118 protein-coding genes, 1 tRNA gene, 1 other RNA gene and 1 pseudogene (1 of these 121 cut by a window edge) are annotated in these 112,321 nt (G+C 61.4%); 76 read left to right on the top strand and 45 right to left on the bottom strand.

From position 1 onward, the window contains the following. From CU669_RS09050 to CU669_RS09015, 8 genes are all read left to right on the top strand, one after another. Nucleotides 1-56: the final stretch of a chemotaxis protein CheW gene (locus CU669_RS09050; protein WP_239988628.1), read on the top strand. 415 nt of this gene lie to the left of the window's left edge; the window shows 56 of its 471 coding nt (coding positions 416-471); its start codon lies off the left edge, out of view; the stop codon is at nt 54-56. 49 nt (nt 57-105) lie between these two features. Beyond that, the gene (locus tag CU669_RS22030; RefSeq protein WP_161539627.1) at nt 106-2,538 is read left to right on the top strand and encodes a methyl-accepting chemotaxis protein; all 2,433 of its coding nucleotides are present in this window, start codon (nt 106-108) and stop codon (nt 2,536-2,538) included. 171 nt (nt 2,539-2,709) lie between these two features. Then, entirely contained in the window at nt 2,710-3,558 is an 849-nt protein-coding gene (locus tag CU669_RS09040) for a CheR family methyltransferase (RefSeq protein WP_112144099.1), read from the top strand. Next, nucleotides 3,555-4,193, top strand: coding sequence for a chemoreceptor glutamine deamidase CheD (gene cheD / locus CU669_RS09035; protein WP_112143896.1), 639 nt, complete (start codon nt 3,555-3,557; stop codon nt 4,191-4,193). The genes CU669_RS09040 and cheD overlap by 4 nt, the downstream gene beginning before the upstream one ends. An 8-nt stretch (nt 4,194-4,201) precedes the next feature. After that, nucleotides 4,202-5,254: a protein-glutamate methylesterase/protein-glutamine glutaminase gene (locus tag CU669_RS09030; RefSeq protein WP_112143894.1), complete on the top strand. Its 1,053-nt coding sequence runs from the start codon at nt 4,202-4,204 to the stop codon at nt 5,252-5,254. Nucleotides 5,255-5,307: 53 nt separating this feature from the next. Next, entirely contained in the window at nt 5,308-5,814 is a 507-nt protein-coding gene (locus CU669_RS09025) for a hypothetical protein (RefSeq protein ID WP_112143892.1), read from the top strand. After that, nucleotides 5,814-6,908 (top strand): ParA family protein, encoded by a 1,095-nt coding sequence (locus CU669_RS09020; protein WP_112143890.1) that lies wholly within the window; start codon nt 5,814-5,816, stop codon nt 6,906-6,908. The genes CU669_RS09025 and CU669_RS09020 overlap by 1 nt, the downstream gene beginning before the upstream one ends. A gap of 1 nt (nt 6,909) precedes the next feature. Then, nucleotides 6,910-7,500 carry a LysE family translocator gene (locus CU669_RS09015; protein ID WP_112143888.1) on the top strand — a complete coding sequence of 197 codons (591 nt, stop codon included), beginning with the start codon at nt 6,910-6,912 and terminating at the stop codon, nt 7,498-7,500. On the opposite strand, the gene CU669_RS09010 is transcribed toward CU669_RS09015, so the two are convergent. Then, complete coding sequence (locus CU669_RS09010) at nt 7,494-8,561, bottom strand: ParA family protein (protein ID WP_112143886.1); 1,068 nt, start codon at nt 8,559-8,561, stop codon at nt 7,494-7,496. The two genes, CU669_RS09015 and CU669_RS09010, sit on opposite strands and share 7 nt — an antisense overlap. A 106-nt stretch (nt 8,562-8,667) precedes the next feature. On the opposite strand from CU669_RS09010, the gene CU669_RS09005 reads away from it, so the two are divergent. The 4 genes from CU669_RS09005 (at nt 8,668) to CU669_RS08985 (ending at nt 11,635) form a co-directional block, all read left to right on the top strand. Continuing rightward, nucleotides 8,668-9,153, top strand: coding sequence for a MarR family winged helix-turn-helix transcriptional regulator (locus tag CU669_RS09005; RefSeq protein ID WP_192884601.1), 486 nt, complete (start codon nt 8,668-8,670; stop codon nt 9,151-9,153). Between the two features lie 57 nt (nt 9,154-9,210). Beyond that, the gene (locus tag CU669_RS22025) at nt 9,211-9,339 is read left to right on the top strand and encodes a hypothetical protein (protein WP_275667811.1); all 129 of its coding nucleotides are present in this window, start codon (nt 9,211-9,213) and stop codon (nt 9,337-9,339) included. A gap of 62 nt (nt 9,340-9,401) precedes the next feature. Continuing rightward, on the top strand, nt 9,402-9,644 hold the full coding sequence (locus CU669_RS09000) for a recombinase family protein (protein ID WP_205119409.1): 243 nt from the start codon (nt 9,402-9,404) through the stop codon (nt 9,642-9,644). Nucleotides 9,645-10,432: 788 nt separating this feature from the next. Next, nucleotides 10,433-11,635, top strand: coding sequence for a class I SAM-dependent methyltransferase (locus tag CU669_RS08985; protein ID WP_112143877.1), 1,203 nt, complete (start codon nt 10,433-10,435; stop codon nt 11,633-11,635). Here CU669_RS08985 and CU669_RS08980 read toward each other — a convergent pair. The 3 genes from CU669_RS08980 to CU669_RS08970 form a co-directional block, all read right to left on the bottom strand. Beyond that, nucleotides 11,623-12,423 carry a sugar nucleotide-binding protein gene (locus tag CU669_RS08980; protein WP_112143875.1) on the bottom strand — a complete coding sequence of 267 codons (801 nt, stop codon included), beginning with the start codon at nt 12,421-12,423 and terminating at the stop codon, nt 11,623-11,625. The genes CU669_RS08985 and CU669_RS08980 overlap by 13 nt on opposite strands. Beyond that, complete coding sequence (locus CU669_RS08975) at nt 12,423-13,058, bottom strand: LbetaH domain-containing protein (RefSeq protein ID WP_146747709.1); 636 nt, start codon at nt 13,056-13,058, stop codon at nt 12,423-12,425. Before CU669_RS08975 ends, CU669_RS08980 begins: the two co-directional genes overlap by 1 nt. A 116-nt stretch (nt 13,059-13,174) precedes the next feature. Continuing rightward, nucleotides 13,175-15,100, bottom strand: a complete 1,926-nt coding sequence (locus CU669_RS08970; RefSeq protein ID WP_161539625.1) for a motility associated factor glycosyltransferase family protein — start codon at nt 15,098-15,100, stop codon at nt 13,175-13,177. 135 nt (nt 15,101-15,235) lie between these two features. Between CU669_RS08970 and CU669_RS08965 the strand changes: the two genes are divergently transcribed. Genes CU669_RS08965 through CU669_RS08955 form a run of 3 tightly spaced genes read left to right on the top strand, consistent with a single transcriptional unit; the run spans nt 15,236 to nt 18,398 of the window. After that, entirely contained in the window at nt 15,236-15,961 is a 726-nt protein-coding gene (locus CU669_RS08965) for a formyltransferase family protein (RefSeq protein WP_146747708.1), read from the top strand. A gap of 11 nt (nt 15,962-15,972) precedes the next feature. Beyond that, nucleotides 15,973-17,235, top strand: coding sequence for a methyltransferase domain-containing protein (locus CU669_RS08960; RefSeq protein ID WP_239988626.1), 1,263 nt, complete (start codon nt 15,973-15,975; stop codon nt 17,233-17,235). A gap of 2 nt (nt 17,236-17,237) precedes the next feature. Next, entirely contained in the window at nt 17,238-18,398 is a 1,161-nt protein-coding gene (locus tag CU669_RS08955) for a glycosyltransferase family 2 protein (protein WP_112143865.1), read from the top strand. Nucleotides 18,399-18,401: 3 nt separating this feature from the next. Here CU669_RS08955 and CU669_RS08950 read toward each other — a convergent pair whose 3' ends face one another. Both CU669_RS08950 and CU669_RS08945 read right to left on the bottom strand, forming a co-directional pair. Continuing rightward, nucleotides 18,402-19,385: a polysaccharide deacetylase family protein gene (locus tag CU669_RS08950; protein WP_112143863.1), complete on the bottom strand. Its 984-nt coding sequence runs from the start codon at nt 19,383-19,385 to the stop codon at nt 18,402-18,404. A gap of 363 nt (nt 19,386-19,748) precedes the next feature. Continuing rightward, nucleotides 19,749-20,213: a hypothetical protein gene (locus tag CU669_RS08945; RefSeq protein ID WP_112143861.1), complete on the bottom strand. Its 465-nt coding sequence runs from the start codon at nt 20,211-20,213 to the stop codon at nt 19,749-19,751. A gap of 38 nt (nt 20,214-20,251) precedes the next feature. On the opposite strand from CU669_RS08945, the gene CU669_RS21565 reads away from it, so the two are divergent. The 3 genes from CU669_RS21565 to CU669_RS08930 all read left to right on the top strand — a co-directional run bounded on the left by CU669_RS21565 (nt 20,252) and on the right by CU669_RS08930 (nt 22,251). Continuing rightward, nucleotides 20,252-20,629, top strand: coding sequence for a hypothetical protein (locus CU669_RS21565; protein WP_192884600.1), 378 nt, complete (start codon nt 20,252-20,254; stop codon nt 20,627-20,629). 90 nt (nt 20,630-20,719) lie between these two features. Beyond that, a complete protein-coding gene (purB, locus tag CU669_RS08935; RefSeq protein WP_112143859.1) occupies nt 20,720-22,033 on the top strand; it encodes an adenylosuccinate lyase in 1,314 nt (437 codons plus the stop codon). A 2-nt stretch (nt 22,034-22,035) separates the two neighbouring features. After that, nucleotides 22,036-22,251, top strand: coding sequence for an alkylphosphonate utilization protein (locus CU669_RS08930; RefSeq protein ID WP_112143857.1), 216 nt, complete (start codon nt 22,036-22,038; stop codon nt 22,249-22,251). Between the two features lie 43 nt (nt 22,252-22,294). Here the strand turns inward: CU669_RS08930 and CU669_RS08925 are convergent, their stop codons facing one another. Both CU669_RS08925 and ygfZ read right to left on the bottom strand, forming a co-directional pair. Further along, a complete protein-coding gene (locus tag CU669_RS08925) occupies nt 22,295-22,582 on the bottom strand; it encodes a GIY-YIG nuclease family protein (RefSeq protein ID WP_112143855.1) in 288 nt (95 codons plus the stop codon). A 154-nt stretch (nt 22,583-22,736) separates the two neighbouring features. After that, nucleotides 22,737-23,639, bottom strand: a complete 903-nt coding sequence (gene ygfZ, locus CU669_RS08920; protein ID WP_112143852.1) for a CAF17-like 4Fe-4S cluster assembly/insertion protein YgfZ — start codon at nt 23,637-23,639, stop codon at nt 22,737-22,739. A gap of 91 nt (nt 23,640-23,730) precedes the next feature. Between ygfZ and CU669_RS08915 the strand changes: the two genes are divergently transcribed. The 7 genes from CU669_RS08915 to CU669_RS08885 all read left to right on the top strand — a co-directional run bounded on the left by CU669_RS08915 (nt 23,731) and on the right by CU669_RS08885 (nt 32,971). Then, nucleotides 23,731-24,753 carry a glycosyltransferase gene (locus CU669_RS08915; RefSeq protein WP_112144095.1) on the top strand — a complete coding sequence of 341 codons (1,023 nt, stop codon included), beginning with the start codon at nt 23,731-23,733 and terminating at the stop codon, nt 24,751-24,753. After that, complete coding sequence (locus CU669_RS08910) at nt 24,750-25,772, top strand: glycosyltransferase (RefSeq protein ID WP_456095307.1); 1,023 nt, start codon at nt 24,750-24,752, stop codon at nt 25,770-25,772. The genes CU669_RS08915 and CU669_RS08910 overlap by 4 nt, the downstream gene beginning before the upstream one ends. Before the next feature lie 577 nt (nt 25,773-26,349). After that, nucleotides 26,350-28,107 carry an asparagine synthase (glutamine-hydrolyzing) gene (asnB, locus tag CU669_RS08905; RefSeq protein ID WP_112143848.1) on the top strand — a complete coding sequence of 586 codons (1,758 nt, stop codon included), beginning with the start codon at nt 26,350-26,352 and terminating at the stop codon, nt 28,105-28,107. 27 nt (nt 28,108-28,134) lie between these two features. Continuing rightward, nucleotides 28,135-29,469, top strand: a complete 1,335-nt coding sequence (locus CU669_RS08900) for a dihydroorotase (protein ID WP_112143846.1) — start codon at nt 28,135-28,137, stop codon at nt 29,467-29,469. Nucleotide 29,470: 1 nt separating this feature from the next. Next, nucleotides 29,471-31,528: an ATP-binding protein gene (locus CU669_RS08895; RefSeq protein WP_239988624.1), complete on the top strand. Its 2,058-nt coding sequence runs from the start codon at nt 29,471-29,473 to the stop codon at nt 31,526-31,528. Nucleotides 31,529-31,601: 73 nt separating this feature from the next. After that, on the top strand, nt 31,602-31,907 hold the full coding sequence (locus CU669_RS08890) for a metal-sulfur cluster assembly factor (protein WP_112143844.1): 306 nt from the start codon (nt 31,602-31,604) through the stop codon (nt 31,905-31,907). After that, nucleotides 31,904-32,971: a hypothetical protein gene (locus CU669_RS08885; protein WP_112143842.1), complete on the top strand. Its 1,068-nt coding sequence runs from the start codon at nt 31,904-31,906 to the stop codon at nt 32,969-32,971. The genes CU669_RS08890 and CU669_RS08885 overlap by 4 nt, the downstream gene beginning before the upstream one ends. Nucleotides 32,972-33,023: 52 nt before the next feature. Here the strand turns inward: CU669_RS08885 and hrpB are convergent, their stop codons facing one another. Further along, nucleotides 33,024-35,534, bottom strand: coding sequence for an ATP-dependent helicase HrpB (hrpB, locus tag CU669_RS08880; RefSeq protein WP_112143840.1), 2,511 nt, complete (start codon nt 35,532-35,534; stop codon nt 33,024-33,026). Between the two features lie 271 nt (nt 35,535-35,805). Between hrpB and CU669_RS08875 the strand changes: the two genes are divergently transcribed. Next, nucleotides 35,806-37,143: a hypothetical protein gene (locus CU669_RS08875; protein ID WP_239988623.1), complete on the top strand. Its 1,338-nt coding sequence runs from the start codon at nt 35,806-35,808 to the stop codon at nt 37,141-37,143. Nucleotides 37,144-37,252: 109 nt separating this feature from the next. Here the strand turns inward: CU669_RS08875 and CU669_RS08870 are convergent, their stop codons facing one another. The 8 genes from CU669_RS08870 to CU669_RS08835 all read right to left on the bottom strand — a co-directional run bounded on the left by CU669_RS08870 (nt 37,253) and on the right by CU669_RS08835 (nt 45,187). Next, nucleotides 37,253-37,888, bottom strand: coding sequence for a NapC/NirT family cytochrome c (locus CU669_RS08870; protein ID WP_112143836.1), 636 nt, complete (start codon nt 37,886-37,888; stop codon nt 37,253-37,255). 10 nt (nt 37,889-37,898) lie between these two features. After that, complete coding sequence (locus CU669_RS08865) at nt 37,899-38,363, bottom strand: nitrate reductase cytochrome c-type subunit (protein ID WP_239988622.1); 465 nt, start codon at nt 38,361-38,363, stop codon at nt 37,899-37,901. A 26-nt stretch (nt 38,364-38,389) separates the two neighbouring features. After that, nucleotides 38,390-39,280 (bottom strand): quinol dehydrogenase ferredoxin subunit NapH, encoded by an 891-nt coding sequence (gene napH, locus CU669_RS08860; RefSeq protein ID WP_112143832.1) that lies wholly within the window; start codon nt 39,278-39,280, stop codon nt 38,390-38,392. After that, entirely contained in the window at nt 39,277-40,095 is an 819-nt protein-coding gene (napG, locus tag CU669_RS08855) for a ferredoxin-type protein NapG (RefSeq protein ID WP_112143830.1), read from the bottom strand. The genes napH and napG overlap by 4 nt, the downstream gene beginning before the upstream one ends. A gap of 134 nt (nt 40,096-40,229) precedes the next feature. Continuing rightward, the gene (napA, locus tag CU669_RS08850; protein ID WP_112143828.1) at nt 40,230-42,713 is read right to left on the bottom strand and encodes a nitrate reductase catalytic subunit NapA; all 2,484 of its coding nucleotides are present in this window, start codon (nt 42,711-42,713) and stop codon (nt 40,230-40,232) included. After that, entirely contained in the window at nt 42,710-43,018 is a 309-nt protein-coding gene (locus CU669_RS08845) for a chaperone NapD (protein WP_112143826.1), read from the bottom strand. Before CU669_RS08845 ends, napA begins: the two co-directional genes overlap by 4 nt. Nucleotides 43,019-43,028: 10 nt before the next feature. Further along, the gene (locus tag CU669_RS08840) at nt 43,029-43,304 is read right to left on the bottom strand and encodes a 4Fe-4S dicluster domain-containing protein (RefSeq protein ID WP_239988621.1); all 276 of its coding nucleotides are present in this window, start codon (nt 43,302-43,304) and stop codon (nt 43,029-43,031) included. Between the two features lie 239 nt (nt 43,305-43,543). Next, complete coding sequence (locus CU669_RS08835) at nt 43,544-45,187, bottom strand: putative bifunctional diguanylate cyclase/phosphodiesterase (RefSeq protein WP_112143823.1); 1,644 nt, start codon at nt 45,185-45,187, stop codon at nt 43,544-43,546. Nucleotides 45,188-45,273: 86 nt separating this feature from the next. On the opposite strand from CU669_RS08835, the gene nudC reads away from it, so the two are divergent. After that, nucleotides 45,274-46,200: an NAD(+) diphosphatase gene (nudC, locus tag CU669_RS08830; protein WP_112144092.1), complete on the top strand. Its 927-nt coding sequence runs from the start codon at nt 45,274-45,276 to the stop codon at nt 46,198-46,200. A gap of 57 nt (nt 46,201-46,257) precedes the next feature. On the opposite strand, the gene CU669_RS08825 is transcribed toward nudC, so the two are convergent. Beyond that, nucleotides 46,258-47,271 carry a class 1 fructose-bisphosphatase gene (locus CU669_RS08825; protein ID WP_112143821.1) on the bottom strand — a complete coding sequence of 338 codons (1,014 nt, stop codon included), beginning with the start codon at nt 47,269-47,271 and terminating at the stop codon, nt 46,258-46,260. 153 nt (nt 47,272-47,424) lie between these two features. On the opposite strand from CU669_RS08825, the gene hybE reads away from it, so the two are divergent. Genes hybE through CU669_RS08810 form a run of 3 tightly spaced genes read left to right on the top strand, consistent with a single transcriptional unit; the run spans nt 47,425 to nt 49,296 of the window. Next, the gene (gene hybE, locus CU669_RS08820) at nt 47,425-47,901 is read left to right on the top strand and encodes a [NiFe]-hydrogenase assembly chaperone HybE (RefSeq protein WP_112143819.1); all 477 of its coding nucleotides are present in this window, start codon (nt 47,425-47,427) and stop codon (nt 47,899-47,901) included. Nucleotides 47,902-47,956: 55 nt separating this feature from the next. Further along, nucleotides 47,957-48,781: a formylglycine-generating enzyme family protein gene (locus CU669_RS08815; RefSeq protein WP_239988620.1), complete on the top strand. Its 825-nt coding sequence runs from the start codon at nt 47,957-47,959 to the stop codon at nt 48,779-48,781. Continuing rightward, nucleotides 48,778-49,296 (top strand): hypothetical protein, encoded by a 519-nt coding sequence (locus tag CU669_RS08810; protein WP_112143815.1) that lies wholly within the window; start codon nt 48,778-48,780, stop codon nt 49,294-49,296. The genes CU669_RS08815 and CU669_RS08810 overlap by 4 nt, the downstream gene beginning before the upstream one ends. A gap of 33 nt (nt 49,297-49,329) precedes the next feature. Here the strand turns inward: CU669_RS08810 and CU669_RS08805 are convergent, their stop codons facing one another. Beyond that, on the bottom strand, nt 49,330-49,959 hold the full coding sequence (locus CU669_RS08805) for a response regulator (RefSeq protein ID WP_112144090.1): 630 nt from the start codon (nt 49,957-49,959) through the stop codon (nt 49,330-49,332). 158 nt (nt 49,960-50,117) lie between these two features. Between CU669_RS08805 and CU669_RS08800 the strand changes: the two genes are divergently transcribed. Further along, entirely contained in the window at nt 50,118-50,504 is a 387-nt protein-coding gene (locus CU669_RS08800) for a NifB/NifX family molybdenum-iron cluster-binding protein (RefSeq protein ID WP_112143813.1), read from the top strand. Nucleotides 50,505-50,535: 31 nt separating this feature from the next. Here the strand turns inward: CU669_RS08800 and CU669_RS08795 are convergent, their stop codons facing one another. From CU669_RS08795 to CU669_RS08785, 3 genes are all read right to left on the bottom strand, one after another. After that, nucleotides 50,536-51,750 (bottom strand): sensor domain-containing diguanylate cyclase, encoded by a 1,215-nt coding sequence (locus CU669_RS08795; RefSeq protein ID WP_161539624.1) that lies wholly within the window; start codon nt 51,748-51,750, stop codon nt 50,536-50,538. 90 nt (nt 51,751-51,840) lie between these two features. Continuing rightward, a complete protein-coding gene (locus tag CU669_RS08790) occupies nt 51,841-52,752 on the bottom strand; it encodes a TIGR02285 family protein (RefSeq protein ID WP_161539623.1) in 912 nt (303 codons plus the stop codon). A gap of 73 nt (nt 52,753-52,825) precedes the next feature. After that, nucleotides 52,826-53,086: a hypothetical protein gene (locus tag CU669_RS08785; RefSeq protein ID WP_146747706.1), complete on the bottom strand. Its 261-nt coding sequence runs from the start codon at nt 53,084-53,086 to the stop codon at nt 52,826-52,828. Nucleotides 53,087-53,281: 195 nt separating this feature from the next. Here CU669_RS08785 and CU669_RS22020 point away from each other — a divergent pair, with 195 nt between their 5' ends. Both CU669_RS22020 and CU669_RS08775 read left to right on the top strand, forming a co-directional pair. Continuing rightward, the gene (locus CU669_RS22020; protein WP_161539622.1) at nt 53,282-55,339 is read left to right on the top strand and encodes a methyl-accepting chemotaxis protein; all 2,058 of its coding nucleotides are present in this window, start codon (nt 53,282-53,284) and stop codon (nt 55,337-55,339) included. A 68-nt stretch (nt 55,340-55,407) separates the two neighbouring features. Then, the gene (locus tag CU669_RS08775; RefSeq protein WP_112143803.1) at nt 55,408-55,626 is read left to right on the top strand and encodes a SlyX family protein; all 219 of its coding nucleotides are present in this window, start codon (nt 55,408-55,410) and stop codon (nt 55,624-55,626) included. A 222-nt stretch (nt 55,627-55,848) separates the two neighbouring features. Here the strand turns inward: CU669_RS08775 and CU669_RS08770 are convergent, their stop codons facing one another. Together CU669_RS08770 and CU669_RS08765 are read right to left on the bottom strand one after the other, a co-directional pair. Then, on the bottom strand, nt 55,849-59,007 hold the full coding sequence (locus CU669_RS08770; protein ID WP_112143801.1) for an efflux RND transporter permease subunit: 3,159 nt from the start codon (nt 59,005-59,007) through the stop codon (nt 55,849-55,851). Beyond that, nucleotides 59,001-59,957: an efflux RND transporter periplasmic adaptor subunit gene (locus tag CU669_RS08765; protein ID WP_239988619.1), complete on the bottom strand. Its 957-nt coding sequence runs from the start codon at nt 59,955-59,957 to the stop codon at nt 59,001-59,003. The genes CU669_RS08770 and CU669_RS08765 overlap by 7 nt, the downstream gene beginning before the upstream one ends. 86 nt (nt 59,958-60,043) lie before the next feature. Here CU669_RS08765 and CU669_RS08760 point away from each other — a divergent pair, with 86 nt between their 5' ends. Continuing rightward, entirely contained in the window at nt 60,044-60,247 is a 204-nt protein-coding gene (locus CU669_RS08760; RefSeq protein WP_112143797.1) for a YgaP family membrane protein, read from the top strand. 187 nt (nt 60,248-60,434) lie between these two features. Here the strand turns inward: CU669_RS08760 and mltG are convergent, their stop codons facing one another. From mltG to CU669_RS08725, 7 genes are all read right to left on the bottom strand, one after another. Continuing rightward, complete coding sequence (gene mltG, locus CU669_RS08755; protein ID WP_112144088.1) at nt 60,435-61,430, bottom strand: endolytic transglycosylase MltG; 996 nt, start codon at nt 61,428-61,430, stop codon at nt 60,435-60,437. Between the two features lie 71 nt (nt 61,431-61,501). Continuing rightward, nucleotides 61,502-62,761 (bottom strand): beta-ketoacyl-ACP synthase II, encoded by a 1,260-nt coding sequence (gene fabF, locus CU669_RS08750; RefSeq protein ID WP_112143795.1) that lies wholly within the window; start codon nt 62,759-62,761, stop codon nt 61,502-61,504. A 75-nt stretch (nt 62,762-62,836) separates the two neighbouring features. Further along, a complete protein-coding gene (locus CU669_RS08745) occupies nt 62,837-63,070 on the bottom strand; it encodes an acyl carrier protein (RefSeq protein ID WP_068495327.1) in 234 nt (77 codons plus the stop codon). Nucleotides 63,071-63,209: 139 nt separating this feature from the next. Beyond that, nucleotides 63,210-63,947, bottom strand: coding sequence for a 3-oxoacyl-[acyl-carrier-protein] reductase (fabG, locus tag CU669_RS08740; protein ID WP_112143793.1), 738 nt, complete (start codon nt 63,945-63,947; stop codon nt 63,210-63,212). Between the two features lie 129 nt (nt 63,948-64,076). Further along, nucleotides 64,077-65,018, bottom strand: a complete 942-nt coding sequence (gene fabD / locus CU669_RS08735) for an ACP S-malonyltransferase (protein WP_112143791.1) — start codon at nt 65,016-65,018, stop codon at nt 64,077-64,079. A gap of 113 nt (nt 65,019-65,131) precedes the next feature. Then, nucleotides 65,132-65,476 (bottom strand): type II toxin-antitoxin system death-on-curing family toxin, encoded by a 345-nt coding sequence (locus CU669_RS08730; protein WP_239988618.1) that lies wholly within the window; start codon nt 65,474-65,476, stop codon nt 65,132-65,134. A 35-nt stretch (nt 65,477-65,511) separates the two neighbouring features. Continuing rightward, nucleotides 65,512-65,739 carry an AbrB/MazE/SpoVT family DNA-binding domain-containing protein gene (locus CU669_RS08725; RefSeq protein ID WP_112143789.1) on the bottom strand — a complete coding sequence of 76 codons (228 nt, stop codon included), beginning with the start codon at nt 65,737-65,739 and terminating at the stop codon, nt 65,512-65,514. 206 nt (nt 65,740-65,945) lie between these two features. Here CU669_RS08725 and rpsF point away from each other — a divergent pair, with 206 nt between their 5' ends. The 17 genes from rpsF to CU669_RS08640 all read left to right on the top strand — a co-directional run bounded on the left by rpsF (nt 65,946) and on the right by CU669_RS08640 (nt 80,194). Beyond that, nucleotides 65,946-66,371, top strand: a complete 426-nt coding sequence (gene rpsF, locus CU669_RS08720; protein ID WP_112143787.1) for a 30S ribosomal protein S6 — start codon at nt 65,946-65,948, stop codon at nt 66,369-66,371. A gap of 11 nt (nt 66,372-66,382) precedes the next feature. Next, nucleotides 66,383-66,652, top strand: coding sequence for a 30S ribosomal protein S18 (gene rpsR, locus CU669_RS08715; protein WP_112144085.1), 270 nt, complete (start codon nt 66,383-66,385; stop codon nt 66,650-66,652). Between the two features lie 22 nt (nt 66,653-66,674). Continuing rightward, a complete protein-coding gene (locus CU669_RS08710; protein WP_112143785.1) occupies nt 66,675-67,628 on the top strand; it encodes a DUF2232 domain-containing protein in 954 nt (317 codons plus the stop codon). Nucleotide 67,629: 1 nt separating this feature from the next. Next, complete coding sequence (gene rplI / locus CU669_RS08705; protein WP_112143783.1) at nt 67,630-68,196, top strand: 50S ribosomal protein L9; 567 nt, start codon at nt 67,630-67,632, stop codon at nt 68,194-68,196. A 214-nt stretch (nt 68,197-68,410) separates the two neighbouring features. Next, nucleotides 68,411-69,928, top strand: a complete 1,518-nt coding sequence (locus CU669_RS08700; protein ID WP_112143781.1) for a replicative DNA helicase — start codon at nt 68,411-68,413, stop codon at nt 69,926-69,928. A gap of 162 nt (nt 69,929-70,090) precedes the next feature. Continuing rightward, a complete protein-coding gene (alr, locus tag CU669_RS08695; protein ID WP_112143779.1) occupies nt 70,091-71,212 on the top strand; it encodes an alanine racemase in 1,122 nt (373 codons plus the stop codon). Further along, the gene (locus CU669_RS08690; RefSeq protein WP_112143777.1) at nt 71,212-71,985 is read left to right on the top strand and encodes an MlaE family ABC transporter permease; all 774 of its coding nucleotides are present in this window, start codon (nt 71,212-71,214) and stop codon (nt 71,983-71,985) included. The genes alr and CU669_RS08690 overlap by 1 nt, the downstream gene beginning before the upstream one ends. Before the next feature lie 10 nt (nt 71,986-71,995). Then, nucleotides 71,996-72,769, top strand: coding sequence for an ABC transporter ATP-binding protein (locus CU669_RS08685; RefSeq protein WP_112143775.1), 774 nt, complete (start codon nt 71,996-71,998; stop codon nt 72,767-72,769). Nucleotides 72,770-72,794: 25 nt separating this feature from the next. After that, a complete protein-coding gene (locus tag CU669_RS08680) occupies nt 72,795-73,121 on the top strand; it encodes a type II toxin-antitoxin system RelE/ParE family toxin (RefSeq protein WP_205119405.1) in 327 nt (108 codons plus the stop codon). 1 nt (nt 73,122) lies between these two features. Further along, nucleotides 73,123-73,434: a helix-turn-helix domain-containing transcriptional regulator gene (locus CU669_RS08675; RefSeq protein WP_112143773.1), complete on the top strand. Its 312-nt coding sequence runs from the start codon at nt 73,123-73,125 to the stop codon at nt 73,432-73,434. 5 nt (nt 73,435-73,439) lie between these two features. Beyond that, nucleotides 73,440-74,819: a DNA repair protein RadA gene (radA, locus tag CU669_RS08670; protein WP_112143771.1), complete on the top strand. Its 1,380-nt coding sequence runs from the start codon at nt 73,440-73,442 to the stop codon at nt 74,817-74,819. Between the two features lie 19 nt (nt 74,820-74,838). Beyond that, complete coding sequence (locus tag CU669_RS08665) at nt 74,839-75,543, top strand: CvpA family protein (protein ID WP_112143769.1); 705 nt, start codon at nt 74,839-74,841, stop codon at nt 75,541-75,543. Between the two features lie 12 nt (nt 75,544-75,555). Further along, nucleotides 75,556-77,016 carry an amidophosphoribosyltransferase gene (purF, locus tag CU669_RS08660; protein ID WP_112143767.1) on the top strand — a complete coding sequence of 487 codons (1,461 nt, stop codon included), beginning with the start codon at nt 75,556-75,558 and terminating at the stop codon, nt 77,014-77,016. Next, nucleotides 77,016-77,735, top strand: coding sequence for an SDR family NAD(P)-dependent oxidoreductase (locus tag CU669_RS08655; RefSeq protein WP_112143765.1), 720 nt, complete (start codon nt 77,016-77,018; stop codon nt 77,733-77,735). The genes purF and CU669_RS08655 overlap by 1 nt, the downstream gene beginning before the upstream one ends. A gap of 247 nt (nt 77,736-77,982) precedes the next feature. After that, nucleotides 77,983-79,200, top strand: a complete 1,218-nt coding sequence (locus tag CU669_RS08650) for a hypothetical protein (protein WP_239988616.1) — start codon at nt 77,983-77,985, stop codon at nt 79,198-79,200. 7 nt (nt 79,201-79,207) lie between these two features. Then, nucleotides 79,208-79,663 (top strand): VOC family protein, encoded by a 456-nt coding sequence (locus CU669_RS08645; protein ID WP_239988615.1) that lies wholly within the window; start codon nt 79,208-79,210, stop codon nt 79,661-79,663. Nucleotides 79,664-79,675: 12 nt separating this feature from the next. Beyond that, entirely contained in the window at nt 79,676-80,194 is a 519-nt protein-coding gene (locus tag CU669_RS08640; RefSeq protein WP_112143759.1) for an O-acetyl-ADP-ribose deacetylase, read from the top strand. 1 nt (nt 80,195) lies between these two features. Here CU669_RS08640 and CU669_RS08635 read toward each other — a convergent pair whose 3' ends face one another. The 6 genes from CU669_RS08635 to CU669_RS08610 all read right to left on the bottom strand — a co-directional run bounded on the left by CU669_RS08635 (nt 80,196) and on the right by CU669_RS08610 (nt 83,013). After that, nucleotides 80,196-80,798, bottom strand: coding sequence for an MlaC/ttg2D family ABC transporter substrate-binding protein (locus tag CU669_RS08635; RefSeq protein WP_161539621.1), 603 nt, complete (start codon nt 80,796-80,798; stop codon nt 80,196-80,198). 64 nt (nt 80,799-80,862) lie between these two features. After that, the gene (locus CU669_RS08630) at nt 80,863-81,678 is read right to left on the bottom strand and encodes a TIGR00282 family metallophosphoesterase (RefSeq protein WP_112143755.1); all 816 of its coding nucleotides are present in this window, start codon (nt 81,676-81,678) and stop codon (nt 80,863-80,865) included. Then, the gene (locus CU669_RS08625; RefSeq protein ID WP_112143753.1) at nt 81,675-82,262 is read right to left on the bottom strand and encodes a 5-formyltetrahydrofolate cyclo-ligase; all 588 of its coding nucleotides are present in this window, start codon (nt 82,260-82,262) and stop codon (nt 81,675-81,677) included. Before CU669_RS08625 ends, CU669_RS08630 begins: the two co-directional genes overlap by 4 nt. A gap of 12 nt (nt 82,263-82,274) precedes the next feature. Beyond that, a non-coding RNA gene (gene ssrS / locus CU669_RS08620) (6S RNA) lies at nt 82,275-82,431 on the bottom strand. A gap of 16 nt (nt 82,432-82,447) precedes the next feature. Then, nucleotides 82,448-82,774, bottom strand: a complete 327-nt coding sequence (locus tag CU669_RS08615; RefSeq protein ID WP_112143751.1) for a cell division protein ZapA — start codon at nt 82,772-82,774, stop codon at nt 82,448-82,450. Nucleotides 82,775-82,776: 2 nt separating this feature from the next. Further along, nucleotides 82,777-83,013, bottom strand: a complete 237-nt coding sequence (locus CU669_RS08610) for a hypothetical protein (RefSeq protein WP_239988614.1) — start codon at nt 83,011-83,013, stop codon at nt 82,777-82,779. Nucleotides 83,014-83,180: 167 nt separating this feature from the next. On the opposite strand from CU669_RS08610, the gene CU669_RS08605 reads away from it, so the two are divergent. Further along, nucleotides 83,181-83,657, top strand: coding sequence for a DUF3124 domain-containing protein (locus CU669_RS08605; RefSeq protein WP_239988613.1), 477 nt, complete (start codon nt 83,181-83,183; stop codon nt 83,655-83,657). Further along, entirely contained in the window at nt 83,654-83,998 is a 345-nt protein-coding gene (locus tag CU669_RS08600) for a hypothetical protein (RefSeq protein WP_192884599.1), read from the top strand. Before CU669_RS08605 ends, CU669_RS08600 begins: the two co-directional genes overlap by 4 nt. Here CU669_RS08600 and CU669_RS21085 read toward each other — a convergent pair. After that, a complete protein-coding gene (locus CU669_RS21085) occupies nt 83,970-84,284 on the bottom strand; it encodes a hypothetical protein (RefSeq protein ID WP_146747705.1) in 315 nt (104 codons plus the stop codon). The genes CU669_RS08600 and CU669_RS21085 overlap by 29 nt on opposite strands. A gap of 206 nt (nt 84,285-84,490) precedes the next feature. On the opposite strand from CU669_RS21085, the gene thiE reads away from it, so the two are divergent. The 3 genes from thiE (at nt 84,491) to CU669_RS08575 (ending at nt 86,077) form a co-directional block, all read left to right on the top strand. After that, the gene (gene thiE, locus CU669_RS08585; RefSeq protein ID WP_239988638.1) at nt 84,491-85,126 is read left to right on the top strand and encodes a thiamine phosphate synthase; all 636 of its coding nucleotides are present in this window, start codon (nt 84,491-84,493) and stop codon (nt 85,124-85,126) included. A gap of 1 nt (nt 85,127) precedes the next feature. After that, complete coding sequence (locus CU669_RS08580) at nt 85,128-85,709, top strand: LOG family protein (RefSeq protein WP_112143741.1); 582 nt, start codon at nt 85,128-85,130, stop codon at nt 85,707-85,709. 293 nt (nt 85,710-86,002) lie between these two features. Continuing rightward, a tRNA-Val gene (locus CU669_RS08575) sits at nt 86,003-86,077 on the top strand. Nucleotides 86,078-86,436: 359 nt separating this feature from the next. Here CU669_RS08575 and CU669_RS08570 read toward each other — a convergent pair. Further along, nucleotides 86,437-86,682 (bottom strand): helix-turn-helix domain-containing protein, encoded by a 246-nt coding sequence (locus CU669_RS08570; RefSeq protein WP_112144080.1) that lies wholly within the window; start codon nt 86,680-86,682, stop codon nt 86,437-86,439. Nucleotides 86,683-86,811: 129 nt separating this feature from the next. Here CU669_RS08570 and CU669_RS08565 point away from each other — a divergent pair, with 129 nt between their 5' ends. The 4 genes from CU669_RS08565 (at nt 86,812) to CU669_RS08550 (ending at nt 91,298) form a co-directional block, all read left to right on the top strand. Further along, nucleotides 86,812-87,396 carry a hypothetical protein gene (locus CU669_RS08565; RefSeq protein ID WP_112143739.1) on the top strand — a complete coding sequence of 195 codons (585 nt, stop codon included), beginning with the start codon at nt 86,812-86,814 and terminating at the stop codon, nt 87,394-87,396. Further along, the gene (locus CU669_RS08560) at nt 87,353-87,997 is read left to right on the top strand and encodes a hypothetical protein (RefSeq protein WP_161539620.1); all 645 of its coding nucleotides are present in this window, start codon (nt 87,353-87,355) and stop codon (nt 87,995-87,997) included. Before CU669_RS08565 ends, CU669_RS08560 begins: the two co-directional genes overlap by 44 nt. A gap of 76 nt (nt 87,998-88,073) precedes the next feature. Beyond that, nucleotides 88,074-90,101 carry an AAA family ATPase gene (locus tag CU669_RS08555; protein ID WP_112143735.1) on the top strand — a complete coding sequence of 676 codons (2,028 nt, stop codon included), beginning with the start codon at nt 88,074-88,076 and terminating at the stop codon, nt 90,099-90,101. A gap of 355 nt (nt 90,102-90,456) precedes the next feature. Then, a protein-coding gene (locus tag CU669_RS08550) for an IS5 family transposase (RefSeq protein WP_112143733.1) occupies nt 90,457-91,298 on the top strand; the annotation gives its coding sequence in 2 pieces (ribosomal slippage) (nt 90,457-90,829 and nt 90,829-91,298; 843 coding nt in all). Nucleotides 91,299-91,349: 51 nt separating this feature from the next. Here the strand turns inward: CU669_RS08550 and CU669_RS21080 are convergent. Next, entirely contained in the window at nt 91,350-91,601 is a 252-nt protein-coding gene (locus CU669_RS21080; protein ID WP_146747704.1) for a hypothetical protein, read from the bottom strand. A 263-nt stretch (nt 91,602-91,864) separates the two neighbouring features. Next, nucleotides 91,865-92,554, bottom strand: coding sequence for a sensor histidine kinase (locus tag CU669_RS08545; protein ID WP_112143731.1), 690 nt, complete (start codon nt 92,552-92,554; stop codon nt 91,865-91,867). Between the two features lie 240 nt (nt 92,555-92,794). Here CU669_RS08545 and CU669_RS21075 point away from each other — a divergent pair, with 240 nt between their 5' ends. From CU669_RS21075 to CU669_RS08520, 7 genes are all read left to right on the top strand, one after another. Beyond that, the gene (locus tag CU669_RS21075) at nt 92,795-93,154 is read left to right on the top strand and encodes a hemerythrin family protein (RefSeq protein WP_146747703.1); all 360 of its coding nucleotides are present in this window, start codon (nt 92,795-92,797) and stop codon (nt 93,152-93,154) included. Nucleotides 93,155-93,202: 48 nt separating this feature from the next. Next, nucleotides 93,203-93,514, top strand: coding sequence for a hypothetical protein (locus CU669_RS21070; RefSeq protein ID WP_146747702.1), 312 nt, complete (start codon nt 93,203-93,205; stop codon nt 93,512-93,514). A gap of 59 nt (nt 93,515-93,573) precedes the next feature. Beyond that, nucleotides 93,574-94,401 carry a bacteriohemerythrin gene (locus CU669_RS08535; RefSeq protein ID WP_161539619.1) on the top strand — a complete coding sequence of 276 codons (828 nt, stop codon included), beginning with the start codon at nt 93,574-93,576 and terminating at the stop codon, nt 94,399-94,401. 47 nt (nt 94,402-94,448) lie between these two features. Further along, nucleotides 94,449-94,844 (top strand): hypothetical protein, encoded by a 396-nt coding sequence (locus CU669_RS21065; protein WP_146747701.1) that lies wholly within the window; start codon nt 94,449-94,451, stop codon nt 94,842-94,844. Nucleotides 94,845-95,157: 313 nt separating this feature from the next. Next, on the top strand, nt 95,158-96,825 hold the full coding sequence (locus CU669_RS08530) for a methyl-accepting chemotaxis protein (RefSeq protein WP_112143725.1): 1,668 nt from the start codon (nt 95,158-95,160) through the stop codon (nt 96,823-96,825). Nucleotides 96,826-96,891: 66 nt separating this feature from the next. Continuing rightward, nucleotides 96,892-97,305, top strand: coding sequence for a hypothetical protein (locus tag CU669_RS21060; protein ID WP_146747700.1), 414 nt, complete (start codon nt 96,892-96,894; stop codon nt 97,303-97,305). 2 nt (nt 97,306-97,307) lie between these two features. Continuing rightward, nucleotides 97,308-98,150: a hemerythrin domain-containing protein gene (locus CU669_RS08520; protein WP_112143721.1), complete on the top strand. Its 843-nt coding sequence runs from the start codon at nt 97,308-97,310 to the stop codon at nt 98,148-98,150. 47 nt (nt 98,151-98,197) lie between these two features. On the opposite strand, the pseudogene CU669_RS22015 reads toward CU669_RS08520, so the two are convergent. Then, a pseudogene (locus CU669_RS22015) lies at nt 98,198-98,308 on the bottom strand (IS110 family transposase); the annotation flags it as partial. Between the two features lie 40 nt (nt 98,309-98,348). Here CU669_RS22015 and tnpA point away from each other — a divergent pair. The 4 genes from tnpA to CU669_RS08500 all read left to right on the top strand — a co-directional run bounded on the left by tnpA (nt 98,349) and on the right by CU669_RS08500 (nt 101,272). Next, nucleotides 98,349-98,690: an IS66-like element accessory protein TnpA gene (gene tnpA, locus CU669_RS22010; protein ID WP_407671569.1), complete on the top strand. Its 342-nt coding sequence runs from the start codon at nt 98,349-98,351 to the stop codon at nt 98,688-98,690. After that, nucleotides 98,687-98,950, top strand: a complete 264-nt coding sequence (gene tnpB / locus CU669_RS08510; protein ID WP_112143719.1) for an IS66 family insertion sequence element accessory protein TnpB — start codon at nt 98,687-98,689, stop codon at nt 98,948-98,950. The genes tnpA and tnpB overlap by 4 nt, the downstream gene beginning before the upstream one ends. Before the next feature lie 199 nt (nt 98,951-99,149). Further along, on the top strand, nt 99,150-100,298 hold the full coding sequence (locus tag CU669_RS08505; protein ID WP_112143717.1) for an ATP-binding protein: 1,149 nt from the start codon (nt 99,150-99,152) through the stop codon (nt 100,296-100,298). Next, entirely contained in the window at nt 100,295-101,272 is a 978-nt protein-coding gene (locus tag CU669_RS08500) for a DNA-binding response regulator (protein WP_112143715.1), read from the top strand. The genes CU669_RS08505 and CU669_RS08500 overlap by 4 nt, the downstream gene beginning before the upstream one ends. A gap of 11 nt (nt 101,273-101,283) precedes the next feature. Here CU669_RS08500 and CU669_RS08495 read toward each other — a convergent pair whose 3' ends face one another. Together CU669_RS08495 and CU669_RS08490 are read right to left on the bottom strand one after the other, a co-directional pair. Then, nucleotides 101,284-101,778, bottom strand: coding sequence for a response regulator (locus CU669_RS08495; RefSeq protein ID WP_112143713.1), 495 nt, complete (start codon nt 101,776-101,778; stop codon nt 101,284-101,286). A gap of 26 nt (nt 101,779-101,804) precedes the next feature. Continuing rightward, nucleotides 101,805-102,248 (bottom strand): PilZ domain-containing protein, encoded by a 444-nt coding sequence (locus tag CU669_RS08490; RefSeq protein WP_112143711.1) that lies wholly within the window; start codon nt 102,246-102,248, stop codon nt 101,805-101,807. A 122-nt stretch (nt 102,249-102,370) separates the two neighbouring features. Between CU669_RS08490 and CU669_RS08485 the strand changes: the two genes are divergently transcribed. Genes CU669_RS08485 through CU669_RS08465 form a run of 5 tightly spaced genes read left to right on the top strand, consistent with a single transcriptional unit; the run spans nt 102,371 to nt 110,135 of the window. Then, complete coding sequence (locus CU669_RS08485; RefSeq protein WP_112143709.1) at nt 102,371-105,019, top strand: bacteriohemerythrin; 2,649 nt, start codon at nt 102,371-102,373, stop codon at nt 105,017-105,019. Between the two features lie 17 nt (nt 105,020-105,036). Then, the gene (locus CU669_RS08480) at nt 105,037-106,272 is read left to right on the top strand and encodes an HDOD domain-containing protein (protein ID WP_112143707.1); all 1,236 of its coding nucleotides are present in this window, start codon (nt 105,037-105,039) and stop codon (nt 106,270-106,272) included. Continuing rightward, nucleotides 106,269-107,426 carry an HD domain-containing phosphohydrolase gene (locus CU669_RS08475; protein WP_112143705.1) on the top strand — a complete coding sequence of 386 codons (1,158 nt, stop codon included), beginning with the start codon at nt 106,269-106,271 and terminating at the stop codon, nt 107,424-107,426. Before CU669_RS08480 ends, CU669_RS08475 begins: the two co-directional genes overlap by 4 nt. A gap of 13 nt (nt 107,427-107,439) precedes the next feature. Next, nucleotides 107,440-108,276 (top strand): phosphate/phosphite/phosphonate ABC transporter substrate-binding protein, encoded by an 837-nt coding sequence (locus CU669_RS08470; RefSeq protein ID WP_112143703.1) that lies wholly within the window; start codon nt 107,440-107,442, stop codon nt 108,274-108,276. Continuing rightward, nucleotides 108,273-110,135, top strand: a complete 1,863-nt coding sequence (locus CU669_RS08465; RefSeq protein WP_112143701.1) for an ATP-binding protein — start codon at nt 108,273-108,275, stop codon at nt 110,133-110,135. Before CU669_RS08470 ends, CU669_RS08465 begins: the two co-directional genes overlap by 4 nt. Before the next feature lie 70 nt (nt 110,136-110,205). On the opposite strand, the gene CU669_RS08460 is transcribed toward CU669_RS08465, so the two are convergent. Continuing rightward, nucleotides 110,206-111,756 (bottom strand): HD domain-containing phosphohydrolase, encoded by a 1,551-nt coding sequence (locus tag CU669_RS08460; protein WP_112143699.1) that lies wholly within the window; start codon nt 111,754-111,756, stop codon nt 110,206-110,208. Between the last annotated feature and the right edge of the window lie 565 nt (nt 111,757-112,321).

Raw genomic sequence — 112,321 nt, 5'->3', positions numbered from 1 at the left:
TCTTCGCCTTCGAGGACATGGATCTTTCCGAACTCAACGCCGAGGCCGCCGCCTGAGGGCGGAAGTCATATGGATTTCCGCCCCGTGCGGACAAAGGGGACTGACATGACGAATTGGATGGCTAATTTCAAGGTGGGAAGCCGTATTTTCGCAGGCTTCATCATGATCCTTATCCTGCTGGCGGTGCTCGGCTATACCGGCTGGCATGCGCTGAACGGATCGACCGAGCGCGGCGCCGTCTTCGCCCGTCACTCCGATCAGGTCGCGGACATCCTCAAGATCAACGCCAAGGTCGCCGATCTGCGCCGGATGGTTCGCCAGTTCGGATTTACCGGTGAAGAAGCGGCGTTCAACCTGGGTCGCGATATCGGCGCCAGCCTGATCAGTGCCATCAAGGAATCGCAAAAGACATTCGTCTCCGACACGCGTCGCGAAGCCATGGGCAAGATGGCCCGCCTCGCCGAGGATTATATGGCCGATTTCGCCAAGGTCCGCGAGCTCCGCAAGGCCCGCGACGAAAACGAAGCCAGCATGCGAGGCGTGGGTGCCGGGGTGCTCGACAAGCTGGAAAAAGTCCAGGAGATGTCCGCCGCCGCCAACGACTGGCAAGCTGCCTTGCTTGCCAGCGAAATTCAGGTGGAAGCGGCCCTCACCCGTCTGGCGGCCTTGAACTATATCAACCTGCCGACACAGCAAAATCTGGACAATACCTCCAAGCGGCTTGGCAAGCTCAAGGCCGACACCGAAGCGGCCATGGCCAAGTCCAAAAATCCCCAGGCCCAATTGGTTCTCCGAGAGACCCTCCAAGGCATCGCCAGCTACGATGCGTCATTCGTCAGCTTGATCAAAAGCGTCGACGCCGCCGCCAACATGATCACTGTGGCCATGCCCAAGCAGGCCGCCGATTTCGCCACCATCGCGAACGGCCTGACCAAGGAGCTGGATGCCGAGATCGACAAGGAGGTCGCCGGGAACAAGGAGGCCAATGAAAACGCCATCCGCCTTGTGCTGACCGTCAGCGCCATCGCGCTCGGTCTGGGCGTCCTGTTCGCCTGGTTGATCGCCCGCGGCATCACCGGCCCGGTCAACAACATGACCAGCGCCATGGTCAAGCTGGCCGGCGGTGACAATTCCGTCGAGGTGCCCGCCCTGGGCAACAAGGACGAAATCGGCGAGATGGCCAAGGCCGTCCAGGTGTTCAAGCAGAATGCCATCGACAAGCTGCGCATGGAGGCCGAGCAACGCGCCGCCGAGGAGGCCCAGAGGACCGCCGAGGAGGAGCAGCGCAAGCGCGAGGCCGCCATCGTCGCCGAGGTGGCCGAGGTGGCCAAGGCCGCCAGCACTGGCGACCTCGACCGCCGCATCGACCTGGAAGGCAAGTCCGGCTTCCTGCTCAATCTGTGCGAGGGCGTCAACAATCTGGTCCATCTCACCGGCGTCGCCCTGAAGGACGTGGCGGGCGTGCTGGGCGCCGTGGCGCAGGGCGACCTGACCCGACGCATCACCGGGGATTATGCCGGGGTGTTCGGCCAGTTGAAGGGCGACGTCAACCTGACCGCCGACAAGCTGTTCGAAGTGGTCAGCAATATCAACGAAGCCGCCGGTCAGATCACCGGCGCCGCGTCCGAAGTGGCCGCGGGCAGCCAGGATTTGTCCGAGCGTTCGGAACAGCAGGCCTCGGCCCTGGAAGAAACCGCAGCCTCCATGGAGGAGTTGGCCGCCACCGTGCGTCAGAACTCCGCCAACGCCCAACAGGCCAACCAGTTGGCGGCGGGCGCCCGTGAGGTCGCGTCCGGCGGCGGCCAGGTGGTCAATGACGCCATCTCCGCCATGGGCCGCATCGAGGGCAGCTCGCAGAAGATCGAGGACATCGTCGGCATGATCGACGAGATCGCCTTCCAGACCAACCTTCTGGCCTTGAACGCCGCCGTGGAAGCGGCCCGCGCCGGTGACGCGGGCAAGGGCTTCGCCGTGGTGGCCCAGGAAGTGCGCAATCTGGCCCAGCGCTCCGCCCAGGCCTCCAAGGAGATCAAGGGGCTGATCGCCGAAAGCTCCAGTCAGGTGCGGTCCGGCGCCGATCTGGTCAAGGGTGCCGGCAAGACGCTGGAAGACATCCTGGGCTCGGTCAAGCGCGTCGCCGATATCGTGGCGGAAATCGCCGCCGCCTCGGCGGAACAGGCCTCGGGCATCGATCAGGTCAATCAGGCCATCACCCAGATGGACGAAATGACCCAGCAGAACGCCGCCCTGGTGGAGGAAAGCACCGCCGCCGCCCACTCGCTGGAAGATCAGGCCCGCCATCTCGGCGAGGTCATGGCCTTCTTCCATACCGGCGAGGAAGGCAAGGCCGCCGCTCCGGCCACCCGCGAGCGCCCGGCCGCCAAGACACCCGCCAAGGCCGCTCAGCGTCCGGCCGCCAAGAAGCCCGCCCCGGCCACGCACCTCGCCAAGCTGCACCGCAAGGCGGATGGCGGCGCGGCCCCGGCTCCCTCGGCCGCCAAGACCAATACCGCCGAGGAGGATTGGGCGGAGTTCTAGGATCAGGCGTCCCCCCCCGTCCATCTGGATGGGGGGGCCATTACCGACCGCGTCATGGCCGGACGTGTTCCGGCCATCCACGCGGATCAGCCCGAAAGACTTTGACATTCCATGCCCGGCGGCACCGCGTCGATGCCCCGCGACAAGCCGGACCATGGCCAGAGAGGTCAGATGAATACCGTCGAAGATCGACCGTCAGACTTCAACCTGGGGGATCGGGATTTCCAATTCCTGGCGTCCTTTCTGTCGCGCGAGACCGGGATCATCTTGTCGGACCACAAGCGCCAGATGGTGTCCGGCCGCTTGGTCAAGCGGCTGCGCGCCTTGGGGCTGCGCGATTTCGGCGATTATTGCGCCATGCTGGACGGCCCCAGGGCGCGTGACGAGATCGAGCATCTGGTCAATGCCATCACCACCAACATCACCAATTTCTTCCGCGAACCCCACCACTTCGACCATCTTCGCCACATGGTGCTGGAACCGCGCATGACGGAAGCGCCGAGGCGCCGCAAGCTGCGCATTTGGTCGGCCGGGTGTTCGTCGGGCCAGGAACCCTATTCCATCGCCATGACCATCGCCGACACGCTGAAGCCGGCCGAAGCCTGGGACGCCCTGATCCTGGCCACCGACATCGACACCAATGTGCTGAAGCGCGGCGCCGAGGGCATCTACACCGCCGAGGATACCGCCCATATCCCGGAAACCTACCGCAAACGCTTCGTGCGCCGCCTCCACAACGATCCCGACCATATGCAGATGGCCGACGAGGTAAAGCGCCTGATTCGCTTCAAGCGTCTGAACCTGCACGAACCCTGGCCCATGAAGGGGCCGTTCGATGCCATTTTTTGTCGCAATGTCGCCATCTATTTCGACAAACCGACACAAAGAGCTCTGTTCAACCGCTATTGCGACATGTTGACCATGGGCGGAATGCTATACCTTGGCCATGCCGAATCCTTGATCGGCATGAATGACCGTTTCGAGGTCTCCGACAAGACCGTATACAGGCGCATTCGATGACCCAGGACCAAGTCTGGGGGGGCCAGGCGGACGAGGCCGAGCGCCGTCGCTGGTTCGACCCGACCTTCAAGATCATGGCGGTCAAGGTTCTGCCCGGCGAGCACTATGTCTCCACCGCCGGGCAGGAGATGATCGTCACCGTGCTGGGATCCTGCGTCGCTGCCTGCGTGTGGGAACCGCGCATGAAAATCGGCGGCATGAATCATTTCATGCTGCCCGATTCGGGAAGTTCCGACGGCGCGCCGGTGGACAAATCCATGCGCTACGGCAATCACGCCATGGAAGAGCTGATCAACGACCTGCTGCGGCGCGGCGCCCGGCGCGAGGCCCTGGAGATCAAGGTCTTCGGCGGCGGCAATGTGGTCGCGGCCATGAACACCGGCCAAACCGTGCCCATCGGCGACCGCAACGCCGCCTTCGTGCGGCGTTATCTCGGCGAGGAAGGGCTGCGCATCGCCGCCGAGGATCTGGGCGGCCCACATCCCCGGCGCATCCACTTCTTTCCGCGCATCGGCAAGGTCATCCGCCTTTACCTGAAAAAGGACGTGGAACGCGCCGTGCTCAATCGCGAAATGTCCTACCGCTCGAAACTCAAGGATGTCCCCGTGGAAGGCGACATCGAATTGTTCACCTGAGAAACGCCATGGCCAAGATTCGCGTCCTCATCGTCGACGACTCGGCGCTCATGCGCCAGATCCTGTCGTCGTTGCTGTCCTCCGATCCCGCTATCGAGGTGGTGGGAACCGCGCCTGATCCGCTGGTCGCCCGCGAGAAGATCAAGGCGCTTAATCCCGACGTCATGACGCTGGACGTGGAAATGCCGGGCATGGACGGTATCGCCTTCCTGGAAAAGGTCATGACCCTGCGCCCCATGCCGGTGGTGATGGTGTCCTCGCTGACCGAGCATGGCGCCGAGGTCACCCTGCGGGCCATGGAACTGGGCGCCGTCGACGTGTTCTGCAAGCCCGCCGACGCCGCCTCGGGCGGGTTTTCCGGCCATGCCAAGGAGCTGATCGACAAGGTCAAGGGCGCCGCCATGTCGCGGGTCAAGGCCCTGGTCAATCACGGCATTCGCCCGCCGCCCAAGCTGGCGGTCACCCAGATCTACAAATCCACCGACCGCCTGGTGGCCATCGGATCAAGCACCGGCGGTGTCGAGGCGCTGCGCGACGTCATCTTGGCCCTGCCGCCCGACTCGCCGCCCATGGTCATCACCCAGCATATTCCGCCGCGCTTTTCCGCCAGCTTCGCCGAGCGGCTGAACGGCCTTGCCGCCGTCCGGGTCAAGGAAGCGATCGACAATGAACGCATCCTGGCCGGACATGTCTATATCGCGCCGGGCGACCGCCACCTGACCGTCAAGCGTTCGGGCGCCGCCCTGATGACCCACACCTTCGACGGGCCCCTGACCTCGGGCCACAAGCCCAGCGTGGACGTTCTCTTCCATTCCGTGGCCGAGGTCTGCGGTTCCAACGCCGTGGGCGTCATTCTGACCGGCATGGGGCGAGACGGGGCCGAAGGCCTGCTGGCCATGCGCCAGGCTGGGGCCAATACCTTGGGCGAGGATGAAGCGTCTTGCGTGGTCTATGGAATGCCCAAGGCAGCAAAGGAATTGGGCGGCGTCGAGAAGGAACTACCGCTGACTCATATTGCGGACGAGATACTTAAATTGTGTCGCGACACTGCTAGGCATTGATGCCGCCCCACGAATACGCGACACTGCCATTGGGGAACCACGGGGAAAACTTGATGACCGACAGTGTTGTTTCCAAGGCCGATCTGCTTGAGCTTCTGGCTCGCTGGCAGGCCTTTTCCGAATTGCAGCAGAACGCCTTCGCCTTCCTGGCCTCCGAAGCCATCGCCACCGGCGAGGAATTCGAGAATTCCACCAGTGGCGCCGCCCAGGTGCTGAGCCGCATGGGCGACGCCTCGGTGGTGCTGGACCCGGCCCAGATCCAGGCGGAGACCTTTTCCGTCGTGCACCGTCTCCAGGCCGCCGACCGCTCTCGCCAGGGACTGGAACAGGTGGCCTCGGTGCTGGAAACCCTGCGCGTTCTCGAAGCCGATCTGGTCCAGGCAGGCGGCCAGCCGCCGCTTCCCGACGTGGCCGACACCACCGCCCAGTGGATCGCCCGGCTGGAGGGCTGCGTATCGCTGGCCGATTGGCGCAAGCGGTTCAATCTCGCCCTGCACGGGCGTGATCCGGGGCCGCGCAATCCCGAACCCTCCGCTGATATCGACGACGAATTGTTCTGATGGCCAAAGCTCTCCTTCCTGATGCCCCCCCACCGGTCATGGTGGCGGTCTTCAATCAGAAGGGAGGCGTCGCCAAGACCACGACCGCCTGCAATCTGGCGGTCTGCCTGACCGCCTTCGGCTATCGGGTGCTGCTGGTGGATCTGGACACCCAAGGCAATGCCACCGGCAGCTTCGGCGTCTCGCCGCTGCCGCCGTCGGGCGCCTTCGAGGTCATCACCGGCCGCGCCAAGGTCGAGGAAGTGGCCCTGGACACCGTCTATGAAGGTCTGTGGCTGCTGCCCGCCACCACGTCCTTACGCGACAACGATCACCTGCTGACCCATGCCGGGCGCCGTCGCGGCCTGCTGGAAACCCGCCTTGCCCATACCGGCGTCGACGTGGTGGTGGTGGACTGCCCGCCCGCCCTGGCGGCCGCCACCGCCACCGCCCTGGCTTCGGCCTCGGCGGTGCTGATGCCGGTGCGCCCCGACCCCTTCGCCCATGAGGGACTCGTCAACACCTGGTACGAAATCAAGCGCATCCGCGAAGCCATCAACATGCATCTGGGGGTGGCAGGCGTGCTGTTGACCATGGCGGGGTCGGAGCCCACCGGCGACGATGTCACCCGCGTCATTCGCGCCGAATTCGGCGAGCAGGTCTATGGCGTGGAAATCAGCACCGACCCCAAGGTGGCCGAGGCGGCCCAGATGGGCCTGCCGGTGGTTGTTCTCGACCCGGACGGGCTTGCCGGCCGCGCCTATGTGGAAGCCACCGAGGAGCTTTTGATCCGCCTGTCGCGCCAGCAGCGGGCGGAAACCCGCCTGCGCCCGGCCGCCAGCGCGGTGGAGGCGCTGAACCGCCTGCGGGAATGGCGGGCCACCACCCATGCCTCGCTGCTGCGCATGCCCGCCCAGGCGGAAGGTTGGGCCAAGGGCCATCGCGCCAAGGCCGACGACGACGACGACGTGGACAGCTTCTACACACCGGAAACTCCCGCGCCCCATGCTCGGGGCAATGGTCGCCTTCGCGGCATGCTTCTGCTCTTGACGGCACTGATCGCCGGAATGGCGCTGGAAGCGGCGACCGGCTTGCTGAGACATTTGATGGGCTGACATGTCCGACCCGATTGCCTTCGCCGTGGCGGTTCTGACGCTGCTGGCCACGCCCGGCCCCACCAACACTTTGTTGGCGGCGTCCGGCGCGACCCATGGGCTCCGCCCGTCGCTGAAGCTGATCCCGGCGGAAATCTGCGGCTATCTGATCACCATCTGCCTGCTGCTCGGTATCGCGGCACCGCTGATCGCCGCCCATGCCATGATCGGGGTGGCGCTGAAACTGGCGGCCTGTCTGTGGCTGATCTGCTGCGCCACCCGGCTGTGGCGCGCCGCCGCCTTGGAATTGGAGCAGACGCGGACGAATCTGTCGGCCCGCCGGGTCTTCGTGACCACCCTGATCAATCCCAAGGCGCTGATCTTCGCCCTGGCCATCATCCCGCCGGGCTCGCCGGTCGAGATCGCGCCATGGCTGGCGGCCTTTTCCGGCATGGTGATCATGGTGGCCACGGGATGGGTCGCGGCGGGCGCCAGCCTCGCCCGCTCGGCGGGGCATCTGGCGACGCCGCGCCGCATCTGCCGGGCGACCGCGCTGGCCTTGGTCGTGTTCGCCATGCTGGTCGGCGGCTCCGCCGTCACCAGCGTCTACTGAACGAAATACATCCAGCGGCCGAAGGCATAGCCCAGGACGGCCCCAAGGGCCACCAGCAGCACCGCCACGCCGATCTTCCACCCCAATCCTGTCACCAGCGGAATGTCGTCCACCGTGGCGCTCAGTTCGTCGTCCCAGGACTGGGCGGGCGCCGGACCGGGCTCCATGGGCGGTGATTCGTGGACCGAGGGAAGCGCGCCGGGCTCGGTGCTGTGGGGGCGCGGCTTGCGCCACTCGTGAAGGCGCTCTTCCACGCCGTCGCCGGAAACCGGCTTGCCCCCCCTGTCGATCAGCCGGGCCAGCGCCACCTCGGCCAGACGGCGATAGGCCACGGCCGCCGGGGTGGAGGGATCGAGAACCACCAGCGGCAGATCGCGGGCGGCGGCCTCGATCACCTGCATGTCGCGAGGAATCATCACCGGCAGCACGCGGGCGCCGAACGAGGCGGCGATCGCCTCTTCCAGCCGGTGCATCAGCTCGCTGTCCTCGGTCATGGTGAACAGGATGCCCATGGTGTCGAGGTCGCGGTTGAAATGGGTGCGCACCCGCTGGATGTTCCACCACGCCTTATGCAACCCGTCCAGCGCCATGGGCGACGGCACCACCGGCAGGATCACCACGTCGGCCGCCACCGAGGCGTTGACCGACAGGATGCCGAAGGCGGGCGGGCAATCGATCACCACCACGTCCACATCGCTGGGCGTGGTGGCCAGGGCGCGTTCCAGCACATATTGAGGGTCCGGCTTGACGGCGATTTCCACATCGGCCCAGGACAGATCGTCGGACCCCGCCACCAGCCGCAGATTGGGATAGGGCGTCGGACGGCAGGCATGTTCCACGTCCACGTCGCCGCGCAAAAGCTGATAGGCGCCGGTGGCGGCGGGCGCCGACAGGCCGACGCTGGTGGATGCGTTGCTCTGGGCGTCCAGGTCGATCAGGATGACGTTCTTGCCCAAGGCGGCGAGGCAGACGGCAAGGTTCACGCTGGTGGTGGTCTTGCCGATCCCGCCCTTTTGGTTGAACACCACGACGACGCTGGGCTTGCCCGTGCCTGCCGACATTCTCCCCCCTCCTTCACAGGTCAGGCAGGACAATAACGGCCCATGCCTCACACCCGCAACCACCCATACTGAATATCACTGTAAACATTGTTGTGGAGGCAAGGGAATGTCCATATACTGCGGTCCCGTGAGCCAGCCATACTTTGACATAATCCGTCTGATCGAACGTTTGCATAGACATTTTCTCGATGTCTTGCGGACAGAGCTTCGGCGTCTCGGAATTGAAGACATCAACGCCGTCCAGGCGCTGTTGCTCTACAATATTGGCGAGAACGAAGTGGTCATTCGCGACCTGAAGGATCGCGGCTACTATCAGGGGTCCAACGTGTCCTACAACATCAAGGCGCTGACCGAGTGCGGCTACTTGACCCAGGAACGCTCTCCCCATGACCGCCGTTCGGTTCGCCTCAAGCTGGCCGACAAGGGCCTGAACCTCTGCAATGCCATCCGCAAGCTGCAGAACGACCTGGCCGCCACCCTCGGCGTCGACGAGGCCACCCAGGCCGAACTGATCACCACCTTGAACACCATGCAGCGCCTGGAGCGCACCTGGACCGATTTCGTCCAGTACGGCCGCATCCGCAGCCTTTAAATCAAAACCGTCTCAGCTCATACTATGTGCGAAACTGAAGGATGGCATGCATCGTCCGTGATCTGCGACGCGGGCATTCTGGGCGGCATGCCGGTGGTGGCGGGAACGCAGGATCGCGACCTGCTGCCGATCATCCGTCACGACGGTTTCGTCTTCATAGCCCGTTGTCCTATTAAACTTGAATAGGACGCTGGACCATGCCCCTTCCTCGGTCTGAACCCGGGTTCCGCTTCGCCAGGTCCGGCACCGTGGCTCTCGCATTCTCGTATATGCGTATGTCGCGCCCAGAGCAGATTAAGGGCGACTCGCTCCGGCGGCAACTCGAGGCGTCAAGGGAGTATGCCATCAAACATGGCCTGACCCTCAACGAAACCATGCAGGACATCGGCGTATCCGCCTTCCGGGGCAAGAACCGCACCGAGGGGACGTTGGCCGCATTTCTCGATCTGATCCGGGAAGAGGACATTCCGCCGGGATCGGCTGCCGGATGAGCGCCCGTCGGCTGAACGATGAAAATATTATTCCGTTCGGCCGGGCCATGGGCTGGCGCAACAGCGGTCGCGACTGGCGAGCATGAACTGATGATAGCCGCGCTGGAGCACATGCAGCGCCTGGATGACGTCGAAGACCGCTCGGAGCGCTACCGGGCCAGAGCCAGCTTCGCCCATGACCTGAAGCGCTTTATTGAGCGGATCGATATTAAAGCGCCGTGCGTCAAATATGACGCACGGCGCGATCTGCGGCCATTGCGGCCGCGGCCAAGCCGCTGTAGGCGGCGCCCGACGAGGGACATAAAGATAAGCTAGACCATCGTGCGTCACATTTGACGCTCGATGGTCTAACGAAGCCTTTGCAGATGTCGTTCCCCATGGTGACGAGGGTATTGCCCTTATTCTCGATGCCAAGGCTTTCGTTGGAATGATCGAGCAGAATCATGGGAAAAAGCTTTTCCGTAAGCTGTTGCGTGGGTGCGCCACTATTTACAGCGAACATCGTTACTGCGGGCAACTCCTCCCTCAGCACCCCGATAGCGACTACGGCAGCACCGGCGTCCACTCCATGTTGTCGGTTCCCAACGGCTCCCTTCGGGAGCCTCGAATCATGAGATGTTTGTCGGGGAACGAGTTTTTGTAGGTCATGACCCGAGACAATGCCTTTGGGGATCAAGTCACGTCCGCTCCATCCCCAGAAGCTCCACTATCTCATTGTTTGCAGGTTACGGCTGGGCTAGCTTCGGCTCGAGGGTTCAGAAGCGAGCCATCCTGGAGTGTCATCGAGAATGGCGATCTGCCGAACGTGTCAGTCCGACCAAGTCCCTGCATTCCTTCATTTTGATCGCATGCCCTTGGCCGGTGCATTTCTGGATGGCCCCGCGGATATGTCATCGGAGACGTTCCACCCGCTGACGGTCAGGGCGTGCGACTCCTGCGGCTTGATCCAGGTCGCGCCGATGATCCCTCCCGAAATCCTGTTCCGCCGCTACAATTTCATGACCGGCAGCATTCCCTCGCTGGTAGAGCATTTCACCGATTATGCCGGGTTCATCGCCAGGGAACTCAAAGCCGCCAACGTGGTCGAGTTCGGCTGTAACGACGGCACCTTGCTGGCCGCATTGGGTTTCCTTGGGGTGCGGGCCTTCGGCGTCGACCCGGCCGGCAATGTCCTGGAACTGGCCCGCAAGCGCGGCGTCGAGGTTGAACACGGATATTTCGACGAGGCCATGGCCGAGCGCCTGCTGATGAAGCTTGGTCCGGTCGATCTGGTCACCGGCAGCAATTGCTTCGCCCATAATCCGGACCAACGGCCGATCCTTCGCGCGGCGCGCCGCCTGCTACGCGAAGGCGGCCTTCTCGCCATAGAATGCATGTATGCGGGCGACCTGCTTGAACAACTGCAGTGGGACACGCTGTACCACGAACATCTGGTGGTCTACAGCCTGGGGTCGATTTCGGCGGTGCTGGGCCAGGAAGGGTTCACGGTGGTCGATGTCGACCGTGTTCCCATGCATGCGGGTTCGCTCCGGGTGTTTGCGACGCCGAGCGGCCCATCGGTGCGGCCGGGTCCGAGGGTGACGCGGATGGCGGAGATGGAGGCGTCGACGCGACTCAATCGCTCTGCCACCTGGAGGGAATTCGGCGATCTGGTCCAAAGGAGGATCAGGGACGTGGGCGAGGTGCTGCGCCAGCGGGCCGAGAGCAATACGGTATGGGCCTATGGCGCATCGGGACGCGCCACCATGTGGCTCAACGCGGCCAACCTGGACTTCGTGCGCAAGGTAGTTGATTCCTCGCCGTTGCGGGTGGGTAAGCTGATGCCCGGGCTGCACCAGCCCATCGTCTCGCCCGAGGAGTTTCACCGAGAGCAACCCGACATGATGCTGGTGACCGCCTGGAACTATTTTTCGTCCATCCGTGCCAAGGAACGCCAGTTCAGCGGCCAGTGGGTGCTTCCCTTGCCCAGTCTTGTCTTTCAGCGGGGCTGAAGGCTGTCCTTCCAGCGGCCCGACGAATCGGCGAACGCCGCCAGTTCGGCGATTTGCTTCGCCAGTGGGGGAAGCTGGATCGGGTGGCGCGTGGCAAGGCGTTGGTCCCGAGGCACCCCGCTTGGCCGCGGTCGTACCGTCAATGGCGCCTGGAACGCCTCGGCAATCAGGGCAAGGAGGCCCGCCTTCGTTACCGTTTCGCCGCACAGGTGCAAGAGACCGGGCCGGATTCCGTTCTCAACCAGTGCAACCACCTGTCTTCCGAGTTCAAGGCTGGACACGCCGTTCCAAAGATGATCGTCGAACCCCTCGACCACGCCCTGACATGACAGAAGCCAGCATAGCAGCCCGGTGAACCCCCGCGCTTCGGGCCCCACCATCGAAAAGCGCAGGACGAAGGCTGACGGCGGTTCGCTCTCCGCCTTCTGTCTTCCATAATCGTCGAGAGGCATCGGGACACAATCTTCGTCCCGAATGCCGGGCGCTGCCGATAAAACAGCGTCGCTGGACAGGTGGACAAGGGGCACCGAAGCGTCGGAACAGGCCTGTGCAAGCGCATGGGGAAAGCCCGCATTGATCCAATGCGCGTCCGGGGCGCTCGCATCCTTGACCACCACGGCATTGACCACGCCATCCAATCGGCCAAGCCCGGCCAGATCAATCGCCCCGTTCGGTCCTGGGACTCTGTCGCGGCCGACCGCCACAGGCAGGTGGCCGCGTTCGGCCAAGGCCCGCGCGATGGCGGTTCCGGCCATGCCGCTTGAGCCGAATATCGCCACTCTGGCCATTAAGGCGGATGGCGTTCGGCCGGAAACCGGCGGACGTCCGTCAATCTGGACTCGTCCAGAATCATCAGGCGATTGTCCTGGGTATTGGCTTTGAAGCGGACGTCGCGGCCGATTCCGAAGACGATGACGTCATCCGGGATATCGCGATCGATGACCATGGCGCCGGTGGCCATCCTTACGTTCCGCCCGACCTTGCAGCCACCGAGAATCGATGAACTCGGCCCCATCCAGAGCCCCCCCTCGATGGAGGGATAGCGTCCGTGGTTGTGGCCGATGTTGCAGTTCTGGTGCATCACGATGAAAGGGCCGAACTCGCAATAGCCGATGACGCTGCCTAGCGCGTGCTGCGGAACGAACAGGTCGATCTCCTCGGTGCGGTAGAACAAATTCAAGCCGCAGTACGACTTGCTCACCGCAAACAGGCAGTCCAGAAGCGCTTCCGGTGCTTTTTCCAGGAAAAGGCGGCGGGTGAATGGGTGCAGCAGGCGCGTCAAATGTTCGATATTGAGCGGATTGACCAGCGGGGTGCCGGACTCGTCCCTGAAGTAGCGGGCCTTGAACAAGGTGTGTTCGTCCGCGATCTTGCTCAGAACCTCCATAAACACCGGCTCGAACGGGGCAAGGGCCTTGTCCATGCCCGTCAGTGGGGCATGCCTGTCCATGATATGGCGGAACACCGCCCATATGACGTCCGGGGGCCATGTCCCCGGCGCATCCGAGGAAATCAGTCGGGCAAGATCGCTATGGTCGCTCATGGAGGATGCGGTCCGAACAGATCGTCGATCAAAGGATACAAGCGGTCGATGCCTTCGACCAGGGCATCGGATAGGGCCGAAAGCCCCGGCTTCTCCGCATGGGGCGCCATAACGGATGCATAGTTGAAGGTTTCGCAGAGCGCCGTCTGTAAATGTCCGATCAGGGTGCCGAAGGCGGTGCCCGAGGATGCTTCCAGCGAAATGAGTTCGGCGACGACACGATCGCAAAGAGTGACGGCCGCGTCCTGAGACGATTGCTGGGACGAGGCCAGGTCGGCCATCGCCTTTCGACAGCGGTCGAGGGTTTGATGAAAAATCCGCCTCAACTCGGCAAGACCATCGGGGTCGGCTAATCCGTCCGGAGCGTAAGCAAGGCCGCCGAGGGCGGACTGGATCTCTTCATCGCGTGATAAGGCGGGCGCGGGGAGGTCGATGGCGTCGGGCCTCAGCGGGGTCGTGCAGGGAATGAGCGATCCATCGCTGCAATTGATCACCCGGACGCCGGGGAAGGTTCGGATGGCGTTGGCCGCGGCATTCCGTCCCCAGTCCATCAGCCAGCCGCTATAGACCTGACCTCCGAAATTGCCGGGAACCAGGGTGTCGAGCGCGTAGGGGCGCCAACTGGTCAGGAACTGCTGACCGTCTTCACGGAAATAGATGGAGTCCTTCGAGTGATGCCTCGACGGATCCTTGGCGCCGAAATCCATTCCAAACAAGTATATCTCCCGAAATCCAAGGGAGAGCGCCGCGTAGATCGCCGTGTTGCCTGAGGTCGGCTCCGCCAGGGAGGTGGTCGCGGCCCCCTTCGCGTAGAGTCGGCTTGAACTGACGTCCTTGCGGAAGAAATAGGCCGCCTGCTTGTAAAGCGGCGGCACCCTGGGATCCACCGTGGGGGAGGCATAGAGGACGATGTCGGAAAGACCGTGCTGGTCGTTGATCTGTTCGGCTAGGCCTCCCATTTCAACGATGTTTTCCAGTTCGCAATGGATGTCGGGCCGGATGCCGTTCTCTAGCAGGATGCGCAGACCGCTGCTGGTGGAAATGACGATCGCTTGGTCCCGCAGGCGCCGGATATGTTCGATTCCCTGGTCGATGGATGGCCCGGCGCCAACAACGATCGCGGGACAGGCACGCGGAGTCGATACCGAGGATCGCTGAACGTGGAAGCTCTTGCGCGAGAAATTGGCGGTGTTGTTGCGCAGCATCCGCACCTGGTCCTCGACCCAGCCGGCGACCATGGCGAGGTCTTTGCAGTTCACGAGCAGGCGTTGGCCCAGTGCCGAAAGTTCCGGGCTCTGGTAATGGAAGTAGAAGTAGGATCCATTGATCAGCGGGTAATTGGGCCCCCGCATGATCTCGATCACCTTCGAGAAGGCGTCGCCCCCCCGAACGAAGCGAATATCGCGTCCTTCACGCCCCAGGGACTGGAACAACACCTGCCAGTCGATAGAGTGAAGGGTATGGACCAGAAAATCGTCATGAGGCTCCACGACGATCATCGTCTTGAACCGCAGCTTGTCCGCCAGCGCCTGAAGGTGATAACCGAGCCCGGCGCCGAATACGACCACATAGCCGCCGAACGGCCCCGGCTTCTCGGCCTTGGGACCGTCGGCCATGCCCTCCGCCATCGTCCGTATCAGGCGGTTCAGTTCGACGCAGTCCTCCGAGACTTCGCCAGGATCGACGAAAAGCCGGAGCGGTTCCTCCAGATAAGTACTCACCTGTCGCAATCCGGTCGATCGTGCCCCGTCGGGATAGACCAAGGAGCCGCCGCCCAGATCGACGTTGAGTTCTCCGTTGTCTCCGATCACCAATCGAGTGGACGGTTTCGCCGTTTCGAGACACCGCGCCAAAGCCGGATCGCGCTTCGACAACGCCCTGAGGTTTAGCCTGAAACGATCGAGATTCTGATAGGGCTTCATGGTGCCTGTCAGCCATTGAGACGAGGTGCCCGCCCAATCCGATGGTGGTGAGGACGGCACCCAGACTACCCCGCGTGCCGATTGGCGTAAAGTCATACAAACCCCCCGTGTGAGAGCTTGCGGCGACAAAATGCCGTGCTGTTCACTTCGGAAAACCCCGGTTTAGAACAAGAAAGTTCTTTTCCTGCTGGCTGGCTGCCGTCATTATTACCCTGTTTATTTCTGGCTCGGGCGCGGGCAAAATACGGGCTGGATGAGGAAATGATGATGAAGGTTCTAATCCTGTCCCCATATCCGGAAAGCTTGATGGAAACAGTGGCCCGTCTTGGTGATGAAGCGATTTGCTACAATGCCCCGATTACTCCTGAATTCATTGCCGCGACCCAGGCGGACTTCATCATCTCTTACGGCTATCGCACGATTATAAAAATAGACATTATCGAGCGATTTCCGCGGCGGATCGTCAACATGCACATCGCCTATCTTCCGTGGAATCGAGGCGTGCATCCAAACGTCTGGTCGTGGATCGAGGGAACACCCAAAGGGGTGACCATCCATTTCATCGACCAAGGGATCGACACCGGCGACATCATCGTCCAGGAGGAAGTCCAGTTTGGAAACGACGAAACCCTTGATACGACCTACAAAAAGCTAAGGGTCCAGATCGAACGGCTATTCGACCGTCATTGGGCCTCCATCCGATCTGGCTGCGACGCCACGCCGCAGGATCTTGCCGCCGGCAATAACCACAACAAAGCCCAGGGAGAGAAGATTCTCACCCTTCTGCCGCAAGGCTATCAGACGCCGGTTGCGACTGCCGAGGAGCTTGGCCGGCAGCTTGGTCTGCGGATCCGTCCATAGGAGCCTTCCTGTTGAGCACGACGTCCCCCCCCCGCACAAAGGTCCATCGCCGCAACACATGCCGACTGTGCAACTCGGCGCGCCTCACTCTGGTTATGCAACTGGCGCCGACACCGCCTGCAAACGCTTTTGTTTACGAGGCGGAGCTTGGCGTTGATCAGGAGCTGTTCCCCCTTGACCTGTATTTCTGCGAGGACTGCGCTCATCTACAGAGACTTGACTTGCTGGATCCTTGGGTGTTGTTCGAACATTATGTCTATGTTTCTGGGACTTCGCCGGTATTCGTGAAGCACTTCGAGGACTATGCCGCCTTTGTCATGGACAGCTACAAGCCGAATCCCGGCGGGTTGGTTCTGGAATTCGGTTCCAATGACGGAACGCTGCTCGATTTCTTCCAAAAATCGGGGATGCGCGTCCTCGGCGTCGATCCGGCACGGAGCATCTCCGAGGACGCCACCGCCAGGGGAATTGAGACCATTTGCGGCCTGTTCGGAAAAGAGCTTGGCGAGGATATCCTCGCGACGCGCGGCAAGGCCGAGGTGATCTGCGCCAACAATGTCTTCGCCCATATCGACGACCTCGCCGGCGTGGTTGACGGCATTCGAAATCTGCTCACCCCATCGGGCGTGTTCGTGTTCGAGGTCTCGTATCTCGGAGACGTCGTTCGAAACATCCTGTTCGATACCATCTATCACGAAGGGCTGGACTACCATTCGGTCAAGCCGCTGGTGAGGTTCTTCGCGGCTCACGGACTTGAATTCATCGATGTCCTTCCGGTGCCCACCCATGGCGGCAGCATCCGGTGTGTCGCCCAACTGGCGGGAGGACCGCATGCCGTCCAACCGTCCGTGGCGGCCAGCATTGCCGACGAGGAGGCAATGTGTCTCGACCGGGCGGAAACCTTCCGCAGCTTCGCCCGCAATATCGATGCGCTGGGGGCCGAATTACGCCGCCTGCTGAACGGACTCAAGGCCGATGGGAAGCGTATTGCGGGCTATGGCGCGCCGGCCAAGGCAACCACGTTTCTCTACCACTTCCGGATCGGCCCCGACCTGATCGACTTCATTGTCGAAGACAATCCGCTGAAACAGGGAATGTACACTCCCGGCAAGCACATCCCCTTGGTCCCGCCGTCGGTCCTGGCTGATGCCAAGCCGGATTACATCTTGATCCTGGCGTGGAACTTCGCCGACGCCATCATCGAAAAGCACGCGAGCTATCGCCAGGCCGGCGGCCGTTTCATTATTCCGATTCCTGCCGTTCGTGAGGTCTAACCGTGACAGTCTCTGCGCCCAAGGTCACCGTCTTGATGCCGACCTACAACCAATGCCGGTATATCGACAAAGCCGTTCGATCGATTCTGACCCAGAGCTTCACCGACTTTGAAATGATAATTTTCAATGACGGCTCCACCGACGGGACTGCCGATTATCTGGCCACCATCACCGACCCTCGGGTTCGGATCATCCACCAAGAAAATATTGGCTTCACATGTTCTGTGAATAACGGCATCCGATTGGCACGTGGGGAATTCATCACCTGGATTGGGTCCGATAATATCCATGAGCCCTGGTTTCTCGCGGCCCTGCTTGGCGGGCTGGCGGCTTTTCCCGAGACCGGATTTGCATATTCCGCCTTCTATCTGATGGATGAGAACGATACGATCACAAGTCTGGTCTCCTGCAATCATCTGGCGCCGCGCAACCTTGCCATCAGCGAGAATGGCTTCGGGGCTCCCACTTTCCTGTACCGTCGCAGCTACCACGATGTCGTCGGCTATTACGACGAGGATATGAAATACGCCTGCGACACGGATTTCTGGGAACGGATATTGCGTCATGCGAAGCCAGTTTATGTCATCGAGCCGACCGCCCGGTTCCGCGAGCATGGCGAGGCTGCCTCCACCACCAAGAAGGATGTGATCGGACAGGATATGGGGAAGGCGATCATGCGGAACCTCAATGAAATCGTGACGGGCGAGCGCGATCTCGCTTCCATCTACGGCAGCCACCCTGACTTTCCCACTGACATGTTCGCGATTGCCTGTGATTTCGGGGCGAAGGTGGCGCTGCGCACGCGGAATCCCCGCATGGCCGCACCTTTTTACGAACAGGCCCTAAGCCTTACGCCCCGTCGACAGCTTCTCGAAACGCTGACGGCCTATGTCGGGCTATCCACCCATCTCGCCAGCAATGAACTGTTGGCGAAGGTTTCTGCGGCCTTGCGCAAGAACCAAGCGCTGACCGCCGACGATTTCGAGCTGGCGGCTTCCCTGGTGCTGGAAATGCGGGCTTTGGCCGTCTCGGTCGCTGTTGACCCAGCACAGGTCAAGGTGCTGCTGGTGTGCCCGGTTCTGGAGCGATATATGTGGCGGGACCGGCGAACCTATTCTTATATTTCGACCCTGGCGGCCCAGAACGGTCTCCTCCCGTCCTGACCATCATCCTTCCCAAGGCCGATCTTGGGCGCCGTCGAACCGGGGAAGGTTGAATCTGTCGTCGCTGGCGACTGCCGCGCGCTTCTCCGTTGAAAGACCCGCCGCAAAGCCGCATTGAGGCATCAGGCGCCGGACGTGATCGTCATGGCCGCCATGGGGGTAGGCATAGGCGAGCGAGCCCGATCGGACATAGGCCGGAACCAGGCATTCGAGCAGTTGGCGGGCCCCGTTGATCTCGGCAAGACGCTCTTCCTCGGACAACTGGCACAGGTTCTTCGAGTCGGTTCCATGCCCCCCAAGATCCATTCCACACGCTGCTAGCGCACCGACTTGGGCCGGAGAGAGGTAGAGATCGGCGGCGAAGGCTTTTTCATCGGCGGTCACCTTCTCGGCGAACAAAGTATTGACGATACGATGGAGTATGGAGGCGTCGAGGCCGCCCCGGAGCAGGCGGGTCACGAACACCTGTTCCGGCGACCAATGATTGTCGGTCACCAATGAGCGCGAATAGCTGCGCCACAGATCGTCGAAACTCGGGATTTCAGCGTTCTCCTCGCGAAGGCCCGCAAGCATCTCGGCAATATCGGCGATGAGACGGTCGAGGGCAGCCGTCGCCGCCAAGATGAACTGGATCTTGTGGGCGTGCATCACTTGGCCGTCCATGATTGATCGCGCCGCGACGAAAAAACATCCGCGCATCTTGCGCGCGGTCAGTATTGGCAGTACGGCGTCCGCATGGTCTCGCAGGCCGTCATCGAAGGTCAGGACCGCCGCATTGGCTGGAAGATCGGCCTCGTCGGAAAGCCCGGCCAACGCCCTCCGCAGCGATATGACGTGGTAGCGCTTTCCGATCAGTTCGAGGTCGGCGTCGAATTTGGCCGGACTGACGAACGAGCGTTGACGGTAGCGATCCGGCCAGCGACTTTGGGCCGGATCTCGGACGTCGTGATACATGAAGATGGTGACTGACTGATCGGCCCCGGCCAAAGACTATCTCTCTTTACGACGTTCCCGGCACCTCCCTCATCGGCCGACTTCGAAAAACTTATACTTCCGTCGGCCGGGGAGGTTGGCGGATTGGTGCCGCTGCGCATATGGGCAAGCACTGTAAAAGCCCCATCGCGCCCAGATTCCTATCCCCCGGCAACCCCGATCTAGCGGGCGGGGTTGTCGGGGATAGGCTACTGTTAAATTATAGATTCCTGGAGACAAGCAAGCATTTTATCCCATCGGCTCCCTTGAGCTGAGCCAAGGCCCATAGTCCCGAAGGTGGCCGAATGGAGATCGTCGTCAGCGCCTTCTCGTGACCATTGTATCCTCCGACCTCTCCCTCTGGACCGGCGGCCTCCGTCACCCAGCAGACTGCGGCGCGATGAAGCTCGAGCAGCGGGACACCACTGTCCAGGCGGAGCCAAGCGCGCCCCCCTCAGTGACAAAGCGGCGGGGGTTAATGAGGCGGGATTGATGCCCCAGCGCCTGCGCTCCGACGTCGAAGAGCCGCAGGAGATGACGCTGCCCCCGTCCGACCATGACTGCCTTGTTGGTGCCATAGCGACGTAAATCAGCGGCGCAGTCCGCCAGTGACTTCTCATAGGCCACCCACGAGTCCCCGTGTCCCCGACGCAGATTTTCGACGGCGTGGACGTCGGCTTCCCATTGGACGAAGGCTTTGCCCAAACCCTGCTTTTCCAGGAAAGCACCCATCTGGCGTTGGCGGGACTCGGTGACATCCCACTTCACCCGTGTTCGCGCCAGCAGATCCTGATTGTCATGTTCCGCCACCGCGGCACGGAGGAGTGTCTCTAGGTGAACCATACGGGCAACCGCAACAACAGCCTATCAGGGAGCATTGCGTGAAATCACCCAAGACCGACCCAAGCCGACAACCGAGTCTCCTGGACCTCATCGCCAACGGACGCTTGGACAACAACCAACCCGCCCAGGACGCCTTGAAGGGAATCCTGAGCACGAGGACGCCCGAACGCCGATGGCGCGGGCAGAGCATCGTCCCGCCAGGGAGTCTCCTGGATGCTGTGGTCACCACCTTCGAGCGGACCACCGAGAACATTCACACCGGCTTGATCATCATCGTGCCCGGCGGAATTCCCACCGAACTCCAACTCCGCCTATTCGCCAATGCGCTCGACGCCATTGAGCCCATGGCTGATCTGGTCAACCGGATTGTCGAAGCGTATTCGGATGGGACGGTAGAGCTTCGCGATTGGCCTTGATGGGAACGACGGTCCCATCCGCAGCCTTTAATCCAAAGCTCCGCCGTGCTATGTCCCCCCTGCCCGTCACGCAGAGGAGGCTAGGCCGTCATGATCCCCCGCTATTCCCGTCCGGAAATGACCAAGATCTGGGAGCCGGAAAACCGCTTCCGCATCTGGTTCGAGATCGAGGCCCATGCCTGCGACGCCCTGGCCGAGATCGGGGTGATCCCCAAGGACTCCGCCAAGATCATCTGGGCCAAGGGCGACATTCCCTATACCCCTGAGCGTTCGGCCCGCATCGACGAGATCGAGGCGGTGACCAAGCATGACGTCATCGCCTTCCTGACCGAACTGGCCGAGCATATCGGCCCCGAATCCCGCTTCGTCCACCAGGGCATGACGTCGTCGGACGTGCTCGATACCTGCCTCGCGGTGCAGCTGACCCAGGCCGCCGACATCCTGCTGGCCGATATGGACCGGCTGCTGGCGGCATTGGAAAAGCGCGCCTTCGAATACAAGGATCTGCCCTGCATGGGCCGCTCGCACGGCATCCACGCCGAGCCGGTGACCATGGGCCTGAAATTCGCCACTTTCCACGCCGAGTTCCAGCGCAACCGCCGCCGCCTGAAATCGGCCCGCGAGGACATCGCCACCTGCGCCATTTCCGGCGCGGTGGGCACCTTCGCCAATATCGATCCCCGGGTGGAAGAGCATGTGGCCGCCAAGCTGGGCCTCAAGCCCGAGCCGGTCTCCACCCAGGTGATCCCGCGCGACCGCCATGCCCAGTTCTTCGCCACCCTGGGCGTCATCGCCAGCTCCATCGAGCATGTGGCCATCGAGATCCGCCATCTGCAGCGCACCGAGGTGCGTGAAGCCGAGGAATACTTCTCGCCCGGCCAGAAGGGCAGCTCGGCCATGCCGCACAAGCGCAACCCGGTGCTGACCGAGAACCTGACCGGTCTCGCCCGGCTGGTGCGCGGCATGGTGGTTCCCGCCCTGGAGAACGTGGCCCTGTGGCACGAGCGCGACATCTCGCATTCCTCGGTGGAGCGCATGATCGGCCCCGACGCCACCGTCACCCTGGACTTCGCCCTGAACCGGCTGTCCGGCGTCATCGAGAAGCTGGTGGTTTATCCCGACGCGGTGGAACGCAACCTCAACCAGCTGGGCGGGCTGGTGTTCTCGCAGCGCGTCCTGCTGGGCCTGACCCAGGCGGGCATGAGCCGGGAAGACAGCTACAAGGCGGTGCAGCGCAACGCCATGCGGGTGTGGCAGGAAGGCGCCAACTTCCTCGACCTGCTGAAAGCCGATACCGAAGTCGTCGCCCTGATCCCCGCCAAGGCGCTGGAGGAGCTGTTCGATCTCGGCTACCACACCAAGCATGTGGACACCATCTTCAAGCGCGTCTTCGGAAGGGCCTAGACATGGATGACGAAACCAAGGACAGCAACGGCGCCGTACTGGCCGACGGAGATTCGGTACAGCTCATTCGCGACCTCAAGGTCAAGAACTCCTCGCTGAACCTCAAGCGCGGCAGCACCATGAAGAACATCCGCCTGACCGGCAATCCCGAGGAGATCGAGGTCAAGGACGGCAAATCGACCCTGGTGCTGAAGACCTGCTATCTGAAGAAGGCTTAGATATTTCGCGTCACCCCCGGGCTTGTCCCGGGGGCCCACGCCGTCACGCCAGAACGTCGTAGAGGTCGTCCCAATTCGGATTCGCATCCAAAATGATGCGAACTTTCCAGGCGCGCGGCCAATGCTTCAGATTCTTTTCCCTCTGAATGGCGAGACGGATGTCCTCGTAACGCTCCACATGCACCAAGCGCTTCAGTCCGTGGCGCTTGGTGAAGCCGTCGGCGACGCCTTCACGATGTTCCCATATGCGACGAACAAGATCGCTGGTCACGCCGACATACAGCGTTCCATTCGGTCGATTGGTTAGAATGTAGACCCACCCACCTTGCATGCGATAGTTTTAGTCAACTCCGCGGCGCGACGAAACACTTCTTGTATCTCGTCATGCCCGCACTTGTTGCGGGCATCCACGCCCATCCGTCCGGCGAAGTCCTTGTTGATCCGCGTGGATGGCCGGGACAAGCCCGGCCATGACGGGGAAATGTTTACTCCACCTCGGGAAACACCGCCCATTTGGGCTTCATGGCGTCCAGGGTGGCGGCGCCGCTGGTCAGGCCAATGCCGCCCGAGGCCTTGAACTGCTCCAGCCGCACCAGGGCGAGGCCGACGCGGCCGCAACTGGAGCGCATCTCGCCCGCCTCGGCGTCGCCCAGGCGGATTTCGGCGCCCACCGCCGGGACCGGGCCGTTGATCTCCACCGGCATCAGCCGCTTCTTGATCAGGCCGCGATACTTGGTGCGCGCCGTCAGTTCCTGCCCCATATAGCAGCCCTTCTGGAAATCGACGCCGTTCAGCTCGTCGAAGCCGTTTTCCAGCAGGATGCCCTTGTCCACTTCCAGGTCACGCGATCCGTCGGGCAGGCCGAGGCGGATGCGGGCCTCGTCCCAAGCCTCGAACGTACCCGGCGCGAAGTCGTTGGCTTCCAGCACGCGGGGGCCGCCGTCCAGCGACAGCAGGGCCCGCAGGCCCACCTCGGGGTGACGGGGATCGACGAAGGCGACGCCGCCCGCGAATTCCTCGGCGGAACCGGCCTCCTTGCCGACTCCAAGCGCATCGGCGGCGCCCTCGCCCATCACGGCGAAGACGCCGGTATTGGAGGCGAGCGCGACGGTGACCTGGGCGCGCAGCTTGTACATGGAGAGCTTCTTGCGAAGATCCTCGGCGCGGGCGGCCTCCACGTCCAGCAGGAAGACATTGCCCAATTCCACCACGAACATGTCGAACAGGAACTTGCCCTGGGGCGTCAGCAACGCGGCATAAACCGCCTTGTCGGGGGCCACCTTGTTCATGTCGTTGGACACCAGCCCCTGCAGGAAGGAGCGGCGGTCCTCGCCCCCCACCTCGATGACGGCGCGGTGATCGAGACGCACAAACACCTTATCGGCCATGACGCTGTTCTCCTGAACTCGTTCCAAGGAAAAAGTGAGGCATCGCGGCCGGGATGACAAGGCAACAATGCCGCCTTATAACGGTTGCATCATGCATATCACCCTTGTGGACGATTCCATTGCCTTCGACGGTTACAGCGCTTCCAGCCGCCCGCTGGGAGGAGCCGAGAAGGCCTTTGCCGCCCTGCCCGGCGCCCTGGCCCGGCGCGGCCACACCGTCCAGGCGTTCAACCGCTGCCGCTGGGGCATGTATGTGGAAGGCGCCCAGTGGGATGTGTTCGACGCCAAGAAGCCGCTGCGCACCGATGTGCTGATCGCGTTCAGGAAGCCGTCGCTGCTGGAATTCATCCGCCAGGCCGACCGGCGCGTCCTGTGGTTCACCGGCCCCGGCCGCCTGCTGGAACGCGCCGCCACCCGCGAGATGCTGGCCAGCCACAAGCCGTTCCTGCTGCTGACGGCGGAAGCCCAGGCCCGCGACTTCCAGGCCCGGGGATTGCGGGCCGGATTGCTGCCCGCCGCCGTCCGCTCCGATTTCCTGGCGGGCGAGCCGCGCCCCAAGACGCCGCCCCGCGCCATCGTCACCACCCATCCCGCCCATGGCATGGACTGGCTGCTGGACCTTTGGATCAGCCGCATCCGCCCCAAATCGCCCGAGGCGGAGCTGCACCTCTTCTCCAACACCCTGGCCGCCGCCGACGAGGGTGGCGAAGTGGAGGAGAACTTGAAGCCGCTGGTGGCCAAGGCCATCGCCGCCAAGGAACACGGAATCGTCATCAACCGGCCCCAGGGCGATTTCCTGATGGCGGTGGCCTATCAGGAATCCTGCGTCCATCTGTTTCCCGGCCATGCCGACGACATGGGCTGCTTCACCCTGATGGAAAGCCAGGCCAGCGGCTGCCCCGCCGTGATCCGCCCGCTGGGCGCGGCGGCCGAGCGCATCACCGACGGCGTCACCGGCTATGTCGCCCCCGACGACGACGCCTTCGCCAATCTGGCCGTCATGCTGCTCAATGACGAAGCGGTGCGCGCCACCATGGGCACGGAAGCCAAGGCGCTTTCCAAGGACCGCACCTGGGAGAACGCCGCGGCGACCCTGGAAGGCTGGCTGAAGTGAGGCTCCTTCAGGCCATGGCCGGCGCCCCCCATGGCGGGGCGGAAGCGTTCTTCGAGCGTCTGGCCCCCGCCCTGGTCCGCGCCGGGGTGGAGCAGCGGGTGGCGATCCGCGCCAACGAAAAGCGGGCCGCGCTGCTGCGTTCGGGCGGCGTCGAGGTGGTGGAGATGCCGTTCGGCGGCGCCTTCGATCTGGTCACCCGCTGGCGCATGGCCGCCGAGATCAAGCGGTTCCAGCCCGATATCGTGCTCAGCTGGATGAACCGCGCCAGCAAGTTCATCCCCAAGGGCCGCCATGTCCAGGTCGGCCGCCTGGGCGGCTATTACGACCTCAAATACTACCGCAATTGCGACCATCTGATCGGCAACACCCCCGATATCCGCGATTGGATCGTCAAGCAGGGCTGGCCCACTGATCGCGCCCATTACGTTCCCAATTTCGTCCCCGATGCCAAGGCCGCCCCGGTGTCGCGGGCCACGCTGGACACGCCGCCCGGCGCGCCGCTGATCGTCGCCATGGGACGGCTGCACGCCAACAAGGGCTTCGACGTCCTGCTGGCCGCCCTGGAACAGCTTCACGACGCCTATCTGTGGATCGCAGGCGAAGGCCCGCTGCGCCAGGAATTGGAAGAGCTGGCCGCCCATCTTGCGGTCAAGCCCCGCGTCCGCTTCCTGGGCTGGCGCGACGACGTGGCGGCGCTGTATGCCAGCGGCGACCTGTTCGTCTGTCCGTCGCGCCACGAGCCGCTGGGCAATGTGGTGATCGAGGCCTGGGCCGCCGCCAAGCCGGTGATCGCCTGCGCCTCTCAGGGACCGCGTCAGTTGATCGCCGATGGCGTCGACGGAATTCTCACCCCCATCGACGATGACAAGGCGTTGGCAGAGGCCATCCGCCGCCTGCTCTCCGATCCAGCGGCGGCGAAATCCCTGGCCCAGGCCGGGCGCAAGGCGTTCGAGCGCCAATTCACCGAGGCGGCCGTGGTCGCGCGTTACCTCGAATTCTTCGACAGGGTGAAACGATGAATACCCGGTCTGTCATCCCGAGCGACAGAGCACGGCTGCCCGGTTTAACAGCCTGCGGAAAAACCCCGTCATTCCCGCGAAAGCGGGAATCCATGCATCAGGCACTCAATATCTTGTGGCTAAAGCCCAGCCTTGCATCAACATGGACCCCCGCCTGCGCGGGGGTGACGATAAATGGGGGCGGGAAGGAGCTTTTCCGCACCCTGCTAAATCGGCCGGATTTCCGCAAGCGCCTGGGGCTCCTTGCATCTCAGCACATCGCCTTCGTCGTGGGACTCGAAAATCGATTCACCACCAAGGCACCAAGAGGGCGGAGCAATGGTTCAGGTCTCACTCTGTCGTCATGGCCGGGCATGCCCCGGCCATCCACGCGGCTCCGCTCGAAAGCCCTATGCAAGGCTAGTCCAGACGGATGGGCGTGGATGCCCGTGACGAGCACGGGCATGACGGAAGGCAAAAAACCGCGTCGCCCTCTTGGTGCCTTGGTGGTGAATCGGCGGCACTGGCCACGGGGCCGTTGGTTGGGAATTAGGGCGGATAGCCGTGCGCTCGGGATGACACGAAGGGTGAAACGCTGATGTGCGGCATCGCCGGGCTGATGAACGCGAGCGGAGCCCCCGACGAGCGGGTGCTGGACAAGCTTGCCGATTCCCTGGCCCATCGCGGCCCAGACGGGCGCGGCCGCCATGTGAACGGCACCGTGGGGCTGGTGCAGAACCGGCTGTCCATCATCGACCTGGAAGGCGGCAAGCAGCCCATTCTCGATGCCGAGGGCCGCGCCATCGTCGCCAATGGCGAGGTCTACAACTACCTGGAACTCAAGTCGGACATGCCGGGCCAGAGCTTCGCCACCGGGTCCGACTGCGAGCCGCCGCTGCATCTCTACGCCCATCAGGGTTTGGGCTTCGCCCGATCCTTACGCGGCATGTATGCCATGGCCATTCACGACCCGGCCAAGCAAAGGCTGGTGCTGGCCCGCGATCCCTTCGGCATCAAGCCGCTTTATCTGTCCGAGGATGAGTCGGGAATCGCCTTCGCCTCCGAGCCGCAGGCGCTGGTGGCGGCGGGCCGGATCAAGCCGGAGGTGGACGCCAAGGCGCGCGCCGAGCTGTTGCAGATGCAGTTCACCACCGGCCTTGCCACCATCTTCAAGGGCGTCCGCCGCCTTGCTCCCGGCGAGACCGCCGTGGTGGAAGGCGGCCGCGTCACCGACAGCCGCATCCTGCCCGCCCTGCCCGCAGGCGGCCCCGCCCCGGAAGACCTCGGCCGCCTGCTGGACGAATTGGACGAGGTTTTGACCGAATCGGTGGACCTGCACCAGCGCTCGGACGTGCCCTATGGCATGTTCCTGTCGGGCGGCATCGATTCTTCGGTGGTGCTGGCCCTGATGGCGCGGCTCAACCCGAAGGGCATCCTGGCCTTCACCGCCGGATTTCCCGGAACCAGGGCCCATGACGAGCGCGAACATGCCCGCGAACTGGCACGCATCACAGGCGCTCGTCATGTGGAAGTGGAATTCGGCGAGGCGGATTTCTGGTCCCTGCTGCCCCAGGTGGCGGCCGCCATGGACGATCCCGCCGCCGATTACGCCGTGCTGCCCACTTTCAAATTGGCCGCCGAGGCGCGCAAGCAGGTCAAGGTCATCCTGTCGGGCGAGGGCGGCGACGAATTGTTCGCCGGTTACGGCCGCTATCGCCACGCCATCCGCCCCTGGCCCTTCGCCAAGCCCATGCGCCGCAGCGGCACCTTCGACGGGCTGGATGTCCTGCGCGAGGGGATCACCACGGGCTGGCGCGACGGCATCGCCAAGGCCGAACGGCAAGAGGCGGCCAGCGGCCATTCCAAATTGCAGCAAGCCCAGGCGGTGGATTGCGCCGATTGGCTGCCCAACGACCTGTTGACCAAGGCCGACCGCTGCCTGATGGCCAATGGGATCGAGGGTCGGGTGCCGTTCCTCGATCCGGTGGTGGCAAGCTTCGCCTTCCGCCTTCCCGATCATCTGAAAGTGCGTAAGGGGCTGGGCAAATGGCTGCTGCGCAAATGGCTGGAAACCGCCCTTCCGGCGGCGCGTCCCTTCGACAAGAAGCGCGGCTTCACCGTCCCGGTGGGTGAATGGATCGCCAAATCACCCCATATGGGTGATTTGGTCGCCCGGCAGGCGGGCATTCGGGAGATTTGCCGCCCCGGTCAGGTGGAGGCGCTGTTTCGCGACGGGTCCAAGGAAACCGGCTTCGCCTGCTGGACACTGCTGTTCTACGCTCTGTGGCATCGTCGGCATGTCCTTGGCATCATTCCGCGAGGCGACGTCTTCTCCGAGTTGGAGAATGAGGTATAATCCCAAGCGTTCTACTGGAGTTTCTCCATGGCCCAATCCTTTGACCTGATTCTGCGCAACGGCACCGTGGTCACTCCCAACGGCACCGAACGGGCCGATATCGGCGTGCGGAACGGTCGCATCGCGGCCCTCGGCACGCTCGGGCAGGCCGCGACGGCGGCCGAGGAGATCGACCTCCGCGGCCTTACCGTTCTGCCCGGCGTCATCGACACCCAGGTGCATTTCCGCGAGCCCGGGCTAGAACACAAGGAAGACCTCGCCACCGGCACCGCCGGAGCCGCCCAGGGCGGGGTGGTGGCCATCTTCGAGATGCCAAACACCAAGCCGTCCACCACCACCGCCGAGGCCATCAACGACAAGCTGGCCCGCGCCAAGGGCCGCGCCTGGGTGGATCACGCCTTCTTCATCGGCGCGGCGGCCGACAACGTCGCCCATCTGGCCCAGTGGGAACGGCTGCCCGGCTGCGCTGGCATCAAGGTCTTCATGGGATCTTCCACCGGCTCGCTGCTGGTGGCCGACGACGAGACCCTGGCCGCCGTGCTGGCCCAAGGGTCGCGGCGCGTCGCCGTCCATTGCGAGGACGAGGGCCGCCTCGCCGAGCGCAAGCATCTGGCCGACGAAGGCGCCCATCCCCGCGTCCATCACCAATGGCGCGACGAGCAGACCGCCTTGCTGGCCAGCCAGCGCCTGATCGCCCTGGCGGAGAAAGCCCACCGCCGGGTGCATGTCCTGCATGTGACCACCGCCGAGGAAATGGAGTTCCTGGCCGCGCACAAGGACATGGCCACGGTGGAGACCACGCCGCAGCACCTGACCCTGGCGGCGCCGGATTGCTACGAGCGTCTCGGCACCCTGGCCCAGATGAATCCGCCCATCCGTGGCACCCGCCACCGCGACGCCCTGTGGGCCGCCATCGCCAACGGCGTGGTGGACGTGCTGGGCTCGGACCATGCACCCCATACCCGCGAGGAAAAGGAAAAGCCCTATCCGCAAAGCCCGTCGGGCATGACCGGCGTCCAGACCCTGGTGCCCATCATGCTCGACCATGTCAATCATGGCCGCCTCAGCCTTGAACGCCTGGTCGACCTGACCAGCGCCGGTCCCGCCCGCATCTACGGCATCGCCGGCAAGGGCCGCATCGCGCTCGGCTACGACGCCGACTTCACGGTCGTCGACATGCGCGCCGAACGAACCATCACCAACGACTGGATCGAAAGCCGGTGCGGCTGGACGCCGTTCGACGGCAAGACGGTCACCGGCTGGCCCATGGCAACCATCATTCGCGGTCGCACCGTCATGCGCGAGGGTCAATTGTTGAGCACCCCGGCGGGCGAGCCGGTACGCTTCCACGAAAGCACCTGACGTGTCGCGACGTCCCGCCAACCGTCGACTTCTGCTGGGACTGCTGGGAACGCTGCTGCTGGCGCTGTGGGCTTTCGTCGGATACTGGTCGTGGTCCCAGCACCAAAAGGTGCTGGCGTCCGGCGAAGCCATGCTGGAACAATTGACCAGCGCGGTGGAGGAACAGACCCTGCGCCTGTTCAAGCAGGCCGAGACCTCGCTGGTGGTCACCCGCCATTGGATCGCCGAGCATCCGGACCAGGATCCCGGCACCGCGCCGAGCTACATGTCACTGGCCGACAGCTTGCGGGCAATATCGGAAGGCATGCTGGACATTCGGCTGGTCAGCAAGGACGGCGGCCTGTTCTATGTCCCCAAGCGAGGGCCGAAGCCCATGGCCGATGTCTCTGACCGCGATTACGTCAAGGCGCAATCCGACCCGCGCCATCGCGGTCTTTACATCGGCAACCCCGTCGTCAGCAGGGTGACGGGCAAATGGGGAATTCCGGTCTCGCTGCCCATCGATCAGGGGGGCGGCGATGTCGGGGTAATCTTCGTCGCCATGGAGCTCGACCGCATCGGCAAGACCTTCGAGGCGGAGCGCCCCAAGCCGAACGGCGCCATATCCATCATGCGCAGCGACGGAACCTTCCTGTTTCGCGTGCCCGCCGGTCCCAACATCATCGGCCAGAACATCGCCGGCACGCCGTCCTGGGACGAACAAATTTCGGTGGCGCCGCGCGGCACCTATTACTCGGACGGCTCGGCCGTCGGCACGGCGCCGAAGCTGGTTTCCTTCCTGCGGCTGCGCGATTACCCGTTGATCGTCACCGTCGCCTCGGAAGTGGACAGCCTTCTCGTTCCCTGGCGGCGCGAGAGCTATACCCTGATCGGCCTCGCCACCCTGGTGTCGATCGTGACGGCGGTGCTGGCCAGCGTCTTGCTGGGCGCCATGAAATCGGAAGAGGCCGCCCTGCGGGAAACCGAGATCGCCCACCGGGATTCGCAGTTGATCCTGTCTTCCGCCGGCGAGGGAATCTGCGGCATCGATTCCTCTGGCGCCATCAGCTTCATCAATCCGGCGGCGCGAAAGATGCTGGGGCTTTTGGGCGAGGATGTCGTCGGCCTCAATCTTCACGCCATCAGCCATCATTCCCATCCCGACGGACGTCAGTACGCCGAAGCCGACTGCCCCATCCTGCGAACGCTTTCGGACGGCGGCATCCGCGATATACACGGCGAGACGTTCTGGCATCGCAACGGCACGCCGCTCCCTGTCGACCTCGTGGTCACCGGCGTCGTCGAGGACGGCAAGGTGAGCGGCGGCGTCCTGGTCTTTCACGACATCGGAGAACGGATAAAGGCCGAGCGACGGCTGGAGGCCCAGGCGGCGGAGCTGGCCCGCTCCAATGCCGATCTCGAGCAATTCGCCTATGTGGCCAGTCATGATCTGCGCGAGCCGCTGCGCCAGGTGGCGAGCTATGTCTCGCTGCTGGAGCGCCGCTACGCCGCTCAGCTCGATCAGGATGGCCGCGACTTCATCATCTTTGCCCGCGACGGCGCCCTGCGCATGAACCAATTGATCATCGACTTGCTGGAATTTTCCCGCATCGGCCACCAGTCGAAGCCGCCCGAGCAGGTCACCTTGGCGAGGGTGGTGGATGACGCCTGCGCCAATCTGGCCAGCCACATCGAAGATACAGGGGCCAGAATCAGCCGCGACGACGAATTGCCGAGGATTAGAGGCAACCAGGGCGACCTGGTCCGCGTGTTCCAAAACCTGATCGGCAACGCGTTGAAATATCGCGACCCAGGTCGGGCGCCCGACATCTCCATAACGGCGCTTCGCGACGGCGCGGTCTGGGTCATCACCATCTCCGATAACGGCATCGGCTTCGAGGCGCAGTTCTACGACAAGATCTTCGGCATCTTCCAGCGCCTGCATACCCGCGACAAATTCGAAGGCACCGGCATCGGCCTGGCCATCTGCAAGAAGATCGTGGAAGGCATGGGGGGACGCATAAGGGTCGATTCCACCCCGGGCGAAGGCAGCCGGTTCAGCTTGGTGATTCCGGCCTGAGGGGCTTGATCTGCATCATGCCGGGAATCGCCGGGCCGGGTATAAGCTGCCGCAACGTCAAAGGGATGCCTCCATGCTGAACGACAGCGAAATCCAAGATGCCCTGCGCCAGGTCATCGACCCGGATATCGGCGTCAACATCGTCGATCTTGGTCTGGTGGAGCGTATTCAAATCGACGAAGCGTCCATCCAGGTGGATATGATCATGACCACCCCGGCCTGCCCCCAAAGCGCCTATCTCCAGGACGAGGTGGAACGGGTCGTCCGCGCCGCCGCCCAGGGGCCGATCCAGGTCATCGTCTCGGTGTTGGACTCGCCGTTCTGGGAACCGGCCCGCATGTCGGACTCGGCCAAGAAGATCATGGGCTGGCCCGGATGACGCCCACCACCCGCCGCCTGCCCCTGCTGCTCGCCGGAGCGGCCAGTCTCTTCGTCGGCATGGCGGCGGGCCTCGGCCGGTTGGGCTGGCCAGATCCTGGCATGACCATCATGGCGGTGCACGGCCCCCTGATGATTTGCGGCTTCTTCGGCACCGTCATCGGGCTGGAACGCGCCGTCGCCCTGGGCAAGACCTGGGGCTACGGCGCCCCCCTGGCGACCGCCTTGGGCGGCTTTTATCTCGTGGCCGGGCAGACTTCGACGGGCGGCCTGCTGCTTGGTCTCGGCAGCCTGATCTTCGTGCTGATGAGCCTTGCCGTGCTGCGCCGCCAGAAGGAAGACTTCACCGCCGTGCTTGGGCTCGGCGCGCTCAGTTGGCTTATGGGAAACATCGTCTGGCTGATACGGGGATCGCCGCTGGACGCGGTGCCGCTGTGGGCCGGGTTCCTGGTCCTGACCATCGCCGGAGAGCGCCTGGAGCTGTCCCGGTTCCTGCCGCCCTGGCGCTGGCGCCTGCCCTCCCTGGTGCCGGTGCTGGCCCTGTTGCTGGCCGGAGCCGGAGCGGCGGCGGCGGAACACCATCTGGCCTGGCCGCTGTTCGGATGCGGCCTCGTCGCGATGACCCTGTGGTGCCTGCGCAACGACGTCGCCCGGCGCACTATCCGTCAGCCCGGACTGACCCGCTATGTGGCCGTCTGCCTGCTGTCGGGCTATGCCTGGGCGGCCGTTTCGGGGCTGCTGATGCTGGGCCTGTCGCTGGACGAGGGCGGCGTGCGCGCCGATGCCGCCTTCCATTCCCTGTTCGTCGGATTCGTCTTTTCCATGGTGTTCGGCCATGCGCCGGTCATCCTGCCCGCCGTGCTGCGCGTCGCCGTGCCCTACAAATCCTATTTCTATGGACCGCTGGCGCTGCTGCACGCCTCGCTGGCCCTGCGCCTGGTGGGCGATCTGGCCGAACTCCACGAGATCCGCCAATGGGGCGGCCTCGCCAATGCCACCGCCATCATCGTCTTCATTCTGAGCATGCTGGTGACGGTCTTGCGGGCGAGACGCCCGCGCTCCTAGACGCATGGTGCTCTCGACGTGTTGGAGCGCGGGTGTCTCGCCCGCAGCACCGTCATTTCCTCGGCTTGGCCCGGGCGGTCGGCTCCGCCTGCATGGGATCGTCGGGCCACCAGTGCTTGGGATACTGGCCCTTGAGGTCGGCCTTGACCTGCCTGTAGGCATTGGCCCAGAAGCTGGCGAGGTCGCGGGTGACCTGCACCGGGCGCCGGGCGGGCGAGAGCAGATGCAGCAGCAGCGCCACCTGTCCCCGGTTGATGCGCGGCGTATCGGCGCAGCCGAACATTTCCTGAAGACGGACCGCCAGAACCGGCGTCTCGCCGCTATAGTCGATGGGAATACGCGAGCCCGAGGGGACTTCCACATGGGTGGGGGCAAGATCGTCGAGCCTGCGCTTCTGCTCCCAGCTTAGGCAGGCTCCCAAGGCCGCCGCCAAGTCCAGCCGCGCCAGATGCGAGCGGCGGACCACCCCGGACAGGAACGGAGCCAGCCAATTCCCGAGATCCTCGGCCAGGGCGGAATCGGAAAGGTCCGGCCAGTCGCCATCGGGCTCCTGTTCCCGCATGAACGCCACCCTTCGGCGCAGCTTTTCCAAATCCGGCGTCCACGGCAGGCAGCCCAGCCCCATGGCGCGGATGCCGTCCGCCATGGCGGCGGCCATGGCCGAGGGATCGGCATCCCTCAGGGGCTTGTCGTCCAGCACCAGCCCCCACAGCCGACGCTGCCTGCGGGCCAGCACCAGGTCTTCCCGACCATCCCATTGGCACAGAGTGACCGACTGAATCTGATCGGCGAAGTGCTCCTCGATCTCGCCGAGGCTCAACGGCGCCGCCAGGAAGACGCGGGCCTCGCGGCGGTCGCCGTCCAGCTCGGCCAGGGCCAGCCAGTCTTCCGCCGCCAGCGGCTCGTGATCGGCGAAGACGGCGCCGCGGCCATTGGCCATGGCGTAACGCAGCTCGCCGCCGGGCCGCCGCCGGGCGATGCGGTCGGGATAGGCGAAGGCCAGCAGAATCCCGGCATCTCGGCTGTCGCCCCTTTGCTCGTCGGATTTCAGCCCCAGTCGACGGCGCCAATCCTTGGCCGATTGGCGAACCCGCGACAGGGCGCCGCGATCCACGGAAAGACCATGTCGGGAATCCAAGCGTTCACCACTCCGCAAGGCCTCCAGGCGCAGCCGGATATCGCCGTCGCGAAATCCCCTGCCCGCCCGCAGGATGTCGCGCTCTTCCAGCAAGGCGGCCAGATCGCAGGCCAGCCCGCCCAAGCCGGTGTCCATGCCGCGCAGGATCATATGGGCGAGACGGGGATGCATGGGCAGCCGCGCCATGGCACGGCCGTGGCCGGTGATGCGACCGCACTCGTCCAGCGCTCCCAATTCCGTCAGCAATGCGCGGGCCTGACTGAGATGGGCGGCGGGCGGCGGGTCCAGCCAGGCCAGGCTGGCGGCGTCGGCGACACCCCACTGGGCCAGATCCAGCGCCAGCGGCGCCAGATCCGCCTCGGTGATTTCCGGGGCGCTCCACGGGCGCAGGGCGCGGTCCTCGGCCTCGGACCACAGGCGGTAGCAGATGCCCGGAGCCTGGCGCCCGGCGCGGCCGCGCCGCTGATCGGCCGAGGCTTTCGAGACCGCCAAGGTGGCAAGCCGGGTCATTCCCGAACCGGGATCGAAGCGCGGCACCCGCATCTGGCCGCCATCCACCACCACCCGCACCCCGTCGATGGTCAGCGAGGTCTCGGCGATGGCGGTGGCCAGCACCACCTTGCGCCGACCATCCTTGTCGGGCCGGATGGCTTGGTCCTGGGCATCCTGGCCGAGATCCCCGTAAAGCGGCGCGATGACCGCCGCGCGGGCGGCCGGATTCTCGGCCAGCAATCCGTCCACCCGGCGTATCTCCCCCGCGCCGGGCAGGAACACCAGCACGTCCCCATCATCCTCGCGCAGTGCCCGCGCCACCGCCGAAGCCACCTCGTCGGCGAAGCGCCGGGGCTCGGGCCGGGTCAGAAAGCGGGTCTCCACCGGAAAAGCGCGCCCCTCGCTGGTGATGACGGGAACGCCGCCCATCAGCGCCGCCACCGGCCCGCCGTCCAGGGTGGCCGACATCACCAGCAGGCGCAGATCCTCGCGCAGCGACTGCTGACTCTCCAGCGCCAGGGCAAGGCCGAGATCGGCATGCAGCGAGCGTTCGTGAAACTCATCGAAGATCACCAGTCCGACCCCCGGCAGCGAGGGGTCGTCTTGCAGCATGCGGACCAGGATACCCTCGGTCACCACCTCGATGCGGGTCGTCGGCCCCACCCGCGAGTCCAGCCGGATGCGCCAGCCCACCGTTTCCCCCGGCGCTTGCCCCAAGCTGGCGGCCATGCGCGCGGCTGCGGCGCGGGCGGCAAGGCGTCGGGGTTCCAGCATGACGATCTTGCGACCATCCAGCCAAGGCGCGTCCAGCAAGGCCAGGGGAACCCGCGTGGTCTTGCCCGCACCCGGCGGCGCCTGCAAAACCAGCCCCGCGGAACGCGCAAGCGCATCCCGAATCTGGGGGAGGATGGGATCGATGGGCAGTGCCGTCATGACGGAGCCTTTATACCCTTCGCATTTCTAGGGTCAAAAACCGATTGTGGCGAATGAGCCCGAGAGATAATGATGGTGTGACATTTTGTAAGAGTTTTGGCTTGAACATGCTTTTTTGGGTTATTCGCCAATGACTGTCCCGACCAAAGACGATGTGGATGTTGCCGCGGAAGGCATGATCGACGGCGCATACTGCAGTGCGGTAGAGGATTTCTTTTCCGTCGGCTCCCGCGATCTTATCGGTCGATTTCTTACCAACTTCATTGAATCATTGATTATCACCCCCACCGAGCTGGTTTTCTCGTCCAAATACCAGAAGCGGCTGAACGATGCCGGGCGGACCATGATGAACGCGGTCGACAAGATCGCAACCTTGCAGGCCAAGGCCAAGAACGAAAGCGCGGCCCAGCGTCTGAAGGACCTGAATACCCTGATCAGCGCCGCCATGAAGCGCATGTGGGACGAGGACAAGGAAAGGCCGGTCGCCTCCATGGCCGCCGATGGGTTTCCCGCCTTCCTCGACGGACTGAAAAGCTCCGGGGCCGAGCGCGACTATGCCATCCACCGCACCGTGGTGGAGCACCTGTCCCAGTTCAAGGTCTGGAAGGACAAGATCGCCGCTCTGCTCAAGTTGTATGACCTGACCAAGGGACGCGACGAAAGCCGTCTGATCGAATTCATCCTGTCCGAATGCGCCAAGAGCGACGCCGCCCTTGACCAGATGTTCGGCCCCTATGACAGTCTGGAAGAACGCTGCGGCGACCTCATCGCCTTGTGGAAGGGCGAATGGAAGGCGGGGCCTCGCGCCCATCCCGGCATGACCGCCATCAATGCCATGATCACGGCTGGCACCGCCCCCAACATCAAGGCGGCCATCGAGTATTCGCTGCTGCGCACCCTGGCCAACAAGGATCCCATCCGCTCGGCCGAGCCGGAGATCGAGGTTCAGGCGCTGTTCGATCTGTTCAAGCGGTTGTGGACCGGCTCGACCCTGATCGGCGGCACCAAGGCCATGGCCTCGGTGGAACGCCGCCAGGCGCGCTTTCTCAGCAAGGAAGGCATCACCGACCTGCTGCGCGAGCGCAAGGTGCTGGCCGACCGCTATGCCTTCTTGATGCAGATCAGCGCCATCTGCATCGGTCAAAGCAACCGCGCCACGGTCAAGACCTTCATCGCGCACTATTTCGGCGACAAGGACTTCGTGCCCCGCGTGATCGCGGGCCAGGAACCGCCGGTCCCGAAACTTCAGACCCTGACCGGCATTCACCGCGCCATCAAATCATCCTGGCTGCCCGACGGCGACAAGGCCCAGGCCATGGCCCAGGTGGAGATCGCCCAGGGGCAACTGCTGCGCAATTCCCGCCTGTTCGAGCAAGTGGAGAAGAAAGGCGGCGGCGCGGCGCAAAAGGTGCTGACCCTGCTGGACCTGTGCCGCAAGGGAACCTTCATCGACGGCAGCGTCATGGAAGAGGTCCGCAAGGTTTTGCAGACCTATCTGCGCGATCCCTCCTTCCTGTCCGACTACCTGATGGGAGCGACCGGCGAGGACAAGGAGCGCAAGATGAGCCTGCTGACCAAGACCCTGGGCTCCATCGGCATCGGCATTTAACCCTGCGGGCGGGACGCCCGCGCTCCCGTTCAAAACATCCTCGCCAATGAAAACGAAAAGGGCCTCCCGGGGAGTCGCGGGAGGCCCTGTCGCACTGACCCGAGCAATCCTATTGCTTGGGCTGGCTTTCGTTCAATTCCCGTTCGGCCTTGAAGGCGCCGGCCGGTAATTGGTGCGCGATACCCTTGTGGCAGTCGATGCAGGTCTTGCCCTGCTGTTCCGCCTCGGAGTGCCGGTTGCGCGCCCGCAGCGATTGCCGCGTCAGGTCGAACGCCCCGAAATTATGGCAGTTGCGGCATTCGCGGGAATCCGTGGACTTCATGGCTTCCCACACATGCTTGGCCAGTTCGATGCGCTTGCCCTCGAACTTTTCGCGGGTGTCGATGGAGCCGAGAATCTTGTGCAGAATCTCGTTCGACGCCTGGATCTTGCGGATGATCTTGTAGAACCACGGCCGCGGCACATGGCAGTCGGGGCAAGTCGCCCGGACGCCTGAACGATTGGCATCGTGGATGGTGCCGCGATATTCCCGGTAAACGTTCTGCTCCATCTCGTGACAGGTCAGGCAGAAGGTCTCGGTATTGGTGATTTCCAAGGCCCAGTTGAAGCCGCCCCAGCCGACGACGCCGAGAATGACGCCGACCAGCAGCAATCCCCCCATCGACCATTTGGATGTCGGCTTGGTCAGGACAGCCCACCAGCCGCTCAACAGGCCTTTTTCCTTGGCCGGGTTGTCGTTGTTCATGCCCGGTCTCCTAGCGGAGGTTGGTGTTCAGCGTGGCGGGCTGGAACTTGTTTTCCACCAGCGGCTTGGCGTCGGCTTGCGGCACATGGCACTGCTTGCAGAAATAGCGGTTGCCGTTGACCGTGTCCTGGCGGACGCCCTGGCGGTCGATATAGTGCAGGTCCGAAATCTTCGGGGCCTTTTCCTGGTCGCTGTACGGCCATTCGTGGCAGCGCAGGCACTGATTGACCTTCACGTCGATCTCGTATTTGTCGGTGGGATGCGGCACCAGCGGCGGCTGCTGCCGATAGGCCCGTTCATGCCGATTGCCTTCCATCACCTTGTAGATGGCGGGCGGCGAATCGGCCTGATCGGCGGCGTTGGGCCGCAGCGACTTCACATCGGCGGCCACCGCCGCCACGCCGATTACCCCAATTCCCAGCGCTAGGGCCAGCGCGAGGGCGATTGCCTTGATCTTGGTCTTCACTGCGGTCACTCCCCTTCCAGAACTCTCTAAATCAATCACGCGACCTTGGCCGGTGGCCCCGCCAAATCCGCCCCAAGCCCGCCGGATGTGGCATCCGAGGGCGTGTTTTGGAAACGGGTTGCGAACCGGAACACGGTCTTTGAACACACGTCGATACAGCGACCGCAATTGGTGCAGTCGGCCGACATGATCACCGGGCCGACGCCCTTGGCCTCGCCGCGCAGCGCGGGCGCGATGACGTGGCGTTCGGGGCAGACGGCAAAACAATCCATGCAGTCGTCGCAGGCGGCGCGGCCGATGGCGGACACCCGAACCACCGCCACCCGGCCCAACAGGCCGTAGAAGGCGCCCACCGGGCAAAGGTGGGTACACCAGCCGCGCTCGGCCAGCCCAAGGTCGAACAGGAACACCGCCGAGGTCACCAGCACCGCCGAGCCCAGGGTCAGGATGGACCCCGTCACCAGCCCCCGGTGCAGGATGGTTACCGGATTGGCCAGCTCCCAGGCGATGGTGCCGGTGGCGGCCGAGGCCAGCACGATGCCGCCGAGCAGCCAGAACCGGGTGGAGCGCTGAAGCGTCAATCCCTTCTCCATCCCCAGGCGCTTGCGCAGCCAAGCGGCCAGATCGGTCACCACATTGACCGGGCAAACCCATGAGCAATAGGCCCGCCCGCCCACCAAGGCGTAGAAAGCCAGCACGATGGCGGCGCCGATCAGAGCGGTCGGAGTCATCAGATGCCCGGCCGCGAGCCCCTGCGCCACCATCAGCGGATCGGTCAGCGGCAGGATGCCGAAGGTCAGGCTGGAGGCCAGGGTTCCCTTGGCGATCCACAGACCGAACAGCGGCCCGGTCAGGAATACCGCCACCACCGCGACCTGCGACAGCCGCCGGGCCAGCAGCCATTTGTGGGATGCAAGCCACGTCATGGCTTGAACTCCTTAAAGCCGCCGTCGGGGCGCTTCTCAAGCTTATAGGTGCCGCCGGGGGACATCTCGACCCCTTCCATGCCGCGCACCTGAACCTCGGGACTGGGCTCCACCAGCGATCCGCCCGCCTTCTTCTTTTCTTCCCAGCCCAGCCGGTAATGCTTGCCCAACTGGCCCGATGCCAGCGCCTGGGGCAGCACCTTGATGGCGGCCTCGTCCAGCACGCAGGCCTTCTCGCACTTGCCGCAGCCGGTGCATTTGGCGGAATGGACAGTAGGAATGAAGAAGGCGTGCTTGGCCGTCCGGGCGTTGTGGGAGAGTTCCAGGGTGATGGCCTCGCCCATGCGCGGGCAGACCCGGTAGCAAACGTCGCAGCGCAGGCCCAGGAAGTTGAGGCAGGTCTCCTGGCCCACCAGGACGGCGACGCCCATCTTGGCGTTGTTGATATCGGTCAGCCCCTTGTCCAGTGCTCCGGTGGGGCAGGCCGCCACGCAAGGAAGGGTGACGCACATCTCGCAAGGCACGGCGCGGGCACGGAAGAACGGCGTTCCCAGCATGGGGCCGTCGCCGATGTCGGACAATTTCAAGGTGTCATAGGGGCAATCCTTGGCGCACAGCCCACACCGCACGCAAGCGGCGGCGAAATCCCGTTCCGCCAGGGCTCCCGGCGGCCGCAACGCCACCGCTTCCGCCTTGCGACGGCTGGGAATGGCAAGCAGGGCACCGAGCACGCCCACCGCGCAGGCACCACGAACCGTCCCGGCGAGCATTGCCCGCCGACCCGGATTCGTCGCACTGCCGCGTTGGGTTGCCATCACGTTTACCCCTCGTCAGGAAGTCCCCCTATCCCGTCACCCCCGCGAAAGCGGGGGTCCATGGCGATGCCGCTAAAATGCGGTCGGCATGGATTCCCGCTTTCGCGGGAATGACGGAGGAACAGGACTTCTCCTTACGCCTTCACCACCTTGACGGCGCACTTCTTGTAGTCGGTCTCCTTCGAGATCGGGCAAGTGGCGTCCAGGGTCAGCTTGTTGGCCAACTGGCTTTCGTCGAAGAACGGCAGGAAGACCAGCCCTTCCGGCGGCTTGTTGCGGCCACGGGTGTCGATGCGGGTGGTTACCTCGCCGCGTCGGCTCGACACCTTGACCACGTCGCCGTTGCGCAGGCCACGCTTGCCCGCGTCGTTGGGGTGCATGTAGAGCACGGCGTTGGGAACCGACTTGTGCAACTCGGGCACGCGCCGGGTCATGGAGCCGGAATGCCAGTGTTCCAGGACGCGGCCGGTGGACAGCCACAGGTCGTAATCCTTGTCCGGGCTTTCGGCGGCGGGCTGATAGGGCAGCGCGATGATCCAGGCCTTGCCGTCGGGCTTGCCGTAGAACTTCACGCCCTCGCCCGGCTTCACATAGGGGTCGTAGCCCTCGCGGAAGCGCCACAGGGTCTCCTTGCCGTCCACCACCGGCCAGCGCAGACCGCGCGCCTTGTGGTAGGTCTCGAACGGCGCCAGATCGTGGGCATGGCCGCGACCGAAAGCGGCGTATTCCTCGAACAGACCCTTTTGCGGATAGAAGCCGAAGGCCTTGGCCTCGTCGTTCTCGAATCCCGCCTGGATCTCGGTGGCGGGGAACTTGTCCACCTGACCGTTCTTGTAGAGCACCTCGAACAGGGTCTTGCCCTTAAGCTCGGGCTTCTTGGCGATCAGCTCCTCGGGCCAGACCTCTTCCACCTTGAAGCGCTTGGAGAACTCCATCAACTGCCACAGATCCGAACGGGCCTCGCCCGGGGCCTTGACCTGCTGACGCCAGAACTGGGTCCGGCGCTCGGCATTGCCATAGGCGCCTTCCTTTTCCATCCACATGGCGGTGGGCAGGATCAGGTCGGCGGCCAGGGCGGTGACGGTGGGATAGGGATCGGAGACCACGATGAAGTTGGCGGGATTGCGGTAGCCCGGATATCCCTCCTCGTTCATGTTGGGCGCGGTCTGCATGTTGTTGGTGCACATCACCCAATAGGCGTTCAGCTTGCCGTCCTTGAGCATGCGGTGCTGAACCACGGCGTGATAGCCGATCTTGGGGTTGAGCGTGCCCGCGGGCAGCTTCCAGATCCCCTCGGTGATCTCGCGGTGCTTGTCGTTCATCACCACCATGTCGGCGGGCAGCCGATGGGAGAAGGTGCCGACCTCGCGCGCCGTGCCGCAGGCCGAGGGCTGGCCGGTCAGCGAGAACGGGCTGTTGCCCGGCTCGGAGATCTTGCCCATCAGCAGATGCACGTTATAGATCATGTTGTTGACCCAGGTGCCGCGCGTGTGCTGGTTGAAGCCCATGGTCCAGAACGACACGACCTTGGTCTTGGGGTCGGCATAGATCTTGGCCAGGGCTTCCAGCTTGTCCACCGGCACGCCGGAAATCTTCGAGACCTTGTCGGCGGTGTACTCGGACACGAAGGCCTTGAACTCGTCGAAGGTCATGGGATCGACCTTGTCCGGCGTCGCGGCGTTGGCCTGATCCTTTTCCAGGGCGTGAGTCGGCCGCAAGCCATAGCCGATATCGGTGACGCCCTTCTTGAAGTTGACGTTCTTCTCGATGAACGCCTTGTCGTAGGCGTTCTTGGAAATGATGTAGTGGCAGATGTAGTTCAGGATCGCCAGATCGCTCTGGGGATTGAACACCATGGGCAGGTCGGCCAGTTCGAACGAGCGGTGCTCGAAGGTGGACAGCACGGCCACCTTGCAGCCCTCGTGGGTCAGGCGGCGGTCGGTGACCCGCGACCACAGGATGGGGTGCATCTCCGCCATGTTGGAGCCCCACAGCACGAAGGCGTCGGTCTGCTCGATATCGTCATAGCAGCCCATGGGCTCGTCGATGCCGAAGGTCCGCATGAAGCCCGCGACCGCCGAGGCCATGCAGTGACGCGCATTCGGGTCGAGGTTGTTGGAGCGGAAGCCGGCCTTGTACAACTTGGAGGCGGCATAGCCTTCCCAGATGGTCCACTGACCGGAGCCGAACATGCCGACGCGGGTGGCGCCGTCGGGCTTCTTCAACTGCTCCTTCCACTTCTCCGCCATGATGTCGAAGGCTTGGTCCCAGGTGATCGGCGTGAATTCGCCGTTCTTGTCGAACTTGCCGTTCTTCATGCGCAGCAGCGGCTTGGTCAGCCGGTCATCGCCATACATGATCTTGGACAGGAAATAGCCCTTGATGCAGTTCAGGCCACGGTTGACCGGCGAATCGGGATCGCCCTGGGTGGCCACCACGCGGCCGTCCTGAACGCCGACCAGAACGGCGCAGCCGGTGCCGCAGAAGCGACAGACGCCCTTATCCCAGCGGATATTGGCCTTGGCCGGTTGCGCGACGGCCGGCGTGGCGATACCGGCTGCTGCGGCGGTGGCCGCGACGGCGTTGGCCTTGATGAAGTCGCGCCTGCTGAGGCTCATGACTGGCACTCCCCTTCCTCGTCAGAATCGAAATGGTGGTAGACCAGGGCGACGGAAAGTACGCCCGGAACGTCGTGAAAACTGGTGATGGTGGACCCCGCCCAGGCGCCCTCGGCGTCTTCGACGGTGATCACCAACCTGCCGTCATCGGTCATGGTGTGGATCTCGACGCCGGGTTTGGCGGCGAGAACCTCGTTGACCTGGTGCCGGATGTCCGGCTTGACGTGAACCAGCACGCCGCAGATGTTTTCGATCTGCTGCCTGGGCTTGGCGTGCTCGCTTTCCACAAAGGTCGAAAGTCGCATGTTTGTCCTCTCACGCGCTCTGCGCCGGCGCCAGGGTCATGGCGCCCACGGGGCAGGCGGAAACGCACACACCGCAACCGGTGCAGGTCTCGGCCGAAATTTCGGGAAGAGCGCGGCCGCCCAGCAAGGGGCGAAAGCGGATGGCGCGGGGCTCGCACGGATCGCCGCACAGCCGACAAGCGGTCCCCTGGACGGAAATGCAATTGGCGTTCAGATGGGCCAACAGCGCCACCGGCTCACCCGCGCCGTCGAGCAAAGCCACCGGGGCGGCTGAACGCCGCGTCAACAATGCACGTCGGGACAAAGGCCCTGACATCGGACACGCCCTCCTCGGCAGACCGCCGGTTCTTCCACCAGCGAAAGCCGTGTGGGGAAGGTGTCACTGCATATGAAAACGCACTTTGACGTTGGTCAAAAGGACGGATGTTTGTGAGGACTTATGACCATTGGAGCGGCCGCATCTCCGACGCGACCCAGCTCAGGCGCCGGTCGGGCTCGTCGCATTTCCACGCTTGGCATGAAACTCTAGCTATGCGCCATGACGCGCATTCGCATCATCTTCTCGAAATCCCCCGCCGCGACGGGGCGCGAGTAATAAAACCCCTGAACGGTGTCACAGCCGTTGTCGCGGAGGAAGGAGACATGCGCGGCGATCTCGGCGCCCTCGGCCACCACTTCCAGGTTCAGGCCCCGCGACAGACCGATGATGGCGCGGGCGATTTCGGCGGTCTTGGGATTGGTATCCACATCGGCGATGAAGGCCCGGTCGATCTTCAGGGTGGTGATGGGAAAGCGCCCCAGATAGGACAGCGAGGAATAGCCGGTGCCGAAATCGTCGATGGACAGGCCGATGCCGAGATCGCGCAGCGCCTTCATCTTGCGCACCGCCGTATCCACGTCGTTCATCAACATGCTTTCGGTGATTTCCAGCTCCAGCCATTTGGGGTCTAGGCCGGTGCGGTCCAACACATCCACCACCGAGTCCATCAAGGTGCGGGAATGGAACTGGCGCGCCGAGACGTTGACCGAAACCTTGATGGGATTGAGGCCGAGATCCTGCCACGCCTTGTTCTGCTGGCAGGACTTCCACAACACCCAAGTCCCGATGGCTTCGATCTGGCCGCTTTCCTCGGCGATGGGAATGAAGTCGGCCGGCGAAATCATGCCCCGCTCGGGGTCCATCCAGCGGATCAATGCCTCGGCGCCGACGATCTTGTCGGCATCGGCCGAAACCTTGGGCTGGTAGAACACCACGAATTCGTCATTGGCCAGGGCCCGGCGCATACGGGTTTCCAGTTCCAGGCGGGAACGAGCCTTTCGGTTCATGTCCTTGGAGAAGAACTGGTACTGATTGCGCCCGGACGTCTTTGCGTAATGCAGCGCGTGTTCGGCGTGATTGATCAATTGGGCGCCGGAATCCGCATCCACTGGCAGAACGCTGATGCCGATGGAAAAGGTGGCGACCACCTCTTGTCCGTCCAGCAGGAACGGCTCCTTGACCGAGGCCAGGACTTTCTCGGCGACGATGACGCTGTCGTCCACATCGGCGATGGCCAGGACCAGGGCGAATTTGTCGCCTTCCAGCCGCACCGCCGTATCGGTCTCGCGCACGCATATTTTTAGGCGGCGGGCCACCTCCACCAGCAAGCGGTCACCGGCGCCATGGCCAAGGGCGTCGTTGACCAGGGTGAAGCGGTCGAGCCCCATCATCATCAGCGCCAGCGATCCGCCGATGCGATTGGCCTGTAGGACGCTCTGACCGACGCGGTCGATGAACAGGTCGCGATTGGGCAGCCCGGTCAGGGTGTCGTAACCGAAGGTTCCCGATGCATTGGCCTCGGTCGGATCCAAGGCGGAGCCCGGACGAACCATGCCGATGTAAATGGAGGGAAAAGCCGCCGTGCCGTTGACGGCCGACACGTCGACCTCGAAGTTTCGCTCGATGCCATCGCCACAGCGGGCCGGGCCGTGCCAGTGTCCGGCGGCGGCGGCACTCATGGCTTCGGCCATCAGCCGTTCGGCGATCAGGGTCGCGGGCTCCCCCTGATGGGCGACCAGAAGTTCGAACGCCTTGCCCAGTCGCTGGATACGACCATCCTCCGACGCCACGATGACGGCGTCGCGCACATTTTCCAGCAGGCTGTCGATAAGCGCGTTCAAATCAGTCATGTGTCACCTGCGCCCATTCTCCCCATCGCGGACCAAAGCGCAATCATCTTGTGGTCTTGATTGCCCACCCTATGCGATGGTTCGCCATGAACACGCCCATTCTCTATAGCGGCCTGCCGCTTGATCGCGCCCATGGCCTGCGCCGCCACGCCGACCTGGGCGCGCTGGCGCGTCTGCCCGACGCCCGTTTCAGCCTGTATTGGCGCGGCCGCCAGTTGATCCGCGGCAATCCGCCCGTCGCCGCCCTGAGCGGCGGCACGCCCCTGATCGAGCAATTGCTGGAGTTGGATGCGCCGCTGCTGCTGCTGGGCCTGGACGGCGACAGTCCGGTGCTGGCCTCCGATCTGTCCGCCCTGGATGGCGACGAGGATGGCCCGCGCCTGACGGTGGAGGGCCGCTGGGTCTTGCTGCGTTCCGTCGGGGGGCTGCTGCCCGCCGCCGACGCCGCTCTGCTGGCCTATGCGCGGGGAATGCTGATCTGGCGCGAGAAGACGCGGTTTTGCAGCGTCTGCGGAACGCGCCTGAGCATCGCCGATGGCGGCCATTCGGCCAAATGCACCGACGAGGCTTGTGCCGCCCTGCATTTTCCGCGCACCGACCCCGCCATCATCATGCTGGTCACCGACCCCGACGGCCGCGCCCTGCTGGGCCGCCAGCCGGTCTGGGCGCCCGGCATGTATTCATGCCTCGCCGGTTTCGTCGAGCCGGGTGAATCGCTGGAAGAAGCGGTCGGGCGCGAGGTCTGGGAAGAGGCCGGGGTTCGAATCAGCTCGGCGCGGTATTTCGCCAGCCAGCCCTGGCCGTTTCCCTCTTCGCTGATGGTGGGCTTCCACGCCGAGGCCCCCCATTGCGAGCCCCATCCCGATCTGCACGAAATCGAGGATGTCCGCTGGTTCACCCGCCAGCAGATAAGGCAATTCGGCGAACGCGAGGCGCCGAGTCCCGACGGGCTGTTCCTGCCCAGCCGGGACTCCATTTCCAGGGCGCTGATCGAGGACTGGCTGGGCGGATAAGTGCGGCCGGGATGCCCGCGCTCCACATTGGGAGCGCGGCCGTCCCGGCCGCATGCCTTACTTCCCGTCATGCTCCGCGTGATAGGCGGAGACGCGTTCCACCTCGTTCCTGGAGCCCAGGATCACCGGCACCCGCTGATGCAGATTGGCGGGCTGCACCTCCATGATGCGGCCACGGCCGGTGGTGGCGGCGCCACCCGCTTGCTCGATGATGAAGGCCATGGGATTGGCTTCGTACATCAGGCGCAGCTTGCCGCCCTTCTTGATGTTCTCGGAATCGGCGGGATACATGAAGATGCCGCCGCGCACCAGGATGCGATGCACCTCGGCCACCATGGAGGCGACCCAGCGCATGTTGAAATCCTTGCCCAGGGGGCCTTCCTTGCCCGCTTGGCATTCATCGATATAGCGCTTCACCGGCGCTTCCCAGAAGCGGGCGCGCGAAGCGTTGATGGCGAATTCATTGGTATCGGCGGGAATGGTCATGTTGGGATGGGTCAGCATGAACATGCCGACATTGTTGTCCAGGGTGAAGCCGTTGACGCCGTTGCCGGTGGTCAGGACCATCATGGTCGACGAACCATAGAGCGCGTAACCGGCGGCCACCTGTTCGACGCCTTTGCGCAGGAAGGCGGCCTCGGCGATGGTGCTGGCGCCCGGGGGCAGCTTCAAGATGGAAAAGATGCTGCCGACAGAGATGTTGACGTCGATATTGCTGGACCCGTCCAATGGGTCGAACAGCAGCAGATACTTGCCGTCGGCGGCGCCGGTGACGGGATGAATATCTTCCAATTCCTCCGACGCCATTCCGGCGTAATTGCCACCCAGGGCATTCATATGCATGAAGATGTCGTTGGCCAGCACGTCCAGCTTCTTCTGGTCCTCGCCTTGGACATTTTCCGAACCGGCGAGACCGTGATTGCCCGCCAGCGCGCCGCGATTGACTTCATGGGCGATCATCTTGCAGGCAAAGATGATGTCGGTCATCAAGGCGGTGAACGAACCCGACCCACCCAGGCGCCGCTGCTCCTCGAGCAAAAAATGGGTCATGGTGATGCGCGTATAGGGCATGACGTTCCTCTCCTCGATCAGCGGGGTTTTCCCCGTTCATTTGGTGTGGATCAGTGTTAGCCGATCCACCCGGTGGAATGCAATGCGTCACGCGCATTGCACCCCGGCGGCCTTGCCACTAGCATTCCGTCCCGACACCAACAGGAGATCAGGATGACGTCCCCTCTGTCCGCCGCCGATGAAGCCCGCATTCACCACTTGGTCGCCGTGTTCCGGTCCATCGGCGAGGAGCGGATGAAGGATCTGGGGCTCTACAATCCCGATTTGCAGGTCGAGGCGGTTGGCTTTCGCCGCTGGGAAGGTTGGCTGGCGGGAGTCCTGGTGACACCGTGGTTCATGAATTTCCTGCTGCTGCCCTCCGATGATCCCGCCACCAGCCTGGACGGTGTCGCGGTGGGCTCGCGCCGCCGGATCGCCATGCCCAAGGGCGAGGTCATCTTCCTGGTGGGCGATGGCGAGGAACTGGGCCTTTATCTGTCCAACTCCATCATCTCGCCCATGGGCCAGTTCGCCGATCATCCGTCCGCCTCCACCGCCGCCTGGGCCGCCGTCGGGCCTTACTTCCTGGAACCCGGCCAGCAACCGGACTCCGAGTGCGGGTTCGGCTGGGGCGTCAACAAGGGGGCATGATCACGGCATGCATCGTCATCCCCGCGAAAGCGGGGATCCATGGTTGGAGCAAGTGATGCGAACCAGTAGAAGACCTGCTGGCGTCCACATGGATTCCCGTTTTCGCGGGAATGACGATCTTGTTTTTGGAATCATCGCCATCTTCCTCCTCCACGCCTTCCCCGCCCAGGCGGCCGAGGAGTATGTCCCCTGCCCCGTCTGTCCGCCCATGGTGGTGGTGCCGGACGGGCAGTTTGTCATGGGCGACGCCAAATCCCATATCGCCAACGAGAAACCGGAAGTGGCGGTCACCATTTCCCGCCGCTTCGCCCTGGGTCGCACCGAGGTCAGCTTCGACCAGTGGCAGGCCTGCGTCGATGACAAGGCCTGTCCCGGCGGCCAGGACGACCACGGCTGGGGACGCGGCGCGCGGCCGGTGATCAATATCGGCTGGGCCGACGCCAATGCCTACACGGACTGGGTGGCCAAGCGATCCGGCCTCGTCTGCCGCCTGCCCTCGGAGGCGGAATGGGAATACGCCGCCCGCGCCGGCACCCGCACCGCCTTTTGGTGGGGCGACGCGCCGGGCAACGGCAAGGCCAATTGCCGCGATTGCCTGGGGGACAAGGACCACCCCTACGGCACCAAGCCGGTGGGAAGCCTGCCTCCCAATCCCTGGGGTCTGCACGAGATGAACGGCAATGTGTGGGAATGGACGGCGGACTGCTGGACGCCCGACCATTCCACCGCCGCCGCCCCGGCCAGTTGCGGCGACAAGGTGGTCAAGGGCGGCTCGTGGTACTATTTCTCTCCCATGTCGCGCGCCGCCGCCCGCGCCAAGAACGACGCCAGGACGGCCAGTTATAACATCGGCCTTAGGGTTCTCTGCGAGTTGCCATGATCGAAAAGAAGCCGCGCCGCCTGTGGACCATCGTGTTGGTGCCCTTCGCCGTCGCCCTGATGCTGCTGGAAGAGTATCTGTGGCGAGAGCTGAAGGCGCTGATGGCCCGGATCGGCCGCCTGCCGCTGGTGGCCCGGCTGGAGGCCCATATCGCCGCCCTGCCGCCGCTGTGGGCCGCCGCCCTGTTCGTGGTGCCGGGCGCCCTGATGTTGCCGTTCAAGCTGACCGCCATCTGGGCCATGGCCCACGGCCATGTGGTCTGGGGAGTCTTGGTCCTACTGACGGCGAAGCTGACGGGAACCGCGCTGTTCGCCCGCCTCTACACCCTGTGCCGGCCCGCGCTCATGACGGTGGGGTGGTTCGTCAAGCTTCACGACGCCCTGACACGGGCCAAGACCTGGGCGCATGCCAAGCTGGAAAGCTGGGTCATGTGGCGGATGGCGCGCCGGGCCATGTCCCGGCTGCGCCAACGGATCGTCGACCTGTGGAGCGCGGGCGTGCCGCCCGCCGGATAATTTGCGGGCGGGACGCCTGCGCTCCCCGCACTCCTATTCGATCAGGCCGCGCCGGATGGCATAGGCCGCCAGTTCGGCGGAATTGTGCAGGTCCAGCTTCTGCATGATCTTGGTCCGGTGGGTCTCCACCGTCTTGATGGCGATGCCCAGCTCATCGGCGATCTCGCGATTCTTTTGACCCTGGGCGATCAGCCGCAACACCTGGCGTTCGCGGGCGGTGAGCGATCCGCCACCCGCATCGGCGCCTTCCAGATATTCCTTGACCAGATCGGCCGACAGGCCCGGCCCCAGATAGGTCTTGCCCGAACACACCGCCGTCACGGCGGTCATGAGTTCGCCGTGACCAAGCTTTTTCAGCGCGTAGCCATCGGCCCCGGCGGCCAAAGCCTCGGCGACCCGACGTTCGCAATTGGCGATGGTGAGCACCAGCACCTTGACCTGTGGCGTCTGCTTCTTGATGCGGCGCGTCGCTTCGACCCCGTCAAGCTCCGGCATGGACAAATCCATCAGCACCACGTCCGGCAGCAGGGTTTGGGCCATGGCGACGGCGCCCTTGCCGTTCTCCGCCTGCCCGACAACGCAGACATCATCCGTGGCCAGCAACGCCACCAACCCCTGGCGGACCAATTCTTGGTCCTCCGCAATCACGATTCGCACCGTCACCGTCAATCTCCTCCGCCCACCGGAATCCATGCGCCTTGACGCGTATTCCATCCGTCAAATTTGACGAAAATTTTCCCCAATGCGCAAGTTACTGCCGCAAACGCCTTCGGCGGTCTATGATGCAGTTCACACTTCTCGGCCAAACGGAACCGTGCCCCATGAAAATCGCAGTCGCCGTCTCCAACGATTTCCGAAAGGTGACCGGCCATGCCGGCCGCGCCCGGAAATGGCTGGTCTTCGAGGCCGATGGCGCCGCAATCGCGCCCGCGCCCGCTCGGGTGGAGCTTGAAGCCGAGCAGGTCTTTCACCATTTCGACGACAAGGGGCCGCACCCCCTGGACGGAATCGTCGCGGTGATTGCCATTTCGGCGGGCGACGGCTTCGTCAAGCATATGGCCAAGCGCGGCGTCGAGGTGGCGCAAACCGCCGAGACCAATCCGGCAAAGGCGGCTGCGGACTATCTCGCCCAGTGTCTGGCGGCGCCGAAGCCCCGGCCCATCGGCGCGCTGATCTGCAAGACGCTGGACCTGTTCTCGAAGCATTAGACGGCCTGTCTCATATCGAAGACGTTTTGCGTTAGCCCCGTGCAACCCGGTTCCGGCCGGATTCCTTGGCCCGGTAAAGGGCGTCATCCGCCCGCTTCACCAGGGAGGCCTCGGTATCGCCCAGGCGGAAAGCCGCCACGCCGAAGCTGCTGGTCGTGGTTCCAACGACGGGAAACACATGCGCTGCGACGCTGGCCCGCATGCGCTCGGCCACCAGGGCCGCCCGCTCTTCGTCCGTGTCGGGACACAGAATGATGAATTCCTCGCCGCCCCAGCGGCCGACGAAATCGGCGGATCGGCCCTCGCGAACCAGAATCGCTGCGAAGTCCCGCAGAACCGAGTCCCCGACCTGATGACCATGGCGGTCATTGACCTGCTTGAATTTGTCCACATCGGTCAAGATCACCGCCAGCGGCTTGCCCTGGCGCTCGGCCTGGGCCAGTTCAGCCGCGAAGGCATCCTCTAGCCCCAAGCGATTCAGCAAGCCCGTCAACTTGTCGGTGACCGCGATCTTTGCCAGGGCCTGGTGCGCCTGATGGAGTTCCTGGGTGCGAAGGGCGACCTCCTCGCTCAGCCTTTCATTGTGACGGACTTCGAATTCATGCGCCGTAAAGAGCCGCCGATAGGCGTCGTTGAGACCGTCGGCCAAAACCGTCAGCTCATCCTGGGGAGGATGCGGGCCACGGCGCAGCGTAAACGGCGTGAAATCCTTGCCCGGCTCGAACGATTTGGTGAACTCGGCCATCTGGGTCATGTGGCGGGTGATCATCCCCGAAGTCAGCAACAGGATGCTGATGGAAATCACCAGAGACTTCACCGCCTGGGTCGCCAAGACCACCGCGATGCGGTTGACGGTGCGACCGTAAAGATCCCGCATGTTGGGCGAGATGGTAATGCCGCCAACCACCACGACCTTGCCCCCCACATCGCGCCGCAAGGGGAACTCGACCGCCCGCTCTCCCCCCGGGTCAATGACGCCGGTGGTCAGTTCCGCCGATTGATTTGGGCCGTACCGGACCATGGCGCCGGCCACCCATGGTGAATGGCCGATTCCGTCAAGTTGGACCCGCAATCCGGCGGCATTGAAATTCCAGGCCGCGTCGGCGAGACCCGGCAACTGGTTCTCCTCGATATACCGCATGGCCTGCTCCAGGTCGGACAGGTCGCGGCGGTAATCGAAAAACAATTGCACCGAAGTCGCCATCACCGCCATGACCGCGCTGATGGCGAGAATCCAGACCAGCATTCGCCGGGCCAAGCCCCCTGTCATGCCGGAAAGCCAGCGAAACCGATTCTCGCGGTATCGATCCCATGATCGACGACTGGACATGAGCGCTTACCTTGGGCGCGGACGGAACGGCGAATTCCGGGCGAAAACATCCTCGAACCGTTTGGCGGCGGCGGCGTCCAGCAGACGGGCTTCCGCATCGACCCAGACCGGGCGCGTCCCCGCCTTGGCGACGATTTCATCGACCCGTTCGACGATCTTCTTGCCCCAAGCCCCCTTGGTGCAGCCCACATGGCCGATGGTATATTCGGCCAATCCCGCGATGGGAAGATATTCGAACCGCACCGTATCGGCCTGCCGCAACAGTTCAGCGAACCAGTTGACCTCGTCCGGATACGCGATGATGTAGTCAACCCATCCCGCCGCCAATTGCCGGAATGGGCCTTCGTCGTCGGCGCTGGTCTCGATGACGTTCTTCTGCCCGGCGCTGGCCTTCAGCGCCGCCGAAACCACGGGCGGATAACCGCGCTTTTCCTGATAGGTGGTCACCAGACCGAGGTCTTTCATCAGACGCCCCACATCCACGGTGCCCTCGGTGTTCCGGTAGGCATCGAAACGGCCGATCCGGTCGCTCCGCACGACGATATGGTGGGGCAGCACAAACTCCACCGGACCGCTGAAATCGACGAAGACCTCGCGCTCGGGCGTTTTGAGAAGACTGGGATGGCAGACGGGCTGCCCCTGCTGCATCAAGCCGAACACCCGCGACATGCTAGAGGATTCCCGGTGATGGGCGTATTCGGGGGTCTGCTCGGTGAGGTAACGCAGAAAGATGTCAGCATAGCCGGTTCCCTGGCGCGGTCCATGGGAGATGGTCACCGGGGGATAGTCCGGCAGCAGCCAGGTCACCGCATTGTCCTCGGCCAGGGCGGCGGCACCCGACGTGCTGAGTCCAGCCGCCATCACGGCCAGCCGAAACAGGCCTCTCCGCAGATCAATCGAGCGCCATCCTATCGCCATATCCCCTCCATGGCCTTTCGATCCAGCCATACCGTATCCCCATGACCTTCCGGTGATCGAGACGTGCCATAGACTAACAGAATCCCGCTTTGAAATCCCGCAATGCCGTCGCGGATGAAGGTGTTTTTAGCGGATCCGGCGTGATGATGAAGTGCTTGGCCGGATCGAACGCATTCCCAGAACCAATCAGATCATTCATGGCGTTACGGTCGCCGCTGGTGCCGGGCAACAGCAAGACGGCATTGATCTTGAACGCCGTGCTTGTGAAATACGCCCACCATCGGCGCATGCGTCGCCTGCAATGGCTGTTTTCCCCATCCGCCCCAGCAGGCATGGGGCTTCCTCAAACCATCATCTCGACGGAAAGAAAGTTTCTCGGTTCTGTGCTCGATTTCTTCTTGGGTGATTTGACCCGCACCTCCAACGCCTCCTCCCGGAATTACCTAGACAAACGCTGGTCGAACGATCACGGTTTTAGGCGGGATGGATGGGCGTTCAGCGGCCGAAAGGCCACGGGGGGGAAGGCGTCATGGGCAGCACTGTCTCGGGCCTGTTCACCATATTTCTCCGGGGCCTCGGCCTCAGGATTTCGCTTTCCTTCCTGCCGCCCATCGCCCTGGCCTGGGCGTTTTTCGTCCTTTATCTGACGGAATTGTCAGCGCGAAAGCCCGACTCCCTCGGCTGGGCCGTCGCCCTGGGGCTGGTGGGCATCGCCATCGGCAGCGTCGTGGTGTTTTGGCTGATCCTCACCACCATTCCGCCCATCCGCCACGTCATCGATGTGACCGCCACCCTGGCCCGCGGCGAATTGGGAGTGGATATTCCCTATCGCGAGCGGAAGGACGAAACCGGCGAATTGGCCCGTGCCCTGGATGTCTTCAAGCGCCATGTGGTCGAACTCTCCGGCGTGGCGGCACTGAAGGCGGAAAAGGAAGACGACATCAGTAAGAAGCGTGAGCTGCTCTCGCTGGCCGACGCCCTGGAAGGCGAGGTCGAGGGAACCATCAAGCAGGTGATGGTCCAGGCCGAGGCCATGACCCGCTCCACCGGCGAGGCGGCCCAGGCCATCCGCCGCATGGAAGGGCTGTACCAGACCCTGACGGCGGCATCGTCGGAGACCCAGGTCAATGTCAACGCCGTCGCCGCCGCTACCGACGAACTGGCATCGGCCAGCCGCGAGATCGCCTCGCAGATGGCGCGGACCATCGCCATCACCCGCGACGCCGTGGCAAAGGCCGACGAGGCGGACGCCACCATGCGCCAGCTGGCCGAGGTCTCGACCAGTATCGTCGAAGTCCTGCAGATGATCGACGCCATCGCCGGCCAGACCAATCTGCTGGCGCTCAACGCCACCATCGAGGCGGCGCGGGCGGGCGATGCCGGAAAGGGCTTCGCCGTGGTGGCCAGCGAGGTCAAGACCCTGGCCGGGCAAACCGCCAAGGCGGTCAGCACCATCGCCGAGCAGGTCCAAAGCATTCGATCGGCCACCGAGAACGGCGTCAACGCCATCGAGGCGGTGGGGCGCACCATCGACGAGGTCAACAACGTGGCCACCGCCGTCGCGGCCGCGGTGGAGGAACAGGAAGCCTCCACCCGCGAGATCAGCTCCAACGCCCAGAACGCGGCCCAGCAGGCTCAGCGGGTGTCCCAGGATGCCGCCAGCATCTCGTCCGAGGTGGCCAATGTGGACGCCCTCGCCAGTCTGGTGGAGAGCGGTGCCACCGAGGTCTCGAAGCATCTCGGCACAATGGAGACCCGACTCAGCGGCATTCTGGTCCATACGGTGGGCTCCAACCAGCAGGGCGCGGGCCATGCGGGCAAGCCTTTGGCGGGGGCGGTGCGCCGGGCGGGGCGCGACGAGCCTTGCCGGTTCGAGGACATGGAGGTTGAGACCGCCCGCCTGGTCGGGCCTGCGGCGGAAGTGGGAACCGAACTGGAATTGACCGTCGAGGAATTCGGTGCCCTCAAGGCGCGGGTCGTCGAGGTGCGGGCGGACGGGGCCGTGGTGGAATTCATCCTCGACAGCACCACCAAGGCCCGGCTGGGCGAATTCCTGTTCGGTCATCAGGCGGTCGACCAATTCTTCATCAAGCTGGCCAAAACCAACGCCCGCAAGGTGGAACAGGCGTTCGAGGCGGAACTGGCCAAGGGCACCGTCACCATGGAGGATCTGTTCGACCGCGATTACCAGCCCATCGCCAACACCAATCCGCAGCAATTCACCACGCGCTTCCTGGACATGGCCGACCGGGTGCTGCCGCCCATTCAAGAAGAGATCATCAAGGCCGATCCCAAGGTGGTGTTCGGCCTCGCCATCAACATGGACGGTTACGTCTCGGCCCATCAGGTGCATAGCTCGAAGCCGCAGGGGCCGGACCCAATATGGAACGCCGCCAATTGCCGCAATCGCCGGATCTTCAACAACCGGGCCGAACTGAACGGCGTCACCCACACCAAGGAGCACCTGCTGCAAACCTATATCCGCGACATGGGCGGCGGGCGTGTCGTTCTGCTCAAGGACGCCTCGGTGCCCATCACGGTACGAGGCCGACACTGGGGCGGGCTGCGTCTGGGCTATCAGCTCTGACGGGTCTTGCCTTTGGCGGGTGGAGGGACGATGGTGCGGCTTCCGCCTCTCCCAGTGACGGACGCTTCATGACCCGCGATGATACCAACGAAGACCGGCTGATCGCCCTGGAGACCCGCATGGCTCATTTCGAGCGCATGGCGGAAGACCTGTCCGACATGGTGGTCGAACAGGCGCGCAGCATCGATGTCCTGACCGCCCAGATCCATCGCCTGCGCGACCGGCTGGCCGAGGCCGCCGTCGCCGAACGCTCGCCCCACGACGACCAGCCGCCGCCGCATTATTGATATTTTCAGTCCCTCTGTCGCCGGGCGCGTTGCGCCCGTGGGCAGGCCGATAGGGCCGATCGACATTGAGGGAATTCGGCTGAAATCGAGCCGGAACGTCGGTCCGGCAGGAATTTTAGCCACAGATGAATTGAGGTATTTCCTTATTTGTGTCCCGCGCAGCGGGAATCTGTGTGCATCTGTGGCCCATGTCCCTTCTATCCGCTTGAATGTCGATTGGCCCTAAACCTGCCCGTCGTCGCGCAGCCAGACATACAGCGCCGGGATCACCAGCAGGGTCAGCAGGGTCGACGACATCAGACCGAAGACCAGCGACAGCGCCAAGCCCTGGAATATCGGATCGGTCAGGATGAACATGGCGCCGATCATGGCCGCCGCCGCCGTCAGCACGATGGGCTTGACCCGCGTGGCACCGGACTCCAGCAAGGCTTGGCGCAACGGCGCGCCCTCCGCCTGTCGATGCCGGATGAAATCCACCAGCAAGATGGAATTGCGCACGATGATGCCGGCCAGGGCGATGAAGCCGATCATGGAGGTGGCGGTGAACGGGGCGCCGAACAGCAGATGGCCGAGCACGATGCCGATCAGGGTCAAGGGCACCGGCACCAGGATCACCAGCGGCAGACGGAACGAGCCGAACTGCGCCACCACCAGCAGGTAGATGCCCAGGATGGCGACGCCGAAGGCGGCCCCCATGTCGCGGAAGGTCACATAGGTGATCTCCCATTCGCCGTCCCACAGAACGGTGGGCCTGGACTCGTCCTTGGGCTGGCCGTGATAGCCGATCGGCATGTCGCCGAGGTGGTCGTTGACCGCGAACATGCCGTAGATGGGGGCTTCGTAACGTCCCGCCAATTCGGCGGTGACCATTTCGGCGAAGCGGCCGTCGCGGCGGAACAGGGACGGCGAAGCGGGCTCGTAGCTGACGCTCACCACGTCGCCCAGTTCCACCGTGCCCTTGCGGCTGGGGACCGGTGTATTGGCCAGCAATTCGCCGGGATGCTTGTCGGCCTTGGCCAGGGCGATGACGATGGGGATGGGGGCGGCCCCGCCGCCGCGATGGGAATACCCGACCTTGACTCCCCCCATCAAGGCGGAAATGGTGTCGTAGACCGCCTGTTGCTCGACGCCATGGAATTCCAGCTTTTCCTGGTCGATGGCGACGCGGAGTCTTTGGCGCGGCGCGCCCAGGCTGTCGTCCAGATCGACGATGAAATCCACCGCCTGGAAGGCTTGGCGCACCTTGGCGGCGGCGGCGCGGCGGCTGGCATCGTCGGGGCCATAGACCTCGGCCAGCAGGGTGGCAAGCACCGGCGGGCCGGGCGGCACCTCCACCACCTTGACGGCGGTGCCCGATGGCGCGGACAGGCCCTCCAGGCGGTGGCGGAGGTCCAGCGCGATGGCGTGGCTGGCCCGCTTGCGGTCATGGCGCGACGCCAGATTGACCTGAAGATCGCCCAATTCCGGCGATTGGCGCAGATAGGAATGGCGGACAAGGCCGTTGAAGTTGAAGGGCGACGCGGTCCCGGCATAGGCCTGCACCGAGGCCAGTTCGGGCAGATCCCTGAGCCGGGTGGCGGCGTCCATCAGAACCCGCTCGGTCTCTTCCAGCGACGAGCCTTCCGGCAGATCGACCACCACCTGAAGCTCGGACTTGTTGTCGAAGGGCAGCAGCTTCACCGTCACCAGCTTCAGCGGAAAGAACGCCACGGCCACCAGGGTCGCCAGGGTGACGCCCAGCAGCAGCTTCTTGGATTTGACGCGACCTTCCAGCAAGGGGCGGGCGATGCGCAGATACAGATCACCCAGCTTGGAGGAGTCCGCATGGCCACCCGCCGACGCGCTGCCGCCCGCCACCTTGACCAGCAGCCAAGGCGTGATGGCGACGGCGACGAAGAACGAGAACACCATGGCCGAGGAGGCATTGGCGGGAATGGGACTCATATACGGCCCCATCAGGCCGGAAACGAACATCATGGGCAGCAGGGCGGCGACGATGGTCAGGGTGGCGACGATGGTGGGGTTGCCCACCTCGGCCACCGCTTCGACCGCGATGTCGGCGGCGTCGCCCGCTTTGTTCATGCGCCAGTGGCGGACGATGTTCTCCACCACCACGATGGCGTCGTCCACCAGGATGCCGATGGAGAAGATCAGGGCGAACAGGCTGACCCGGTTGATGGTGTAGCCCATGATCTTGGAGGCGAACAGGGTCAGCAGGATGGTGGTCGGCACCACCACGGCGACCACCACGCCTTCCCGCCAGCCCAGCGCCCAGGTGATCAGCGCCACGATGGACAAGGTGGCGAGCCCCAGATGAAACAACAGTTCGTCGGCCTTGTCGGACGCGGTCTCGCCGTAATTGCGGGTGACGGCGACCTCCACCTCGGCGGGAATCAGCCGGGCGCGGACCGCGCCCAGGCGTTCCAGCACCTCGTCGGCCACCACCACGGCATTGGCGCCCGCCCGCTTGGCGATGGCAAGGCTGACGGCGGGAGCGCGGGTCAGACTGCCGTCGTCCCCCTTGGTCATGGTCCATGAGCGGTGCTCGACGGTGTCGGCGCCGACCATGACCCGGGCGACATCCTTCACATAGACCGGACGGCCATCACGAGCACTGAGCAGCAGATTGCCGATGTCGGGAACGCCCAGCAAGGTCTGGCCGCCCGCCACGGGCAGGGACCGGCCCGCGTCGCGCACCGATCCGGCCATGAAGGAGCGGTTGGCGTTGGTGACCTTGTCCACCAGTTGGTTGAGGGTGATGCCGTACAGGGCCAGCTTTTCCGCATCCGGTTCCACGCGAATCTGATTGCGCTTGGCGCCGGACAGATAGGTCAGGCCCACATCATCGACCTTGACCAGTTCATGGCGCAATTGCTCGGCCAGTTCGCTCAGGGCCGCGTCATTCCACCGCTCGGACTTGGACGACAGAGTCAGAACCACGATGGCGACGTCGTTGATGCCGCGCCCGATGATCAGCGGTTCGGGAATGCCCACCGGAATATCGGCCAGATGGGCGCGCACTTGTTCGTGCACCCGCAGCGTGGCGATGTCCTCCAAGGTGCCGACCTTGAAGCGGGCAGTCACCACCACCCGGTCGTCCTCGGTCTGGGAATAGACATGTTCGACCGCGTCGATGCCCTTGACGATGTCTTCCAGGGGCTTTGTCACCAGTTCGGCGGCGTCGGCGGCCTTCAGGCCGTTGGCGGTGACCATGATATCGACCATGGGCACGCTGATCTGCGGTTCCTCCTCGCGCGGCAGCGCCAGCAAGGCGATCAGGCCCAGCGCCAGGGAGGCCAGCAACAGCAGCGGCGTCATGGGCGAGCGGATGAAGGCCTTGGCGATGTGGCCGGACAGGCCCAGCGATGCCGCCTTCACCATGTCACCACATCGCCGTCGCGCAGGCCGGACAGAATTTCGACTCCGGCTTCGCCGATCTGTCCCGTCTGGACCACCACCTCGGCGCCGCCCTTGAGGCGAATCATGTCGAGCCCGAAGCGGCGGATAATGGCGGCGGAGGGCACCACGAAGGCGGCTCGGCTTCCCGTGGTCACATGAACCGGGACGCGCTCGCCCACGAAGAAGTCGCCGAGGCCACCCACCTCCACATCGGCGGTCACGCGGCCGTTCTCGATGCGGGGATAGACCTTTCGGACGAGGCCGGGGCGGGGCGGCGTGTCGCCCGCGGCCAGGGCGCGCTCGCCCACCAGCACGGTATCGCCCACCTTGATGAAGCGGGCGTGGCGCTCGGGCAGGGCAAGGCGGAGCGCGTAATTCTCCACCGCGATGGTGGCGATGACGTCGCCGGGCAGCACGACGCTGCCCTCGGTGACATGAACCTTGAGGACTCGGCCATTGGCGGGCGCCAGCACGGCGCCCTCGCCGCTGCGCTCGGCCAGGACCGAACGTTCCGAGCGGGCACCGGCCACGGCGCGTTCCGCCACCTCCAGTCGGGTGACGGCGCCGTCCAGCCGCATCTTGGTGCCCGCGCCCTTGTCGAACAGGTCGCGGGCACGCTGTAATTCGGTGGCGGCAAGGTCGCGCTCGGCCTCCATGGATTTGATCCGCGCCTCGGCGCCGCCGATCTGGGGCGCCAGCTTGGCATCGGCGATGGTGGCGAGACGCTGCCCCGCCTGGACTCGCTGCCCCTCGTCGGTGGCGAGACTTCCCACGGTACCGCCCAGACGCGCCCGTGCCGTGGTCTCGTGCACGCTCTCCACCGTGGCCGCCACCGCCTTCATGTCCTCCATGCGCCGGGGATGAACCTCAAGCTCGTCGGCCCATGCGGGCATGGCGACGGTGATGGCGAGGGACAGAGCGACAAATCTCATGGCGGTAAACCTTGACGGCTGCGTGGCGATCATTATATTAGCGTTATCTAATTATACAAGACCCGTTTCCAAGAAGGAAGCTTGCCATGACCATCGACCGCACCGTGATGGCTTTCGCCGGAACCATGATCCTGCTCAGCCTGGGGCTGTCCCAGGTCCATAGCTTGAATTGGCTGTGGTTCACCGGCTTTGTCGGCCTGAACCTTCTTCAGGCGTCCTTCAGTGGCTTTTGCCCCCTGGCCATCATCTTGAAGCGTATTGGATTGAAACCCGGCTGTGCATTCGACTGACCGTCGGTGTCCCGGATGGCTCCGGGGGCGCGTGTCATCGGCTGTATGTGCCTACCGGTGCGGCTTTTCCGGCGGTGGAGAGAAAGTTCGAAATTATCGGCGAAGCCTTGGGCCAGTTATCGAAGCTCGATGAGCAGGACTCATCGGGGCTTGGTATGAATGCTCGCGAAAGCGATGCCCATCGGATTTAGGGGCGTGCCTCCCCCCCCTTCCCCGCCTTCTCGATCTTGCGCCAATTGGCGACATTGGCGTTGTGCTCGTCCAGGGTACGGGCGAAGGCGTGGCCGCCGGTTCCATCGGCGACGAAATAGAGGTCGTCGCTCTTGGCCGGGTGCAGCACCGCTTCCAGCGAGGCGCGCCCCGGATTGGCGATGGGCGTGGCGGGCAACCCGTCGATCACATAAGTATTCCAGGCGTGCTTGGTCATCAGGTCGTCGCGGGTCAGGCCCCGGTCCAGTTCCCCCATGCCGTCGGACAGGCCATAGATGACGGTGGGATCGGACTGGAACCGCATGTGCTTGGCCATGCGGTTGTAGAACACCGCCGCGACACGGGCACGTTCACGGTCGACGCCCGTCTCGCGTTCGACCATGGAGGCCAGGATAAGGGCCTCTTCCTTGCTTCTCAGCGGCAGGCCGGGGGCACGCGCCATCCACAGAACATCAACCGTCTGGCGCATGGCTTTTTCCATGCGGGCCAACACCTCGTCACGGGTTTCGTCGCGGGTCATATGCCAGGTCTCGGGCAGCAGCCAGCCTTCCGAAATCTTGCGGGTGACGGGACCGGCCAGGAAGTCCGCCTCCTTGACCATATCCAACACTTGGCGGACCGTCAGGCCCTCGGCGACGGTCAGCTTGTGAATCACCACCTTGCCGTCGGCGATGATCCGCATGGCCTCTTCCGCCGAGACACCGGCGGGAAAGAGGTATTCACCGGCCTTCAGCGTGGCGTGACGCAGTTTCACGCCCAGGGAAAACACCAGCCCGCTGGAAACCACGCCCGCCGCCTCCAAGGAGTGGCCCACCAGTTCGGTGCCCGAACCTTTGGGAATGATCATCGTGACGGGTTGGGTCGAAGGCCCCGGCCGGACAAAGCGCTTATGGCCCTCCCAGGCCAGTCCGCCGCCCACCAGGAGAATGACGACCAAGACAGCCGCCACGACTTTGATCACCGTTGTCTTCATGCATCCCCCGAACATGCGAAAGGCCCCCATGCCGTGCACGGAGGCCTTTCCATTATCATGATCAAGCCCCCCTACGGGGCGGACTTGAAGATCAGCGAGGCGTTGGTGCCGCCGAACCCGAACGAGTTGGACAGCACCACCTTGACTTCGCGTTCCTTGGCCTTGTGAGGCACCAGATCGATGTCGCAACCGTCGGACGGGTTGTCCAGGTTGAGGGTGGGCGGAACGATCTGGTCACGCATGGCCAACAGCGAGTAAATGGCCTCGGCCGCACCGGCGGCGCCCAACAGATGGCCGATGGCCGACTTGGTGGACGACATGGACAGCTTGTACGCGTGATCCTTGAACAGACGCTTCACCGCGCCCAGTTCGATCTCGTCGCCCAGCGGGGTCGAGGTACCATGGGCGTTGATGTAGTCGATATCCTCCAACGCGACACCGGCCCGCTTGATGGCGGCGGTCATGGCGCGGAAACCGCCATTGCCGTCCGCCGCCGGAGCGGTGATGTGGTGGGCGTCGCCGGACATGCCATAGCCGATGATCTCGCCATAGATCTTGGCGCCGCGCTTCTTGGCGTGCTCAAGCTCTTCGAGGACGACGATACCGGCGCCCTCGCCCATGACGAAGCCGTCGCGGTCCTTGTCCCAAGGGCGCGAGCCCTTGGTGGGAGCATCGTTGAAAGCGGTGGACAAGGCCTTGGCGGCGGAGAAGCCTGCCATGCCCAGGCGATGAACCGCAGCCTCGGCACCGCCCGCGATCATCACGTCGGCATCATCGAACTGGATGATGCGCGCCGCGTCGCCGATGGCGTGCGCCCCGGTGGCGCAGGCCGTGACCACCGCATGGTTCGGCCCCTTGAAGCCGTAGCGGATGGAAACGTGACCCGAGACCAGATTGATCAGGGCGGCGGGAATGAAGAAGGGGCTGATGCGGCGCGGCCCGGATTTCTCCAAGGTCAGCGCACCATCGGCGATATTGGGAAGTCCACCGATGCCCGACCCGATCATGACACCGGTCCGCTCCTGGCCCTCGTCATCCTGAGGCTTCCATCCGGAATCCTCCACCGCTTCCATGGCGGCGGCGAGGCCATAGACGATGAAATCGTCCATGCGGCGGCGATCCTTGGCGGATGCCACGGCGTCCAGATCCAGTTCACCCGGATTGGTACCGCGCGGCACGATACCGGCGATTTGAGCGGGAAGGTCGGAAACATCGAAGGTATCGATGCGGCGAATGCCCGACTGGGATGCCAACAGGCGTTCCCAATTGGTCTTCACCCCGTTGCCGAGCGGAGTGACTAGGCCGAGGCCGGTGACGACGACACGTCTCATGAAACCCTGGCTTTCGGAAGTGTCTGGGAAGCGAAGAAGCGTCGGACCGCTTGGCGGCCCGACGCATCATTCCACTTAGGAATTCTTCGTGATGAAGTCGATGGCGTCCTTCACCGTCAAGATCTTTTCCGCCGCATCGTCGGGGATCTCGACAGAGAACTCTTCCTCGAAGGCCATCACCAGCTCGACGGTGTCGAGGCTGTCGGCGCCCAGGTCGTCGATGAAGCTGGCGTTCTCGGTCACCTTGGACTCTTCGACGCCCAGATGCTCGACGACGATCTTCTTAACCCGTTCAGCCACGTCACTCATTTGCGATTCCTCGGAAGTCTCGGCGATAGAAACAAAGTCCGCGCCCGAAAGGCTGTGCCCCCCTGACAGGCGGAAAGTGCCGTTACCTAGCATACTTTTTTTCGCATTACCAGCCTCGGCACCCTCTTTCGGACCGGCTTTATATCATGGCCATGCCGCCATTGACGTGCAGGGTCTGGCCAGTGACATAGGCGGCCTCTGTCGAGGCCAGATAAACGGCGGCGGCGGCGATTTCCACCGCCTCGCCCATGCGCCCGGCGGGAATGCCGCCATTCAGCTTGGCTTTCTGGTCGTCGGACAGCACGTCGGTCATGGCGGAACTGATGAAGCCCGGCGCGATGCAGTTGACGGTGATGTTGCGGCTGGCCACTTCCTGGGCCAGCGCCTTGCTCATGCCGATCATGCCGGCCTTGGAGGCGGCGTAGTTGACCTGCCCCGGATTGCCGGTGACGCCGACGACGGAGGTGATATTGATGATGCGGCCCCAGCGGCGCTTCATCTGCCCCTTCACGGCGGCCCGCGACAGACGGAAGGCGGCGGTCAGGTTGACGTCGAGCACGGTGGCCCAATCCTCGTCCTTCATGCGCAGCACCAGACCATCCTTGGTCACGCCCGCATTGTTGACCAGGATATCGATGCTGCCCAGGGCGGCCTCGGCATCCTTGGCCAATTGCTCCACGGCCGCCGGATCACCCAGATTGGCGGGCAGGACGTGGACGCGCTCGCCCAGCTCGGCGGCCAGGGCGTCCAGCGCCTCCTTGCGGGTGCCGTGCAGGCCCACGGTGGCGCCTTGGGCGTGCAGCGCCTTGGCGATGGCGCCGCCGATGGCCCCGGAAGCGCCGGTCACCAGCGCGGTCTTGCCGGAAAGGTCGAACATGAAACTCTCTCCCTAAATCGACGAACCAATGACACCGTCATTGGCGAGGAGTTGCGGCCAAGGGCCGGCGCGGCTCGTGCCGCGAAAGCCAAGCGCGCGGAGGCGCGCGCCCGGCGACTGAGGGACCATCTAAAGACTCTTCAAGAACGCGTCGATATCGGCGGGCGCGCCGATGGAGGAGCCGGTCAGCTCCTTGTCGATGCGCTTGGCCAAGCCGCCCAGCACCTTGCCCGCGCCCAGTTCCACCAGGGTAGCGACACCCTGCGCCTTCATATAAAGGACGCTTTCGCGCCAGCGCACGGTGCCGGTTACCTGGCGCACCAGCAGATCGCGGATGTCGGCGGGATCGGTGACGCGGCTGGCCGTCACATTGGCCACCAGGGGCAGGCGCGGATGGGTCATGGCGACCTTGGCCAGGGCCTCGGCCATGGCGTCGGCGGCGGGCTGCATCAGGGCGCAATGGAAGGGGGCGGAGACGGGGAGCGGAATGGCGCGCTTGATGCCCTTCTCGGCGGCGATCTTGATGGCGCGGTCCACGGCGGTCTTGTGCCCGGACAGCACCACCTGCGAGCCGCCGTTGTCGTTGGCCGCCTCGCAGACCTCGCCTTGCGCAGCCTCGGCGGCGATTTCCTTGGCCTGCTCCAGTTCCGAGCCCAGCAGCGCCGCCATGGCGCCCACACCGACCGGCACCGCCTTCTGCATGGCCTGGCCGCGAATCTTCAACAGGCGGGCGGTGTCGGCCACCGTGAAGGTGCCAGCGGCCGCCAGGGCGGAATACTCGCCCAGCGAATGACCGGCGACGAAGGCGGCGTGCTTGGCCAGATCGATCTTGCCCTCTCTTTCCAGCACCCGGACCACCGCCAGCGACATGGCCATCAGGGCGGGCTGGGCGTTCTCGGTCAGGGTCAGTTGGTCTTCCGGCCCCTCGAACATCAGCGCCGACAGCTTCTGCGACAAGGCGTCGTCCACCTCTTGGAACAGTTGGCGGGCGACGGGAAAGGCCTCGGCGAGGTCGCGGCCCATGCCGATGGCCTGCGATCCCTGGCCGGGGAAGACGAACGCGCGGGTCATGGATCGGGCTCCTCTGGACATTGATTGGCCGAGAGGAAAGGCAAACGGAGGGGCGGTGTCAAGGGAGGAGTGGTCCTAGCGCTACCGCAATGGTCAAGTATGACAATCCCACCCTACCGCTCCATTCGTTGGCGGAACCATGTGGCGAGGTCTGCTTCGGAGACAATTCCTGCCGCAACACCCTCCATGGTCCGGACAGCGTCCACGGGATCGAACCGCAGCCGAACACCATGGTCGGCCAGGAAAAGGCGGCTGATAATCCAGGCGGTACGCTTATTGCCATCGGCGAAACCATGAACACGGGCGAGGCCGTATGCATAAGCCGCCGCCAAGTCCGGCTGACCATAGGCAACCAGATTCAGCGGCCGCGCCAAGGCCGATTCAACTGCGCCAATATCGCGCACCCCATCAAGGCCGCCATGCTCGGCGAGTTGCCGATCATGGATGGAAAGAACCACGTCGAGGCCGATCCAACGCCAAACGACATCCGAGTTCACTTGGCCAAGGCTCGCAAAATATCGCGATCGTCATGCATGATCTCTTCGGCCAAGGCCATTTGGCGGTCGAAGTCCGGATTGCAGGGGGTCAGGCGATAGCCGCCGCCCGGAGCCTCAGTCAGATATACGGTATCGCCCTTCTGAATTCTCAGTTTGGCCATCGCTTCCTTGGGAAGAATGAATCCCGCCGAGGAACCAACTGTGGTGACCTTGAACGCAAGCATGCCCAACTCCCTTTCTATATAACGAATATTATATAGAGGTACCCCGCCAACATCAAGTCCAGCGCTCAAAATTCGTTGCGCCCAAAGACGATCCGTGTATAGTGCGCCGCTTCCAACCCTTGCCGTCCCTCCGATGGAGGAGCCGGCTATGCTCGTTTGTCCATTGGGGACGAATGGGAAGAGAAAAGCCAAAAGGGGTTTTTCATATGTCGTTGTACGAATGCGTGTTCATCGCGCGCCAGGACATTTCCGCCCAGCAGGTGGAAACCCTGACCGCCGATATGACCAACATCATCACCCAGGGTGGCGGTGCCGTCTCCAAGACCGAGTATTGGGGCCTGCGCAACATCGCCTATCGGGTCAAGAAGAATCGCAAGGGCCATTATGTCCTTCTCAACATCGACGCCCCCTCGGCGGCGGTGAAGGAGATGGAGCGCCAGATGTCCATCAACGAAGACGTTCTCCGCACCCTGACGCTGCGCGTCGAGGAACTGGAGGAAGGTCCGTCGGCCATGATGCAGTCCAAGAACAGCCGTGACGAGCGTCCGCGCCGTGGCGATGGCGAGGATCGTCCCCGCCGCGAGGACCGTGGCGACCGTCCGCGTCGTGACCGTATGGAAGGAGGCGAATAATGTCCGAGGACATGAACAACGAACGTCCGCGTCCGGGTGCCGCCGCCGCCGGTGGTCAGCGCCGTCCCTTCTTCCGCCGCCGCAAGACCTGCCCGTTCACGGGCGAAGGCGCGCCGAAGATCGACTACAAGGACACCAAGCTGCTGAGCCGGTTCATCTCCGAGCGCGGCAAGATCGTGCCGTCGCGCATCACCGCGGTGTCGGCCAAGAAGCAGCGCGAATTGGCCCAGGCCATCAAGCGCGCCCGCTTCCTGGGTCTGCTGCCCTACGTGGTGAAGTGAGCCGACGACCGGCCGGGTCGCCGTGACCGGGTCGATTGGCATATCGCTGGCGGCGGGACTGCTTTCTTCGGTTCTGTTTCTGGCGCTGGCTAAGGGTATTGCCGTCGGCATGCTGTTGTCCTACCTGGCTCCCCTGCCGTTGATGATGGCGGGACTGAACCGGGGAACGACGGCGGCGCTGGTGGCGGGTTCGGCCGCAATGGCCGCCGTGGCGTTGGGTGTCGGAGGTATCGCCTCGCTTCCCTTCGCCATCACGGCGGTGTTACCGGCCCTGGTGGTGGTCCGCCAGTCGCTTCTGTGGCGCGGTAATGCCGATGGAAGCGTCGAATGGTATCCGCCCGGGCTGGTGCTGGCTTGGCTGACCGGCATGGGGTTGGCGCTGATCCTGATCGGCGCGGCCTTCGTGCCGGGACAGACGGACAGCGGGGAGTTGGTCGGGATTCAGGACTGGGTGAGCGACGCCGTCGGGCGGACCTTCACGCTTCTGGCTCCCTCGCTTACCGTCGAGCAGCGGCACGCCGCCATCGGCTGGTGGGTTCCCTTCTTCCCGGCGATGGTGGCCGGATCGTGGTTGATAATGGCGGTGGTCAACGCCACCCTCGCCCAGGGTTTCCTGGCGCGGCTGGGTAAAAGCCAAAGGCCGACACCGGCCTATCGGGAGCTCGAGCTTCCGCTTTGGCTGGGCGTGGCTCTGCCGACCGCCTTGGCGGTGGGTGCGATGGTGGAGGGAGACCTCGGCTATCTCGCCCGCAACATGGCGGTGGTGACGGTGGTGCCGTTCGTCCTGCTGGGGCTGGCGGTGATGCATGAGTGGGTCGCGCGGCGACCCAACGCGAGGCTTCTTCTCGCGGTGACATATGGGGTTTTGTTCTTGGCCTCGGCATGGGCGATCTTTCCCGTGGCGGGCCTGGGACTGGCTAGGTTCGTGACGCGATTCCGCCGCACCGCCGAGAGCGGCGGCGGAAAGGAGGATTAAGATGGAAGTTATTCTGCTCGAGAGGATCGAGAAGCTGGGCCAGATGGGCGACGTGGTCAACGTCAAGCCCGGTTTCGCCCGCAATTTCCTGCTGCCCCAGAAGAAGGCGCTGCGCTCCTCCAAGGAGAACCTCGCCTTCTTCGAAAAGCAGCGGGCTCAGCTTGAAGCCGCCAACCTGAAGCGCCGCGACGAGGCCCAGGCCGTCGCCGCCAAGATGGACGGCCTGTCCGTCCTGATGGTCCGCCAGGCGGGCGAGAGCGGCCAGCTTTACGGTTCGGTGTCCGGCAAGGACGTCGCCGACGCCATCAAGGCCGGCGGCTACACCGTCGAGCGTCGTCAGGTCAATCTGGACAACCCGATCAAGACCCTGGGCAGCTACGCCGTCCGTGTCTCGCTCCACCCCGAAGTGGCCGTGACCGTGACCGTCAACGTCGCCCGCTCGCAGGAAGAGGCCGAGCGCGCCGCCGCCGCGGCTGCCGCCGCCAACGCCGCCCCCGTCGAGGCCGAGGAAGCCCCGGCCGAGGTCGAGGACGTGGTCGAGGAAGCCGAAGAGGCCGCCCAGGAGTAATCCTGGCGCTTCACCAGTTCGAAACGGCGGTCGGACGATTGGTCCGGCCGCCGTTTTCGTTGCCTTATGCGGGCGAGACGCCCTCGCTCCAAAACGTGCCGCCATTCTCGGGGAGCGCGGGCGTCCCGCCCGCCCTGTCATCCCCACGTTCCACAGGCTGTGGATAAGATAGTCGCTGCCCGATTCGGGCTGCCTCTGCTAGTCTCCCGCGGTCATGAATTCCCAACCTCCCCAGACGGCGCCCGGCCCCGACCAAGGCCTCGGCTTTCGCGTTCCGCCCCATAATTTCGAGGCGGAACAGGCGCTGCTGGGCGCCATCCTGCTGTCCAACCGCGCCTATGAGAAGGTCTCGGAATTCCTGCGGCCCGAGCATTTCGCCGACCCGGTGCACGGCCGCATCTTCGCCGCCTGCGGCAAGCTGATCGAACGCGGCCAGATGGCCAATCCGGTGACGTTGAAGACGGTGTTCGAGGGCGACGGCGGATTGGCCGAGATCGGCGGCACCCCCTATCTGGCGCAATTGGCCAATTCGGTGGTCTCGGTGATCAATGCCGAGGATTACGGCAAGCTGGTGTTCGACCTGCATCTGCGGCGCGAACTGATCGGCCTGGGCGAGGATCTGGTCAACACCGCCTTCGCCCCCGATCTGGATTCCACCGCCATGGATCAGATCGGCAGCGCCGAGGCCAAGCTCTACGACCTCGCCACCACCGGCCAGACCGAGGGCGGCTTCGAGGACTTCAAGAGCGTCTTGATCAGCGCCGTCGTCAACGCCGAGGCCGCCCACAAGCGCGAAGGCAAACTGTCGGGCGTGCCCACCGGCCTGATCGACATGGACGGCAAGCTGGGCGGCTTGCATGAATCCGATCTGCTGATCCTGGCCGGGCGCCCTTCCATGGGCAAGACGGCGCTGGCCACCAACATCGCCTTCAACGCCGCCTATGCGCACAAGGAAGAGATCGACACGCTGGGGCGCAAGAAGACGGTGGATGGGGCGATCACCGCCTTTTTCTCGCTGGAAATGTCATCGGAGCAACTGGCGACCCGCATCCTGGCCGAGCAGGCCGAGATCGCCAGCCATAAGATTCGTCAGGGCGAATTGTCCAATGAGGAATTCGAAAAACTGGTGAGCGCCGCCCAGAACCTCCATCGGCTGCCGCTGTTCATCGACGATACTCCGGCGCTGTCCATCTCGGCGGTGCGCACCCGGGCGCGGCGGCTGCAACGCCAGCACGGGCTGAACCTGATCATCATCGATTACCTGCAATTGCTGCGCGGTTCATCCTCCAATTCGGAAAACCGCGTCCAGGAAGTCTCCGAGATCACCCGCGGCCTCAAGGCGCTGGCCAAGGAGCTGTCGGTGCCGGTGATCGCGCTGTCCCAGTTGTCTCGCGCGGTGGAACAGCGCGAAGACAAGCGGCCGCAGCTATCGGACCTGCGTGAATCCGGCTCCATCGAGCAAGACGCCGACGTGGTGATGTTCGTGTTTCGCGAACAGTACTATCTGGAACGCGCCGAGCCGGGTCAGCGCCCGGAGGAAGCCCAGGAGAAGTTCAACGAACGCCACTCCAAATGGCAGCAACGCTGCGAGGAGGTGTGGAACACCGCCGAGGTCATCATCGCCAAGCAGCGTCACGGCCCGGTGGGCACGGTGCGGCTGTCGTTCCAGGGCGAGTACACCAAATTCGGAAATCTGGCGGCCCAGGGCCATTACGAAGAGCCGGGATTCTGATCATATGCGGGCGAGGGCGCCCGCGCTCCGAGAATCGGGCTCCGTTCGGAGCGCCTTCAAGCGATTGGCCTGCGACGTGATAACGGTGCTTGTCTTCCAAGCGGAAGCGAGAGATTCTTGGCCTCCCCCGCGCCAAGGCGCGCCATCAGTCCACGGACACCCATGACCGACCTTACCCGCGCCGTCTCCCTGCTGACCATCGACGTGGATGCCGTCGTCGCCAACTGGCGGCGCCTGTCCAGCCTGATCGCGCCCTGCGAGGCGGCCGCTGTGGTCAAGGCCGATTGTTACGGATTGGGGGTGGACCATATCGCCCCCGCCTTGGCTCTGGCCGGCTGCCGCAGCTTCTTCGTCGCCACCGTCGATGAAGGGATCCAACTCCGCCATCTGGTGCCGCAGGCGATGATTTATGTACTGAGCGGCCCCGTGTCGGGAAGCGAGGGCGATTTCGCCGCCCACCGCCTGGTTCCGGTGCTCAACAGTCTGGCCCAGATCACCGGCTGGGCCGCTTTCGCCAAGTTCGGCAGCGCCGCCCCCGCCTCGGCCTTCCACATCGATACCGGCATGAATCGACTTGGCCTGGAAGAGCATGAGTTGGAACGTCTGGTGGGCAAGCCCGACGTGCTGACCGCCGTGCGGCCCATTCTCGCCATGTCGCATCTGGCTTGCTCCGATGACGACGGCTCACCCATGAACGAGGCGCAACTGGCGACCTTCCGTCGGCTGACCGCCATGCTGCCCGCCATGCCGCTCAGTCTTGCCGCCTCGGGCGGTATCTTCCTGGGACGCGCCTATCGCTTCGACATGACGCGGCCGGGAGCGGCGCTCTACGGCCTCAACCCTGCTCCGGGCAAGCCGAATCCCATGAGCCAAGTGGTTCGTTTGCAAGGAAAAATCCTGCAAGTCCGCGACGTTGACAGCCCCCAGAGCGTTGGCTATGGTGCCTCCCACCGCGTTGCCCGGAAGGGAAAGATCGCCACCGTGGCCGTCGGTTATGCCGATGGCTGGTTTCGGTCGCTGGGCAATCGCGGATTTGGCTTCATCGAGGGAATCAAGGTGCCGCTCGTCGGTCGTGTATCCATGGACTTGACCACCTTCGACGTCACCGACGTCCCGACGCATCTGGTTCATCCCGGCACGATGATGGACTTGATCGGTTCCAATCACGGCGTCGACGACGTGGCGGCCGAGGCCGGAACCATCGGCTATGAAGTGCTGACCGCCTTGGGCCGCCGCCATCACCGCCGCTGGTTGTCCAGCGCCAAGGGAGGGCCGTCGGCGTGATGGATTTTCTTGCCACCGTCGGCCGCGTATTCATGACCTTCCTGGCGCATACGGGCCGTCTGTCGGCCTTTACCGCCATGGCGGTTTCCCATGTGGTCCGCCCGCCCTTCTATCCCCGCCTGATCATGCGGTCCATGGTGGAGATCGGCTATTACTCGCTGCCGGTTGTCGGCTTGACCGCCGTGTTCACCGGCATGGTGCTGGCCCTGCAATCCTATTCCGGCTTCTCGCGCTTCGCCGCCGAGGGCGCCGTGGCCACCGTGGTGGTCCTGTCGGTGACCCGCGAACTGGCGCCGGTCCTGGCCGGACTGATGGTGGCGGGACGCATCGGCGCCTCCATGGCGGCCGAGATCGGCACCATGCGGGTGACAGAGCAGATCGACGCCCTGACCACGCTTTCGACCAATCCGTTCAAGTATCTGGTGGCGCCGCGCATTCTCGCCGGGACCGTGATGCTGCCCTTCCTGGTGCTGATCGCCGACATCATCGGCGTGTTCGGCGGCTATATCGTCGGCGTCTACAAGCTGGGGTTCAACTCGTCCACCTATATCGCCCGGACCTGGGAATTCCTCGAACCGCTGGACGTGATCTCGGGCCTGACCAAGGCCTCGGTGTTCGGCTTCCTGATCACCCTGATGGGCTGCTACAACGGCTACTACTCCAGGGGCGGCGCCCAGGGCGTCGGCGCCGCGACCACCAATGCGGTGGTGTCGGCCGCCATCCTGATCCTGGTGTTCAACTACATCATTACCGCCATGTTCTTCGGGAAATGAGGACGCGATCATGACCTCCACTCCCAAGATAGAACTGAGCAACGTTCACAAGGCCTTCGGCCCCAAGGTGGTGCTGGACGGCATCGACCTGTCGGTGTCCAAGGGCGAGTCGGTGGTGGTGATCGGCGGATCGGGCACCGGCAAGTCGGTGATGCTGAAATGCATCCTGGGTCTGCTGCGCCCGGAAAGCGGTTCCATCAAGGTCGACGGCGAGGAAGTGGTCGGCATGGGAACCCGCGACCGCGAGCGGATCATGCGCAAATTCGGCATGCTGTTCCAGGGCGGCGCCCTGTTCGACTCGCTGAAAGTGTGGGAAAATGTCGCCTTCGGCCTGATCCAGGGCCAGAAGATGGAGCGCGGCCCCGCCCGCGACATCGCCATCGAGAAGCTGGCCCAGGTGGGCCTTGCCGCCTCGTCGGGCGACCTGTTTCCCTCGGAGCTTTCGGGCGGCATGCAAAAGCGCGTCTCCCTCGCCCGCGCCATCGCCACCAGCCCCGAGATCATCTTCTTCGACGAGCCCACCACCGGCCTCGACCCCATCATGGCCGACGTCATCAACAGCCTGATCGTCAAGTGCTGCAAGGAAGTCGGCGCCACCGCCCTGTCCATCACCCACGACATGGCGTCCGCCCGCAAGATCGCCGACCGCATCGCCATGCTCTACAAGGGCAAGCTGATCTGGGTCGGCCCCGCCAAGGATATCGACGCCTCGGGCAATCCCTATGTGGACCAGTTCATCCACGGCCGCGAGGACGGCCCCATCAGCATGGAACTGCGGGCCTGAGGGCAAGAGTAACCAATGCGTTACCATGATTGACATCGTCGAGTATCTTCGCGAGGATGGAAGCAGCCCGTTCGGTCGCTGGTTCGACCGGCTTGACGCCAAAGCCGCCGCTAAAGTTGCGGTTGCCCGGATTAAATTGGCGGCCGGTCATTTTGGCAATGTGAAGCCGGTGGGCGACGGCGTCAGCGAATACCGCATCGACCATGGCCCAGGCTATCGGGTCTATTTCGGCCAAGACGGAACCCATTTGATTCTGCTGCTGGTCGGAGGAGACAAATCCACCCAGCCAAGGGATATCGGCGAAGCAAAGGCGCTCTGGCAGGACTACAAGCGGCGGAAGAAAGCGAAGTGACATGCCCCTGACCCGCGATTTCAAGAACACCATCAAGGCCCGCGCCGAGCGCGATCCGGAATTCCGCAAGGCCCTGGTGGAAGAAGCCAGCGAATGCCTGCTGGACAACGACTTGGATAGCGCCAAGGCCATTCTGCGTGACTACATCAACGCCACCATGGGGTTCGAGGGATTGGCGGAAGCGGTGGGCACTCCGTCCAAGAGCCTGATGCGCATGTTCGGCCCGCGCGGCAATCCCCAAGCCAAGAGCATCCTGCCGGTGATCGCCTATATCCGTCGGCGAGAGCATCTCGGCACCACGGACCCGGTCTGATCGGGATGGCCAAATCCTCCGCCCAATTCGTCTGCCAGGACTGCGGCTCGGTCACCCTGAAATGGGCCGGCAAGTGCGAGGCGTGCGGCGCCTGGAACTCCATCACCGAGGAAGCGGCCCGCGAGGAAGTCCCCAAGGGCCTGTCGGGCGGCAAGGGCAAGAAGATCGAGTTCGTCGGCCTGAGCGGCAGTTCGGCCCCCCTGCCCCGCATGATGACCCGGCTGTCGGAACTGGACCGGGTGTGCGGCGGCGGGCTGGTTCCCGGTTCCTGCCTGCTGGTGGGCGGCGATCCCGGCATCGGCAAATCGACCCTGTTGCTGCAGGCCGCCGCCCGGCTGTCGGCCGATGCCGTGGTCGCCTATATCTCGGGGGAAGAGGCGGTGGATCAGGTGCGCATGCGCGCCGTCCGTCTCGGCCATGCCCAAGCCAAGGTGGCGCTGGCCTCGGCCACCTCGTTGCGCGACATCCTGGCCTCGCTGGATCAGCCCGATTGTCCCCAGGTGGTGGTCATCGATTCCATCCAGACGGTCTATGCCGACAACATCGAATCGGCACCCGGCACCGTATCCCAGGTGCGCGCCTGCGCCGCCGAGCTGATCCGGCTGGCCAAGCGGCGGGGCTTCGTGCTGTTCCTGGTGGGCCATGTCACCAAGGAAGGCACCATCGCAGGCCCCCGCGTGCTGGAGCACATGGTCGATACCGTGCTGTATTTCGAGGGCGATCGCGGCCATCAGTTTCGCATCCTGCGCGCCACCAAGAACCGGTTCGGCGCCACCGACGAGATCGGGGTGTTCGAGATGACCGAGGGCGGGCTGGCCGAGGTGGCCAATCCCTCGGCGCTGTTCCTGGCCGAGCGGCGGGGCAATGTCTCGGGCAGTTGCGTCTTCGCGGGCATGGAGGGCACGCGTCCCATGCTGGTGGAAATCCAGGCCCTGGTCGCCCCCAGCACCCTGTCCTCGCCGCGCCGCGCCGTGGTGGGATGGGACACCAACCGGCTTTCCATGGTGATGGCGGTGCTCGATGCCCGCTGTGGGCTTGCTTTGTCGGGCAATGACGTTTATTTGAACGTCGCTGGCGGCTTGCGGATCGCTGAGCCTGCCGCCGACCTCGCGGTCGCGGCGGCGCTTGTCTCGTCCGCGTCCGATATCCCGGTTCCCGCCGACATGGTCGTGTTCGGCGAGATCGGGCTTTCCGGCGAGGTCCGGGCGGTCGCCCAGGCCGACACCCGCCTGAAGGAAGCCGCCAAGTTGGGCTTCGCGCAGGCGCTGGTGCCGGCCCGGCCGCGCAAGGACAAAGGCAACGCCGGTGGAGGCGTGGGGTCGTCTCTTTCGATCCGCTCCGTCGGGCATCTACAGGACGTGCTGGAACTGTTCCGGCCGGACTAGACTCTAACCGGATGGGGCCATGGGAAACCTCAACATCACTGCCGTTGACGTGGTCGTGGCCGTGGTGCTGCTTGGGTCCGCCGGATTCGCCTTCCTGCGCGGCTTCGTGCATGAAGTTCTGTCCATTACCTCGTGGGTTGGCGCCGTCTTCGTCACCCTTTACGGCTTCCCCCATGCCCAGCCGTTCTTTCGCAGCCATATCGGCGCCGCCTGGGCCGCCGACGCGGCCACGGGCGCCGCCCTGTTCCTGACCACCCTGCTGGTTCTGTCGCTGCTGACCAAGCGGGTGTCCGACACCGTTCGCAAGAGCGCGCTGAACTCGGTGGATTCGTCGCTGGGCTTCGTGTTCGGCCTGGCGCGCGGCGCCGTGCTGATGTCGCTGGCCTATATGTCGGTGGCCTGGCTGTTCGACACGCCGGAACAGCAGCCCGACTGGCTGGCGCAATCGCGGTCCCGGCCGTGGCTGGAGCGTGGCGCCGGGATCTTGCAGGGATTTGCTCCGTCCGGGTTCGGCAAGGCCGAGGCCAAGGCCCGCGAGGCCTCCGCCGAGACCCGCCAGTTGATGGAAGCGGAAAAAACCTTCCAGAAATTCATTTCACCGCAGCCGGCGTCACCGACTCCTCCGGCTGCCTCCAACGGAAAGGGTGGCGCGGCTCCGTCGCAAGGGAGCTACGACACCGAAAGCCGCACCCAAATGGAGCGGTTGATCCGCAGCAACCAGTAGGACTCGCCCGCGATGCTCACGACCAATCCGTATGACGACGACCATCTCCGCGAGGAATGTGGCGTATTCGGGATATTCGGTCATCCCGAAGCGGCGGCGCATGTCGCGCTGGGTCTGCATGCCCTGCAGCATCGCGGCCAGGAGGCGGCGGGCATCGTCAGCTTCGACGGCGGCCAGTTCCACAACCATCGTGGCCTCGGCCATGTGGAGGACAATTTCGGCAGCGAATCGGTCATCCGCAAGCTGAAGGGCAATATGGCGGTGGGCCATGTGCGCTATTCCACCACCGGCGAGACCCTGCTGCGCAACGTGCAGCCGCTGTTCGCCGAAATGGAATTCGGCGGTCTGGCGCTGGGCCATAACGGCAACCTGACCAACGCCATGGCGCTGCGCCGCCAACTGGTCAAGCGCGGCTGCCTGTTCCAGTCCACCACCGATACCGAAGTGATCATCCACCTGATCGCCATCAGCCTGTATTCCACCGTGGAGGACCGGCTGATCGACGCGCTGCGCCAGATCGAGGGGGCCTATTCCCTGGTGGCGGCCACCAAGGACTGCGTCATCGGCGTGCGCGATCCGCTGGGCATCCGGCCGCTTTGCCTGGGCAAGCTGGACAAGAGCTGGATACTGGCATCGGAGAGCTGCGCGCTGGACATCATCGGCGCGGAATTCGTCCGCGACGTCGAGCCGGGCGAGATCGTCATCCTGGCGGCCGACGGCATCCGCTCCATCAAGCCGTTCGTCAAGCGGTCGTCGCGGTTCTGCATCTTCGAATACATCTATTTCGCCCGCCCCGATTCGGTGGTGGAGGGCACCAGCGTCTACGAGGCGCGCAAGCGCATCGGCTCGGAACTGGCCCGCGAAAGCCTTGTCGGCGCCGACGTGGTGGTGCCGGTGCCCGATTCCGGCGTTCCCGCCGCCATCGGCTTTGCCGCCGAGGCCAAGATTCCCTTCGAGCTGGGCATCATCCGCAACCACTATGTGGGCCGCACCTTCATCCAGCCCACCGACAATATCCGCAATACCGGCGTGAAGATGAAGCATAACGCCAACCGTGCCATGCTGGCCGGCAAGCGGGTGATCCTGGTCGATGATTCCATCGTGCGCGGCACCACCAGCCGCAAGATCGTCGAGATGGTGCGCCAGGCCGGTGCCACCGAGGTGCACATGCGCATCTCCAGCCCGCCCACCACCCATTCCTGCTATTTCGGCATCGACACCCCCGAGCGCGAGAAGCTGTTGGCGGCGCGCTACGACGTGGACGGCATGGCCAAGCTGATCGGGGTGGATTCCCTGGCCTTCATTTCCATCGACGGATTGTACCGCGCCGTGGGCGAGCCCGGCCGCAACGCCGCCGAGCCGCAGTTCTGCGACGCCTGCTTCACCGGCGATTACCCGGTCAAGCCCACCGACTATCTGGCCGGTGGCGGCGATCCCAAGCAGTTGTCGCTGCTGACCGAGGATGCTCCTTGATGGCTGGACGGTTCGAAGGACGCGTGGCGCTGGTGACCGGCGCCTCGCGGGGGATCGGCGCGGCGGTGGTGCGTGCCATGGCCGCCGAAGGGGCGGAAGTGGTGGCCATCGCCCGCACCCAGGGCGCGTTGGAGGAATTGGACGATCAGGTCCAATCGGCGGGCGGCAAGCAATTGGTGCTGGTGCCCGAGGATCTGCGCAAGCCGGGCCTGATCGAACAGGTGGCGGCCGCCATATTTCAGCGATGGGGCCGACTCGACGTTCTGGTGGGCAATGCCGGCGCCATCGGCGGCGGCCTGACTCCGGTCGCGCAGCATGCCCCCGACGACTGGGACGAAGCCTTCTCCGTCAACCTGACCGCCAACTGGCGCCTGATCCGCGCCTGCGACCCGCTGCTGCGCATGGCCGAGGCGGGCCGGGCCGTCTTCACCACCTCGGGCATCGCCCAGGGCGTCCACCCCTTCTGGGGGCCTTACGCCGCCAGCAAGGCCGCCTTGGAGACCATGGTCAAGACCTGGGCCGCCGAAGTCGCCAATACCACCCAATTGCGGATCAATCTGCTGGACCCCGGCGTGGTCGCCACCCGCCTGCGGAGCATCGCCTTTCCCGGCGAGGATCCGGCCAAGCTGGCCCAACCGGCCGATGTGGCGCCGCGTTTCCTGGGTTTGTGCCTGCCCGATTGCCACCATCACGGCGAAATCATTTCCGTCGCGCCCTAGTGTCAATCCCCGAAGCATTTCGCTCCATCTTCGGCTAAGATCGAACCTGCCGGAAGGAAGGTGCTTGCCGACCCGCCGGTCATGAGATATCCCCTTTGAATGGGGTTGGAATTGGGAAGGGGCGGCCCAAAGGGTCGATGAATGCCATATGAGCGTGTCCGATCCGCGTGGGGGAGCGAAAACCTTCGAAACGAAGGTCGCTAGCCTCATCGCGGCTACGCGCCAGCTGGAGATCCCCCATATCCTGATGCTTCGCCGCCTGACCATGCACGACCCCGAGGCGCGCAAATGGGCCAGCGAGAAGCAACTCAATGTCGTCTTTCAGGTCATCCTGTCCAAGACCATCGAGCGCTATGGCCTGCCCAAGCTGAAGCTTGCCCGCGACAGGAACTTTGAACCCCTGTTGCCGGCCGGTGCCGACACCCGTGAAGAGGATCTGCGAGTCCTCGGCGAAATCGCCACCCAATTGCTCGGCCCGCCGCAGATGTCGGAAGCGGAAAGCACCCAGGCGGGCTTTCATGCATTGCTGGCGCGCGGGGCGCTGGCGCCGCCGCCCAGGGTTCCGCGCACCCAAATTCCCAGCCGCGAACCACCGCCGCTCTTCGCCGCCCAGCTAGGCCCGGCAGCCGACAAGCAGCAACTGCGGCGCATGACGCAGCTCCATCAAGATGCGGAGAACGGCGAGGGCAAGGAATCCAATTTCACCGATTTCCCCAGCCTGTTCGACGACACCCTTTGCACCTATGCCGACAAGACGCTGCAGCTTTTCCGCATTTCGGGCTCTTCACGGGGCGTGCGGCTGCCCTTCTTGCTCGCCCCGGACTTCGCCCAAGTCTATCGCGACGTCCTCAAGCGGCACGTTTTGCCGCAGATGCGCTCCACCCGTGCCATCCAAGCCTTGGGCCAGACCTATAATTGGGCCGATGTGGGCGGCGAAAAGCTGCTGGAAATCATCCAGGGCAGCGAGGTCAACAACCCCATCCTGCACAACTGGGACGGCCGCTGGGCGTCGTTCCGAACGCCCAAGGCCGTCAAGGGCAGGAAGGCGGCGCCGCAAAAGCCCGAGGACAATCCCTGGCCGCTGTTCCGCGAGGACGCCACCAAGGGCAATTACGAGCCGCCGGGCGAAGCCCATATCATCCTGCTTCAGGATATCATCCGCTTCGAAGCCGACGCGCTGGCCAAATGCTGGCGTGAGTTGAGCCAGCTCTACACCCAGGAATTCGCGCCGTCGGGCCGCATGGATCAGGCACGGGAAGGAGCCTTTCGCGACGGCATCATGAAGTGGTCGGCCAAGCTGCCCGACTATATCGGCGAGCATCTGGCCATGAAGGCGCATTTCGAATTCGAACGCCTGGATGCGGATTGGATGCGCAAACTGCTCGCCAATTTCGGCAAGAACGATTCCGAGCGCCGCCGCAATGCGCCGTTCCTATCGGAATTCGTCCTGCAACTGGGCTACTGAGGTCATCTTGCCCCGCTTGGACCACATCAATGTGGTGGTCTCGGACATGGCCCGCTCCATAGACTTCTATACCTCCGTCCTGGACCTGCGTCCGATCATGGACCGCGAGTTGTCGGGCGATTGGTTCGAACGGGTGACCGGCATCGCCGGTGCACGGGCACGCTGTGTCATTCTCGATGCCGCTGACGGCGCGTGCCGGGTGGAACTGCTGCAGTTCGCCCAAGGCGCCGCCGCCAAAACCGAGCCGCCGTCCAGCGGCGGTCTGCGTCACTTCGCTCTTCGCGTCCACGACCTGAACGCCCGCCTCGCCATCCTGCGCGATCGCTGGGGCCAGACCGTGCAGCCGGTCTCGGTCCCCGACGAGATCGTCAAGGGCGGCAAGCGAATGTGCTATATTCGCGATCCCGATGGAGCCATGGTCGAGTTGTGCGAGTATGGAGCGCAACGTCCGGAATTCTGTTGAGAGGATTCGGTCATGCCTGATCCCAGGATGAGCATCTACGAGGGCGATATTACCCGCCTCAAGGTGGATGCCATTGTGAATGCCGCCAATTCCTCGCTGCTGGGCGGCAGCGGCGTCGACGGCGCCATTCACCGGGCCGCCGGTCCGAAATTGCTTGAGGAATGCCGCGGCCTGGGCGGCTGCCCGACCGGCGACGCCAAGATCACCCACGGCCACCAGCTACCCGCCAAATGGGTGATTCATGCCGTTGGCCCCGTCTGGCGCGGCGGCAGCCACGACGAAGTCATGCTGCTGCGCTCGTGCTACCGCCGGTCGCTGGAATTGGCCGTGGAGGCCCATGCGCGGAGCATCGCCTTCTCGTCCATTTCCACCGGCATCTTCGGATTTCCCAAGAACCTCGCCGCCAGCACCGCCATCGGCACCTGCGCCGAGTTCCTTGCCGCCTGTGGGTCACTGGAAAAGCTTATCTTCTGCTGCTTTGACATCGAGGCCGTCGAGGCCCATCGTCGCGCCCTGGAAAATCTCGGCTGACTTAGCGTGGGGCGTTGCTTGCCGCGATCTTCTTGCGCATGGCGTCGAACAGGATCTCCACATTGCCGCCGCCCGCCCGGACCACGGCGGTGAAGTCCGAACGGATGGTGGTCACCATGCTGATATTGTCCACCACCACATCGGCGACACCCACCTTACCGGCCGGACTGACCACAACCAGCCAATCCACCGGCATGGGCTCTGCGCCGGAATTGACCAGACCGGTGTGGACAATCACGACGTCGTCACGCCGCTCGGAGGCACGGAAGACCACGTCCGGCTTGGTCTTCGCGTCGTCGATCATGCTGCCATAGGTGGCCACGAAGTATGGAATCAGCAAATCCGTGAAGACCTGCCGTTGCTCCGGCAAGGCCTTGCGCCAATAGCGCCCCAGCAACAGTTCCGAAATATAGTTGATGTCCGCATTGCCAGCGACCAGCGCGGAAATCCTGGCACGCTTCTCCTCGACGGAAAGAGTCGCGCCATTAAAGGCCGTCCCCGCCTCGGCCACCACGGAGCGCACCAGCTTCTCGGCGACGTCGGCCTCCAGGGCCTCGGCGGACTGACCAAACATCAGTGTCACGGCCAATATGGCGACGGTCATTCTGACTTTCTGCAATAACGTCAACCCGGATCTCCCGATCAAGCTCCTAACCGGCAGTAACCTATCAGAATGCCCAAGATTCCGCCAGCCGACCGCCAAGGCGCAGCGGAGCAACCCGAAGCGCCAGCCCGGTCCGATCATCGGTTTCGACCAAGACTCCACACAGGGTGCCCGATCCTTCCGCCGGAGACAGCCGCTCGCCGGGGATCTTGCGGACGAATTTATAGATTGCGGCATCCTTCTTCATGCCGATCACCGAATCGTAATCGCCGCACATCCCGGCATCGGTTTGATAGGCGGTGCCGCCGACCAAGACCTGGGCGTCGGCGGTGGGGATATGGGAATGGCTGCCCACCGCCATGCTGATGCGCCCGGACGCGGCATGGGCCAAGGCCATCTTCTCGCTGGAAGCCTCGGCATGAATATCGAGGATGATGGCATCGGCCCCACCCGCCCCCAGCCTCGTCTTGGCCAATTCACGCTCCAGGGCGGCGAAGGGGCAGTCCAGCGGATCCATGAACAGCCGTCCCATGAGCTGGACCACCATTACCTTGCGGCCACGAGTCGCCGCAAAAATACCAGCCCCTCGGCCCGGTGTACCCGCAGGGTAGTTGAGCGGCCGCAGCAGGCGGGGCTCTGCGTCCATATAGGGAATGATCTCGCGTTGATCCCAGGTGTGATTGCCCAGGGTCACCACATCGATCCCGGCGGTCAGGAAATCGTCGCAAATCTTGGGCGTGATGCCGAAGCCATGGGCGGCGTTCTCGCAATTGGCGACGATGAAGTCGGGGGCCAACCGCGCCTTGATTTCGGGCAGTCGCTCCATGATCACGTCACGACCCGATCGCCCCACCACGTCACCCAGGAAAAGTAGTTTCATGCCTGCTCCACGGCGATCACGCCCAACTCGGTCGCGATCTTGTCCAATTTCTGATCCCATGCCTCGGCCGGAACCGCGTCCACCCGTTGGGCGGAATAGGCGAGGCCGATGGCCATCACCTGGCCATCCGACCGCAGGAGTGCCAGGGTCCGGTCATAGTAGCCGCCACCATAGCCCAAGCGGAAACCCTTTGCATCGAAGGCCAGCAACGGCGTCAGAACCACGGAGGGGCGAAGCACGGCGGCACCTGCTGGCGGATGCCTGGTGCCATGCGGCCCGGCCTCCAATTCGTCACCGGGGCTCCAGGCCCGAAACGCCAGGGGCCTGTCACGCCCAACCACCACCGGCAAGGCCAATTCGTATCCCGAAGCCGCCAGAGACGTCATCAGCGGCCGCGGATCGATCTCGGTGTCCAGCGGCCAATAGCCCGCCACCACCGCGCCCGCCGGAATCCCGAGGGCCAGAGCGGCCAGGGCTTCGGCCGCCGCCGGACCGAGCAGCCGGGCAGCCTCGGCGCGTTTGGCGGTGGCGGCGGCGCGCAAACGTGTCTTGGGATCGAGTGTTGTTTTCGGTGAGTCTGTCATGGAAGATGCCGGAGCGGCGCCACCTCGACCGTTGGCTTGCGGGTCCTCCGTGGCCTGCTTGTGCAGGTGGGAGCCATGTAACGGAACCAGGGTTCCGGCAGGGACAGCCCCCGAGAGGTATCTATTGGCCCCAGGGACATGTGCTACCTGACGAGCCGCGCAGCAAACCGCTCCGACCTGGAAGCCTAGGCCCTTTCCAGGCGGGTCGCAATGCCCTCGATGCGCTGGGCCAGGGATTCGATCAGCTTGGCCAGCCGGGCGTCGCCGTCGGCGGCGGCGGCCACTTCCTCGCCCAGCTTGGTCAGTTGCTCGCGCGCATCGGACAATTCATCGGCCAGCAGCAGGCCGACCATGACCAACAGCCTGGAATCGCTGACATTGCCCACGGAGGACAGCAGATGCTGGGCATGGGCATCCACCTCGCGGCCCAGGCTCTGAACGCGGGAAACCTGGGAGTCATCGCAGGCGATGTCGTAGACCCGGCCGTTGATGGTGACGTTGACGACAGCCACGGCTAATCCTCCAGCAGATCGCGCAAGCGGTCGATGGCGTTGTCCAGCCGGGAGGAGACGACGCGGGTCGTTTCCTCCAGCCGGGCGTAATCGTCATGGGCGCTACGAAGCTCCCCGGCCAGCAACAGGTCGCCGGCCCCTACCCGCGCCGAAGCGCTTTCCAGCCGGTCGATGGCGCTGCCCAAGCGGCGCATGGCCTCCTCGGTTCGGTGCAAACTGCTGCTTTGACGCTGATCCACGCCCAATACCCCGGAAAATTCATATGAAACCGAGGGTATGGCCGAAGCGGAAGGGAGTCAACGCACCAGCGACGATAGGATGTGTTAGGGTTTGCTCCCGTCCCTGGCTGAGGCTACCCTTTCACGACGTCATTCTCGCCCCAGGGGACCGATCAATGCGCCTCGCCATGCCAACGGCAGCCCTTCTGCTCTCCACCCTCCTCGCCCAGCCGCTTGCCGCCCAGGAGGCCTTGCCCCTGACCAAGGGACAAAGCGTTTATGTTCCGGTCTATTCCCAGATCTCCCACGGCAATTTGGACGGTCGCGGGCAGCCCATGGAGTTGCTGCTGTCGGGTATGCTGAGCATCCGCAATACCGACCCGACAACCCCCATCACCATCACCGCCGCCCGCTATTACGGCACCGACGGCAAGGTTCTGCGCGAGTTCATCACCAAGCCGACGGTTCTCGGCGCCATGGCCTCCACCGACTATTTCGTCGAGCACAAGGACAAGAGCGGCGGCACCGGAGCCAATTTCGTGGTGGAGTGGCATGCGGACAAGCCGGTCAATCCCCCCCTGATCGAAACGGTGAACGCCTATTTCTTCGGAACGCAGTCGGTGGCCTTCACCAGCCCGGGACGCCCGATCCTGGTCCCGAAGTGACCTCTTCATTCGCCGAAGCCGCCAGGGCGATGCTGGAACAGGCTCGCTTGACGAAAGAGCGCGTCACCCTGGTCAGCCCGCCCGCCGCCGCCGGATGGCAGGGAATCGGCTGGTGGCTGGCGACGGTGGACGCGCTTGCCCGCCAATGTCCTGATCAGGCGTTCGACGCGGTGCTCGACTGCGGTGCCGCCCCCGGCCATGCGCTGGCGGCGCTGCGCGCAGGGGTCAAGGCCGTGCGCCTCGATGCGTCACCGGAAACGCTCAGGGCCGTCGGCGAGATCGCGACGGCCCTGGGGAGTACTCTCCTGGATGCTACTTGGCGGCCGGAGCGGCCGGAGTAGCGGGAGTGGCCGGGGCGGCGGCAGCGGCCGGGGCGGCGGCCACATGCTTGACCTTATGAGCCTTCGCCACCTTGGGGGTCTTGGCCTTCTCGGCCTTCACCGCCTTGGCCGGCTCGGCCTTCTGGGTGGTGGCCGACGCGGTCGACCCGCTGGCCTGGTTCATGGCCCCCACGGCGGCCGGAGCGGCGACGGTGCCTGCGGTCGGGGTGCTGCCCTGGGCGAAGGCCGCGAAGGGAAGCAGCGAGGCGGCGACGAGGGCGGTGGCGAAAAAGCGGGAAGTACGCATGGACGTGGTCCTTATCTGGTGTCTCGTCCCGAAGATCGGCGCCGCTTGCATCAGGTGGGGCAGGTCGCCGTTCGGTAAGGCCAATGTCGCTCCCGCTCGTGGCGGCAGTAAGGTCGAATTGTGATGCTTTCAAGGCAGGTGTTGCGCTGGGGCCGGATTTCTCCCACTCTCCCCCCGACACCCACCCGCACCATTCGAGGCCCGCCATTTCCAGCCAACCCTGCCGCCTTTACCTGATCACGCCACCGCGTATCGAGACACCGTTCCAGTGGGTCGATACCCTGAGCGCCGCCCTGGACAGTGGCGATGTGGCCTGTCTGCAAATCCGCCTCAAGGATCTGGACGACGACGCGGTGGCGCGGGTCGTCGACGTGCTGCGTCCCGCCGCCCAGCGGCGCGGCGTCGCGGTGCTGCTCAACGACCGCCCCGACCTCGCCTTCGAGACCGGCTGCGATGGAGTCCATATCGGCCAGGAAGACGCACCCTACGCCCAGGCCCGCGAGGCCATCGGCCCCAACGGCATCGTCGGCGTCACCTGCCACGATTCCCGTCACCTCGCCATGGAGGCGGGCGAGCGCGGCGCCGACTATGTGGCGTTCGGCGCCTTCTTTCCCACCGAGACCAAACAGGCCAAGTCCCGCACCGAGCCGGAAATCCTGGAATGGTGGAGCGGCTTGTTCACCATTCCCTGCGTCGCCATCGGCGGCATCACCACCGAGAACTGCCGTCCCCTGGTGGAGACGGGCGTCGACTTCCTGGCGGTCTCCGCCGGAGTGTGGAGCCACCCGCAAGGCCCGGCGGCTGCGGTGGCCGAGTTCAACCGGATCATGGGCGGAGGCTGAGATGCGGCGCGTCTGCGTCTTCTGCGGCTCTTCCATGGGCAACCGCCCGGAATACGCGGCGGCAGCCGAGGAATTGGGCCGCCTGATCGCCGCCGAGGGCCTGGAACTGGTCTATGGCGGCGGCAATGTGGGCCTGATGGGTGTGATCGCCGACGCCGTCCTGGCGGCGGGCGGCAAGGTCATCGGCGTCATCCCCGAGGCGCTGATGCGTTGGGAGGTGGGACACGACGCCCTAACCGAGCTTCGCGTCGTCGCCTCCATGCACGAGCGCAAGGCCATGATGGCGGAGTTGGCGGACGGCTTCATCGCCATGGCTGGCGGCATCGGAACCCTGGAAGAACTCTTCGAGATCTGGACCTGGGGCCAATTGGGCCTGCACGCCAAGCCGCTGGGATTCCTGGATGTGGCGGGCTATTACGGCCACCTGCACGCCTTCCTCGACCACATGGCGAATGAAGGTTTCGTCAAGCCGCGCCACCGCGACATGGTGGTGGTGGAAAGCGACCCCGGCGCCTTGTTGCGGCGCCTTCGGGGCTATACGCCTCCCGCCACCATCCAGGTGATCGACAACCAGACCAACTGACGCTCCGAACGGCTTGACACGCCCGCCCCGCCGCCATATAAAGCGGCCTCTTTTGCGAAAGTGGGGAGCCGATCGGGACAGAGTCCCGGATATGCCCCACGGCGCCGTTGGACTTTCAACGGCTGAAGATGTAGATGGGCGATTAGCTCAGCGGGAGAGCACTCCCTTCACACGGGAGTGATACGTTAAGGCAATCCGCAAGTTTGCGGGGAGCCAATCGGGACAGATTTCCGGACAAGTGCCGGTTTTGCCCCAGCAGCGCCGTTGGGCTTCCAACGGCTGAAGATGTAGATGGGCGATTAGCTCAGCGGGAGAGCACTCGCTTCACACGCGAGGGGTCGCAAGTTCAATCCTTGCATCGCCCACCATCTACATCTTGTTTTTCAATGAGTTAGATCGACACGGGTCATGAAAACCGGACAATTTTTGTCCGGAAATTTCCGACATTATCGTCGAAAAGCAAGTTCGCAGTCCGCTGCGGAAATCGTTTGCTCCCTGTCGGGGCCTGGAAGCAAAACCTCAGAAGGTCAAACGGAATTAAGTGGCCACCGCCCAGGTCCACTCATCCGATTGTAGCCCCGACGGCAGTAGCCTCTTTCCCACCAATTCCCCGATTCTGCCAAAATCTAGCCACTCCCTTCGGCCAATAGCGTCGCCACACTCCTTGGGCGAACCACTCTTCAATCTGCGCTTTAGAATATCGAGTGCCCGCAGGATTATCAGAGACCTATGGCACGGAAGTTTGGCTTAGACGAACACCGGTTCCTCCGCCAGCAACCTCTCCATCTTCCAAGAATTTAACCCCCCTCGCTTCCATTGCCGCCTGCAGATCTCGAAGCGTCCGATCGTATGGGCGGCGAGCCCCACGCTCAAAATCAGCAATGGTCTTCTTGTTCACTTTTGATGCCTCAGCGAGTTCATCCTGCGCCCACCCCAGGAGCGCCCTCGCGGCTCGACACTGCGCAGAATCCATTTTCTTACCCAACCTTCCATTAATTATGCTGTCTTTAACTCCCGAACCTGCCATTATAAATGCAAGGTTATCACACGGCGAGGCAATGACAAACAATGTCTCGCGTCACTGGAAGCAGGAGCAACCACGATGAATTCTGTTACCGAACCCTGGCTCAGCCGTCGCCCGGACCTTTGGCTGCCGGACATTTTGCATAAGACTGCCACGGGCGGCCTTCGGGCAGGGTGTGATGCCCAATTGCTTGGCATCTGCCTCACCACAGGGCTGATCCGGTTCGCTCCTTTCGCTATTCCCTGCCCTGTTGGCATCGATGACGCCGAGCTGCCCACCGTGCGGCGGCAGGAAGGCCCCGATCACCGTCGACTACGCCTCCTCGGCTTGTCGCTGGCCAAAGCCATTGATCAGCAGTCATTGATCATCGAAGAACATCGCGCCCCCATCCGTGATTCTCACACGTTCTTGGACGTGTACATCGAGGCTCGGTTTGGTCGATTGGCAATCGAACTGGGCGCAAGGGACGGGCGCGACATCCCGCCTTTGTTGCGGTGCGTCGTGGACCATGTGCTGGTCCTGCCATTTTCTGGCTGGAGTGGCGCCACTTTTGTCGGTGGACATTTTTTCCGCCCCGACTCCCGCCCACTGGCCATGCCGTCATTCAAGGCAATGGCCGATGCTTTCGAACACCAGACCACCACAATTTCCCAAAATCAATAATCAAGGACCCCACACTATGTTTATCCCTGCTGACCGCCCCGTCACCGCCGATATTCTCCTGTCGGCGATCGACAATCTGCCTCTGCCGTCACCGATCAAGTTCGGCATTTTCGGCCTCTCTCAAAACGCTGTTGGTCGGCTGCGCGCCGACTGTGGCGTAGAGGGCCTCGGACATTTAGTTACCCCGCCGCGGGCCATTTTGGCTCGCTTGCTCGCGACCGATCAGAATCTTGTTTTGCCGCTCGCCTTTCCCACTGTCAGCGAATTTGTCGATCACCTTGACGCCGTTCTGCCCGCTCCGCCGGATCTTCGCACCATTGCCTTGATGCTGGGCCGTGAGGAATCGGCAGCGTCTCGCTGGTCAAGGGGGGAGAACCTTTCTGCCTACCCGGCCATCCGGACGATGATGGCCCTGGTCTCGATTGACCCAGCGCAGACAAACCGCCGCTGGGAGTTGCTGAGCCGGATGGCGAACCGGGAAGCACGATTGCGTGGCATTGAATCCCTGGATAAGGCCGGTTCATGGGGTGCCAAGATCCAGCCCTGGCTGTCCAGCAATATGCCCAACGGAGGCACCGCCATGGCCCCGCTCAACGGCTGACCGGTCAATACCCACGCCTGATCCCCACCTCAATATTATTAGAAATTAATTTACGCAAAATAGGAAAGATTGAATAATGAAAAAGCTGCGCCCCAGTGCCAAAAAGATCGAGAAAAGACACCCTGGCGATAACAATGAGAGTTTTTCGCTTTCTGACTTCCCTCCTGAGGAAGAACAGCAACTTCCCCGTGACCCAGGAGACGTTGCAGCCCGACATATGCTCGATGCGGCTCTTGCCGCAGCCCCGGATGTCGTTGATCTTGCCCGCCGGAATGGGGTGGCTATCGTCGTCACCGTTCGAGCCCCATGGGCCAGTCTAGTCGCCAAGGCTTGGGCAGACCGATTTTATGACAGCCAACAAATGGTCAACGGAGACACTGCCACGGCCGCCCACATTGGGCGCTACACTTTTCCCTCAGCCCCACGGGTGGCCTTTATTCGCGATGGCGAAACTGCGGCCCCGCGGCGCGATGAAGCGTCGGCGGTCATCGCAACAACCTTGGTTTTTGGCGGTACGGTTGTCGGTTTCGCCGAAGTTCCTGCCGAGCATCTTCCGGCAGCGCTGCTGGAATCCGTGGATGGAAAGATCAACGTTCCACCGCTTGATGGCAATCTGCTTGGCACTATCATCACGGATATCACCCTCACAAAGCCATATCAAGCCATCCCGAACGCAATCGCCGGTAGGATTGGGCCCACCGACCTGCGGCTTGTTGCACGCCCCGACCAGAACGCTGATGGAATGATCCATCGGCTGATCACCATGATTGATGGCCGCCAAAAGCTACCTGCGCTGACCTTGGACTCGATGGGAGGAATGGTGGAGGCCGTTGCGTGGGGAAAGGCGCTGGCCAAGGATCTGGCCGACTATCGCGATGGAAAGCTTGATTGGTCCGATGTCGATCGTGGCGTTCTGCTCTCAGGCACCCCCGGCACGGGAAAAACGACATTTGCTCGGGCACTGGCTGGCACATGCGGAGTGCCGCTGGTGGCATCATCCCTAGGTGAATGGCAGTCAGCGGGTCACCTAGGCGACCTGCTAAAAGCCATGAGGAAGACTTTTACTCAAGCTCGCGCCATGTCACCAAGTATTTTGCTTGTTGATGAGATTGATGGATTCGGAAGCCGCACTCAATTCAAGAGCGATTATAAGGATTATTCAATTCAGGTCGTCAATGCGTTTCTGGAACTTCTTGATGGGGCCTCGGCACGGGATGGCGTCGTCGTCGTTGGGGCAACCAATAATCCAGATCGGATCGATCCGGCGATCACCCGCGCAGGGCGGCTGGACCGTCACATTCAAATCGGCCTTCCGGATCAAACAGCACTTCTACAAATTTTTCGCCACCACCTTGGCAGTGACCTCTCCAACGACGACCTTGCCCCAGCCGCCATGTTGGCACTTGGCGGATCGGGCGCAGATGTTGCGAAGTGGATTCGAGGCGCGAGGCGAAGGGGCCGCCAGGATCGCCGTCCGATGCACCTCGATGATTTGATGGCTGAAATTCGGGGCAGCGCCCAGACCGTCAGCGCCGAAATTTGTCGTTGCTGCGCGGTTCATGAAGCCGGCCATGCTCTCGCAATCGCCCTTCATCGGCCAGACGCGGTAAAGCATGTCAGCATTCGTCAGACTGGGTCCACGGGAGGCGGCGTGCTGAGCCATCGGCCGGAGATGGAACTGGCAACCAGCGCAGACATCGACCAGTTGCTGATAACGACCCTCGCCGGGCGAGCTGCCGAAGAGCTTGTGCTTGGGCAGGTGTCGAGTGGGTCTGGCGGTGGACCCGACAGTGATTTGGCCCGCGCGACAATGCTTGCGACCACAGCTATTACAGCCCTGGGTCTTGGAGGGCAGTCAGTTCCGATCTGGTCAGGCATTCCGACACCGGACAGCCTTGACCTCTTGTTGATTCGGCGTCCCGACATCTCGCTCCAAGTTGAAGATCGCATCAGGCGGGCTTATGCCGCCGCTATGGACCGGCTCACGACAAACCGGACAACACTCGACTTGATCGTCGAGCGTCTGCTTGAAATTGAAACTATGTCAGGAGAAGAACTGGCTGCCATTATATCGATGCCGTTTCAACGCCAGGGTTCTGCATGATGAGCCCTGAGATGTCGGAGAAGTCGACATCAAGGGTGAGCTTGGAATTCAAGCCTATGGTCTATTCCTCTCCGATGCCGCGAGAAAGGGCATCCAGGGAAACTCACCCGCTGGTAGCGGCACCCAACTATCAGATCACATTCAAAATTGACATCCTATGGCCATATAGCAATAGAATGTCGATTTTTCAATGAAATGGAACCAGACGGAAAGACAGAACTCTAGTATCAAAGACATCTTTTGGTTGCTCTGGATAATCTTCCCTTTTGAGACTCTGAGCCCGTCCGGAAGGTTCTTGAGTCCGATGAATCGGATGTGATTCCATGGCTCCCCAGGCGAATTTGGGGGGGGCGGCATGTGGACGAAAGAGAACCGGCGGGTCTACGAGCGCACTGGGCTGCGCTATCCGAGCGACCTGACGGATGAGGAATGGGCACTGGTGGAGCAGCTGATCCCGCCAGCGAAGCGCGGCGGGCGGCAGCGGACGGTGAGCATCCGCGAGGTGCTGAACGGCGTGTTCTACGTGCTGATGACCGGCTGCCAATGGCGGGCCTTGCCCAAGGATCTTCCGCCCAAGAGCACTGTGCACGAGTATCTCGGTTTGTGGGAATGGGACGGCACCCTGGCCCGCATCCACCACGCCCTGTTCGTCGAGGTCCGCGAGATTGCCGGAAAGGAAGCCAGCCCGACAGCGGCGATAATCGACAGCCAAAGCGTCAAAAGCGCGGAAAAAGGGGGGCGCGGATCGATCCGTCGGGCTACGACGCGGGCAAAAAGGTCAAAGGCAAGAAGCGCCACATCGTCGTCGATACGCTCGGCCTGATCCTGGCGGCCCATGTCCAGCCCGCCGATGTCCAGGACCGTGATGGCGCGTTGCCAGTGCTCAAGGAGGTCCGTCGCCTGTTTCCGTTTATCGTCCGGGTGTTCGCCGATGGCGGCTACCAGGGGGCCGCCACGGCTGCGGCCATGCGCGAACTCGGGGAATGGCACCTGGAAATCGTCAAGCGCTCCGACACCGCCAAAGGTTTCGAGGTGCTGCCAAAGCGGTGGATTGTTGAACGCACATTCGGCTGGCTGGGCCGCTGTCGCCGCCTCGCCAAGGATTTCGAAAATCTCGCCAGGATGGCCCTGGCATTCCTGCGCCTGGCCATGATCCGCCTCATGCTGCGCAGGATCGCAAGGGGGCGAAAATCATAGAGAACTTTGCGGACGGACTCTCTGGCACCGAAATGTATTTCTACGCCAACCTCACCGCCTTCCGCCAATGGGAAGATAAACCCCTCTCTTTTTGATTGTCGGAACTGACGGCCTGAAGACATTCAAAATCGACATCCCATGCCCGGTTGGCGACAGGATGTCGATTTCACGCAGAATTTTTAAGAAACCCAATGCCTCGATCGCGACATGGTGTTCTATTTTTAGCTGGGTCGATGGCGGACGTCGCACTGCGTGAATATCGTCCGTTGAGGTGTAGATTTGCTGGCACGCTGAGGTGGTCATGCCTCAGGCTGCCTTGCACTGAGCGAAGATGTTTTCGCCACGGAAAACAGCGATGGCATCGGTCATTTTGACAGCCACGGACATCTGCGGGAAACTCACCCGCTGGTAGCGGCACCCAACTATCAGATCACATTTAACATCGACATCCCATAATCGCCCCCGCCATGTGGTATTGGCGGGCCTCAGGGACACTCCGCTCAAACGGTGGCCCGTATAATCTGTGACCTCGCGCAGATTATCGTGATCTTCAACGACGGGAGTTCTCAGAGCGGAATCCATAGCTCGAACTTTACCTCGTTGCCCGATGGCGTGTAGTTCAGTCGGCCGCCGAGTCTGGCTGCAAAGTCGGAGGCAATGTACAGTACGAGGCCGGAGCCGGTTTTGCCGTGGGCGCCGGGGGCACGATAGTATTTGCGGAACACCAGGTGCGAATCCGGCATGCCGGCGCTTCCAACCGGGTTGCAGACCTCGATGAGCAGGCCACTCCTTCCCTTGAGGGCGGATTCTCTTACCACGACGCGGACATCCTGATCGGGGGGGCCATATTTGATGGCATTGTCGATCAGGTTGCCAATGGCCACCCCCAGGAGCTGCGGGTCACTTTTGATTTCGCGGTGGAAACTTGCCTCAAGCCGGATGCGATCGGGCATGGTCGAGATTGAGATGAGCGTGCCGATTAGGTCCACAGGCTGGCAAGGCGCGATATGCGTGGTGATCCGCCCAAGACTGAGGCGGTCGGCCTGCAAAGCCCGTTCGACGATGGAGTTAATGTCGTTGATCGCTCTCGTGATGCGCTCTCGACTACCCGGCGCCAGGACATCGCCTCCCAGTGACATGCGGATGACGGCGAGGGGTGTCTTGAGTTCGTGGTTGAGCATGGACATGAAACGATCCTGCTCGTCGCGGCGGCGGATCTCGATAGTGCCCTCGCCAGCCTCCACCCAATCGTTCATTCCCGCCGCTCCTCTGATTCGGAGCCGCAGACAGAACCACTGACGGTTCAAACCGTCTAAGCCAAATCCTTGCGATGCGGGCAATTGGAAGCGGCGACGGAGGGATACTCTTCCTGCTCCCAATCTCCCGGAAAATTACGTCGATACCTCCCATTTGGGAGTATTGCGCCCATGCATGGTGGGTGAACCTACCTTGAAGGTAAGAATCACTTTCCTCTGATCAAACCCGGGTGATCAACCATGCATCAGAATTTAGCCCGCCAGCCTGTTTTTGATGACGTGAGTGTGCTTATTGATCAACAACACCAAAATCTGTTGCAATTAGCCAATATGGCAAAAAGATTTAACGAATTCAGAATGGATTCCGATTCGGTCAAATTGGTGTTTGACCAACTTGTTCAGCATACAAAAGATCATTTTGATCTCGAAGAGAATCAACTTCGCGTGACAAATCAATCGGCGTACTACGAGCATAAATTCGCACATGATGAAGTCAGGCATAGGATTGCATTGTTTTATAAAAGAAATAATTTGCTAAGTTATAATTTGATGATGAGGGCAATTAATATCCTGCTTGAGCACCTTGAGGCAGAAATATAAATACGTTTTCCATAATCTATATATTAAATTACATCAGAGAATTTAGAAATGGAAGCCATGTCTCCAGCAGAACAAGAAGCACTTTTTCAGAAGATTATTCGAAAGATGCCCTCTGTTCAAGACCCGTTAACGTTGGAGGAGCTAGCACTTCTTTCTCTATCGATGATGCTTCGGAGAACCACATCACAAGGTCTGCGGACATCACTTAGTTGGAAAATTAAAAGCATTATCGCCAATATTAAAAAATTACCGCCAGAAAATGACCACATAATTGTCATGCGTGCAGCGTCACTGGAATGCATAAAGGTTTTACAAACCGCCAAATCACTACGCACGTCTAGAGCCGATCAAAGTCAATAATAGGCAGTTTCATAGATAATATTTAAGACATGACGAGATATTGTTTTAGTGAGGTTAAAATGCTCAAGATGACAGATGATCTCAGAATTGGGCATCCAATCATTGATATGGATCACCAGCGCCTCCTTGATATCATTAATGACTTCAATCGTTTGTCAGTTTCACTTACAAATAAACGAATGATGCACCAAACGTTGAAAGCTCTTCATAAGTATGGGGAGGAACATTTTTTGAGAGAGCAGAAGATCCAGATTGAATTTGGATATCCATACTGCAATGGACACGCCGCTGAACATAAAAAGTTAACGGATCAAATTGCGGCTCTTGCCACTGATTTTTTCATTAATAAATCAAAACAATTAGATCTTAATGCGATTATATATCTCAATCAATTTTTGGAAGATTGGATTGTCCGTCACGTGAAGAAACATGACATGACAATGCAGCATTACCTGGTCAAATCAGTACCGTCTGATCATGATGGCATCATGGCAGTTGAACGCTTCCGTTGCCTCGACATGGTTGCCCTGGTTATCGATGAAAGCGCCAAGTCCCGAGAGTTCATAGCCAAAACGCTGATTCGTATGGGTATCGTCATCGTTCTTGAAGCCGATAGCATCGTTGACGGCATGAAGAAAGCCGTCAGTGAACCTGTTCCCGATTTTCTGGTGGTCAGCTCTGGTTTGGAATATCAGAAATTTATGACCGCCCTGAGAACCGTAAAGAAAGATTATATCGCTGAAATGCCGACAATCTTGGCTCTTGATCCCATTGACGCGGGTTCTGTTGGTTTGGCGGAAGCGTCTAGTATGCAGGGATCATTCACCAAGGTTCAGAACCCCAGGGATATTTCCATGGCGATTAGAAGCTCGGTGACCTACCAATAACTTATTCAACATACGAATCGACTATATAATAGTATATGGGTGCTGCTATGACGAAAAGTTCATATGGAATTGTAGAGAGTTTTCTTCATTCACACGCTGAATATATTCAGACATTAGTTTGTATAGTTAGCGCCGATAAGCTAAATAATGACATTGTCGATAAAATACGCGACCACAAAATTTGCCAGATTGGCATTTGGATATCAACATTAGCTGATAGATACGGTGTAGACGAAAATTACATCGCATTGGATAGTGCGCACAAAAGCTTTCACAATGACACGGCAAACATATTTGCCGATTTAAATAGTGAAAATAAAGAAAAAATCATCTCAACACTAACTAATATAAATTCAATGGCGGGTGGAGCATTTCATGGAATTCTTACGCCACTTACACTCTTCCTTTTGCAAACAACAAATGAAGAAAATGGTCGGTTTTAGATGAGCCATTTACCTTCTTATTAATTAAGATGGGGCGCTGATATCAAGCGAGAAAATCCCCATGCCTCCAAAGGAAGCATGGGGCTCGGCAGCACGCTCTTGGACAGTCTCCCAAACCAAAATGCGGCGCATCTGCATCCAGCACAGTCCCAAATGGGAGTATCTACAAGGCCAGCCTGAGGCCACTGTGCCCAACAAATTTCTACCATGACAAGCCTTTGTTGCTTGTTAAAAAGGGTGCAAATCACCCCATGCGTTTATCAAGTAATTGTGAGATGGCAACCAGAGCCAGCTCGAGCCCAGGAGCGAATTTATGCGCATTAATTTAAAAATGAGTATTGGCTCTGGACTAACCGCTGCTGCGCTAATCATTTTTGTGATTTTCGCAGTCTTGACAAGCTATAAACTTGGCATAATCCAAGATGAAGGCGCGGAGCTATCATCCATAGCAATTTCAGCGGCGAGCGCAGCTGGCGCAGGGCATAAATTATATCAAATAATAGCTGACGCCGAAATAAACCGAGAGTTGGCGGAAACTAAAAAGGATTGGACAGAATCAAAAAAGAATGTCGGTGATCTTTTTTTAAAATTTGGCGCGGTAAACTTTACAAGCAATGAAAAATCAATAATTCATGACGCTCACACTAACTATGCTGAAATTGTGAAAATATTTGAAAAGGAGATGCTGCCTCGGCTTGAGGCAACGTCAGAGCTTACTGCCGAGATCCGCGATATTGATGGAAGGCTCGACAAACATATCAAAATAATGTCTGACGCGTTTTCTGCATTACGTGATATTTGCATCAGCAAATCTAAGGATTCAGATCAGACATTTGATGATTTTCGTTATAATGTTGTTTTGTATGGCGCAATTTTTGGCCTTGCAATGCTGCTAATTAGCACCGTTATGACGCTGCGCGTGAATCGCAGTATTTACCTGCCCATTACATCCGTCACGAATGTCATGACAGCTCTTGCCGATGGTGATTGGTCGACCCCTGTATCAGGCCCAATTGGCGCAGATGAGATTGGTTCTATGGTTCGTTCCGTTAAGGTGTTCAAGGAACTTGGGTTGGCTGCTGAAGAGATGAAGAGAGAGAGAGAAGCGGCAGAGCACCAAGCCGCTGCTGAGCGCCGAAAATTCATGCTTGCGCTCGCAGCAAATTTTGAAAATAGCGTTATGGGGGTGGTGCAAGCGGTTTCAGGCTCCGCATCAGATTTGCAGATTACGGCTCAATCACTGACAACGACGGCAGAAATAACCAGCACTCAGGCAACAGCCGTCGCAGCAGCGTCAGAACAGGCAGCCTGCAACGTGCAAACAGTTGCCGCCGCCGCCGAAGAGCTATCCGCCTCAATATCTGAAATTAGCCGCCAAGTCAGTGAGGCTGCCCGTATATCAACAGATGCATCGGCAGAAGCCTCACGGACAAACGAAAAAATCCAATCACTGGCTGCATCAGCAAATAAGATTGGTGAGGTTGTAAATTTAATCAATGATATTGCTTCACAGACCAATTTGCTTGCGCTAAATGCGACAATTGAAGCTGCACGGGCAGGTGAAGCAGGCAAAGGCTTTGCTGTTGTAGCAAATGAGGTTAAGAATCTCGCGAACCAAACAGCGAGAGCTACAAGCGAGATTGGAAGTCAGATTGCCACCGTACAAGACGAGACTCTTCAAGCAGTTGAAGCAATTAAGAATATTGGAATGGTAATTGAGCAGGTTAAGCATATTTCTGCGGGAATTGCGGCAGCTGTCGAGCAGCAAGGTGCTGCGACCCAAGGAATAGCGGAAAATGTTTTACAAGCCTCACAGGGAACACAAGAGGTTTCCAGCAATATCAGTGGTGTAACGCAATCTGCCAATCAAACGGGCACTTCGGCATCTCATGTCCTGTCCTCTGCTAATCAGCTAATTGCACACTCTGAAAAGCTGCAAGGCGAGATGCAGCGGTTTTTGAACACTGTTCGGTCATCATAATCCGCTTTTTAGGGCAGGCGAAGCTGTCGGGCTTCCCGACAAGATTCTGGCGTAGGTTTTCCCGACATGAAGTTGGTGTTGGGAAAACCTACAGATGGGCGCCGAGGTCTAAAAATAAGACCAAAAGGTGGTGGATGGTCTCAAATGGGATTTGAAGGCAAAAGCCCAAAGAGAAGATATGGCTTTGGATTTGTGAACAGCAGCTACGGTCAGCAAATGGATGACACTGACATTGTTTCCGTTGAGAGGCTCACCGAAGGTGCAAGAACTCTCCTAAACCAGTTGGCCTCAGCAAGGCGCGACGTAATTTTGCTTCGTCATCGCCTTCAAACCAAAGGTCGGTTAACGCCAGCTGCCATTGCCGATCTTGATCGGGCAGACGAGGAGTTCCGCGTCTCAATCGAAAGAATGAGGGCGATCTGTGATCTCCAGGTGGATACCGTCACAAAGCTCAATTCTCTTCAGGAAGATGACGCATAACCATGAAAAATGAAAAAAATATTGAGATATTAGATCTCTCATACCGGGATCGCTTTGTCGCTGCCTACAAAATGTATGCAAGTGGTGTAGAGGATATCTCTTCATTTTTTGCAGCAGATGAAGCTGATGCATCTGATAAATCAATTGCGTCGATTCTTAGGGATGAATTTGCTCAGGCTCTGCATAGCTTCTCAATAAAATCAGTTATGATTGGTGGCTATCATGCACTAACTCAAGGTGAAGCAGTAGTAATTAGCGACTTCTTTGATGAGTATTCATTTGCCGAAATTAAAAATGACGACGCATTAACGGCTCTTTCAAAAATCCTTGAAGCGGCCCCATTGCAAAATAATGCCAATAAGTGTTTTGACCAAAATTTATTGGGCAGCGCGTTAGAATTATATGACTCCGACATTGAAATTGGCGCAGCGCTAGCGCTCAGCGACAACATAAGCAACAAAGATATAAAAGATATTATTGATTGCGAAAAAGCAGAGCACTCAATAATAAAAGAAAACTATTATCAAATGATATCGTTATGCGGAAGCGATTTTGATCGCCCACGGATATTTAAAATGGCTCATCTATTTCTTTCTTCTGTCCGGTCTCATTTTGAGCACGAAGAACTGCTTATACAGAAGTTCGACGATGTAAATTTTGAAAATCACTGCGCGGAGCATATTGATATCATATTATCCATTTCTGTTTTAATCGATGAAATTCAGGTTACCATAATTGCAGAAGAACTATTTACAAGAAAATTAAAATTTATCGAAGACCGCATAATGATGCATGCGTCATCAATGGATGCGGCGCTTATGAATGCCATACTTATAGGGCATTAATTTCTCAAGAACTGCTGGATTAATTCATGCGTACATTACGCATAATTACCTTGCAGATGCTGGCGAGCCTTGCCAAGCACCCTGACCGCCGTGGCGCGGACCCGGATCAGGTCGCGCATGGCCTCGTGGGCACCATCCGGCACCCAACCCGCCGTCATTCGCCGGCCCACAAATCCAGTTATGGGCGCAAATTTGAGTGTGCATCGGCGGAATCGGTCGTGGCCGGAATCGCTGAAGCGGGAGATCGTGGCGGCGAAGTTGGAGCCGGGGGCTTCAGTCGCGGCGGTGGCGCGGCACTACGAGGTCAACGCCAACCAGGTATTTGCTTGGCGGCGGCGATTTGGGGCGGCCGGCCTCGATATAATGACGCCGACCTTGGTACCGGTGGTGCTGACAGGAGAGGTACCGTCGCTCGCGCCTCCCATCACCCCGGATGATCGGATCGAGATCGAGTTGACCGGGGGCTATCGTCTTTGTGTCGGCGGAGATGCCTCGGCCGCGACGCTGCGGCGGGTTCTCGGCGTCCTGGAGCGGCGATGATCCCCATTCCCAGTGGCGTGCGGGTGTGGCTGGTGGCGGGGCACACCGACATGCGCAAGGGTTTCGACGGCCTGGCGGTGTTGGTGCAGGAGCGGTTGTCGCGCGATCCGCACTCGGGCCATCTGTTCGTATTCCGCGGCCGGCGCGGCGACCTGATCAAGGTGCTGTGGTACGACGGTCAAGGTGCTTCTTGCTGGGACCCAGATATTCGTCGAATAGCCAGCTTGTGGCGAACATCACCGAGAGCGCCAGAACGATAAAACGGACCTTCGTCAATTAAGCGCTCCGATGGCTCCGAGCCCATCCCATTTTTGCTGCTAAACACCTTAGCAAACGCCGCTGTCCGCATCCAGTCATCACCGATCATTAAATTTGACTCCCTATTTCAAACCTACGTAGGCTGATCATCCACATGGTTCGGTCTGCCTTAAAGGAACTCAGGCAGTGGCGACTTCAAAAATGCGGACAGTTCTGTTCGTTGATGACGAGCCTAAGGTCCTTGAGGGGCTTGGCCGCTCTCTATTCGATTACAGTAAGGCGTGGAACATGATTTTTGTGCCTGCAGGGGATAAGGCACTTGAGGTTTTAGATAGACAATCCGTTGACGTGGTGGTGACCGACCAACGGATGCCTGGCATGTGCGGGATTGAACTACTCGACGAATTCCAGAAAAGGGATCCCAGGGTTGTCAGGATATTGCTGACAGGCAACACGGACCAGGATACCGCGACGGCGGCCATCAATCAGGGCAAGGTCTTCCGCTTTCTCACCAAGCCGTGTCCCACAGCCACCCTGGTCGATGGGATCAACCAGGCGATCCGGCAACTTACGGATCAGGAAGATGCCGAGAAGGCCCACGCCGAGGATTTGTCGCGCAACAACGCCATGCTGAAGGCCTTGGCCGGAGACTTGACGGAGGCCAATCAGCAACTTGAGCGGCTGAGCTTCATAGCCGCCCATGACATGCGCGAGCCGTTGCGGCAGATCGCGTCGTATACACAAATGCTTGAGCGGCGATTTCCTAACCTCGTGAACCACGAGATGGCAGAGTATTTTCAGTTCATTGTCGCTGGTGTCAAACGTATGGACGGTATCGTCCAGGGGTTCTCAAAATATACCCAAGCGATCACCGACGAGCAAAACATCACTGATGTCAGTATCAGCCACGTATGCGCTTTGGTCCTGGAGAGCCTGAGCCACGCCATAGTGGAATCTGGCGCCCAGATACGGGTCGATGAACTGCCGGTTGTCATCGGCTGCCCGCGGGCGCTCACGCAACTGCTGCATCACATCATCGGCAACGCCATCAAGTTCAAGCATCCAGAAGTCTCTCCGGAAATCCGGATTTCTGTTGCAGACGGCAATCGGGACTGGACTTTCTCAGTGGCTGATAACGGCATTGGTATTGAAACAACCTCGCACAATATCTTCGATATTTTTCGGCGCCTTCATCGCCCGGGAGCGTATGACGGGCATGGCGTCGGGCTCGCCATCAGCAAGGGTGTTGTGCGGCGCCACGGCGGACGGATTTGGTACGAACCTAATCCGTCGGGGGGAACCGTTTTCCATTTCACTTTACCGAAAAAGCCGGTCCAGGATCTACAATGAGTAGAAAACCACATATTTTGTTCGTTGATGACGATCGCAATGTCCTGGATGGCCTTTCGCGGAACTTGGCGACAGAGGCCAGCCGATGGGACATGACGTTTTGCGATTCTCCCGAGGCGGCACTCGATCTCCATGGGGCCAGGCAATTCGATGTCGTCGTCGTCGACATGATGATGCCTGGGATCAACGGGATCGAACTTGTGTTGAAAATGAAGCGGGTCTCCCGGGGGAGCGTCTACATCATGCTGACAGGAGTCGCTGATATGGGCGTGGCGGTGGAGGCAATCAACCGCGCCGAGATTTTCCGATTTTTTCCGAAGCCCTCCGCGAAAAACCAGTTGTGCGAAGGGATTACGGCGGCTTTGGAGGTTCAGGCCAAGGATCCGTTCCAGGCGGGACCCGTTCCAGAAAAGATGGTCATGAACACCCTTTCTGACGGGGTTGTCATGTTAGATGACAGGGCTCAAGTCCTCTTCATGAACGCCATTGCAGTGAAATACTGTGCAATGGCCGATGGCCTTCATATCAGCGCCGACAGGATCATCAGGCTTGGCACCCCAGAGACTACCGCGCAGTTTCATGACTTGGTGCGCCGCACCGCCAATGGCGGGCTTGGTGGCCCCGTTCTTATCGAGCGGCCGAAACTTGGGTCGGCTCTCTCCGCCATTGTCAGCCAAGCGCCAACAACCGGGGATTCTGACGGAGCAGCGCAGAACGGACGGGTCGTTGTCTATCTGCGTGATCCCCTTAGCAAGTATATTCCCGGTGCCACGGAATTGGCGACGCTGTTCGGACTAACCCCGGCCGAGGCGCGGATCGCTCACTCACTCTTATTAGGGAGCTCTTTGGAGGAGGCAGCAGTCAACTCTGGCATCGCCGTTGGCACCGCCAGAAACTACCTCAAAAAGGTTTTTCTCAAGACCGGAGCCACACGCCAATCGGATGTTGTTAGAATGATTCTTAGCTACTTTTAAGTAGCCGCTATTCACTCTGCATTTGGGGCAGTCGATATCCAACTAGAGACATTCGACTCTTCGTGGTATTTTGAAGGCGTGTCATGGCTACCAAGTTGTGGGCTTGTAAAATTAAAAAGGGTGGTCGAAATAAATCGTGAATCGGAAATGGCCTCCTGAAGCGCCCAAATCAGCACCTCATGGTTTATTGGCTTGCTGAGAAATCGAACATTATGGCCAAGTTCACGCAGCGATGTGGCTATATCCCAGTGGCCGGACAAAACAATGGGGACTGTATTTGGAAACAGCTCATGAAGCCGATAAATTAGTTTCTTTCCATCCATTTCAGGCATGGCCATGTCAGTGACCACAACATCGACAATGTAATTTGACATAAAATCTATGGCATCAGCCCCGCTACTGGCGAAATTTATATCCAATTTGCTTCTGTATTGATTGAGGACACGGCTAATGGCCGACAAAACATTTGGCTCATCATCAACAAATAATAAGCTTGGCTTCTGCATATTGCTGACAACTCTATCTAATTATTTTATTTAAAAAACACGGGGCTGGTTCCGTTTATTTCACCAAAATGTCCTAGTAAAAACTTCATAAGCCGGAAGGTTGGTATGAACTCCGCTCTGATCGATGTTTCGTCGGCGTGGCGCACGATTGCCTGACAATCAACGAAGTCGCTCATATTTTGGAGGCGTGCAACGCGCAAGCTGATTTTATCCCCCGGCTTTCCGCCGGCGCACTGGAATCGGATACCTGAAACTGAGATATCGAAGATTGGGAATATCCGATTATCGATGACGACAACCATTCCATCGCCGAATCTGCGGCTATGTCGCCGTCGGTCCTTTCCGAAGAATTTTGGGTTTAGGGATACCTCACTCACGAAGCCATTGGAGGCAAACAGATTAGGCTGGGCCTGAGCGTTCATCCGATGTGTTCCTTTGGACAGCTGCCTGCCATCGCTATCGACGATCATGGGGCATTATCACCATCATCCACTGTGGCTTGATAAGTCCCATTTGGGAGTAGCTGGATCATTGGAAGCCGTTCACTTTCAGCCCAAAGCAATGGAAGATTTAATAATTTCTGAGGACAGCAATGATGGCTCTTCTCCAATGGGCCCCCCGATACAGCGTTCATATTCCAGAAATTGATGTCGAACATCAGGCATTGTTTGGCGTCCTTAATGATCTCTGGGCGGCTACGGAACGGGGCAGTGACAAGCAAGCCATCGTTGCGGCCATTCATCGTGTGTCCGAGACGATGCGAAATCACCTCCGCCACGAGGAGTCCCTCTTAGAGCAATGGGGGTATCCGCGGTTCAACGAGCATGTTCTTGAACATCAAAAGCTGCTTTTGCAGCTAGACACCCTAGTCGCCAGCGCCGTGAGCAATGACAAGCGTGAAATGGAGATCAACGAACTCGATTTCATCAGCAATTGGCTATGCGCCCATATTGAGAACAGCGACAAGGACTATGCCCGTTTTGTCGCAGAAAAAGAGGGCGGGGGCGAGATTGCGAAATCGTCGCCAAGCTGGCGACAGCGCATTGCAGCCAGTGTGACGTTGTCGCGCTCGGTCATGGCGGCTCTAATCCTGATTACGATGGCGGTGGATATCATCGTTGTTGGTCTGCTCTCCTATGGGCTGAACGCCACGAGGAATCTTCAGGAAAGAGAGATCCGCGCCACGGTGGAAAGCACGGCTCTTCTGCTGGATCACAACATTTCGGAATCTGTCAGTAAAATTGACCTGGTCCTCCATGAGGTCGAGGACTGGCTGGAGCATGGGCATAGTGTAAACGGACGCATAGAGGCCAGGGAGGCCAATAAGTTCCTGGATAACCGAAAATCATGGCTTTCGGGTTTGGCCAATTTTCGCGTAACTGATGAGCATGGCACCATCTTGTATAGTTCCGGCACCTCCTCCCCTGAATCAACATCCATTTCTGATCGCGACCACTTCATTGTGCATCGAGAAAATAAGCGTTCTGGACTTTTTGTCAGTAACCCCATATTGACGCGCATCGGCCATGAATGGGGCATCTCGCTATCTCGGCGCTACAACAACCCGGACGGCAGCTTCGCGGGTATTATATCCGCGACAATCCCCATCGATTATTTTAACAATCTGCTGTCGGCGGCTAATCTCGGGCCGAATGGTGTCGCCTTGTTGCGCGATGGTGATACGGGTTTGATCACCCGGTATCCAGCCAGTTTGTCGCCATCCCAGCAGATCGGCACCAAGGTTTTTTCAGACGAATTGGGACAGGCTATCGCCTCGGGCGATCGGGCTAGGTCTTTTCATACCCAACATACCGGCGACGGGATCGAGCGGCTCAACGCCTATCGCCGCCTGTCGGCTGCACCGTTTCATCTCGTCGTTGGGATGGGAACAGACGATTACCTTGCCCGATGGCGCTCAGATGTCGCCAAAGCCGTTGTCATCGTCGCGGCATTTTTACTGTTGTCGGCCGGTTCGGTCTGGTTGTTGTGGAGGCTATTCGGCCTGACCAAGAAGGCCAACAACTCGGCCCAGTTAGTCAGGGAAATCGCTAAGTCAAAGCAGCAACTGAGCGAGGCACACCGCATCGCGAGGCTGGGGTTCATTGAGTTGAACACCATCAGCGGTATCTATTCGCTTGGCGAGGGCACCCAGGACATGCTGGGTATCGATCCAACTTTGAAGTCAGGTTCGGAAGAAGACGTTTTTTCGAATGTCACCTCCGACGATAGGGCCCAGCTTGTGGGATTGCTTTCGGGCAAATCGGGATCATGCTTTGACCTTGAATTGCGGATCGGTGTGCGGACACTCCATGTCCTTGGCGAGGTCAACAGCGAACCCACCGCCCCCGCGATGATCGTCATGACGCTTCAGGACATCACCGACCGGATCATAGCCGAGCAAGAGCGGGCGGCCATGATCGAGCGGATCGCGGAGTCCGACAGAATGGAAGCCCTTGGCACCCTTGCCGGCGGCATTGCTCATGAGATCAATACCCCGACCCAATATGTCACTGACAATATCGCCTTTATGAATGACGGAATTTCCAGCCTCCTTGATCTGGCCGAGAGCGTGAAGGCTGTAAAATCAATGGAAGGCGATTTGGTCGGCGTGAAAAAAAATTTGGACAGCCTTGACCTCGACTTTCTCAAGGCGGAGTTGCCCGCTGCCGCGGCCCAGGCCCAGGACGGGACACTTCGCATCTCCAAGATCGTTCAGGCCATCAAGGAATTCTCATATCCCAGTTCCAAACTGCCACATCCCATCGATCTCAATCACCTGATTGACGTGGTTGCCACTGTCACCCGAAATCAATGGAAATATGTGGCGGATTTGGAATTCGACTTAGACCCTGACCTGCCGAAAATTTCCGCTATCGAAGGCGAGATCAACCAAGTGCTCGTTAATCTGCTGGTTAACGCCACGCATGCCATCGCGGAACTTGGCTCTTCATCTCTCGGTCGGATCGAAGTGAAGACGCAGAGTTTGGGTGATGGCGTCGAATTAACCGTCAGGGATTCTGGAGCCGGGATCGAGCCGGAAAATCTCAAGCAGATCTTTGAGTTGTTTTTCACCACGAAAGCTCCAGGCCAGGGAACAGGGCAAGGACTGGCGATTACCAAAGCGATTATTCATCGCCATGGCGGCCAGATCACCGCAGAATCCGAACCCGGGTCAGGTGCGTGCTTCCGTATCCGCCTGCCTCTTGAAATACCCGCGGCCTCGTTTGAAGACGCTGTTTGATCGTAAGGATAAGGTTCATGAGCACCTCCCTTCCCACCGTTCTGTTTGTCGATGACGAGAAAAGCGTCTTGGACGGCCTACGCAGAAGCCTTTATGGCCAACGCAATGAATGGAACCAGGTGTTCGCCGCCAGTGGCGCAGAAGCTCTCGAAATTCTTGCACGGGAGCAAGTGGCTGTCGTGGTCAGCGATATGCGCATGCCTGGGATGGATGGGGCAACACTGTTGGATCGTGTCAGAACGATACAGCCCGAAGCAGTCCGAATAATTTTATCCGGCTTTTCTGAGCGCGAAGCTATCTTTCGTACCATTGGCCCGGCACATCAGTACTTTGTCAAACCCTGCCCCCCTCATGCCCTGGCCGAGGCAATCAGACGCTCATTGGGCGTGCGTCAGATTATTCGATCAGCTGATTTGATGGCTTTAGTTGGGGGGGCGACATCCATTCCTGCCCTCCCAAAAGCTTTAACTGACTTGTTAAGTGCGCTGCAATCTCAAGAAGGGTCCACTGCTGAAGTCGCACGAATTATCTCATCGGACACTGGACTGACAGTCAATTTGCTTAAGCTGACCAATTCCGGATTTTTCTATCTGCCGTCATCCATTTCGGATGTAATGCAGGCCGTGAAGTTACTTGGTTTCGAAATGGTTCGAACTTTGAGCGTCCTCGGGACCGTGTTCGAGTCGTTCAGTTGTACCGGTATCGACTGCCTTGCCGTCAAGCAATTGCAAAAAAGAAGCCTGCAGATCGGGCTTTTGGCTCGCAGGATCGCTGAAAGCGACCGCCTTGACCCGCATGAAATTGATCTCATTCAATGCGCCGGGATGCTATCCCATGTTGGATCCCTGCTTTTATTTGCCAAATGCCCGGTTCCAATGGCCGAGCTACGTACCACGTTGGACCGCTCAGGCGGCGGCATCGTCGCGGCTGAACGGAACGCCTTGGGAGCATGTCATGCCGAATTGGGGGCGGCACTTCTGGGGCTGTGGGGGTTCACGGATCCGGTGGTTGAGGCGGTACTTTTTCATCACGAACCAAGTCGCTGCGAATTCTTCTCACCCCACACGATGGGGGCCATTACCGCCGTGCATGCGGCCCAGCATCTGGTGAAACCTTCTCCCGCAGATGAAGCGGGAAAAGCCGAATGGATCAATGGGCTGGATATAGTGTTTTTGCAAAAAACTGGAGCAATCTCCAGAGTTGAGGATTGGCTCGAGGTCGCCGAGCGGGCACGTGTGGAGTACGAGTCATGAAGCAGGTTGAAAAGATTTTGGTCGTCGACGATGACGTCAATCTCCTGGCGGGATTGCGCCGCCACCTCGGGCAGAAGTTTGATCTGCTGACTGCAGAAGGCGGCGCCGAGGCATTGAGGCTCGCGGACAGTGCCGGGCCTTTCGCCGTTGTCGTATGCGACATGCGCATGCCCGGCATGGACGGTGTTGAGGTCCTCCGTCGGCTTCAGGAGATATCGCCAGATACGGTTCGGATCATGCTGACCGGCAACGCGGACCAAAAGACAGCTATCAATGCCATCAATGACGGGAAGATTTTTCGTTTCTTCAACAAGCCATGCCCTATGGCGACGCTTACCGACGGCATCGAAGCCGCTCTCCGTCAGCACCAGTTAATTCAGGGCGAGCGAGCTCTTCTGGAAGGAACCTTGGCAGGCAGCATTTCCTTACTGAGTGATGTTCTGTCGCTTGTGGCCCCGGATATTTTCCACCGCTCCCGACGAATCCACGGCTGGGCTGTAGAGATTGCGCGTCATATGAAGCTTGGTGATCCGTGGGTTGTGGAAATGGCAGCGGAGCTGTCACAACTGGGGGCTATTGCCGTTCCTCCGGAAGTGATTGCCCGACACCATGCGGGGCAGCATCTTTCCGCGATGGAACAGGAGATGATCAGCAGCATTCCTGCCGTCGGAGCGACCCTTATCAAGAAGGTCCCTCGCCTTGAGCCGGTCGCTCGGGCAGTGCAATTCTCTGCTGGGGGCGAGCGTGATTTTGATCAACGTTCCCTGGCCACTCTGCCGGGGCGAATTCTCAAAGTACTGCTCAATTTGGATCGAATCGCTGGAGCTAATCCGTCCAAAGAGGCTCTTGTCGCACTCGAAAAGGAGGGCGGATATGATCTCGCTGTTCTTGCCGCAGTTGGGGCCTGTCTTTTAACCCCTGGCGGTCACTCTGATGACGGGGCCGAAATTCGCGTTGCTGTTCCAGCATCAGGCATTTGCGCTGGTGATATCTTGGTGAGTGACTTAACGCTGGAGAGCGGACGACTGGTGCTCGCCGCCGGAGAAACCATCAGTGATTTGCTGTTTCTCAGACTACAGAACATCAACAGCATGGCGCGGCTGAAAGAGCCCATCATGGTGCGCCGCTTTGCCTCGAGGCCCAGGGCAAAATAATCGGGAGAGAGTTATGCCGGGTTGTCGTAAGGCAATTGCCATCTTGATGTTCGCTATGACGGTCTGGTGCTCAGAGGGTGGGGCTGGTGATGCGCCGACATACACTATCTCGGTCGTACCCCAGTTCGATCATCGGCGAATTGAGGCCATTTGGCGTCCAATTATCGAACGGCTTGAGCCCATGACGGGCTTTCGCTTTCAGCTGGTGATGGAACCGACCATTCCGGCCTTTGAAAAAGCTCTAAATGCCGGGGCTTATGACTTCGCCTACATGAATCCCTATCACTACGTGGTCGCCCATCGCCGTCAGGGATATCAGGCCATCGTCCGCGACGTGGAAAACGATCTTTATGGCGTCGTTGTTGTGGCGAAAGGCTCTGGCCTGACCAACGTTGCGATGCTAGACGGCCGGAAGGTCGCGTTCCCCGCGCCCAATGCCATGGGAGCTTCGTTGATCCCACGTGCCGAATTCATCCGCAAGTTTCATATTAAGATCTCCGAGGTCTATGTGAAGTCGCATGATTCGGCCTATTTAAACGTCTTACTGGGCCAGACGGATGCGGCGGGAGGTATCCGCGTGACCTTCGATCAGCTAAAGCCGGAAATCCGAGATGGCTTAACCATCATTCACGAAACCGAACGCTTTCCGCCGCACCCACTGGCGGCTCACTCGCGAGTTCCTGCCGCAGCTGTCGTTCGTATCCAGCAGGCATTGCTGGAACTCGGACGAGACCGTCAGGGGCTGAGGCTTCTTGCCGAGGTCCCGATCAAGTCGGTCGGGCCCGCCAGCGATCAGGAGTATGAGACCTTGCGCCATCTTGGGCTGGAGGCGTTTTACGTCGACCAATGAATATTCGCGTCAAGCTTCTCGTTCCTCTTCTCCTTGTCGCGGCCAGCGTACTTGCGGTCATGCATTTCCTCGCCTTCGCCTCATTGAAGCAGATGCTGGTGGTGGAACGAGTGAATGGAGAGAAGCGCGCGCTGACCCTGGTTGGTTTGGCCATCGTCCCAGACCTTCTGGTTAGCGATTTGGCCAAGATATACGAGACGCTCTCCGAAGTTGAGCAAAACCATCCCTGGTGGCGATCTTTGACTCTGACGACCCCAGCGGGAAAGCAACTCTATCCCCTGGGGAAGGCCGAGCAGATTGAGGCGATGACCCGGCTCAGCGTTCCGTTGGCAGGGGTGGGGCGGTCATTGGGAATGCTAACGGTCGATCTAGAGGAAAACAGCCTAGTGGCTCCTGCCATCAGCGTCTTACGGCGACTAGAACTGATGGTCGCACTGATCTTGCTGTTTGGAACCTTGGCTGTGGTGTGGCAGCAAAATAAATCGGTCATTCAGCCGATAAAGAACTTGGCCAAAGCCAGTCATCTTCTGAGCGAAGGCAACTACGACGTCAGCTTACCCATCCCGTCCGGTGATGAGATAGGAAAGTTGGTCAGCAACTTCGATATCATGCGTCATGCAGTCGGCAGCCGTGAAACCGCACTTCGGCAAAGTGAGCGCTGGCTGGAAGCGGTCATCGATAATTCAACGGAAGCTATCCTGACGTTGGACGATCAAGGCAGAATCCAATCATTCAATCGTGCCGCCGAACGCATTTTTGGAGCTCCGGCCAGCAGGGCTATTGGAGCTCATTTTGATCAACTGGTTCCGCTTGAATCCATGGTGGAGGGGGGAAGCGCGGAGATCGAGGTTGCACGATTTGATGCCAGTCGGTTTCCGGCATTAATCACGGCCAGTCGAGTTTCGGCAGGTGGCCTGAGCATGGTGGTGGCGACCATCGGGGATCTAACCCAGAGGCGCCAGTACGAACGGATCCGTGCAGATCAGCATGCCGAGTTGGAGCGTCTCGTGACCGAGCGTACCGTGGCTCTCAAGGAAGCCCAGCGCGAGGCTCTGCAGGCATCTCGCCTAGCCAGTGTCGGACAATTGGCGGCAGGTATTGCGCACGAGATAAACACCCCGATCCAGTATATTGGCGACAATCTCAACTTCATTCAGGATGCCACCAAAAACATCCTCCCCCTTCTAGACGAAGCGCGAAAACTGGCTAGCAATTCGGAGCATTTCTCCAACGGCGATCCGCTTATTCGGGAATATTTCGACCGCGTTGATCAGGCCGATCTAGACTTTTTGATGAATGAACTGCCTCCTGCTATTTCCCAGTCCCTGGAGGGAGTGACGCAGGTTTCAAGAATCGTGTTATCCATGAAGGAGTTTTCCCACCCAGGAACGACCCAGAAATCAGCGGTCGACATAAATCGAGCCTTAGAAAACACCGTGACGGTTTCACGGAATACATGGAAACATATCGCAAATCTTGATGTCAAACTTGACCCCAAACTGCCAAGAGTTAATTGTCACCCAGGCGAAATAAATCAAGTATTTTTGAACCTTATCATCAATGCCGCACATGCAATCGATGAATCAGGAAAACCTAAGCCCGGCAAAATTACTGTCGAAACGTTTAGTGCCGGGGATTTTATCGAAGTCCGCTTTTCCGACAATGGGACCGGCATACCGGACGACATCAAGGACCGGATTTTTGACCCCTTCTTCACCACCAAGGACGTGGGAAAGGGTACCGGTCAAGGGCTGGCCATTTGCTATGATGTCGTCGTCGTTAAGCACGGTGGCCAAATTGTCGTGGGGGGGGCGAACGGGGAAGGAGCCGTATTCACAATCCGGCTTCCGGTGGCATAGTTCTCCAGGTCCAGGGAGCCGACGCAGAGTGAATGGGTCATGAGCCTGGAAGACGGAGTCTTGCCCTCATTCATTCTTCCTCGGCTTTCTCGTTGGCCTGATAGGGAGCCCACGCTAAAACATTCGCGTTCGCAGAGTCGCACTGTTTTGATATGGACGCACCGGTCACTCGCTGAGCAACCAGGCCGTTGATGCTAAGCATTCCGGTCTTAATCAACTTCCAGCTGACCTGAATACAGGCTGAGCGCGGAATTTCGTCTACTTGGATATTGCCGTCCTTAGCCGACAGTTTTCCGCCGTAAACATTGCTCGCGCTAGTGATATTCCCCTGTGCAGCCATTTGCATTTGCGAGATCAATTCGGACGCATTGGCGTCGTTGGGAGGCTGTGAGGATTTGTTGGAGTAGAAGAATGCCAGCCCTCCTGCAGCGCCAAGGAAAATGGCTATAACGGCGGCGGTTCTGAGCATGCGAAAGCGCCGCCGCTTTCTGGACGACATGGCCTTCTGGCCGTTCGCTGACATGCGCGAAGAACTGCTAATGGCTGTATTGCGGATAGCGGCCTTCTGCGTCGGCATGGAAGAACCGGCGTGTTCATCCGCCGCCGCCATGTCGCTGACAGGCGGATTGCTATTATCCTCCAAAGGCTTTTTCTCTTCGGCCGGGGGTACTTCAAGGCATTGGCGGATTTTCTCAAATATTTCCAGATCGTACTGTGCCTTCTTAGCCTCTAAGAGAGCGAATGCGTTTTTGTCGGGCGCTCCGGCCACTTCGACGGCTTCGCTAAGGTCTTTAAGCACCTTGAGGATCCGCGCATCCCGAGGAATACCCGCTCCAACAGGGCCGTCGTCAGGAAAGCCGCTGCCGTCAAATCCACGATCCTGGAGGTAGATGGATTCGGCAACCTTCCCCAAACGTGGAATATTGATAACGAGGTTGCGGGCAATTTCCGGGGCGCCGTCCAAAGTAGACTGTTCTTCCGCACTCAGGGATCGGCCAGCGTGCCGCTTTTGAACCAATTCGAGCGGGACCGATAACTGCCCAATTAATGCAAGGGACGACGCAATTTCCAACTGCCAGTGACATGGGAATTGGCCATCAACCGTCAGCTTCCTGACATAATCACGTATCCGTTTGGCCTGCCTTGATATAATTGGATTGGTAGAAGACACGAGATCAATGAGAACCTTGATACTGCCAGCCAGGGTCTTTTCCAGAATCTCGTGTTCGGCCTGAAGCATTTTGAATTTTGTGATAGCTTCATTTATTCCTATTTCGAGAGTCGGAATTGGACATGGTTTATTATAGAACCTGAAAATATGGCCGCTGTTGATGGCATTGATCGTTGTTTGCTGGTCTGAATTTCCCGTCAACATCAACAAGACGGTATGGGGCGAAATCTCGTGAATGTGGGCCAGTGTCTGAAGCCCATCCATTTCAGGCATCCGCATGTCGCAGACAACGACGGCAAAAGGCGCGTTCCTCGCTTGAGCTGTTCGTGCCACCTCAATAGCTTCCGGTCCGCCTTGGGCTGTTACCAGATTAAATTTACCAACAAGCTGGCGACGCAGAGACAAAAGCAAATTGGCGTCATCATCGACAATAAGAACCGGTCCTTCCATTGGCCGTATCCCTTATTTGAAAATGCACTAACATTTACAGATCACTTTCACTACAGCAATTTGCAATACTCAACAAGTAACTTCATATTCAATCATTTTATGGCGCCACATTGTTTTGTAATGCGGTGAATTATAACATTGATTTACTTAATTTTACAACTATCTACAATATACTTTAGCGAACATTCTTTCTTCCATGGACTCCCGGTCGCCAACTCAACCATCGCTGACTTGCAGGATTCCGGCACCATATAAATGGCCCCAGATGGCACATATGATGCGCGCGTTTTTATTCTGACATTTGAAGCAACAGTGATGTCAGTAACTATAGTTGAATACACCGTACCGCAGGTCCGGATGTACAAAATGACGCCTATATCTATTTTTTTATGAGTGATTTCCATTGATGCCTGCCGCGCATCAGAGCTGCTATCAATGGTACATTGCCTGCAGTTTTGTTTCTCCTCTAGTCCCGTTTGCCACTACGACTAGTGCACTGACTCATTCAGAAGATGCAGGCAAGCGGGAGAGTTTTTCGAAGATGCCCTCTGCGGTCTTGGTCCAG

Origin of the sequence: Paramagnetospirillum kuznetsovii (assembly GCF_003284725.1) — a bacterium.
In the GTDB taxonomy this organism is placed as follows: Bacteria; Pseudomonadota; Alphaproteobacteria; order Rhodospirillales; family Magnetospirillaceae; genus Phaeospirillum; species Phaeospirillum kuznetsovii.
Note: the sequence above shows the minus strand (reverse complement) of the source record. Positions and strands in the feature narration are given on the sequence as shown.

Coding starts and splice junctions, on each gene's coding strand:
- CU669_RS09010 (WP_112143886.1), bottom strand. CDS start 8,561: ATGTCGGCAGGCACGGGCAAGCCCAGCGTCGTCGTGGTGTTCAACCAA.
- CU669_RS08870 (WP_112143836.1), bottom strand. CDS start 37,888: ATGAACAACGACAACCCGGCCAAGGAAAAAGGCCTGTTGAGCGGCTGG.
- CU669_RS08625 (WP_112143753.1), bottom strand. CDS start 82,262: ATGACAGACTCACCGAAAACAACACTCGATCCCAAGACACGTTTGCGC.
- CU669_RS08500 (WP_112143715.1), top strand. CDS start 100,295: ATGAGTAGAAAACCACATATTTTGTTCGTTGATGACGATCGCAATGTC.
- CU669_RS08890 (WP_112143844.1), top strand. CDS start 31,602: ATGCTGAACGACAGCGAAATCCAAGATGCCCTGCGCCAGGTCATCGAC.
- CU669_RS08605 (WP_239988613.1), top strand. CDS start 83,181: ATGCCAACGGCAGCCCTTCTGCTCTCCACCCTCCTCGCCCAGCCGCTT.
- CU669_RS08930 (WP_112143857.1), top strand. CDS start 22,036: ATGGATGACGAAACCAAGGACAGCAACGGCGCCGTACTGGCCGACGGA.
- CU669_RS08775 (WP_112143803.1), top strand. CDS start 55,408: ATGACCCGCGATGATACCAACGAAGACCGGCTGATCGCCCTGGAGACC.
- CU669_RS08745 (WP_068495327.1), bottom strand. CDS start 63,070: ATGAGTGACGTGGCTGAACGGGTTAAGAAGATCGTCGTCGAGCATCTG.
- napH (WP_112143832.1), bottom strand. CDS start 39,280: ATGACGTGGCTTGCATCCCACAAATGGCTGCTGGCCCGGCGGCTGTCG.
- ygfZ (WP_112143852.1), bottom strand. CDS start 23,639: ATGGCCGATAAGGTGTTTGTGCGTCTCGATCACCGCGCCGTCATCGAG.
- CU669_RS08495 (WP_112143713.1), bottom strand. CDS start 101,778: ATGCAGAAGCCAAGCTTATTATTTGTTGATGATGAGCCAAATGTTTTG.
- purB (WP_112143859.1), top strand. CDS start 20,720: ATGATCCCCCGCTATTCCCGTCCGGAAATGACCAAGATCTGGGAGCCG.
- CU669_RS08985 (WP_112143877.1), top strand. CDS start 10,433: ATGGCGATCTGCCGAACGTGTCAGTCCGACCAAGTCCCTGCATTCCTT.
- alr (WP_112143779.1), top strand. CDS start 70,091: ATGACCGACCTTACCCGCGCCGTCTCCCTGCTGACCATCGACGTGGAT.
- CU669_RS08680 (WP_205119405.1), top strand. CDS start 72,795: ATGATTGACATCGTCGAGTATCTTCGCGAGGATGGAAGCAGCCCGTTC.
- CU669_RS21085 (WP_146747705.1), bottom strand. CDS start 84,284: ATGCGTACTTCCCGCTTTTTCGCCACCGCCCTCGTCGCCGCCTCGCTG.
- CU669_RS09015 (WP_112143888.1), top strand. CDS start 6,910: ATGTCCGACCCGATTGCCTTCGCCGTGGCGGTTCTGACGCTGCTGGCC.
- CU669_RS08475 (WP_112143705.1), top strand. CDS start 106,269: ATGAAGCAGGTTGAAAAGATTTTGGTCGTCGACGATGACGTCAATCTC.
- CU669_RS08760 (WP_112143797.1), top strand. CDS start 60,044: ATGACCATCGACCGCACCGTGATGGCTTTCGCCGGAACCATGATCCTG.
- CU669_RS08810 (WP_112143815.1), top strand. CDS start 48,778: ATGATCGAAAAGAAGCCGCGCCGCCTGTGGACCATCGTGTTGGTGCCC.
- CU669_RS08665 (WP_112143769.1), top strand. CDS start 74,839: ATGGGAAACCTCAACATCACTGCCGTTGACGTGGTCGTGGCCGTGGTG.
- CU669_RS08825 (WP_112143821.1), bottom strand. CDS start 47,271: ATGCCCTATACGCGCATCACCATGACCCATTTTTTGCTCGAGGAGCAG.
- cheD (WP_112143896.1), top strand. CDS start 3,555: ATGACCCAGGACCAAGTCTGGGGGGGCCAGGCGGACGAGGCCGAGCGC.
- CU669_RS08690 (WP_112143777.1), top strand. CDS start 71,212: ATGGATTTTCTTGCCACCGTCGGCCGCGTATTCATGACCTTCCTGGCG.
- CU669_RS09005 (WP_192884601.1), top strand. CDS start 8,668: ATGTCCATATACTGCGGTCCCGTGAGCCAGCCATACTTTGACATAATC.
- CU669_RS08565 (WP_112143739.1), top strand. CDS start 86,812: ATGAATTCTGTTACCGAACCCTGGCTCAGCCGTCGCCCGGACCTTTGG.
- CU669_RS08460 (WP_112143699.1), bottom strand. CDS start 111,756: ATGGAAGGACCGGTTCTTATTGTCGATGATGACGCCAATTTGCTTTTG.
- CU669_RS08635 (WP_161539621.1), bottom strand. CDS start 80,798: ATGACCGTCGCCATATTGGCCGTGACACTGATGTTTGGTCAGTCCGCC.
- CU669_RS08520 (WP_112143721.1), top strand. CDS start 97,308: ATGAAAAATGAAAAAAATATTGAGATATTAGATCTCTCATACCGGGAT.
- CU669_RS08835 (WP_112143823.1), bottom strand. CDS start 45,187: ATGACTGATTTGAACGCGCTTATCGACAGCCTGCTGGAAAATGTGCGC.
- purF (WP_112143767.1), top strand. CDS start 75,556: ATGCTCACGACCAATCCGTATGACGACGACCATCTCCGCGAGGAATGT.
- CU669_RS08975 (WP_146747709.1), bottom strand. CDS start 13,058: ATGGACAAGGCCCTTGCCCCGTTCGAGCCGGTGTTTATGGAGGTTCTG.
- CU669_RS08800 (WP_112143813.1), top strand. CDS start 50,118: ATGAAAATCGCAGTCGCCGTCTCCAACGATTTCCGAAAGGTGACCGGC.
- CU669_RS08675 (WP_112143773.1), top strand. CDS start 73,123: ATGCCCCTGACCCGCGATTTCAAGAACACCATCAAGGCCCGCGCCGAG.
- CU669_RS08470 (WP_112143703.1), top strand. CDS start 107,440: ATGCCGGGTTGTCGTAAGGCAATTGCCATCTTGATGTTCGCTATGACG.
- CU669_RS08685 (WP_112143775.1), top strand. CDS start 71,996: ATGACCTCCACTCCCAAGATAGAACTGAGCAACGTTCACAAGGCCTTC.
- CU669_RS08570 (WP_112144080.1), bottom strand. CDS start 86,682: ATGGATTCTGCGCAGTGTCGAGCCGCGAGGGCGCTCCTGGGGTGGGCG.
- CU669_RS08845 (WP_112143826.1), bottom strand. CDS start 43,018: ATGCGACTTTCGACCTTTGTGGAAAGCGAGCACGCCAAGCCCAGGCAG.
- CU669_RS08815 (WP_239988620.1), top strand. CDS start 47,957: ATGCGAACCAGTAGAAGACCTGCTGGCGTCCACATGGATTCCCGTTTT.
- CU669_RS08505 (WP_112143717.1), top strand. CDS start 99,150: ATGCGGACAGTTCTGTTCGTTGATGACGAGCCTAAGGTCCTTGAGGGG.
- CU669_RS08655 (WP_112143765.1), top strand. CDS start 77,016: ATGGCTGGACGGTTCGAAGGACGCGTGGCGCTGGTGACCGGCGCCTCG.
- CU669_RS08580 (WP_112143741.1), top strand. CDS start 85,128: ATGCGGCGCGTCTGCGTCTTCTGCGGCTCTTCCATGGGCAACCGCCCG.
- rpsR (WP_112144085.1), top strand. CDS start 66,383: ATGAACAACGAACGTCCGCGTCCGGGTGCCGCCGCCGCCGGTGGTCAG.
- CU669_RS21065 (WP_146747701.1), top strand. CDS start 94,449: ATGACGAAAAGTTCATATGGAATTGTAGAGAGTTTTCTTCATTCACAC.
- CU669_RS08700 (WP_112143781.1), top strand. CDS start 68,411: ATGAATTCCCAACCTCCCCAGACGGCGCCCGGCCCCGACCAAGGCCTC.
- rplI (WP_112143783.1), top strand. CDS start 67,630: ATGGAAGTTATTCTGCTCGAGAGGATCGAGAAGCTGGGCCAGATGGGC.
- CU669_RS21075 (WP_146747703.1), top strand. CDS start 92,795: ATGCATCAGAATTTAGCCCGCCAGCCTGTTTTTGATGACGTGAGTGTG.
- CU669_RS21060 (WP_146747700.1), top strand. CDS start 96,892: ATGAAGTTGGTGTTGGGAAAACCTACAGATGGGCGCCGAGGTCTAAAA.
- fabD (WP_112143791.1), bottom strand. CDS start 65,018: ATGACCCGCGCGTTCGTCTTCCCCGGCCAGGGATCGCAGGCCATCGGC.
- CU669_RS08545 (WP_112143731.1), bottom strand. CDS start 92,554: ATGAACGATTGGGTGGAGGCTGGCGAGGGCACTATCGAGATCCGCCGC.
- fabG (WP_112143793.1), bottom strand. CDS start 63,947: ATGTTCGACCTTTCCGGCAAGACCGCGCTGGTGACCGGCGCTTCCGGG.
- CU669_RS08630 (WP_112143755.1), bottom strand. CDS start 81,678: ATGAAACTACTTTTCCTGGGTGACGTGGTGGGGCGATCGGGTCGTGAC.
- radA (WP_112143771.1), top strand. CDS start 73,440: ATGGCCAAATCCTCCGCCCAATTCGTCTGCCAGGACTGCGGCTCGGTC.
- CU669_RS08485 (WP_112143709.1), top strand. CDS start 102,371: ATGATGGCTCTTCTCCAATGGGCCCCCCGATACAGCGTTCATATTCCA.
- CU669_RS08795 (WP_161539624.1), bottom strand. CDS start 51,750: ATGCTGGTCTGGATTCTCGCCATCAGCGCGGTCATGGCGGTGATGGCG.
- hybE (WP_112143819.1), top strand. CDS start 47,425: ATGACGTCCCCTCTGTCCGCCGCCGATGAAGCCCGCATTCACCACTTG.
- asnB (WP_112143848.1), top strand. CDS start 26,350: ATGTGCGGCATCGCCGGGCTGATGAACGCGAGCGGAGCCCCCGACGAG.
- CU669_RS08725 (WP_112143789.1), bottom strand. CDS start 65,739: ATGCTTGCGTTCAAGGTCACCACAGTTGGTTCCTCGGCGGGATTCATT.
- CU669_RS08900 (WP_112143846.1), top strand. CDS start 28,135: ATGGCCCAATCCTTTGACCTGATTCTGCGCAACGGCACCGTGGTCACT.
- CU669_RS08650 (WP_239988616.1), top strand. CDS start 77,983: ATGCTTCGCCGCCTGACCATGCACGACCCCGAGGCGCGCAAATGGGCC.
- rpsF (WP_112143787.1), top strand. CDS start 65,946: ATGTCGTTGTACGAATGCGTGTTCATCGCGCGCCAGGACATTTCCGCC.
- CU669_RS09020 (WP_112143890.1), top strand. CDS start 5,814: ATGGCCAAAGCTCTCCTTCCTGATGCCCCCCCACCGGTCATGGTGGCG.
- mltG (WP_112144088.1), bottom strand. CDS start 61,430: ATGAAGACAACGGTGATCAAAGTCGTGGCGGCTGTCTTGGTCGTCATT.
- CU669_RS08480 (WP_112143707.1), top strand. CDS start 105,037: ATGAGCACCTCCCTTCCCACCGTTCTGTTTGTCGATGACGAGAAAAGC.
- CU669_RS09030 (WP_112143894.1), top strand. CDS start 4,202: ATGGCCAAGATTCGCGTCCTCATCGTCGACGACTCGGCGCTCATGCGC.
- fabF (WP_112143795.1), bottom strand. CDS start 62,761: ATGAGACGTGTCGTCGTCACCGGCCTCGGCCTAGTCACTCCGCTCGGC.
- CU669_RS22020 (WP_161539622.1), top strand. CDS start 53,282: ATGGGCAGCACTGTCTCGGGCCTGTTCACCATATTTCTCCGGGGCCTC.
- CU669_RS08915 (WP_112144095.1), top strand. CDS start 23,731: ATGCATATCACCCTTGTGGACGATTCCATTGCCTTCGACGGTTACAGC.
- CU669_RS08790 (WP_161539623.1), bottom strand. CDS start 52,752: ATGGCGATAGGATGGCGCTCGATTGATCTGCGGAGAGGCCTGTTTCGG.
- nudC (WP_112144092.1), top strand. CDS start 45,274: ATGAACACGCCCATTCTCTATAGCGGCCTGCCGCTTGATCGCGCCCAT.
- napA (WP_112143828.1), bottom strand. CDS start 42,713: ATGAGCCTCAGCAGGCGCGACTTCATCAAGGCCAACGCCGTCGCGGCC.
- CU669_RS08970 (WP_161539625.1), bottom strand. CDS start 15,100: ATGAAGCCCTATCAGAATCTCGATCGTTTCAGGCTAAACCTCAGGGCG.
- CU669_RS22030 (WP_161539627.1), top strand. CDS start 106: ATGACGAATTGGATGGCTAATTTCAAGGTGGGAAGCCGTATTTTCGCA.
- CU669_RS21070 (WP_146747702.1), top strand. CDS start 93,203: ATGGAAGCCATGTCTCCAGCAGAACAAGAAGCACTTTTTCAGAAGATT.
- tnpB (WP_112143719.1), top strand. CDS start 98,687: ATGATCCCCATTCCCAGTGGCGTGCGGGTGTGGCTGGTGGCGGGGCAC.
- CU669_RS08560 (WP_161539620.1), top strand. CDS start 87,353: ATGCTTTCGAACACCAGACCACCACAATTTCCCAAAATCAATAATCAA.
- CU669_RS08465 (WP_112143701.1), top strand. CDS start 108,273: ATGAATATTCGCGTCAAGCTTCTCGTTCCTCTTCTCCTTGTCGCGGCC.
- CU669_RS08785 (WP_146747706.1), bottom strand. CDS start 53,086: ATGCCTGCTGGGGCGGATGGGGAAAACAGCCATTGCAGGCGACGCATG.
- CU669_RS08885 (WP_112143842.1), top strand. CDS start 31,904: ATGACGCCCACCACCCGCCGCCTGCCCCTGCTGCTCGCCGGAGCGGCC.
- CU669_RS08535 (WP_161539619.1), top strand. CDS start 93,574: ATGCTCAAGATGACAGATGATCTCAGAATTGGGCATCCAATCATTGAT.
- CU669_RS08530 (WP_112143725.1), top strand. CDS start 95,158: ATGCGCATTAATTTAAAAATGAGTATTGGCTCTGGACTAACCGCTGCT.
- CU669_RS09025 (WP_112143892.1), top strand. CDS start 5,308: ATGACCGACAGTGTTGTTTCCAAGGCCGATCTGCTTGAGCTTCTGGCT.
- CU669_RS08490 (WP_112143711.1), bottom strand. CDS start 102,248: ATGATCGTCGATAGCGATGGCAGGCAGCTGTCCAAAGGAACACATCGG.
- CU669_RS08770 (WP_112143801.1), bottom strand. CDS start 59,007: ATGGTGAAGGCGGCATCGCTGGGCCTGTCCGGCCACATCGCCAAGGCC.
- CU669_RS08980 (WP_112143875.1), bottom strand. CDS start 12,423: ATGGCCAGAGTGGCGATATTCGGCTCAAGCGGCATGGCCGGAACCGCC.
- CU669_RS08925 (WP_112143855.1), bottom strand. CDS start 22,582: ATGCAAGGTGGGTGGGTCTACATTCTAACCAATCGACCGAATGGAACG.
- CU669_RS21080 (WP_146747704.1), bottom strand. CDS start 91,601: ATGACCACCTCAGCGTGCCAGCAAATCTACACCTCAACGGACGATATT.
- CU669_RS08640 (WP_112143759.1), top strand. CDS start 79,676: ATGCCTGATCCCAGGATGAGCATCTACGAGGGCGATATTACCCGCCTC.
- CU669_RS08555 (WP_112143735.1), top strand. CDS start 88,074: ATGAAAAAGCTGCGCCCCAGTGCCAAAAAGATCGAGAAAAGACACCCT.
- CU669_RS08945 (WP_112143861.1), bottom strand. CDS start 20,213: ATGGTTCACCTAGAGACACTCCTCCGTGCCGCGGTGGCGGAACATGAC.
- CU669_RS09040 (WP_112144099.1), top strand. CDS start 2,710: ATGAATACCGTCGAAGATCGACCGTCAGACTTCAACCTGGGGGATCGG.
- napG (WP_112143830.1), bottom strand. CDS start 40,095: ATGGCAACCCAACGCGGCAGTGCGACGAATCCGGGTCGGCGGGCAATG.
- CU669_RS08765 (WP_239988619.1), bottom strand. CDS start 59,957: ATGAGATTTGTCGCTCTGTCCCTCGCCATCACCGTCGCCATGCCCGCA.
- hrpB (WP_112143840.1), bottom strand. CDS start 35,534: ATGACGGCACTGCCCATCGATCCCATCCTCCCCCAGATTCGGGATGCG.